Raw genomic sequence first — 113,174 nt, 5'->3', positions numbered from 1 at the left:
CGTGGGGGCAGCGAGGTCGACGCCGCGGTGGCCGGGGCCGAAGGGGGAGGTCGGGGCGAGGAACGCGCGCACGACGGGGTGGGGTGGGGGTAGGGGCCAGGAGTAGCGCGTGGTCGGCGGGGTCAGGAGGGCCGTCAGCAGCAGGGTGGTGGGGAGGAGCATGGGATCAGCGTCGAGGAGGGCGGCCTTGGGGACCACCGAGGATCTGGGAACTGTGGACAACTCGGTGGTTGTGGATAACTTCGCCCCTCGCCTACCTGCCGATTCGAAGTTTGTCGGGGGTGGGGCGTAGACTTTCGGGCGCGTCCCGTCTACGTGCGGGACGACTTCGCGTGCCAACGCAGATCCGACCGGCTGTCCAGCAGGGTCGAGTCACGACGTCCGACGGTCCTGACGGTGGATGAGAGTCCTCCGCGGGTGCGGACGCCGGCAAGGCACCAGGGCTGACGGCCGACCCGGCCGGAAGCGGCAACCGAAACGACGCGCACTGGCCAGACCTGGCGCGTCCGACAGATGAGGTGCGAACCGGCCATGGCCGTCGTAACCATGAAGCAGCTGCTCGACAGCGGCGTGCACTTCGGGCACCAGACCCGGCGCTGGAACCCGAAGATGAAGCGCTACATCCTCACCGAGCGCAACGGCATCTACATCATCGACCTGCAGCAGACGCTGACCTACATCGACCGGGCTTACGAGTTCGTGAAGGAAACGGTCGCGCACGGCGGGTCGATCCTGTTCATCGGCACCAAGAAGCAGGCGCAGGAGGCCATCGCCAACGAGGCGCTCCGCGTCGGCATGCCCTACGTGAACCAGCGCTGGCTGGGCGGCATGCTCACCAACTTCTCGACGGTCCACAAGAGGCTCCAGCGCCTCAAGGAGCTCGAGTCGATGGAGCAGACCGGCGGTTTCCAGGGTTTCACCAAGAAGGAAATCCTGATGATGAACCGCGAGAAGGACAAGCTGGAGCGCACGCTCGGCGGTATCCGCGACATGTCCAAGGTGCCCAGCGCCGTGTGGATCGTGGACACCAAGAAGGAGCACATCGCGGTCGGTGAGGCTCGCAAGCTGAACATCCCGATCGTCGCGATCCTCGACACCAACTGCGACCCGGACGAGGTCGAGTTCCCGATCCCGGGCAACGACGACGCGATCCGTTCCGCTGCCCTGCTGACCAAGGTCGTGGCCGAGGCCGCCGCCGCCGGTCTCATGCAGCGCTCCGGTGGCCGCCGCGACGCCGCTGACGGCCAGGACAAGCCCGCCGCCGACGAGCCGCTGGCCGAGTGGGAGCAGGAGCTCCTGACCAGCTCCACGCCCACCGAGGCTCCGGCCGAGGCGGCCCCGGCCGACGCAGCTCCGGCCGAGGAAGCTCCGGCCGAGCAGCCCGTCCAGTCCTGATTTCCCCCACGCGGCGCCCGCACACCAGCGGGCGCCGCGTGACTCAAGCGCGTACATCGCAGAAGGAAAACGATGGCGAACTACACCACCGCGGACGTCAAGAAGCTCCGCGAGCTCACCGCCGCCGGCATGATGGACTGCAAGAAGGCCCTGGACGAGGCTGACGGCGACTTCGAGAAGGCCGTCGAGATCCTGCGCATCAAGGGCGCCAAGGACGTCGGCAAGCGCGCCGAGCGCACCACGTCCAACGGCCTCGTCGCCGTCCAGGACGGTGCGATGGTCGAGCTGCGCTGCGAGACCGACTTCGTCGCGAAGAACGCCGACTTCATCGCGCTGGCCGACGAGATCGTCGCGATCGCCAAGGCCAACAAGGTCGCCGACGTCGACGCCCTCAAGGCGGTCGAGGTCGACGGCAAGACCGTGGACGCGCTGGTCCAGGAGTTCTCCGCCAAGATCGGCGAGAAGCTGGAGCTCGCGAAGGCCGTCAACTTCGACGGCACCGTCTCCACCTACCTGCACAAGCGTGCTGCCGACCTGCCGCCCGCCGTCGGCGTGCTGGTCGAGTTCACCGGTGACAACGCCGAGGCCGCCAAGGGTGCCGCGATGCAGATCGCCGCCATGCGCCCGAAGTTCGTCACCCGTGACGAGGTCCCCGAGGACCTGGTTGCGAACGAGCGCCGCATCGCCGAGGAGACCGCTCGCGAGGAGGGCAAGCCCGAGGGCGCGCTGCCCAAGATCGTCGAGGGTCGCGTCAACGGCTTCTTCAAGGACGTCGTGCTCCTGGAGCAGGCTTCCGTGACGGACAGCAAGAAGACGGTCAAGGCCCTGCTGGACGAGGCCGGCGTGACGGTCACCCGTTTCGCTCGGTTCGAGGTCGGCCAGAGCTGATCGCGGTGAGGGCGGGGTTGCGACGACACTGCGACCCCGCCCTTGCTATGTCCTGACCAATGGCGCTGAGGAGGACTGACCAGTGAGCGAAGAAGGTAGCCACGGCTACCGCCGGGTGATGCTCAAGCTCGGTGGCGAGATGTTCGGCGGCGGGGGCGTCGGTGTCGATCCCGATGTCGTCCAGACGGTCGCCAAGCAGATCGCGGCGGTCGTCGAGTCCGGCGTGCAGGTGGCCGTCGTGATCGGCGGTGGCAACTTCTTCCGCGGTGCCGAGCTCCAGCAGCGCGGCATGGACCGTTCGCGTGCCGACTACATGGGCATGCTCGGCACGGTCATGAACTGCCTGGCGTTGCAGGACTTCCTCGAACGCGAGCACGGCATCGACACCCGCGTGCAGACCTCCATCCAGATGACGCAGGTCGCCGAGTCCTACATCCCCCGCCGCGCGATGCGCCACCTCGACAAGGGCCGCGTCGTGATCTTCGGTGGCGGCGCGGGTCTGCCGTACTTCTCGACCGACACCACGGCCGCTCAGCGCGCGCTGGAGATCGGCTGCGAGATCGTGCTGATGGCGAAGGCCGTCGACGGCGTCTACACGGCCGACCCCAAGATCGACCCGGACGCGCTGATGTTCGACAACATCACCCACCGCGAGGTGCTGGAGCGCGGCCTCAACGTCGCCGACGCCACGGCCTTCAGCCTCTGCATGGACAACAACATGCCGATCCTCGTCTTCAACCTCCTCACCGAGGGGAACATCGCGCGCGCGGTGCGTGGTGAGAAGATCGGCACCCTGGTCAACACCCCCGGTGGTCGGCCCGCCTTCTAGACCTGGTGGGATCAGACCTGGACCGGGACAAGGGCACGAACACGCAGAGCAAGGAGCAGTCGTGATCGACGAGACCCTCCTCGACGCCGAGGAGAAGATGGAAAAGGCGGTTTCGGTGGCGAAGGAGAACCTCGCCTCCGTACGGACCGGTCGGGCGACTCCCTCGATGTTCAACCGCATCCACGTCGACTACTACGGTTCGCTGACGCCGCTCAACCAGATGGCCAGCATCACGGTCCCTGAGGCGCGCATGGCGGTCGTCAAGCCGTACGACGCGAGCCAGCTGAACGCCATCGAGAAGGCGATCCGGGACTCCGACCTGGGCGTCAACCCGAGCAACGACGGCAGCATCATCCGCATCGTCATCCCGCAGCTCTCCGAGGAGCGCCGCCGGGACATGGTGAAGGTGGCGAAGCAGAAGGGCGAGGACGCGCGCGTCTCCGTCCGCGGTGTCCGCCGCAAGGCGAAGGAAGAGATCGACCGCCTCGTCAAGGACGGCGAGGTCGGCGAGGACGACGGCGCGCGTGGTGAGAAGGAGCTCGACGCTCTGACCCACAAGTACACCGCGCAGGTCGACGAGCTCGTGAAGCACAAGGAAGCCGAGCTCCTCGAAGTCTGATGTCCCTGATGGTTCGCCCGGCCGAGTCGCCGCAGGCGTGAAGGCCCAGGCCGGGCGGAGGTCGTGATGGGAGCACAGGTGGCAGGCAGTCCCGCGGAGGTGCCCGCGTCGAAGCCGTCGCGGGCGGGGCGTGACCTGAGGTCGGCGATCCTGGTCGGCGCCGGCCTCGGTGCCGTCATCGTCCTGTCGTTGCTCACCGTGCGGCACACCTTCATCGGCATCGTCGCGGCCGCCGCGGCGGTGTCGACGTGGGAGCTCGCGAACGCGTTCAAGAAGGGCGGCATCACCGTCGCCCTGTGGCCGGCGCTCATCGGTGGCCAGGCGATCATCTGGCTGTCCTGGCCGCTGGGGCGCAGCGGCATGATGACCGCGCTGGCGATCACCGTGCTGGTGTGCATGATCTGGCGCTTCCGCGGCGGATCCGACGGCTACCTGCGCGATCTCAGCGCGTCGGTGCTCACCGTCGTCTACGTGCCGTTGTTCGCGGCGTTCGCGGCCATGCTCGTCGTCCCGGAGGACGGCGCGGGCCGCGCGTTCGCGTTCCTCATCGGTGTCGTGCTGTCCGACGTGGGCGGCTACGCGGCCGGTGTCTTCCTCGGCAAGCACCCGATGGCGCCGACGATCAGCCCGAAGAAGTCCTGGGAGGGCTTCGCCGGGTCGCTGCTCGCCGGTGTGGTCGGTGGGGCGATCACCGTCACGACGCTGCTGGACGGCCAGTGGTGGCACGGCGCGCTGTTCGGTGCCGCGCTCGTGGTCACGGCCACCGCTGGCGACCTGGTCGAGTCGCTGATCAAGCGAGACCTCGGCATCAAGGACATGGGCACGCTGCTGCCCGGTCACGGCGGCCTCATGGACCGGATGGACTCGCTGCTGCCGTCCGCCGTCGCCTCGTGGCTGCTGCTGCACCTGTTCGTGCCGTAGACCGCTGACGTTCTCCCCGCTCGGGCTAGTCGTCGAACGGGTCGTCCACCTCGGTGCGCGGCTCGGCCTCGATCACGCGGGAGGGGTCGATGACGGAGAACGCCATACCCGCGTGGTCCTCGACGACCGTGATACGCCCGAACGGCGTGTCATAGGGCTCCACGGTCACGCGCCCGCCGAGCTCCAGCACGCGGTACGCCACGGAGTCGATGCCGATCTCCGGCGCGGCGTTGAAGTACACCATCCAGTGCGAACGCTCGCCGTACGGGAACTCGCGGCCCATCTTCTGCCGGCCGATGACCTCGGTGCCCTCGATGGACCAGGACGCGTAGTCCAGCCGCTGCCCGTCGCCGATCTGCGTGATGTCGAAGTGGCACAGCTCGCCGAAGAACTCGTCGGCCGCCGCGCCGTCACGGGTGTTGAGCTCGGCCCACGCGTAGGCGCCGTGCCCGCCCGTGCCGAACCGCCAGTCCGGCGGAACGTGCCGGAACCCGACGACAGCGCCGGTCGGATCACTGATCACCGTGCTCTGCGTGTGGTCGGTCCCGTCCTCCGGGTTGCGCAACACCGACCCGCCGAGGTGGAACGCTTTTTCCGCGGTGGCCCGCGCGTGCGGCGTGACCAGGTACAACAGCCACGGCTCCGGCTCGCCCTGGGGCAGCCCGGCGACCGGGACGCCGTCGACCATGGCCACGGTGTAACCGGCGTCGTCGGCGTAATGCCAGCCGAAGAGCCCGGTGTAGAACTCGATCGTGGCCTTGAGGTCGTCGACGGAGCGTTCCACCCAGCACGGACTGCCGCCGAGTAACGGTGCGAGCTGAGGTGTGTTGGGCGCGATCGACACTGCCGCCTCCTGCAGGGAAGAGATGCGGCCACGCTACGCCGTGATTGGACGAATTCGTACGGTCGCGGTCAAATAGAGGTCTTACAGTGTCTTCGTGAGGGGATTCGTGCGGGCGGCGCTGGCAGCGGTGCGCCCGGTGGACGTGGTGCCGAGCCCGAACATCTGGCACTGGCCGGACGTCTACGAGGTGGAGAACCGCGCGCAGGACGTGCACGGCGCCATCTGGGCCGCGTTGGCCGAGGAATGCCCCTTCAGCTCGACGGACGTGGTCGACATCGGCTGCGGCGACGGCTTCCACCTGCCCATCTTCGCGCAGTCTGCGCGCACGGTCGTAGGCGTCGAACCGCACCCACCGCTCGTGGTGCGCGCACGCAACCGGGTGGCCGCGCTGCCGAACGTCCGCGTCGTCTCCGGTCCCGCGCAACGGCTGCCGCTCGACGACGGGGTCGCTGATCTGGTGCACGCGCGCACGGCGTACTTCTTCGGCCCTGGATGTGAACCGGGGCTGCAGGAGGCCGATCGGGTGCTGCGGTCGGGTGGCGCGATCGCGATCGTGGATTTGGACGGGTCGGCTGCGCCTTACGGGCCGTGGTTGTGTGCCGACGAGCCGCGGTATGACCCGGCTGCGGTGGAGAAGTTCTTCGCGGACAACGGGTTTTCGTTGCGGCGCGTGGTGGCGGAGTGGCGGTTCGAGTCGCGTGAGGCGTTGGAGTCGGTGCTGCGCATCGAGTTCTCGGCTGGTGTGGCCGAACGTGCGATTGCTTCGGTGGAGGGGTTGAGCTTTCCGGTGGGGTATCGGTTGCACGTGCGGCGGAAGCCGACCGGGTTGATCGTGTGACCGGGGAGCCGTGGCTCCCCGGTCACACGGCCTCAGCGCTTCAGTAGTCGCCATGAATCCGGACCACGTGTGGGAGTTGCAGCTCGGTGGCCCGGATGCCGCGAGCAACCTGCATATCCTGCATGCGGTCACGAACCAGGACATCGGCAGACAGATTCGTTCTCTCCCGGACTACACACCCATTCGAATCAACATCAAGGGGCCGTGATGATCTCAGTTGAGCTTCGTCAGGCTTTCGAGGCTGTGCGCTCGGCGGCCAAGCTGGAGCGAGAGTGGTCGATGATGAACTCTTTCCCCGAGGGCATCTCACGTGCCCCTGGCCTCGACGCCCCGACTGAGTATCTCGACCTGCTCACCTTTGTGGATGGACCAATTCTTGGGCAGGTAGTCGTCTACCGTTGCAAGGTTGTCGAATCCATGCAGGTGTATGCCGAGGAGGATGAGGGTGCTCCAGTTCGGCTGGGTGTCGAAAAGTGGTTCTGCTTCGGAAAGGCCAATGAGGACCCGCTCTTCATCAACAGACGAGACGGAACCGTCTGGGGATTCCCTGATCGAGGAATCGTATGGCAGGACAGTGAAGTTTTCGGGCAGTTCGCAGGCAGTCTGGGCGAGTTCCTTGAGACGTATGCCCTGGGGTCGAAGTACCTGACTCTTCCGGGTGTCGACGAGGACGATCAGTGGTGGCGTCTGCTGAAACACGTCGGACGGGTCTGATCGGACTAGGCTTCGGTTCGTGGAGAAGCGAAACGCAGGCAGGTTGGACCGCCAGGTCGGCGTCGTCGGGCTGGGGTGCTGGCAGCTCGGCGCCGACTGGGGCGAGGTGGACGAGAGCGAGGCGCTCGCGTTGCTGCACGCCGCCGCCGACACGGGGGTCGACTTCTTCGACACCGCTGACGTGTACGGCGACGGGCGCAGCGAGACGCTTGTCGGGCGGTTCCTCAAGGAGCGCAAGGACGACGACGTCTTCGTGGCCACCAAGATGGGGCGGCGGCTGCCGGCGCAGACCACGGAGGGGTACTCGCGGGAGAACTTCCTCGCGTGGAACGACCGGAGCCGCCGCAACCTCGGGGTGGACACGCTCGACCTGGTGCAGCTGCACTGCCCGCCGACGCCGGTGTACAGCCGCGACGAGGTGTACGACACGCTCGACGAGATGGTGGAGCAGCAGCGGATCGCTGCTTACGGCGTGTCGGTGGAGAAGGTCGAGGAAGCGCTCGAGGCGATCAAGCGGCCGAACGTGGCCAGCGTGCAGATCATCCTGAACGCGTTCCGGCTCAAGCCGCTCGAAGAGGTGCTGCCGAAGGCGGCCGAGGCGGGGGTCGCGATCATCGCGCGCGTGCCGCTGGCCTCCGGGTTGCTGTCCGGCAAGTACAGCAGGGACACGAAGTTCGGCGCGGACGACCACCGCAACTACAACCGCAACGGTGAGGCGTTCGACGTCGGCGAGACCTTCTCCGGGGTGCCGTTCGAGGTGGGGTTGGAGGCGGTCGAACGGCTGCGGCCGCTGGTTCCCGAGGGGGCCACCATGGCGCAGTTCGCGCTCAGGTGGATCATCGATCAGGCCGGTGTCACGGTGGTGATCCCGGGTGCTCGCAACGTGGAGCAGGCGCGGTCGAACGCGGCGGCGGCCGAGTTGTCCGGAGTGGACCGGGCCGCGGTGGCGGCGGTGTACGACGAGCTGATCAGGCCGCACGTGCACGACCGCTGGTGAGTCACTCCTCGGCGAGGATGGCGTAGAGCTTGCGCCGCAGCTCGTTGTAGAGCTCGACGGCGCGGGCCTTCTGCTCGGGCGTGCCCGCGTGGGAGATCTGCTCCATCGCGCTACCGAGGAGCCGGATGGACGACCTCAGCTCGCCGTCGACCGGGTCGAGCTGGAAGTTGATGTCGCGCCAGGGCGGGGCCGTGTGCTCCGTCCTGCCGTGGTCGGTGAGCGTGAACAGCTTCTTGCCCCCTTCTTCCTCGGAGGAGATCAGGCCTTCGTCGGCCAGCATCTGCAGCGTGGGGTAGACCGAGCCGGGGCTCGGGCTCCAGCCGCCGCCGGTGCGCCTGGCGATCTCCTGGATGATCTCGTAGCCGTGCATCGGGCGTTCTGCCAGCAGGGACAGAACAGCTGCACGGACGTTGCCGCGTCGTTGACGGCCGCCCCTGCCGCCGCCCCCGAACGGGCCGTGGCGGTGCCTGTGTGTGTGGTTCCTGTGGTGTGGTCGCATCATCATGCCGTTAACGATATATCGGAAGCTATCGCGATGCAACGGTCTTGTGTTGGTGAAGTTCGTGGGACACTGGATGTGCTATGACCTCGCTTCCCCTTGTCTTCGACGCGCCCAAGCGCGGCCTGCCGCCGCGCCACCTGGTCGACCTCTCACCGTCCGAACGCGCTGATGCCGTTGCGGCCCTTGGTGAGAAGCCGTTCCGGGCCAAGCAGCTGTCGAACCACTACTTCAGCCGCCTGACCGTCGACCCGGCCGAGATGACCGACATCCCGGCCGCCACGCGCGACAAGCTCGTCGCCGACCTGATGCCGCCGCTTTTCACGGTTGTGCGCAAGGTCACGACCGATGAGGGGACGACGGCGAAGACGCTCCTGCGCGCGCACGACGGCACGCTCATCGAGAGCGTTCTGATGCGCTACCCGGACCGCGCGACGCTGTGCATCTCGTCGCAGGCCGGCTGCGGCATGGCGTGCCCGTTCTGCGCGACCGGCCAGGGCGGCCTGCAGCGCAACCTGTCGACCGCGGAGATCGTGGACCAGGTGCGCCTCGGTGCCGCGGCGATGCGCGACGGCGAGCTGCCCGGTGGTCCCGGACGGCTGTCGAACATCGTCTTCATGGGCATGGGCGAACCGCTCGCGAACTACAAGCGGGTCATCGAGGCCGTGCACCGCATCACGGCACCGGCGCCGGATGGGCTGGGCATCTCGCAGCGCACGGTGACCGTGTCGACGGTCGGCCTGGTGCCGGCGATCAAGAAGCTGACCGAGGAGAAGCTGCAGGTCAGGTTGGCGGTGTCGTTGCACACGCCGGACGACGAGCTGCGCAACACGCTGGTGCCGGTCAACACGCGCTGGGACGTGGCCGAGGTGCTGGAGGCGGCCCGCGGGTACGCCGACCAGACCGGGCGCCGGGTCAGCATCGAGTACGCGCTGATCCGCGACATCAACGACCAGGGCTGGCGGGCGGACCTGCTGGGCAAGAAGCTGCGCAAGCACCTCGGGCAGCTGGTGCACGTGAACCTGATCCCGCTGAACCCGACGCCGGGCAGCAAGTGGGACGCCTCGCCGAAGCCGGTGGAACGGGAGTTCGTGCGCCGGGTGCGGGAGCAGGGTGTCGAGTGCACCGTCCGGGACACCCGCGGGCAGGAGATCGCAGCGGCCTGCGGGCAGCTCGCGGCCGAGGGCTGATCACACCTCGGTCAGCGCACCCGTCGCCACGTCGAACACGAAACCGCGCACCGAGTCCTTGACCGGCACGAACGGGTTGCCGAGGATGCGTGCGACCGACTGGCGCACGTCCTCTTCCAGGTCGCTGAACGACTCGGCCGCCCAGGCGGGCTTCACGCCGACGTCCTCCTGGATGGACCGCTTGAAGTCGTCGTCGGTGAACGTCAGCATGCCGCAGTCGGTGTGGTGGATGAGGATGATCTCCCTGGTGCCGAGCAGGCGCTGGCTGATCGCGAGCGAGCGGATCTCGTCCTCGGTCACGACGCCGCCCGCGTTGCGGATCACGTGCGCCTCGCCCTCCTGGAGACCGAGCACGCGGTAGACGTCGAGGCGTGCGTCCATGCACGCCACCACGGCGACGTGCTTGGCGGGCGGCAGCGGCAGCGGGCCGGAGAACTGGGCGGCGTAGGTGAGGTTGTTGGCGAGCAGCTCGTCGGTCACCGACATGATCAGGTCCTTTCACCGGAGCGGGTGCGGCTGAGCCAACTGCCGTGTGCGCATACCCGCAACAGTGCCCACGAGCTGGGAATGAGCCCGCTGAAGAAGAAGCGGCGGCCGACAATCTCCGTCACAGACGACAGAACCCGGACAGGGGACCGGTCGCCGCGGGGCTCCGGCTAGCATGCGGCGTCGTGGGGGAACCGACGAGGCTGGTCGCGGGCAGGTACGCGACGATCAGAGAGCTCGGCCGGGGCGGCATGGGGGTCGTCTGGCTGGCAGAAGACCGGGTCATCGGGCGCCAGGTCGCGCTCAAGGAGCTGCGGACCACCGAGACCGAGCGCGTGCTGCGGGAAGCCCGCACGGCGGGGCGGCTGAACAGCCCGAACGTCGTCGGCATCTACGACGTCATCGTCGAGCACGGCGTCACGTACCTCGTCATGGAGCTCGTCGAGGCCCCGACGCTCGCCACCGTCATGGCGCGCAGGGCGCTGAGCGAGGACGAGGTCGCCGACATCGGCCTGCAGACGCTCAACGCGCTCGAAGCGGCCCACGCGGCGGGCATCGTGCACCGGGACGTCAAGCCCAGCAACATCATGGTGCTGCCCGACGGCCGGGTGAAGCTCGCCGACTTCGGCATCGCCCGTGCCGTGGACGACCCCGGGCTGACGGCGACCGGCGGCATCATGGGCTCGCCCGGTTACATGGCGCCGGAGTTGTTCGCCGGCAAGCAACCGTCGCCCGCGAGCGACCTGTGGGCGTTGGGCGCCACCATGTTCCACGCGATCGAGGGGCGCGCTCCGTTCCAGCGCGACACGACCGCGGCGACCATGCACGCGATCATGTACGAGGAGCCGGTCCTCCAGCGCACGTACGGGCCGCTCGCCGACACGATCATGGCGCTGCTCACCCAGGACGACACCCGCCGGCTGACCGCCGCCCAGCTGCGCGAACGGCTCGGTGACCGCACCAAGGTCGTCCGGCCGCCCACGCCGTCGGAGCAGACGGTCGTCATCGAACCCGTCACCGCCTACGTCACGCCGCAGCCGCCGACGCGTGCGGACTGGGACGACAAACCCAGGTCCCGCAAGCGGATCGGCATCTTCGCCGGTGCCGCGGCGGCGGTGGTCGTGATCGCGCTCGCCGCGGTCTTCCTGGTCAAGCCGGAGACCCCCGGCAGGGCGGCGGCGCAGCAGGGCGCGAACGTCAGCGACCAGCCCACGTCGACGACCAGCGTCAGCTCCAGCGCGTCGTCCAGCAGTGCCGCACCGAGCAGCAGCAGCGCGGCGCCGTCGTCCAGCAAACCGGTCAGCAGCTCGAAGCCGGCCCAGGTCACGCAGTCCGTGCAGCCGACGACACAGCCCAAACCGCCGAGGGAAACCCTCGTGCTGAAGCGGTACATCAAGAACGGCACGCCGTTCCACTACAGCGGCACCCCACGCGTGAACGCACCCGCGGGCTTCACCCCCGAGGCCTACACCCTCGGCAAGCTGCTCGCGAACCCCGAGCCGGGCGCGATGCCGTTGTACGCCTGCCGCATCAACAACTCCGAGGACCACATGACCTCGGTCTCGTCCACCTGCGAGGGGCAGACCGTCCTCGGCACGCTCGGCTACGTCTTCCGGGACAAGCCGGCGGACGTGGCCACGCTCCCGTTGCACCGATGCCTCTTCCAGGGCGCCCACTTCGACTCGCCGAGCGCGAACTGCGAGGGGCAGACGGTCGAGTTCCAGTTCGGCTGGGTCGTCGCGTGACCGGCCGGCCGGTCACCGGGTCGTAGCGGGTTCCAGGCCGACGGGATCCGCGCTGTCGAACGTCTCGCGCGCCTCGGCGACCGAGTCGTAGTTCTGCTGCGCCCACATCCGCAGCGCCGCGAGGGGCTCGATCACGCTGCGACCGAGCTCGGTCAGCTCGTACTCCACGCGCAACGGCACCGTGGGGTACACCGTGCGCGTGACGAGCCCATCGCGTTCGAGCGCGCGCAACGTCTGCGTGAGCATCTTCTGGCTGATGCCCTCCAGTTCGCGCTTCATCTCGCCGAACCGCACCGGCCCGTTCTCCATCGCGCCGATCGCGAGCGCCGTCCACTTCGAGGCGACCATGTCCAGCAGGTCGCGACACGGGCACATCTTCGAGTAAACGTTCCTGATCACGGGTGGTTTCTACCAGGTACCTAGTGCACAAACTAGTGCCTGGTTGCGAACAGTGACCAGGTCTCGGAAACTGGGGGGCATGCGAGCGATCACCCAGACCGAGTTCGGTGGCCCCGAGGTCCTGACCCTCTCCGACCTGCCCAAGCCCGCGCCCGTGCCGACGGAGGTGCTGGTCAGGGTGCACGCGGCCGGGATCAACCCGGTCGACTGGAAGACCCGCGCCGGCGGTGGCATGGCGGGGCTGCAGACGTTCCCGCTCGTGCTGGGCTGGGACGTCTCCGGCGTGGTCGAGGAGGTCGGCTTCGGCGTCACGACCCTCAAGCCCGGCGACGAGGTCTACGGAATGCCGCGCTTCCCGCACGCCGCGAGCGCCTACGCCGAGTACGTCACCGCGCCGTCGCGCCACTTCGCCAGGAAACCGGCGGGGCTCACCCACGTCGAAGCGGCCGCCCTGCCGCTCGCCGCGCTCACCGCGTGGCAGGTCCTCGTCGACACCGCCGACGTGCAGCCGGGGCAGAAGGTGCTGGTCACCGCGGCGGCCGGAGGGGTCGGCCACCTCGCGGTGCAGATCGCGAAGGCCCGCGGCGCGCACGTGATCGGCACGGCGCGGGCGGCCAAGCACGCGTTCCTCAAGGACCTCGGCGTGGACGAGGTGGTCGACCACACGGTCGCCGAGTACGACCGCGCCGACGTCGACGTGCTCGTGGACCTGGTCGGCGGCAGCTCACCGGCGCCGGTGCGCAGCGGCGGGCTCTTCGTCGGCGTGCCGTCCGGGGTGGCGGTCGGTCCGCGTGACGACATCAGGACCAGCCCGATCCTGGTCGAGCCGGACCGGGCGGGCCTGGAGGCGATCACCGCGCTCGTCGAGTCGGGGCAGCTGCGGGTGCACGTCGACGCGACGTTCCCGCTGGAAGAGGCCGGACAAGCGCATGCCCTGGGCGAGAAGGGTCGCACCCAGGGCAAGCTCGTGCTCGAGGTCTAACGGCGCCAGGACGTCTTGCGGCGGGCCATGTCCCACACCAGGAAGCCGATGATCGTCACGCCGGTCGCGATGAGGTAGACGTTCTCGATGCGGCCGTGGTGGTTGCCGATCAGCATCAGGAAGCAGAAGATCGCGGAGAGCCAGCCGGCGATCCGGGTGCCCTTGGTCAGCGAGCCGTGCCAGCCCCACTCGTGCGACGGCTCCTCGTGAGGGTCGACGGCAGGACGCTTGTCCAGTTCCGAGGACGAAGCCACGGTTTCCTCCACTGCTCATCCGGTTACCTGGTCATCGTCGCACATGGAGACGCGCACGGATGTGTGAGGTCGCGCGCGCACGGCTTACCAGTGAGGTCGTGCACCGTTACCCTCAGCGCGGCCCACCCGTCCGATCTTGCGAAGGCGCCCCTACTTGACCGGCTTCTCTCCCGCTGAGGCCTCCACCCCGGACACGTTCGCCCCCGTCGAGATCGGTCTGCACGGGGTGCGCAAACGTTTCTCCGACCAGGTGGCGGTCGACGGAATCTCGCTCAACGTCCACGAGGGCGAGTTCTTCTCCGTGCTCGGCCCGTCCGGCTGCGGCAAGACCACGGTGCTGCGCATGATCGCCGGGTTCATCGACCCGGACGAGGGCCGCATCGAGCTCGACGGCAACGACATGGTGGGCGTCCCGCCGTACCGGAGGGACGTCAACACCGTCTTCCAGTCGTACGCGCTGTTCCCGCACATGTCGGTGTGGGACAACGTCGCCTACGGCCTCAAGCGCAAGAAGCTGCGCGGCGAGGAGCTGCGCAGGCGGGTCGGCGAGCACCTGGAGCTCGTCCGCCTGTCGCAGTTCGCCCAGCGCAGGCCCGCGCAGCTCTCCGGTGGCCAGCAGCAACGGGTCGCCATCGCGCGAGCGCTTGCGGCCGGGCCGCAGCTGCTCCTGCTCGACGAACCGCTCGGCGCGCTCGACGCCAAGCTGCGCAAGGAGCTGCAGATCGAGCTGATGCGCATCCAGCGCGAGGTCGGCACGACGTTCCTCTACGTCACGCACGACCAGGAGGAGGCGCTGGTCCTGTCGCACCGCATCGCCGTGATGAACGCGGGCCGCATCGAGCAGGTCGGCTACCCCGAGGACGTCTACGAACGCCCCGCGACCCGCTTCGTCGCCGGGTTCATCGGCACGTCGAACATCCTGGACGCGGAGGTGTCCGGAGTGGACGGCGGTTTCGCCGAGCTGACCGCACCCGGTGCCACCCGGTTGCGCGCGCGGCTGAACGGCAGCGCCGCGCACGGCCAGAAGGTCGCCGCGACCGTGCGCCCGGAGAAGGTGCACCTGTTCGACGAGACGGCTGAGCCGCCCACGGGCTGGTGCGTGCTCCAGGGCGTCGTGCGCGATGTCGTCTACACGGGCGTGTCAACGCAGTTCGTCGTGGACACCCCCGTGGGTGAGCTGGTCGCGTTCGTGCAGAACGCCCAGCGCATCGACGACGCGGGCGCGCCGGGACAGCCGGTGCGGATGGCGTGGGACCCCGAGTTCACCGTGCTGCTGGAGAAGAAGACTGATGACTGAGAAGAAGGTCCGGATCGCCCGCCTGTGGGACGTCGACTCCCCGCGGGTGACCCGGCGCGCGATGCTGGGCTCGATGACGTTCTTCGCGCTGGCCGCCTGCGGTGTCGGTGAGGCGCCGACGAACAGCGGTGGCACCTCGACCGCCGCGAAGGCCGCGAACCTCAAGAACGAGCCGAAGCTCAACTTCTACAACTGGACCGACTACATCGCGCCGGAGACGTTGCCGGGCTTCAAGACCGCGACCGGCATCGACGTCACCTACGACAACTTCTCCACCAACGACGAGATGGAAGCCAAGATCGCTTCCGGTTCGGCCGGGTACGACCTGGTGGTGCCCAGCGACAACTTCCTGCGCCGGTTTCTGCGCTCCGGCCTGCTGCAGCCGCTGGACCACTCGTCGCTGCCGAACCTCAAGAACCTGGAGAAGCGGTTCGTCGAGGCCGACTACGACGCCGGCAACAAGTACTCGGTGCCGTGGGCGTGGGGCACCACGGGTCTCGCGTACTCCAGGTCGCAGATCGGCGGTGAGGTCACCGGGTTCTCCGCCTTCGACCTGCCGAACGCCCAGGGCCGCAGCACGATCCTCGACGAGGCACGTGACGGCATGGCGCTGGGCCTGCTCAAGCTCGGCCACGACCCGAACACCACCGACGCCGGACAGATCGACGACGCGGCGAACTTCCTGCTGTCGTTGAAGAAGAAGCTCGGCCAGATCACCTCCGACGTGATCGAGCCGCTCACCTCCGGCCAGGTGCGGCTCGCGCAGGCGTACTCCGGTGACGCGTTCCAGGCACGCGCGGCCAGCGCGGACGTCGCGTACGCCATCCCGTCCGAGGGCGGTCTGTCCTATGTGGACCTGCTGGTCATCCCGAAGGACGCGCCGCACGCCGAGAACGCGCACCGGTTCATCGACTACGTCCTGGGCGCGGAGACGGGTGCGGCGCTGTCCAACGCCGTGCGCTACGGCAGCCCGAACGCGGCCGCCAAGCCGTTGATCGACAAGGAGCTGCTGAACGACCCGCTGGTCTACCCCTCGGAGGAGCAGCTGAAGAAGCTGCCGTTCACCAAGGACCTGGGCGGCGACGTCGAGGCGCGCTACGCCGACGCGTGGACCAAGGTCAAGACCGGCTGACCGGGAAGCTCGCCATCCCCCTGATCACCACCGACTCGCGGTACGTCACCGGGCCTGCCTGGCGCAGGTCCGGCAACCGCCGTGCCACGGCCCGCAGCGCCACCTCGCCCTCCAGCCGGGCCAGCGTCGCGCCCAGGCAGTAGTGGATGCCGCTGGAGAACGCCAGGTGCTCCGGCTTCCGCACCCGCATGAGGTCGAACCGCTCGGGCTCCGGGTACACCTCCGGATCGCGGTTCGCCGCGGCGAGCAGCAGGCAGACGCCGTCGTCCACGCCGATGTCGCGGCCGAGCAGCGAGACCGGCTCGTGCGCGAGGCGGGTGGTCAGGTGCACCGGCGGCGCCCAGCGCAGCGTCTCCTCCACGACGTCCGGCGCGATGCCGTCGTGTGCCTTGAAGAACGCCCACTGCGCCGGGTGGTCGAGCAACGCGCGCACGCCGTTGCCGATCAGGTTGACGGTGGTCTCGAATCCGGCGATCAACAACAGGGTCAACGTGCTGAGCGCCTCCGGCACGGTGAGCTTCCGGTCCTGCTCCGCAGCCACGAGTGAGCTGATCACGTCGTCGCCGGGGTTCGCCCTGCGCTCGGCGATGAGCCGCTCGAACAACGCGGAGATCCGGTCGATGGCCCGGTTCGCGGCATCGGTGGTCCGGCCGTCGAACGACTCGGCGACGAGCCGGCCGTAGTTCGCGAAGTCGCCGGTGTCGGCGTCCGGGATGCCGAGCAGCTCGCTGATCACCGCGATCGGCAACGGCGTGGCGAAGTCCGTCATCAGGTCGAACTCGCCGTCGACCCGGTCGAGCAGGGCGTCCGCGATCTTCTCGACGCGCGGGCGGTACCCGTCGATCCTCCTCGGGCCGAACGCGGGCGTGGCCAGCCTGCGCAACCGGGTGTGGTCGGGCGGGTCCAGCTCCAGGAACGACTCGGACACCGGGTTCGGCGTGCCCGGATACGTGCCGTCGGCGAACCGCACACCGAACCGCCGGTCGCGCAGGATCGTGTTCGCCAGCGCGTGGCTCGTCGTGACCCACTGGCCGCCGAGGCGTGTCAGCGGGCCCCGGGCGCGAATCCGCTCGTAGACCGGATGCGGGTCGTCATGGCCGTTCAGCTGCTCCAGCACCGCTTACCCCCTGGTAGAACGTCGTGAGCACGAGCCGGGGTGCGTCGAGGGGTGCCAGCCGGCCCGCCGCGATGCCCTCCCAGGCGCTGTAGATGCCGGCGTAGAGGATCTGGGTGATCCACCACGCGGGCAGGTCGGCCCGCATCCGCGTGCCCTGCAGCCGGGAGATCAGGTCGATCACCGGCTGGTCCATCGCGGTCAGCCGCACGCTGAGCCGTTCGTCGTCGGCGAGGTTCGGGAAGCGCAGCAGGAACTCGACGCGCGGGCCGAGCGGCACGAGGTTCGCGATGAGCTGCTCGACCGCGTCGTCGGTGTCGAGGTCGACGCTGCTGATCGCCGCGTCGACCAGGTCGAGCGCCTCGGTGGCGAGCGCGTGGATCAGCTCGGTTCGGGTCGGGAACCGCTTGTGGAGTGTGGTCCTGCCGACACCCGCCGCCTTCGCCACCTCGCCCAGCGACGCCGTCGGGTCCTTGAGCAGCACCGATGTGGCGGTCTGGAGGAGGTGAACACTCATGTTCACAACGGTACAGCAATGTTCACGTGGCATCATGTGCGCTCGTGTTGCGACGCTGGCTGAAGGCCAACGCCCTGCTCACGCCCACCGGGCTGTGGCTGGGGATTTTCCTGATCGCGCCGCTGGCGCTCGTCGTGCAGTTCAGCTTCGCGACCCGCGACACCGGTGTCGCCCGCGCGGTGCTGCCGTGGACGACGCAGGCGTACCTGACGGCACTGGACCCGGCGTTCCTGCCGATCTTCGGGCGGACGCTGGTGTACGCGGTGGTCACGACGGTCGCCTGCCTGGTGCTGGGCTTCCCGCTGGCGTGGTTCATCGCGCGGCACGGCGGCAGGTACCGGACCGCGTTGCTCGCGGCGGTGCTGATCCCGTTCTGGTCGAGCTACCTCGCGCGGATCTACGCGTGGAAGGCGCTGCTGGACGGGGAGGGGCTGGTCAACACGGTGCTGAGCTGGGTGGGGCTGGGGCGTGATGGCGGCTTCCTGCTCACGCACGGTGCGGTGGTCCTCGGGCTGACGTACGGCTTCCTGCCGTTCATGGTGCTGCCGCTCTACGTGGCGTGCGAGCGGTTCGACTTCCGGCTGGTCGAGGCGTCGTACGACCTCGGGCACGGGCGGGTGTCGACGTTCTTCCGGATCGTGCTGCCGGGTGTGCTCACCGGTGTGCTGGCCGGGTCGTTGCTGGTGCTGGTGCCCGCGGCGGGTGACTTCGTGACGCCGAAGCTGCTCGGCGGGGTCGACCAGTCGACGTTCGGGTCGGTGATCGACGACCAGTTCCGCGGCGGCAACAACTGGCCGCTCGGGTCGGCGATGGCGGTGCTGCTGCTCGTGCTGGTGGTGCTCGTGCTCGTGTTGCGCGGGCGGCGTGGGGAGGACGTGCTGTGAACCGTCGGCCGTGGGTGCTCGGAGCGGTCGCCGCGCTGGTGTTCCTGTTCCTGTACGCGCCGATCGGGTGGCTCGCGATCGCGTCGTTCAACTCGTCGCGGTCGCTCAGCCGCATCAGCGGGGTGTCGACGCGGTGGTACGAGGAGCTGTTCCGCGACACCCGTGTGCTGGAGTCGTTGCAGCTGACCCTGCAGCTGGCGCTGGCGTCCGCCGTGATCTCGACGGTCATCGGGACGTTGGCGGCGTTCGGGTTGCGGCGCGCGTTTCCCGGCCGCGGGGTGTGGACGGTGCTGCTGTCGCTGCCGCTGGTGGTGCCCGAGGTCGTCATGGGCGTGGCGATGCTGGGGTTCTTCGTCAAGCTCGCCGGGATCCCGCTCGGGTTCGGGGCGCTGCTGTTCGCGCACGTGGCGTTCTCGCTGAGCTTCGTGGTCGTCGTGGTGCGGTCGCGGGTGTCCGGGATGGACGTGCGGCTGGAGGAGGCGGCGGCCGACCTCGGGGCATCGCCGTTCGTGGCGTTCCGGACCGTCACGCTGCCGCTGGTGGCGCCCGCGGTCGTGGCGGGGGCGGCGTTCGCGTTCCTGCTGTCGTTCGACGACGTGGTGATCTCGTCGTACCTGACCGGTGTCGGGTCGACGACGCTGCCGGTGTTCGTCTACGCGCAGGCCTCCAAGCGGGGCATTTCGCCGGAGATCGTGGCGCTGTCGACGCTGATGGTGGCGGCGACGGCGGTGCTGCTGGTTGTCGGAGTCGTCGTGGCGTCGTGGCGGGCGCGCCGGGCGGGGTCCACCGCGCAGCTGGTCTGAGCGTCAACTTTCGTCGCTGGAACTCGATACCCCAGCGTGCCGCGCCACAGGTGGGACGTCTCGTAGCTTGGGGCGCGTGATTACTGCTGTGCGGGCCAGGGGCGAGGCGTTCCTCGCCGACGTCCTGGCCCGGTTCCGGGCGCTGACCCCGGTGCGGGTCGCCGGCGACGTGGTCGTGGTGGTCGCCGTCGTCCTGCTGGACCTGTGGCCGGGCCCGTGGGCCGAGCAGAAGGCGTCGGGCTGGCTGGTCGTCGCCTACGCCGCCGTCTACCTGGTGCTCCTGCCGTTGCGGCACGCGCTGCCCGCGGCGGTGATGGTCGTGGCCGCGGCCATCCCGTTCATCGGACCGGCGCTGATGGTCGTGCTGAGCTACACGGCCGGGCGCCGGATCGAGTCGTGGGTCAGGGCGGTGGCGTCGACGGCGGTCACGTTCGTGGTCGTGGTGCTGCTGTGGGACTGGGACGCGCGGCCGTTGGAGATCGAGCCCGTCTACGGGATGCTCATGCTGATCACGATCTTCGGCGTGGGCGTGGCGCTGCCGTTCCTCGTCGGCCGGTACCTGGCGCAACGCGAGGCGCTCGTGCAGGCGATGCAGGAGCGCGAGGCGCGGATGCGGGGCGAGCAGCGGATGCTGTCGCGGCAGGTGCGCCTGCGCGAACGCAGCCGCATCGCCCAGGACATGCACGACAGCCTCGGCCACCGCCTGTCGTTGATCTCCGTGCACGCCGGCGCCCTGGCGCTCGACCCGTCGCTGGGGGAGAAGCAGCGCGAGGCGATCGGGGTGCTGCGCGCGGCGGCGTTGACCGGCATGGGGGAGCTGCGGTCGATCATCGGCGTGCTGCGTGCCGAGGACGGTCCCGACGACGACCCCGCGACACGGACAGCGGAGTCCATCGACTCGTTGGTGGGCGACGCGCGCAAGGCCGGTGTGCTCGTCAGTCTCGTTCGTGGCGGGCAAGCGCACCCGTTGCCGTCACGTGTGTCGCACGCCGCCTATCGCGTCGCCCAGGAGGGCCTGACGAACGCCGCCAAGCACGCGCCGGGGGCGGCCGTGCAGGTGACGGTGAAGTACGAGCCCGACGCACTGGTCGTGGAGGTGCGGAACAACCCGTCGCGCAACGGTTCCCCGGACGGCGAGCCGGGCGTCGGCCTGATCGGCCTGGGCGAACGCGTGCGCCTGGCCGGCGGCATCCTGCACGTCGGGGCGCTGCCGTCGGGCGGCTTCCGGATCGCCGCCGTGCTGCCGTACGAGGAGACCCCGCTGCCGGACGAACCGGAGGACGAGCAGGAGGAGACCCAGTCACCGGGCCGGCTGCGCAAGTGGGCGGGCATCGGCTCCATCGCGGGCGCGTCGCTCGTGCTGAGCGTCATCATCGGCGGCTTCACCTACCTCGGCGCGCAGCCGGTGACCGAGGTCGTGCCGGAGCAGACCCTCGACCGGATCTCCGTCGGCCAGCCGGAGGCCGAGGTGATGGCGCTGCTCCCGGCCGGCGACGAACCCCTGGTCGGCGACGGTGAGCGCAAGTCGCAGGCCGCCCAGGAACCGCCCGGTTCCCGCTGCGTCTACCACATCACCGACGAGCAGTCGTACCTCGCGAAGGGCACCCGGGTGGTGCGCTTCTGCTTCAAGGACGGCAAGCTGGTCGAGAAGAAGATCCACGTGCAGAGGAACGAGCCATGATCCGGGTGCTCATCGCCGACGACGAGCCGCTGATGCGCGCGGGCATCAAAGCCATCCTCGGCACCGCCGACGACATCGAGCTGGTCGCCGAGGCAGGCGACGGCCGCGAGGCGGTGCAGATCGTCCGCGAACGCCGCGTCGACGTCGCCGTGCTCGACATCCGCATGCCACGCATGGACGGCCTGGCATGCGCGCGCGAACTGCGCGTCGTCGCACCGTCCGTGCGCGTCGTCATGCTCACGACCTTCGGCGAGGACGAGAACATCGTGCGCGCGTTGTCCGACGGCGCCGCCGGGTTCCTGCTGAAGGACTCCGCGCCCGAGGAACTGCTGCGTGCCGTGCGCGCGGTGCACAACGGCGAGGCCTACCTGTCACCCATGGTCACGTCACGGGTCGTGGGCATGGTCGCGACGTCCGGGCAGCCGAAGCGGCAGGAGGCGCAGAAGGCCGTCGCGGGGCTGACCGAGCGCGAGGTCGAGGTGCTCGCGCTGCTCGGACAGGGCATGTCGAACGCGGACGTCGGGGCGAAGCTGCACATGTCCGAAGCCACGGTGAAGACGTACGTGTCGCGGTTGCTGGCGAAGCTGGGGCTGACGAACCGGGTGCAGGCGGCGCTGCTGGCACGGGACGCGGGGCTGGCGAGCTAGCTGGGCTTCCAGAACATCACGTGACCGTCGCGGCTGGCGGTGACCATGACACCTGCCTGGTCGAACGACACGGACACCACTGCCGCGGTGTGCCGGCGGCGTAGTTCCACGGGGCGCCAGGTGCTGTCGGGAGCGCCGGTGCGGATCACGCCCTCGATGTCGCCGGTGACGAGCTGGCCATCCGGCGTGAAGGCGATCGCGGACACCCAGCCGGGGTTGAACACGGTGGCGACGGGGTGGCCGGACACCAGCTCCCGGAGGGTGACCATGCCTTCTTGACCGGTTGCCAACATCCCGTCCGGGCCCAGGGCGATGCAGTCCGCGAAGACCTCCAGGCGGTGCACCCGTTCTTCGCTGGGCAAGTGCCACACGTGCACCTCGGTGAGATCGAGACTCGCGAGCACGCGGCTGTCGAGGCTGACAGCGAGCTGCCGGGGTGAGAACCCTTCCAGGGGTGGCCGGTCGACCACCGGCCACCGGTCGTCGCGGTCGAGCAGCAGGATTCCGTCGCGCCTGCCGATGGCCACCAGGCTCCCGTCGGGGCTCAGGGCGACCGTGTCGGCCTCCTCGCGGGAGGAACCGGGGATCTCCTGGCCGGTACCGGCGTCGAACCACCGGATCGGGGTGTCCGCGGAGGAGACACCGCACAGGCGCTGTGGCTCCGCCGGATCGACCACGAGGCAGGAGACCAGCGCTTTCAGCCTGACCTCGCGCAGGAAGGTGAAGCCGGGGTCCCGCTGCAGCCGCGTGGACAGCGGTGGCGGTACCTCCACGACCACCGGCACGCGAGGGGAGTCCGCCGGAGGTGCCTCGCCCATCAACGCCAACGCCGCGCGGGCGGCCTCGTCGCCCTTCCTGGCCAGCGCGGACAGCTCCTGGACGCCGAGGCTCCGGAACCGCGGGTCCGCGCTGCGCAGCAACGCCCGTAGCTCAGGGGCCAGCTCCGGCGGCAGCCGCAGGACGTTGCGGTTGTAGGCGATGTGGAAGTCGCCGGACAGCATGTCGTTGCGCGTCGGCGTCTGCCCCGGCGACCGCGTCCGCACCCAGTCGTACACGAACGTGTACAGCTCGCTCGCGTCGACCAGCCCGTCCTCGTTGAGGTCCGCCGCCCCGGTCCGCAGGCCGCTCATGATCGCCTCGGTGAAGACCGACTGCTCCTTGTCGAAGGCGTACTGGACCTTCGTGGACGCCGTCATCACCGCGCAGCCCCGCCCGGAGTCGCCGGCCAGCTGGTCGATCGCGTCGACCGTCTCGGTCCCCTCCGGGGTGAACCCCGGAGGGAACGCGCCGCTGAAGCAGCAGTCCAGCCACACCACGACCCGCCGGGCCGCGCTGTGGTCGATCAGCTCGCGCACCCACGACGCCGCGATCGCCGACGAGCGCAAGCGGTTGCGGCGGGTGTCGGACAGGATGAGCTGCAGCTTGCCCGACTCGTCCTTCAGGCCGTGCCCGGACAGGTGCAGCAGGACGAGGTCGTCGCGGGAAGCGTCGGCGAAGGTCTCCTCCAGGAGGTCGCGGACGTCCTGGACGGGACGGTTGAGCAGCGTCGCGACCTCGAACGCGCCGATCTCGGGATCACCGAGGAGTGCGGCCAGGGCACGCGCGTCGGTGCAAGGGGGCCGCAGATCGGTGAACTCGGGGTCCGCGTACGAGTCGGTCGCGATCAGCAGCGCGATGCGCCGGTTTGCCAACTCGACCGCCTCCGGGGTCACCACCGTTCGGACCATGACGACGATAACCGTGACGCTCAGCGGGTCGCCGGTGCTGATCCAGCTCGGGCGGGTGCTCAGTCAGTTCGTGCGGAGTCCGGTTGGTCCCGGAAAGCACGAAGGGACCGTTCGGGTGTCACCCGAACGGTCCCAAACGTCATGTGCTGGCTAAACGCGGCTTCGTCGCCCGGTCACCAGACGGTAGATCCCGAGCAGGATCAACGATCCGACGATGGCGAGCAGCCACGTCCGCAGCTCGAAGAACGAGCCGAGGTCGGTCCCGAAGATCGCGGATCCGATGAATCCACCGAGGATCGCGCCAACGATGCCGATCAACATCGTGATGATGATACCGCCGGGGTCGCGACCAGGCATGATGGCCTTCGCGATGGCGCCGGCCAGAAGGCCGAGCACGATCCAACCCAGGATGCCCACGGAGAGTCTCCCTTCCATCCTACTTGTCGAGGAGGGAATGCCCTCGAAGTGGCGACTTCACACCTCCTAGACCACTCCGTTATCAAAGTGACGGGCTGTGCCGGGCTCTCAGGCACTCTCCGGAACAATGAGGAGCGATGAGTACTCCACGCACTGTCCTGATCCTGGGCTCGACCGGCTCGGTCGGTACCCAGGCGCTCGACGTCATCCGGCGCAACCGCGACCGCTTCCAGGTCGTCGGGCTCGGCGCGGGTGGACGTCAGCTGGACCTGCTCACGCAGCAGGCAGCCGAGTTCGACGTGCCCGTCGTGGCGGTCGCCAACGGCGCCGAGGTACCCGGCGTCAAGACGTTGACCAGCATGGTCGACCTGATCGAGGCGTGCCCCGCGGACGTCGTCCTCAACGGGATGGACGGGTCGCGCGGGCTCGAGCCGTCGTTGAAGGCGCTGGAGAGCGGTGCGACGCTGGCGCTCGCGAACAAGGAGTCGCTCATCGCGGGCGGGCCGCTCGTGCTGAAGGCGGCCAAGCCGGACCAGATCGTGCCGGTCGACTCCGAGCACTCGGCGCTCGCGCAGTGCCTGCGCGGTGGCGAGCCGCACGAGGTGCACAAGCTGGTGCTGACGGCGTCCGGCGGGCCGTTCCGCGGCAGGACCCGCGCGGAGCTCGCGGACATCACCGTCGCGCAGGCCATGGCGCACCCGACGTGGTCGATGGGCCAGGTCGTCACGATCAACTCGGCGAACCTCGTCAACAAGGGGCTGGAGCTGATCGAGGCGCACCTGTTGTTCGGGGTGCCCTACGACCGCATCGACGTGGTGGTGCACCCGCAGTCGATCATTCACTCGATGGTGACGTTCACAGACGGCTCCACACTCGCGCAGGCCTCACCCCCTGACATGCGGCTTCCCATCTCGCTCGGTCTCAGTTGGCCGCAGCGGGTGGCCGGCGCCGCGCCCGCCTGTACCTTTGACACGGCCACCTCGTGGACGTTCGAGCCGGTGGACAGCGTCACGTTCCCCGCGGTCGAGCTCGCGCGGCAGGCGGGCAGTGCGGGCGGTTGTCTGCCCGCGATCTACAACGCAGCGAACGAGGAGGCTCTCGCCGCTTTCGTCGCGGGTACGACGTCGTTCCTGTCCATCGTCGACACCATCGGCCAGGTCCTCGGTGAAGCGGGTGACTGGCGCAGTGACCCCGCTGACGTGGCGGAGGTGCTCGCAGCCGAGGACTGGGCACGCGCACGTGCCCGCGAGCTGGTCGGAAGGAACTGAGCTCACCGTGAACACATTCATCAACATCCTCGGGGTGCTGCTGTTCGCGTTCGGCATCGCGTTCTCGATCGCGCTGCACGAGTTCGGGCACCTGCTGACCGCCAAGGCCTTCGGCATGAAGGTCACGCGCTACTTCATCGGCTTCGGCCCGCGGCTGTTCTCGTTCCGCAAGGGCGAGACCGAGTACGGCCTGAAGGCGATCCCGGCCGGTGGCTTCTGCGAGATCACCGGCATGACGGCGCTGGAGGAGGTGCACCCGGACGACCGCAAGCGCGCCTTCTACAACCAGAAGGTGTGGAAGCGCGTCGTCGTGCTGTCGGCCGGCTCGATCACGCACTTCATCCTCGGGTTCATCATCCTGCTGGTCCTCGCGATGTCGCTGGGCCTGCCGAACAGCAAGGGCCTGCCGGTCCTGCAGGAGGTCACCCCCTGCGTGCCGGTCGCGAACGTCACCGACGGCTCGTGCCCGTCCGGCTCGCCGGCGCCCGCGAAGAACGCGGGCCTGCAGCCCGGTGACGAGATCGTCGCGATCGCCGGCCAGCAGACGCCGACGTGGCCGGACATGCAGCGGATCACCCGCGAGCGCACCGGCCCGACCGAGTTCAAGATCGTGCGCGACGGCAAGGAGATGACCGTCACCGTCGACGTCGCCAAGGTCACCCGCACCCTGACCGACGGCAAGGGCGGCAAGGAGACCAAGGAGATCGGCGCGATCGGCGTGCTGCCGAAGGAGTCGTTCACCTACGGCCCGATCGACGCGGTCCCGGCCGCCGTGGCGTTCACCGGCGACATGTTCGTGAACACCTGGAAGGGCCTGCTGCGCTTCCCCGAGCGCATCCCGGCCGTGGTGAAGGCCATCGGCGGCGGCGAACGCGACCTGGACACCCCGATCTCCGTCGTGGGCGCGTCGCGCCTGGGCGGTGACGCGGCGGAGCGGGGCCTGTGGGCGTTCTTCGTGCTGATGCTCGCGGGCCTGAACTTCTTCGTGGGTGTGTTCAACCTCCTGCCGCTGCTGCCGCTTGACGGTGGTCACATCGCCGTCAACCTCTACGAACGGGTGCGAGACTGGTTGAGGAAGCTGCGCGGGAAACCCGCCGGCGCCCCGGTCAACTACATGCGCCTGCTGCCGCTCACCTACGTGGTCATCTTCCTCGGCGGCGCCATCACGCTGCTGACCGTGACCGCCGACATCGTCAACCCGATCAGGTTGCAGTGACTTACGGAAAGGTGCACAACCCATGAGTGACGGCGTGATGCTCGGAATGCCGGCACTGCCGCCGCCGGTGCTGTCGGAACGTCGCAAGACCAGGCAGTTGATGGTGGGCAACGTCGGTGTCGGCAGCGAGTTCCCCGTCTCCGTCCAGTCGATGACGACAACGCTCACGTCGGACGTCAACGCGACGCTCCAGCAGATCGCTGAGCTCACCGCGGCCGGCTGCGACATCGTCCGGGTCGCCTGCCCCTCGCAGGACGACGCGGACGCGCTGCCCGCCATCGCCAAGAAGTCGCAGATCCCGGTGATCGCGGACATCCACTTCCAGCCGAAGTACGTGTTCGCCGCCATCGAGGCCGGCTGCGCCGCAGTGCGCGTCAACCCCGGCAACATCAAGAAGTTCGACGACAAGGTGAAGGAGATCGCGCAAGCCGCGCGCGACCACAACACCCCGATCCGCATCGGCGTCAACGCGGGCTCCCTGGACCCGCGTCTGATGGCCAAGTACGGCAAGGCCACCCCGGAGGCCCTGGCCGAGTCGGCCCTGTGGGAGGCCTCGCTCTTCGCCGAGCACGACTTCCACGACATCAAGATCTCGGTCAAGCACAACGACCCGGTGATCATGGTCCGCGCCTACGAGCTCCTCGCCGAACAGTGCGACTACCCGTTGCACCTCGGCGTGACGGAGGCCGGCCCCGCCTTCCAGGGCACCATCAAGTCGGCCGTGGCCTTCGGCGCACTCCTGCGCCAGGGCATCGGCGACACGATCCGCGTCTCCCTCTCCGCCCCGCCGGTCGAGGAGATCAAGGTCGGCCACCAGATCCTCCAGTCCCTCAACCTGCGACCGCGGAAGCTGGAGATCGTCTCCTGCCCCTCCTGCGGCCGCGCCCAGGTCGACGTCTACACGCTGGCCGAACAGGTCACCGCAGGCCTGGAGGGCATGGAGGTCCCGCTGCGCGTCGCCGTCATGGGCTGCGTCGTCAACGGCCCCGGCGAGGCCCGCGAGGCCGACCTCGGCGTCGCGTCGGGCAACGGCAAGGGCCAGATCTTCGTGAAGGGGCAGGTCATCAAGACCGTGCCCGAGCACGCGATCGTCGAGACCCTCATCGAGGAGGCCATGCGCCTCGCGGAGGAGATGGAGGCGACCGGCGAGTCGCCCGCGGTGACGGTCGGCTGACGTTCGCCCGGTCGGTTGGCTGGTTGTTCGGCTGGTCGTTTGTTTGTTCGCTTGTTCGTGTGGGGCGCCCTTCCGGTAGGAGGGCGCCCCTCACGTCGTCTTGGGGCCCGTCGGGGTTCACGGGCAGGCTTGCGCAGGGGTCCCCTTGGGTTTTGGCGCCCCCGCGACCCACGCTAGTCGCGAGGTCTGACAGTTCCGGGAGGTCGTCGCGGGGCCTTGGCCTTCGGGGCGAGGGGAGGCGGGCTCGACGTGGGGACCGGCGGGCTCGGCGTGGGGAGTACGGCACAGGCGCTGAGCGGGTCCGGCGCGGGACGGGCAGGCCCGACGTAGGGAGCGCGATACGGGCGCTGGGCGGGCCCGACGCGCGGGCTTGGCAGGTTCGGCGGCGGGAGGTGGGGCCTAGCGAGCGCGGGGCTCGCAGAGTTGGACACAACCGACCTCGGCGGGCGGGCGCAGGGCGGGCGTGACAGGCGTGGGCTCGCCAGGCGAAGGTTGAGGGTCGGTGCGGCCGGGTGCGGTGCGCTGGAATGGGCGAGCGCAGTCAGCCCACCTATGGAGCGAGGCAACACGTATCGCCCCGATCCCAGGCACGGCGACACCTGTTCGAGCGAAGCGAGACGTCTCTACCTGACCTCAGGCTTTCCGCACCCGTCGAGCGAAGCGAGGCGTTTCTACCTTCCCTTGACGGGTAGCGGTGACAGCCCCTTTGACCTGCGATTGGGGCTTGACTTTGAGGGCGGGGCGATATCCTGGTAGGGATCGGCCGGGCTCGCTTATGCCCGGCCTTTTGAGGCCGACTCATCGCCCCGCTAGAGGCTCGAAGTCAAGCCCCAATCGCAATCGTCGCGAAGCGGCGATGAACCCCGAACGTCGTCCCTGCCTGACCAACCACGCACCCAAGGCGACAGACAAACGGACCCAACCCAACCCCGGTGCCAAGGCGACAGACACACGGCCCCCCAGGCGACACGGACCCGAAATCCCCACCGGCCGTGTCACCCATCACCATCGGTGAATCCACAGGCGCACTGTTGGCTGATGCCACACCCAGGCCAAATCTGGCACCCTAGATGACGTGCTGAGGCTTGCCGGAGCGCGCGTGCTCGACGAGCGCGACCTGATCGACGTACGCGGGGTGCTCGACAGCGACCCCGTCGCTGCGTGCATGGTCGCGGCAAGGGTCGAGACCGCGGGGCTGGACCCGTGGCGCCTCGGCGGTGAGATGTGGGGGTCGGACTCCCGGCCGATGCGCGGCAAGGTCGACGGTCTGTGCTTCTCCGGGCCGAACCTGATCCCGCTCCGCGGCAGCGCGAGTGCCATGCGGATGTTCGCCGACCGGGCGCGGCGCAGGGGGCGCATGTGCTCCAGCCTCGTCGGGCCGGCCGAGCAGGTGCTGACCCTCTGGGACGAGCTGCAGGCCGACTGGGGGCCGGCCCGCGAGGTGCGTGGTGACCAGCCGTTGATGGCGCTGAGCCGCACGCCCGACGTCGCGCCGGACCCGTTGGTGCGGCAGGTCAGGCCGAGTGAGCTCAACCGGTACCTGCCGGCCGCGATCGCCATGTTCATCGAAGAGGTCGGCATCGACCCGTGCGCGGAGGACGGTGGCGCGGGCTACCGGGCCAGGGTCAGCGAGCTGATCGCCGCGGGCCGGGCGTTCGCGCGGTTCGAGAACGACGAGGTCGTGTTCAAGGCCGAGATCGGGGCCATGTCGAAGCGGGTCGGGCAGATCCAGGGGGTCTGGGTGCGGCCGGAACGCAGGGGTGAGGGGCTGGGGACCGCGGGGACGGCGGCGGTGGCCAGCCGGCTCGTGCACCACCTGGACCGCACGGCGAGCCTGTACGTCAACGGGTACAACCACGTCGCGCAGGCCGCCTACCGGCGGATCGGGTTCGAACAGGTCGGTCAGTACGCGACTGTCCTCTTCTGAACGGGCATACTCGCGGCCGTGCGCCTTCTCGCGATGATCACGGCGGTCCTGGTGACGGTGAGCGGCTGCGGGCTGTTCGCGGACGAGCCGGGGGCTCCGGAGATCACCAACGACTTCCTGGGCAAGCTCGCGTCGGGTGACGTGCAGGGTGCGGCCGGGATGACCGACGACCCGAACGACGCCAAGGAGGCGCTGGAGAAGTTCCGCGGCGCCCTCAAGCCGGAGAAGCTGACCAGCAAGGTCGACCAGCTCCGCAAGAACGGCGACACGGCGGCCGAGGCGTCGGTCACGCTCGACTGGGACCTCGGCAAGGGTCGGCACTGGTCCTACCCGACGAAGTTCGAGGTCAGACAGGAGGGCGACACGTGGAAGGTGCGCTGGGCGTCGTCCGTGCCGCACCCGAAGCTCGCCCCGCAGCAGACGATCAAGCTCACCGAGCTCAAGCCCGATCCCGCGCCGGTGCTCGACCGGGACGGCACGCCGCTGCTGGCGCCCGAACGGGTCGTGTCCGTCCTGCTGGTGCCCAAGGAGGCCGGTGACGTCGCCGCGGTCGCGAAGACGCTGGGCGAGGCGCTCACCCCGCTGGACAAGGCGATCACCCAGCAGTCCATCGTCGACGGTGCCGCCAAGACGCCCGACGGGCAGGCCTACCAGGTGGCGGCGCTGCGGGACCCGGACTACCAGACGGTGAAGCCGAAGATCTACGAGCTGCCCGGTGTCCGGTTCAGCTCGCAGACCTCCCTGCTCGCGCCCAGCCGCACGTTCGGCTCGCAGGTGCTGCCCGCCATCCGCAAGGCGGTCGAGGACGAGATCGCCGGCCACACCGGTTTCCGGGTCGCCACGGTCGACGCGCAGGGCAACGAGGTCGACGAGCTGCACCAGCAGGCACCGGAACCGGCCAAGGCGGTCAACACGGCATTGTCGCGGGTCGTCCAGACCGCGGCCGAGGACGCCGTCGAACCGGTGCAGCAACCCACGATGCTCGTCGCGATCCAGCCGTCCACCGGCGACATCCTCGCCGTCGCGCAGAACGACGCCGCCGACGCGCAGGGCGCACTGGCGCTGACCGGCCGTTTCCCGCCGGGCTCGACGATGAAGGCGGTGTCCGCGCTGGCCGCGATCCAGTCCGGCAAGGTCAACGCCGACACCCCGCTGCCGTGTCCCGGCAAGACCACCATCGCGGGCCGCCGGATCGTGCCGAACTCGAACGAGTTCGAGAAGGGGACCATCCCGCTGCGGTCGGCGTTCGCGTTCTCCTGCAACACCACGTTCGCGCAGCTCGCCGTCGACATGCCGCCCGACCTGCTCACGAACACCGCCCTGTCGCTCGGCCTCGGCGTCGACTTCGACATCGCGGGCCTGACGACGATCACCGGTTCCGTGCCGCCCGCCGACGACGTCGTGGAACGGGCCGAGGACGCGTTCGGCCAGGGCAAGGTGCTGGCCTCGCCGTTCGGCATGGCGCTGGTGTCCGCGTCCATCGCGAAGGGGTCCATGCCGACGCCGCAGCTGCTGCGCGGCAAGGACACCAAAGCCGACAAGCAGCCCGCTGCGCCCACGGCGCTCGACCCGGTGCGGCAGATGATGCGCGAGGTCGTCGACTACGGCACCGCACCACAGCTCAAGCCGTACGGAGACGTGCGGGGCAAGACCGGTACCGCTCAGTTCGGCGACGGCGTGCACTCGCACGGGTGGTTCACGGGATACCGGGGCGATGTGGCGTTCGCGACGCTGGTGCTCAGCGGGGAGACCTCCACCCCCGCGGTCGACGTCGCGGCCCGGTTCCTGAAAGCGCTGCCGTGATGACCGGTGCTGTGATGACCACCGCTGTGATGACCGGTGCTGTGATGAACCACTGCTGTGATGACCGGTGCCGGGCTCCGGGGCGGCGCCGCCGTCGCCCAGTAATGTGGGGAGCATGGCTGTTCGTGCTCCGCTGCAACCCGGTGTGCAATCCCCGCGTCGTCAGGTGCCCTCGCGCATCGTGCGTCCCGAGTACGTCGACAAGCCCGCGCCGCAGCGCGGCAACGACCCCTGGGTGCAGACGCCGGAGATCATCGAGGCCATGCGGATCGCGGGCCGGCTCGCCGCGCAGGCGCTGCAGGAGGCCGGCAAGGTCGTCGTCCCCGGTGTGACGACGGACGAGATCGACGCGGTGGCGCACGAGTTCCTGTGCGACAACGGCGCGTACCCCTCGACGCTGGGCTACCGCGGCTTCCCGAAGTCGTGCTGCACCTCGCTGAACGAGGTCATCTGCCACGGCATCCCCGACTCGACGGTCGTCGAGGACGGCGACATCGTGAACATCGACGTGACGGCGTTCATCGGCGGCGTGCACGGCGACACGAACGCGACCTTCCTCGCGGGCAACGTCTCCGAGGAGAACCGGCTGCTGGTCGAGCGCACGCACGAGGCGACCATGCGCGCGATCAAGGCCGTGAAGCCCGGCCGCGAGCTCAACGTCGTCGGCCGCGTCATCGAGGCGTACGCGAACCGCTTCGGCTACGGCGTGGTCCGCGACTTCACCGGCCACGGCATCGGCCGCACGTTCCACAGCGGCCTCGTGGTCCTGCACTACGACGAGCCTTCGGTGAAGACCGTGCTCGAGCCCGGCATGACGTTCACGATCGAGCCGATGATCACGCTCGGCGGCTACGAGCACGACATGTGGGACGACGGCTGGACCGTCACCACCCAGGACAAGAGCTGGACCGCCCAGTTCGAGCACACCATCGTCGTCACCGAGACCGGCTCGGAGATCCTCACAGTCTGCTGAGGACGGCCTTCAGCGCGGCCGCGACCGCCGAGGGCGACGTCGCGGCCGCCAGGTGGTGCGACTCGAGCCGTTCCACCGGCCAGCCCCGCTCCTCCGCGCGGTCGGCCTCGGCGTCGTAGGCCGCCGACAGCAGCACGTACCCGCACGGCCCGGCCCACTCCACGACCGGCCGCGTCTCCTTCAGGAACTCCCACGCCACCTCGGGTGCCTCGTCGCGCATCTCCTCGCGCAGCCCGGCGGGCACCAGCGTCAACGGGTCGGTGTCGAACCAGCGGTCCCAGCGCGGCAGCTTGCCGTCGCGGACCGTGGCCTTCACCTTGCCGACCAGCGCCGGGTCCACGGTGTCGCGCCACGCCCTGCCCGGCGTCGGCAGGTCCGAGTCGAGGAACACCAGCCCGGCCACGTCGATCTCCAGCGCGTCCGCGAAGGCCGGCAGCAGCGGTCCGGCGCCGCTGTGCCCGACCAGCACCAGCGGTCCCTCGACGCCCGAGTCGTCCAGCGCGTCCGCGAACGCCCCGATCAGCCGCTGGTGCACCGGCGCCTCGTTCACCGTCATCTGCAGGTCGACCAGCAGCACCGCCACCCCGTCGGAGGCCAGTTCGTCGGCGAGCGGACGCATGCTCGACGGGCCTAGGAAAGGGCTGTGCATGAGCACGACGGTGACCATGCCCGTGATGATGGCAGCATTGGCGTCCATGCGGGGTGCGATGTTGATCTGTGGGACGACCTCGGACGCGGGCAAGAGCGTCCTGGTCGCCGGTCTGTGCCGCTTTCTGGCACGCCAGGGCGTCGACGTCGTGCCGTTCAAGGCGCAGAACATGTCGAACAACTCGTTCGTCACACTCGACGGCGGCGAGATCGGCCGCGCGCAGGCCCTCCAGGCGCGGGCGGCGTTCAAGGCGCCGAGCGTGCGGTTCAACCCCGTGCTGCTCAAGCCGGGCGGCGACCGCACGTCCCAGGTCGTCGTGCTGGGCAAGGCCGTCGGCGAGGTCTCCGCGCTGAGCTACCGCGACCGCAAGCAGCAGCTGCTCGACACCGTCCTGTCCACTTTGGACGGACTGCGCCGCGACCACGAGGTGGTCGTCTGCGAGGGGGCGGGGTCACCGGCCGAGATCAACCTGCGCGCCAACGACATCGCGAACATGGGCTTGGCCACACGGGCCGGTCTGCCGACCCTGGTCGTGGGCGACATCGACCGCGGTGGTGTGTTCGCGCACTTCTTCGGGACGCTGGCGGTGCTCGACGCGGCCGACCAGGCGCTGGTCTCCGGGTTCGTGGTCAACAAGTTCCGCGGCGACCCGCGGCTGCTCGAACCCGGTCTGCGCCAGATCCGCCACCTCACCGGCCGCCCGGTGCTGGGCGTGCTGCCGTGGAGCGAGGACCTGTGGCTCGACGCCGAGGACTCGTTGTCCTACACCGCCGACGGCGTGATCGGCCGCCCGCGGCCGCCGGTGCGCGACTGGCTGCGCGTGGCCGTGGTCCGGTTGCCGCGCATCTCCAACGCGACCGACGTCGAGGCGCTGGCGTGCGAACCCGGTGTGTCCGTGCGGTTCGTGACCGAGCCGTCCCGGCTGGCGGACGCGGACCTCGTGGTGCTGCCCGGTTCCAAGGCCACCGTGTCGGACCTGCGGTGGCTGCGCGAGACGGGGCTGGCCGAGGCCATCGCGCGGTTCGACGGCCCGGTGCTCGGCATCTGCGGTGGCTTCCAGATGCTGTCGCGGCGCATCGAGGACGACGTCGAGTCCGGTGACGGCGTGGTCGACGGGCTCGGCCTGCTCGACGTCGACATCCGGTTCGCGCAGCAGAAAACCCTTGCCACGCCGTCGGATCTGGCGTGGGACGAGCCCGTCACAGGCTACGAGATCCACCACGGCCAGGTCGTGCGCACCACCGAACGCCCGCTGGTCGGTGACGAGGGCGCCGAGACCGACCGGGTGCTCGGCACGCACTGGCACGGCCTGCTGGAGAACGACGGGTTCCGCCGCAGGTTCCTGCGCTGGGCCGCCGAACGGGCCGGCCGCGACTTCGCGCCGGGCGAGGTGAGCTTCCAGGCCGCCCGCGAGGCCCAGCTGGACCTGCTGGGCGACCTGGTCGCCGACCACCTCGACACCAAGGCCGTCATCGACCTGCTGGAACGAGGGGCTCCGCGGGGCCTGCCGTTCGTGCCGCCCGGCGCCCCGCCAGCAGCGGAATAGCCAGACCGGCCAGCACGATCCCACCGGCCGCGGCCCGCAGCGCGGTCAGGTCCTCGCCCAGGAACGCCCACGCCGAGAACATCCCGAACACCGGCACCAGCAGCGAGAACGGCGCCACGACGGACGACTCGTAGCGGCGCAGCAGGAACCCCCAGATCCCGAACCCGAGCAGCGTCGAGATCCACGCGACGTACCCGATCGCGCCCACGCCCGCCCAGTCCATGCGCCCGAGCGCGCTCATGTCCTCGGTCAGGAACGCCAGCCCGAACAACGGCAGCACCGCCACGGCGCTCACCCACACCATGAACCGCAGCGTGTCCGCCGGCCGCGCGTAGCGCATCAGCACGTTGGAGACACCCCAGCAGGCCGCGGCCGCGATCACCAGCACGAACCCGAGCAGCGGCGACGACAGCCCGTAGTCCCACGCGATGATCCCCATGCCCGCCACCGCGAGCCCGATGCCGGTGAGCTGCACCGGCCTGGGACGCTCGCGCAGCACGACCGCCGCGAACACCGCCGTGAAGATGACCTGGCTCTGCAGCACCAGGCTGGACAGACCGCCGGGCATGCCCGCGTGCAGGCCGATGAACAGGAAGCTGAACTTCGCGACACCGAGCACCAGCCCCACGGCGATCACCCACCGCCACGCGACGCTCGGCCGGCCCACGAAGAAGATCGCCGGCACCGCCGCGGCGAGGAAGCGCAGCGCGGAGAACAGGATCGGCGGGAACTCGTCGAGACCGACCTTGAGCACGACGAAGTTGAAGCCCCAGATGGCGGCGACGAGCACGGCGAGCAGAACGTGGCGAGGATGCACGCTCCCAGCTTGCGCCGGACAACTATTTAGCACTAGTTCCAAGTCGTGGGGTGTTGGGTTTAGCATCGCTACATGCTCGACCTCGGACGCCTCCGCGCCCTGCACGCCGTCGCGACGTACGGCACCGTCGGCGCCGCCGCTGACGTGCTCGGATACACCCCGTCCGCCGTCTCGCAGCAGATCGCGAAGCTCGAACGCGAGACCCGCACGACCCTGCTGGAACGACGCGGCCGCGGCGTGGCGCTGACCGACGCGGCCCTGCTGCTCGCCGACACCGCCGGCCACGTGCTGAAGCTCGTCGAAGAGGCCGAGGTGGCGTTGGAGGAACACCGCGGCGCCGCCGTCGGCCGGCTGTGCATCGGCGCGTTCGCCACGGCCGCGCGCGGCCTGCTGCCGGACGTCCTGGTCGGCCTCGCCGAGCAGCACCCGGCGCTGGACGTGCGGCTGAAGGAGATCGACCCTCCGCTGGCGATCGAGGCGGTGGCGCGGGGTGAGCTGGACATGGCGGTCGTGCACGACTGGAAGAACACCCCGCTGCCCGTCCCGGAGTCGTTGTCGCGGGTGGCGATCTGCGAGGACCTCGCCGAGGTGCTGGTGCCGGCGTCCCACCCGCTGGCGGACAAGGAGTTCCTGGTACCGGCCGACCTCGTCGGCGCGCGCTGGACGTGCCAGCCGGAGGGGGCGATCTGCTTCGACTGGCTCGTGCGGACGTTCCACGGCGCGGGCATCGAACCGGAGCTGGTCTACCGGGTCAGCGAGTACCAGACGCAGCTGGCGTTGCTCGCCAAGGGGATCGGGGTGGCGTTGATCCCGCGGCTGGGGCGCGGCGAGGTGCCGGACAACGTGCGGGCCGTGCCGATGCGGCCGGCCCCCACCCGCACGCTGTACGCGGTGTGGCGGACGCAGGCTTCGCGGCGGCCGGCGATCACCGCGGCTTTGGAGGTGATCCGGCAGGCGGCGGCGGCTGAGCCCGGCGTGGTTGTCGGACCTGCTGAGTAGCGTGGGTTGTGAGGGGATCCCTGGGCGGGGGTACCCCTGCGTCAGCCTGCCGTCTCCACCACGTGCGCCTTCGTCGGCGCCATCACCTTCAGCACCGCCCTGGCCTCCCGGACGACCCCGGCCAGGTCCTTCTTCGTCGTCCTGGAGTACGGCTCGATCGTCAGCGTCGCGGTGTCCCTGGTCTCCACCACGTTCCAGGTGCCGCGCAGGAACCCGTCCACCAGGAACGTCGGCGGGAACACCCCGTTGCGCACCGCTCCCCAGCGCGACCGGGCCTCCTCGCTCATGATCCGGGTGCGGTCGGCGTGCCCGAGCAGCACGTTGTCGAACGCGGGCAGCAGCCGGGCGGGTGCGGGGGTGTCGGCGGGGACGATCTTGCCGTCGGGCACGTCGAGGAGCACCTTGCCGTCCTCGTTCTCGTACTCCACGAGGCCGAGTGCGGCGGCGTGCGCCTTCAGGCCGGTCAGCCGCGACCACGCCTGCATGTCCGCGAGGGTCGCCGGGCCGAACGCCCGCAGGTACCGCTCGACCAGCGCGGGCACGTCGGCCGACGCTGGGAGGTCGCGGCCGAGCCACGTGGACATCGCGACGTTCTGCGGCACGCCGCCGACGCCCCAGATGCCGCGCGGCGGGACCTGGACCATCGGCACCAGCATCTGGGCCTGCGTCGAGAGCTCGCGCGCCTTGGCCTCGGGGAAGTGCGCCTCCAGGTGGGCGCCGATCTCCGCGACCGTGCGCGGCTCGGTCTCGACGTACTCGTGAGTGATGCGAGCGAGCTCGTCGAGGTCGATCTCGACGCGGTGGGCGGGCGGGACCACGTTGCGCGCCCACTTGTTCAGCTCAGGCTGCAGGGCCGTGCGCATCAGGTGCACGTCGTCGGCGGAGATGAGGTGCAGGGTGCCGCGCCACAACGTCATCCGCACCAGCGAGCGGTCGGTGATGAGCTTGCTCAGCGCGTCGACCCCGTACGGCTTCAGCCGCGACCACAGCGCCAGGTACGGCGGGACCGGGGCCTGGGCCTGGAGGCCGCCGAGGTGTTCGACGGCGGCCACGATCGGCATGTCGGTGCGCTCCAGCAGCAGCTGCCGTTCGAGCAACGTCCGGTTGAGCGTGCGGTTCGAGAGTTTCACAGTGCTCCGAAGAACTTCCTGATGTCCTGGACCAGCAGGTCCGGTTCCTCCATCGCGGCGAAGTGGCCGCCGCGGTCGAACTCGGTCCAGTGCACGATCGTCGGGATCATCTTCTCCGCCAGCGACCGCACCGGCCGGCTGATGTCGTGCGGGAAGACGGCGACACCGGTCGGCACCGTGGTGGGTTGCTGCCGGCCCCAGGAGGCGGCCTGCTCCTTGTACAGCGCGGCGGACGAGCCGGCCGTGCGCGAGAACCAGTAGATCGAGACGTTCGTGAGGATGCGGTCGCGTGGGACGGCGCTTTCCGGGGTGCCGTCGTTGTCGGTCCAGTCGTGGAACTTCTCGGCGATCCACGCCAGCTGGCCGATGGGGGAGTCGGTCAGGCCGTAGCCCAGCGTCCTGGGACGGGTGCGCTGGATGTGCATGTAGCCGGAGAGCTCCTTCTGGTAGTGGTCCAGCGACTCCAGCGCGCCCAGCTCCTCCGGCGTGAGGTCGTTGACGCCCTGGGGGCGGAAGGTCTGCAGCATGTTCACGTGCACGCCGACGACGTGCTCGGGGAAGACGCGGCCGATCTCCTGCGCGATGCCGGAACCCCAGTCGCCGCCCTGGGTGCCGTAGCGGTCGTAGCCGAGGCCCTCCATGAGCTTCGCGAACGCCCACGCGACGCGCAGCACGTTCCAGCCGGTCCTGCGCACCGGGCCGGAGAAGCCGAAGCCGGGGATGGACGGGATCACGAGGTGGAAGTCGGCGGAAAGCGGTTCGACGACGTCCAGGAACTCGGCGAACGAGCCGGGCCAGCCGTGGATCAGCAGCAGCGGCAGCGCGTCCGGGTTCTGTGAGCGGACGTGCAGGAAGTGGATGCGTTGGCCGCCGATCTCCGTCGTGAACTGCGGGTGGGCGTTGATCCGCTCCTCCTGGGCGCGCCAGTCGAACCCGTCAGCCCAGTACTGCGCGAGCGGGCGCAGGTAGCTCAGCGGGATGCCGTAGGACCAGCCGACGCCCGGCAGGTCGTCCTCCGGCCAGCGCGTGTTCGCGAGGCGGGAACGGAGGTCGTCGACCTCGGCCTGCGGGACCTCGATGCGGAACGGCGTGCTCTCCATGGCCCCCACGCTATGAGCTCGTGCGGACGACTTCTGTCCGCGGTTCAGCAGAACTTCTCGATCAGCTCCTCGAAGAAGCCGCCCGCCTCGATCGCCGCCTTCTCCTGGTCACCGTCGCGGACCGCGTGCAGCAGCCCGGTGTGCGACACCTGGTCCTGACCCCCTGAGCTGGTGTCGACAGATGCCGCCACCGAAGCTTTGACGGCCTCGGTCAAGCCCCGGTAGAGCTCGGCCAGCAGCGTGTTGTGCGAGCACTGCACGAGCAGCACGTGGAACGCGGTGTCGTGCTCGATCACCTCGGCCCACTGCTCGGCCTCCATCGCGGCGTCGCGCTGGTGCAGCAGCTCGGTGAGCCGCGCCAGCTCGGCGTCGGTGCGGTGCTTGGCGGCCAGTCGTGCGCCCTCGACCTCCAGCGTCCTGCGGACCTGGAGGACCTCTCTCAGCTCGGTTCCGCACATGCGGCGCACGGCACCGGAGATCTCGCTGGTGGCGCGGACGAACGTGCCGTCGCCCTGCCGCACCTCCAGCAGACCGGCGTGCGACAGCGCCCGCACGGCCTCGCGCACCGTGTTCCGGCCGACCCCGAGCGCCGTGACCAGCTCGGGCTCGGGCGGGATGCGCTGCCCGACGGGCCATTCGCCGCTGGTGATCGCACCTCTCATCTGGTCGATCACCTGGTCGACGAGGCCCGTCCGTCGGGTAGTGGCCAACGGCACAGCGTCATCCTTTCATCCGAACATCCTATGTCTGCGATAGTGGTGCACGTGACGATCCAGCAGACAACCCGTGCCGCACAGACTGCCACCGATCGGGGTCGCAGGGTGACGGTCGTCAAGAATCGTCACGTTCCGCTGGTCGGGTCCACGCTCCTCGCGATCGGGGTCGCCCTCGCGGCGGCGAATCTCCGCCCAGCGGTGACCAGTCTGGCCTCGGTGCTCGGTGATGTCCGCTCCGCTCTTGGGGTTTCGGCCGCTTGGACCAGCGCGTTGACCGCCGTTCCGGCGCTGTGCTTCGGCTTCGCGGCGTTCGCGGCGCCGTGGCTCGGCCGCCGCCTCGGCATGGCCCGCGCGATCGGGCTGTCCCTGGGGGTGCTCACGCTCGGCCTGGTCCTGCGCGTGATCGACGGCCCGTGGGTCGTGCTGGGCGGCACCTTCATCGCCTGCGCGGGCATCGCGGTCTCCAACGTGCTCATCCCGGTGGTCGTGAAGGCGTCGTTCCCGAACCGCGTCGGCCTCATCACCGGTGTCTACACCGGAACGCTCTCCGCTGGCGCCGCACTGGCCGCCGCGCTGACGCCCCGGCTGGAGGAGTACCTCGGTTCGTGGCGGCTCGCGGTCGGTGCGTGGGCGTTGCTCTCGCTGGGCGCGGTCGTCGTCTGGTTCGCGGGCGCCCGGCACGGTTCCTCGGCCACGGTGGTGAAGCCGGCGACGACGGCCGCGCCGCGGTCGTTGCTGCGCAGCCCGCTCGCGTGGGTCATCACCGTGTTCTTCGGCCTGCAGTCGCTCTTCGCCTACACGGTCATGGGCTGGCTGCCGGCGATGCTCGTCGACGCCGGTGTGGACCGCAACACCGCCGGGATGCTGCTCGCCGTCTCGATGCTGCTGAGCGTGCCGGTGAGCCTGTTCGTGCCGCCGCTCGCCGCCCGGTTCTCCAGCCAGGGACCGATGGTGCTGGTGCTGGGCGTGCTGTCGTTCGCCGGGATCCTCGGCATGCTGGTGGCGCCCGCGGCCGCACCCGGCCTGTGGGTGCTGCTGATCGGGTTCGGGATGGGCATGTTCCCGTTGGCGCTGCTGGTGATGTCGCTGCGCACGAAGTCCACTTCGGACACCGCGCGGCTGTCGGCGATGGCGCAGAGCCTCGGCTACCTGATCGCGGCCTCCGGCCCGTTCGCGTTCGGCCTGCTGCGCGACACGACCGGTTCGTGGACGATCTCGCTGGTGCTGCAGCTCGTGCTGCTGGCGGCGCTGACCGCGCTCGGCTGGGTGGCCGGCCGTCCCCGCTACGTCTAGTCCCCGCATCTGGTCAGGAATCGAGAAGCGCGGCGTTCGCGCTGGTCATAGCGTTGACGGCATGGACATCACCATTCACGCGACGTTCCTCCCGCACACCGACCCGGAGGCCTCGCTGGCCTTCTACCGCGACCTGCTCGGCTGGGAGGTCCGCGCGGATGTCGGCCAGGGCACGCACCGCTGGATCACCGTCGGACCGGCCGGCTCCACGTCGTCGGTCGTGCTCGAACCGCCCGCGATGGCCGAGGGCCTCACCGACGCCCACCGCACCGCGATCGCCGAGATGATGGCGAACGGCAGCTACGCGTTCATCAACCTCGCGACGCCGGACCTCGACGGCACGTTCGAGAAGCTCCAGGCGGGCGGCGCGGACGTCGTGCAGGAGCCGACGTCGCAGCCGTGGGGTGCCCGCGACTGCGTGTTCCGCGACCCGGCCGGCAACACCGTGCGCGTCCAGCAGGCCTGACGGCGCCCTAGTTCGAGACGAACCCGCGGTGCAGCACCGTGAGCTGGTCGGCGAGGTAGCGGGCCCACGCCTGCGCCCGGTCCCAGTCCGGTGCCGCACCGCCGAAGCTCACCGGCCCGTTCGCCCCGAGCCGGCGCACCATCCTGGTGACGTCGGGCGGTACCGGTGGTCTTCCCCGGTGGAACAACCACACGGGCGTGCTCTTCAGGTCCGCCCTGTGCTTGCGCACGAACCTGCTCGCATCCCTCGCCGCCGCGTCACCCATGATCACGGCGCCGAACCCGTGCAGGCTCTCGGCGGCGGCGATCGGCAGGACCGTGACCCGCAGGCCGCAGCTCGCGAGCTCCATGCCGATGATCTGGGCGATTTCGTCCGTGGCGGCGGCTTTCGACGTGTACGCGACGAGAACTCGGTCAGTCATCAACGCATCTTCGACGGTGCCGCCCTGTCGCGGCACCGTCGGAAGGCCCTGTGGTGCGGGGACTTTCAGTCCAAAGGCAGGTTCAGAAGGGCGTTCTCGACCAGCTCCGGCATCGCGGGATGGATCCAGTACTGCCCGCGCGCCATGGTCTTCGCGTCCAGCCCGAAGCTCATCGCCTGGATGAGCGGCTGGATCACCGTCGACGCCTGCGGCCCGATGATGTGCGCGCCGAGCAGCTGCCCGGTCGCGGGGTCGGCGAGCAGCTTCGCGAAGCCCGTCCGGTCCTCCATCGCCCACCCGTACGCGATGCTCGCGTAGGCCTGGCTCGCGGTGACATAACGGATTCCGCGCGCCTTCGCCTGTTCCTCGGTGAGCCCGACGCTCGCGATCTGCGGGCTGGAGAACACCGCGGCCGGAACGAACCGGTGGTCGCTCTTGATCCGGTCGTCCGGGTGCAGCAGGTTGTGCTGCACGACCTTGGCCTCGTGGTTGGCGACGTGCTTGAGCTGGTAGTCGGAGCTGATGTCACCCAGCGCCAGGATGTGCTCCTGGCTGGTGCGCTGGAACTCGTCGACCTTGACCCGCCCGTCCTCGTGCAGCTCGACCACCTTGCCCGCGTCGAGCAGGTCGCTGTTCGGCTGCCGCCCGACCGCGATGAGGAGCTGCTGCGCCTCCACGGTCTCCTCGCCGTCGGGCCCTTCGAGGTGGAGCCTGACCCCGTTCGCGGTCTTCTCGGCCCGCGTGGTCTTGCGCTGCAACCGGACGTCCCACTTGGTCTTCGCGACCTCGGTGAACCGCTCGGCGACCTCCAGGTCCTCGTGCCGCAGCAGCAGGTTGCTGCGCGCGATCAGCGTGACGTCGACCCCGAAACTGCTGAAGACGTGCGCAAACTCGGAGGCGATGAACCCGCTGCCGACGATGATGAGGCTCTCCGGCAGCTCCTCCAGCCGCATGATCGTGTCGCTCGTGTGGAACCCGGTCGTGTCCAGGTCCGCGATGTCCGGAACCGTCGGCCGCGACCCCGCCGCGATGACGATCCGGTCGGCGGTGATCGTCTCGCCGGTACCCGTGTCGATCGTGTGCGCGTCGACGAACCTCGCCGTGCCCTCGTAGACCGTGACGTTCGCGTTCTCGTTCGCCCGCCAGTTCCGGCCGCCCTCGGCGATCGGGTCGATCCGCCCGAAGATGCGGTCGCGGATCTCCGGCCAGTGCACCGCGTCCAGGTGCGCGTCCACGCCCAGCTTCTTGGCGTTCGCCGGAGCGGCGGCCTGGTCTGCGGTGTGGACGAACATCTTCGTCGGGATGCAGCCGACGTTCAGGCAGGTGCCGCCGAACGTGCCCTTCTCCAGGATGGCGATCTGCCAGCCTGCCATGGCGTCGTTCGGGATGGAGTTGCCGGAGCCGGTGCCGATGATGACCAGGTCGAAGTGCCTCACGTGACGATCCAACCATTGATCGGGGGAGGGTGTTCCCGGGTTGGGGTTACGTGGGGCTTACGCCGGGGGTCCCGCGCGCACGTTTGTGTGTCGCCTTGGCACCGGGGTTGGTCAGGCAGGGACGACGTTTGGGGTTCATCGCCGCTTCGCGACGATCGCGATTGGGGCTTGACTTCGAGCCTCTTGCGGGGCGATGAGTCGGCCTTCACAAGCCGGGCATAAGGGAGCCCGGCCGATCCCTGCCAGGATATCGCCCCGCCCTCAAAGTCAAGCCCCAACCGCAGGTCAAAGGGCTTGTCACCGCTACCCATGGAGGGAAGGTAGATACGTCTCGCTTCGCTCGACAAGGCTTGCCCGTCCTGGCAACGGTTCCTTTCGGCTGGCCTGCGGCCTCGCCCGGATAGGAAGGTGGCTCGCCTTCGGCATTGCCTCGGGGGGCGACGTGTGACGTGCGCGGCGCAACGCTCCGCCGTGCTGCTCCACCCCCGGCCGAACAGTTTTGCGTGCTCCAGGCGGGTGCGCGCGCTTGACCGGCCTGCTCCACACCGCCAACGCGCCGTCCGGCATGCCCAGCGCGGGTCCGTGGGCCTGACCGAGCCGCTCCACCCCAGTCACGAACCTGCCCGGCGCCCAAGAACGGGCAACCGGGCAGGTGGAGGACCAGTGGCGGTCAGTGCTGGTAGGTCGGCGTGATGATCGCGCGGGCCAAGGTGTGGAACGCCAGGTTGAAGCTCACCACGGCAGGGGAGGCGTCGGAGTCCACGTCGAGGGCGTCCACGTCGACCGCGTGCACCACGAAGAAGTAGCGGTGCGGGTGGTCGCCCTTGGGCGGGGCGGCGCCGCCGAACGCGCGGGTGCCGTAGTCGGAGCGGACGTGGAAGGCGCTGCCGGGGAGGGTGTCGTCCGAGGCGCCGGCGCCGGTGTCCAGGGAGGTCGTGGCGGCCGGGAGGTTCACGGCCACCCAGTGCCAGAAGCCCGAGGGGGTGGGGGCGTCGGGGTCGAAGCAGGTGACGACGAAGCTGCGGGTCTCTTCCGGGAAGCCGGACCAGGAGAGTTGCGGTGAGGTGTTGCCGCCCTCGAAGACCTGGGCGTCGGGGAGCTGTTCGCCGTCGCGGACGTCCGTGGACGTGACGGAGAACGTGCCGACCGCGGGGAGCAGGGTGTAGGGGTCGGGAGCGACTGGACGCTCGAGGCTCATCAGAACTCCTCCTTTTTGTGATCCGCTCGACCCTATCCCCGTGCAACCATGAGGGCCTGCGCGGCGTCTTCCGCGTGGAGGGGGAACATGATGTCCAAGTTGCGGCTTTGTGCCGCATTCGTGCTGGTTGGCGTGCTCGTGGCGTGTGGTCAGCCGCCCGATGCTCAGCCGAGTGGGCCGGTGCTCACGACGGCGCCGACGACCACCACGGCCGAGCAGCCGAAGCGGATGTTCGAGCCGCCGTACACGTACGGCACGGTGCAGGCGCACGCGCCCGCGATCCACGACGGCATGGTGCCCGTTGTCACGCGCATCCAAACCGATAAGCCGTATGTGTTCATCACGATCGACGACGGCGCGGTGCAGCACCCGAAGGCGCGCGAGCTGATGGTGGAAGCGGGCGTGTGGCCGTCGGTGTTCCTCAACACCAAGTACGCCGAGGGCCACAAGGACTACTTCAAGAACCTGCCCGTCACGGTGCAGAGCCACACCACGAACCACCCGAACCTGCAGGGCAAGGGCTACGAGCTCCAGCGCCAGGAGATCTGCGGCAACGCGGACTTCCTCGCCGGCGACTACGGCAAGCGCCCGACGCTGTTCCGCCCGCCGTTCGGCAACTACGACGCGAACACCCGCAAGGCCGCCGCCAGCTGCGGGTTCAAGGCGCTGGTCAACTGGACGGCCGCGGTCAACGACGGCCGGGTGCAGTTCCAGGTGGGTGACCGGCTCAAGCCGGGGGACGTCGTGCTCATGCACTTCCGGACCACGTTCGTCGAGGACTTCACCGCGTTTCTGAACAAGGCCAAGGAGAACGGCCTCACGCCTGTGCCCCTGGAGGACTTCCTGGGGTAGTTGGAGAAGAGGGGGAGCAATGAAGCGTTTCGCAGCAGCGCTCATCGCCGTGGGGATGGCGTTGAGCATCGTTCCGGTGGCCTCCGCGGCCGAGTACGCGGAGCTCACCAACGTCCGGACCGGCAGGCACGCGACGTTCGACCGGGTGGTGCTCGACCTCACCGGCGGGCAGCCGCAGGACAGCGTCTCCGCCATCGCGCAGCCGGAGAACTGCGGGTCGGGCAAGCCCATCACGGCGCCCGGAGCGGCGTTCCTCGAAGTGCGCCTGACACCGGCCGACGCCCACGGGTACACCGGGTCGCGCAACTTCACGACGCCCGACCTGACGAACGTGAAGAGCGTCGTGTTCACGTGCGACTTCGAGGCCGACCTGTCGATCGCGATCGGTGTGGGCAGGGCGAACCCGAGCTACCGGGCGTACTTCCTGACCAGCCCGCTGCGGTATGTGGTCGACATCGACCACTGACGCAACTGTGGCCCGCGTCACGCGTCTTGTAGGCATCTGAGTCGCCCTGGAAAGGGGGCCAACGATGAACAAGCGCCTTGCCGCCGTCGTGCTGGCGGTGCTCGCGGTCCTGACGGTCGTCCCGGTCGCGTCAGCACAGAGCACGCCCACGCTGTCGAACATCAGAACCGGCCGCAACGCCGGGTTCGACCGGGTGGTGCTGGACCTGTCCGGCCTGCCGGCCGAACACCGCGTCCGGGAGGTCACCGAGGTCTCCGGTTGCGCGTCCGGGATGCCCGTCCCGGTGCCGGGCAACGAGGTCCTCGAGGTCGTCCTGGTCGGCGCCGCCGCCCACGACGACGCCGGGAACCCGACCTACACCGGGTCGCGCAACTTCCCGACGCCCGGCCTCGCGAACGTCCGCGGAGTCGCTCTCACGTGCGATTTCGAAGCCACGCTGGGGGTTGCCGTCGGATACGGCAACACCGCGTCGTGGCACCGGGTGTTCACGCTGACGAGCCCGGACCGGCTCGTCATCGACATCGGTCAGTGAAAAGCCTCGTGGGGGCAACAGTCGCCGCTGCTGCCCCCACGAGGGGTCCATCGGAAGCCGCTACGCCGCGACGGTGGTGGCCACGACCTCCGGCGACAGCGCGTGCTGGAGCACCTCGGACACCTCCGAGACGAAGTGCACGGTCAGCTGCTCGCGCACCGACTCCGGCACGTCCTCCAGGTCCGGCTCGTTGCGCTTGGGCAGCAGCACGGTCGTGATGCCCGCCCGGTGAGCGGCCAGCAGCTTCTGCTTCACGCCACCGATCGGCAGCACCCGGCCGGTCAGCGAGATCTCACCGGTCATCGCCACGTCCGACCGCACCGGGCGGCCCGACAGCAGCGACGCCAGCGCCGTCGTCATCGTGACGCCCGCGGACGGCCCGTCCTTCGGCACCGCACCCGCCGGGACGTGGATGTGCACACCCCGGTCGGCCAGCGCCGCGGCCCTGTCGTCGTGCGAACGCAGGTAGGACAACGCGATCTGCGCCGACTCCTTCATCACGTCGCCCAGCTGGCCGGTCAGTGTGACGCCGGCCGCGCCGGTGTCCTTCGGGGCCAGCGAGGCCTCGATGAACAGCACGTCGCCACCGACCCCCGTGACGGCCAGACCCGTTGCCACGCCGGGCACCGACGTCCGTTCCGCCGACTCGGGCGTGTTCTTCGGGCTGCCCAGGTACGACTTCAGCGACGGCTGGCCGACCTCGACGGGCAGCTCCGAGTCACCCAGGGCCACCTTCGCGGTCACCTTGCGCAGGATCCGCGCGAGGGCCCGTTCCAGTTGCCGCACACCGGCTTCCCGCGTGTACTCGCTCGCCAGCTGGTGCAGCGCGGCCTCGTCGACGGTGACGTCCTCCGCCGTCAGACCGGCCCGGTCGAGCTGGCGCGGCAGCAGGTGGTCGCGGGCGATCGTGACCTTCTCGTCCTCGGTGTAGCCGTCGAGCTGCACGAGCTCCATGCGGTCGAGCAGCGGCGCCGGGATCGACTCCAGCACGTTCGCGGTCGCGAGGAACACCACGTCCGACAGGTCGAGCTCGACCTCCAGGTAGTGGTCGCGGAACGTGTGGTTCTGCGCCGGGTCCAGCACCTCCAGCAACGCCGCCGTGGGGTCGCCGCGGTAGTCGGAGCCGACCTTGTCGATCTCGTCGAGCAGCACGACCGGGTTCATCGAACCGGCCTCGCTGATCGCGCGGACGATCCGGCCCGGCAACGCGCCGACGTACGTGCGGCGGTGCCCGCGGATCTCGGCCTCGTCGCGCACGCCGCCCAGCGCGACCCGCACGAACTTGCGGCCCATCGCCCGTGCCACGGACTCGCCCAGCGACGTCTTGCCGACACCGGGCGGACCGACGAGCGCCAGCACCGCACCGGAGCGACGGCCACCGACGACACCCAGGCCGCGGTCGGCCCGGCGCTTGCGCACGGCCAGGTACTCGGTGATGCGCTGCTTCACGTCGTCCAGGCCCGCGTGGTCGGCGTCGAGCACCTCACGCGCCGCCTTGATGTCGTACGACTCCTCGGTCCGCTCGTTCCACGGCACTTCCAGCACCGTGTCGAGCCACGTGCGGATCCAGCCCACCTCGGGCGACTGCTCGGAGGTGCGCTCCATCTTCTCGACCTCGGCGAGCGCGGCCTTCTCGACGTTCTCCGGCAGGTTCGCGGCCTCGACGCGGGCCCGGTAGTCGGCCTCCTCGGACGCGGGCTTGCCGTCGAGCTCGGCCAGCTCCTTGCGGATAGCGGCCATCTGCTGGCGCAGCAGGAACTCCCGCTGCTGCTTCTCGACGCCTTCCTTGACGTCCTTGGCGATCGTCTCGTTGACGTCCAGCTCGGTCAGGTGCGCCTGGCCCCACTCGACCAGCTTCTCCAGCCGCGCCGTGACGTCGGCGGTCTCCAGCAGCCAGATCTTCTGCTTGTCGTCCAGGTAGGACGCGTAGCCGGCGAGGTCGGCCAGCGCCGACGGGTCGCTGATCTGCTGCACCGAGTCGACCATCTGCCACGCACCGCGCGTCTGCAGGATGTTCGTCACGAGCGCGCGGTACTGCTTCGCGAGCTCACGGGTCCGGTCGGTGATCGGGGACTCGTCGGCGACGGTCGCGTTCACCCACAGCGCGGCGCCCGCTCCCGTGGTCCCGGTGCCGATCCGGACGCGCTTGGTGCCGCGCACGACGGCCGCGCGCTCACCGCCCGGCAGGCGCCCGACCTGCTCGATCTCGGCCAGTGTGCCGACCGCGGCGTACTTGCCGTCCAGACGTGGGACGAGCAGCACTTGATGATTCGCTGCGGTCGTGGCCGCGTCGACGGCCGCACGGGCCTCCGCGCTCGCGTCCGCACCGGAGATGCGGATCGGCACCACCATGCCGGGCAGCACCACAACGTCGTCCAGCGGCAGCACCGGCAGGGCCAACGTCTCGCCCATCAACATCACCCTCCAAAGTTGAGTCTGTACCGCTCAACCAACCTCAGCCCGGTGGTGTTCCCCCGGCCCGTTCGCTGTGAGCGAGCGGGCGACACGACCGCCGTTCGCACGCGTGGCGGTGGACACCCGTGTGGCGGGGAGCGAGGATGCGCGGGTGATGGAAGAGCTGAAGTGGGTGCCCTCCACCGTCGACGTCACCCGTCCGAGCGTGGCGCGGATGTACGACTACTACCTGGGCGGCTCGCACAACTTCGAAGCCGACCGCGCCGCAGCCAAGCAGGTGGAGCAGATCTTCCCGGGCATCGCCCAGAGCGCGGGGGCCAACCGTTCGTTCCTGCGCAGGGTCGTGCGCCACCTGGTCGCGCTGGGCGTCGACCAGTTCATCGACCTGGGCTCCGGCATCCCGACCGTCGGCAACGTGCACGAGATCGCCCAGCAGGACAACCCGTCCGCGCGCGTGGTCTACGTCGACTTCGAGCCGGTCGCCGTCGCCCACGCCAACGCCCTGCTCGCCGACAACCCCAACGCGACGGCACTGCAGGCCGACCTGCGCATGCCCGCCAAGGTGCTCAGGAGTGCCCGCGACGTCCTCGACTTCGACCGCCCGGTCGCCGTGCTGATCATCGCGGCCCTGCACTTCGTCCCCGACTCGGACGACCCGTACGGCGCCGCCGCCGAGTACATGGCGGCGTTCCCCTCCGGCTCCTACCTGGCGATCACGCACGCCACACACGACGGCCTCACGCCGCAGGAGAAGACCGAAGCGGCCCAGGTCATGGCCGTCTACCGGAACACCGACAACGCCATCAGCGTCCGCACGCACGCCGACGTCGTCCGCTTCTTCGACGGCATGGAGGTGCTGGAGCCGGGCGTCGTCCCCGTCAACGAGTGGCGCCCGGACTCCTACGAGGACCGCATCAGCATCTACGGCGCCGTCGCCCGCAAGCCCTGAAGCAGCCGGTCCCTCAGCTCGTTCGTCTCGCGGTCGGTGAGGGTGCGTTCCGGCGCCCTCATCGTCACGCGGATGAGCACGTTCTTCTGCCCCGGTCCCGCGCCGAGCCGTTCCCGCACGTGCTCGGGCAGCTCGTGCGCGGGCGTCTCGCTGAGGATCGCGATCTCCTCGACCAGGTCCCGCGGGTCCAGCGCGCGGATCCGGTCGCCCAGCGTCTCGGCGTCGGCGTTCTCGTCGGCCACGATGGAGATGTCCCTGGTCGCGGCCGGGTGCCGGGAGATCGGGCGGTACGGCGTCAGGTCCTGCAGCTGGCTCGCGATGCGCGGGTCCTCGGTGCGCAGCAGGCGGATGTCCGGGACGCCCTTGCGCAGCATCACCAGCCGGTCCAGGCCCAGCCCCATGGCCAGGCCGTGCGGGTGGTCCTTGAGGACGTGCCGCGCCGCGTACCCGCACTCGCCGATCTCCACCCACTGACCGTCGTGCCACACGTCGACCTGCCGCCCGTCCGTGGTGTACGGGTGCTGCGCTTCCGTTGTGCGGTAACGCTTACCCGGCAGAACCGTGCTCACGACCGTGTGGATCAGGTCTTCGAGCCGCTCCGCATCCCGCGTGATGCGCCAGACTTCGAGCTGGTGCGGTGTGCCCGTGTGCAACCGATCGACCGTGTCACGGCGATAGACCAAGCCGGGGCACAGGAGCGTGACGTCGGGTTGTGCGTGTTTGAGCGCCGACGGGATCATCGCCGTGGTGTGGCTGCGCAACATGCACGTCTCGCTGACGTACCTGGTGTAGCGGGCATCCCTGGTGACGGCGTCTGCCGGATAACCGAGGTGCTCGTAGTTGTGTTCCACCGGTACGAGCGGATGGTGGCGCACTTCTTCTGTGTCCGGCAGTGCGGCCTTGAGGTCGGCGATCAGCAGCTGCATCGCGTGCGGGCCCTGCGCGGGATCGGTGAGATCGCGGACGTTCAGGGCGCGCACGAGTTCATCGGTGCGGTACATGGGGTTTCCCGTTCGGGTCGTGGGGTGTGGTTCGAGGTCCCCCGACCGACGGGAAGGTGTTCAGGCGCGCGCCACCGCCGCAGGTCGGGGGTGGCTAAATCGGCGCGTCATGTGCCCGAGGTTAGCGCGTTCACTCCGGTGGTGTCAGCCGCAAATCCGGATCCACCGGCGGCACCCCGTCGAACGGCCCGTCCCCGGCGAGCCGGCCGACGTGGTCCAGCGCGACCATGATGTCCTCCCGGTACGGGTCCCCGTCCACCGGCGGCGTGCGGAACCACTCGTGCAGCGCCTCGGGGATCTCGAACCGGTCGAGCAGCCCGGCGTAGAGCTCCTCGCGTTCCTCGGCCTGCACCCCCAGCTCCTGGTACTCGCGCAACGCCATGCGCAGCCGGATCCAGCGGTAGCGGTCGGTGTTCTGCTGCTGCGTGAACCGCTCCCGCAGCAGATCACCGGCCTTCTGCCCGCGCTGCGCGAGCCTCCTGATGGTGTCGGGTGGCATGAACAGGTTCGTGCCACCCTCGTCCTCGGCCTGCCGGACGTGCGCGATGCGCCCCCGGTAACCCGGCATCGCCGACTGCATCGTGTCCCGCCAGCCGAGGAAGGTGTCCAGGATGGACATCAGGAACCGCGGCATCGACGTGAGCTGCGAGTACGGCGCCCCCGCGGCCGACGCGTCCTGCTCGGGCAGCCACACCTCGGCCCTGTCGCCGTTCGGGTACGACTGCAGGCTCAGCCCGAACGTGGGCCAGCGGGGGAGCAGCGCGTCGAAGAAGTGGATCGGGAAGTTGCTGGTGATCCCGCCGTCGGAGAACCAGTGCACCTTCCCGCCCCGGCACAACGGCACCGCGGCGATCAGCCCGGGGAACGACAGGCTCATCCGCACCGCGAGCACGACCGGAAGCCGTTCCCGCGACGGAAGCTCCCTGAGCGGCATGTGCTCGTGCAACGGACACCTGCCCTCAGCCGGCGCACCGTTCATCTGCTCGACGACCCGCCGCGGAACCACGTAACCGAGGCACTCCTCGCAGTACTGCCACCCCACCGCCGACGGCAACCGGTAAGGCCGTCCCTCGGACAGATCGGTGGTCATCAGCACGAGGTTGACATCACCCAGATCCCCGAACGTCAGCGCGTGATCGGTCCCCGCGATGTCGTCCAGCCGATCCGCCAGCCAGTCCGTGAGCGGCGGCACCCCGGTCGACCTGGGCACCCCCGCCAGCCGATCGAGCCACGACGGCGTGAAGTCACCCGTTCCCGGCACAAGTCCGAAGTGGATGCCGCGCGCGTTGTTCTTCATGTACCGCTGCATGGCATACGCGTACGTGGCGATCAACGCACTGACCATCGCCAACGTCAGCACCAGCCACACCGACAACACAACCGCCGCAGTCGCGTAATGCCGTGAGAACACCAACCCCAGCACCAACGGCACCGCGACGAACACCCAACCCTGCCAGGGCAAAGTGCTCCGCAACGGCCACAACACCAACGGCAGACAGGCCACCGCCAGCACGACGACCACCGCCGCCACCCACGGCAGGTACTCCGCAGGCGCCAGCCCCGCGGACCACAACACCGGCCCACCGAGCCACAGCAACGCCATCAGCCCGAGCACCGCCTTGGCCCGCCACCCGACCGCCCCGAGCAACGCGAAGAACAGGCACGACACCGCACTGCGCCCGGTCGTCTCCCGCTTCTGCATGGTCGCAACGACAATCCGGTACAACGCCCGCGTCTTCTCGTTCGGCTGGAACAGCTGCGCCAACCGCCACCGGTCCGCCCCGCTCCCACCTGTGAACCAGTCGATCAACCCGGCGAGCTTCTCGAACCCACCTCCGTCGCGCCCCCGCTCCGCCGCAGCCGCGAACGCCGCGGCAATGGCCCCCGCAGACGCACCCCCGACCTGCCGGAACCGGTAGTGGCGCGCCAACGACGCGACCGCCAACGGGTACACGACACCGCTGGTCGTGCCCCCACGCATCGTCAGGTCGCAGTAGCGGTCGTACTCCATGTGCCCATGGTCGCCTCGGCGGCACTGTGCGTCACGGAAGTTCACTCATCCGCCACCGAACCGAGCCCTGCCCGTTTGCTCGGCCGGTGGGCGCGCGCGGGGATGGGCCGGGGCGATAGCTCGCGTGGCTGAGGGAGTGCTGGTTCCGGTCGTGGTGGCTTGCTGGTCCCGGTCGCTCGGGGCGTTCCAGCCGCTTGGATCGCCTGGGTCGTGATGGAGGTGGTGTGGCTGCGCCGGTTCGCGCACCCGTCTCCGCTTCACCGGCAGGCTCGCGCAGGGGTCCCCCGTGGAATTGGCTCCCCCGCGACCCAACGTACTCGCGGGGTCCGACAGTTTTCGGCGGAGCGGCGGGCGGGGCTGTGCGCATCGAGCGGGGGCGAGCCGCATCGGGTGAGGCGACCCGCATTGGCCAGCGCGCTGCATCGGGCGGGCGAGCTGCATTACCGGGGGAGCCGCATTGGCCAGCGCGCCGCATCGGGCGGCTGCATTACCGGGGGAGCCGCATTGGCCAGCGCGCCGCATCGGGCGGGCGAGCTGCATTACCGGGGGAGCCGCATTGGCCAGCGCGCCGCATCGGGCGAGCAAGCTGCATCTGCAGGGGAGCCGCTTCGCGCGGCGAGCCCACCGCGTGAGGCGAGCCGCATCGGACCAATCCCCGGCAGGTGCCGCGATATCGAGCGAAGCGAGACGAATCTCCCTCACCTCAGGCTTTCCACACCCGTCGAGCGAAGCGAGGCGTTTCTACCTTCCCTCGATTGGTAGCGGTGACTAGCCCGTGGTCTTGCGATTGGGGCTTGACTTTGAGGGCGGGGCGATATCCTGGTAGGGATCGGCCGGGCTCCTTTATGCCCGGCTTGTGAAGGCCGACTCATCGCCCCGTTAGAGGCTCGAAGTCAAGCCCCAATCGCGATCGTCGCGAAGCGGCGATGAACCCCAAACGTCGTCCCTGCCTGACCAACCACGCTGCCAAGGTGATCGACGAGTTGCCTGCCCAGCCACGGTGCCAAGGCGACAGACAACGGACGCAACCCAACCCCGGTGCCAAGGCAACAGCCCACCGGACCCAACCCAGCCACCCACCCCAAGGCACCAGGCAAACGACCCCAAGCCCCCTCACCCCTCCACCAAAGCCGCCAATTCCCCAGGCGTCCCCGCCATGATCACCCGCACATGCTCCGTAACCTTCTCCACCGGCCATTCCCACCAAGCAACCCGCTCCAAAACCTCAACCTCCTCCACCCCGTACCTCATCTTCACCACCTTCGCCGGATTCCCACCCACCACCGCATAAGCAGGCACATCCGAAACCACCACCGCTCCGGCCGCAACGATCGCCCCGTTCCCGATCCGCACCCCGGGCATGATCACCGCCGAATACCCGATCCACACGTCGTTCCCCACCACCGTGTCCCCGCGCGACGGCGCCCCCAGCGCGAGGTCCAGCGTCTTCTCGCCCCACGCCCCGCCGAAGATGGTGAACGGGAACGTCGACACCCCGGCCATGTTGTGGTTGCCGCCGGACATGATGAACCGCACCCCTTCGGCCAGTGCGCAGTAGCGGCCGATGACCAGCTTCTCGGGGCCGAAGTTGTAGAGCACGTTGCGGTGCTCGAACTCTTTGGCGTGCAACGGGTCGTCGTAGTAGGTGTACTCGCCGACCTCGATCTGCGGGTTCTTGACCAACGGCTTGAGGAGCACCGTGCGGGGGAAGTCAGGCAACGGGTAGAGGTTGTCCGGCGAGGGAATGGTCACGGGGCTCCGATCGGCTCTTCGCTGAACTGGGTGCGGTACAGCTTGGCGTAGTGGCCTTCCAGGGCCAGCAGTGACTCGTGCGTGCCGCGTTCGACGATCTGGCCGCGGTCCACGACGAGGATCTGGTCTGCCGCGCGGATGGTGGACAGGCGGTGGGCGATCACCAGCGAGGTGCGGCCGGCCAGGGCTTCGACGAGGGCCTCCTGCACGGCGGCCTCGGAGCGGGAGTCGAGGTGGGCGGTGGCCTCGTCCAGGATCACGACGCGGGGCTTGGCCAGCAGCAGGCGGGCGATGGTGAGGCGTTGGCGTTCGCCGCCGGACAGGCGGTAGCCGCGTTCGCCGACCACCGTGTCGAGCTGGTCGGGCAGCGAGGCGACCAGGTCGGCGAGGCGGGCGCGGCGCAGGGCGTCCCACAGGTCCTCGTCGGTGGCGGCCGGGGCGGCGAGGCGGAGGTTGGCGCCGATCGACTCGTGGAACAGGTGGCCGTCCTGGGTGACCATGCCGACGGTGTCGCGCAGGGAGTCGAACGACAGGGCGCGGACGTCCACACCGGACAGTCGGACGGCGCCGGAGTCGGTGTCGTACAGGCGGGGCAGCAGGGCGGCGATCGTCGACTTGCCGGCACCGGAGGCGCCGACCAGTGCGATCAGCGAGCCGGGTTCGGCGGTGAAGGACACGCCGCCGAGGATCTCCTCGCCGCCGCGGGTGTCGAGGGAGGCGACCTCTTCGAGCGAGGCCAGCGACACCTTGTCCGCGGCCGGGTAGGCGAAGCGGACGTCCGCGAACTCCACCGAGACCGGGCCGTCCGGCACCGCGACCGCGCCGGGCCTCTCCTCGATCAACGGCGGCAGGTCCAGCACCTCGAAGACGCGCTCGAACGACACCAGCGCCGTCATGACGTCGACGCGTGCGCCGGCCAAGGCGGTCAACGGGGCGTACAGGCGGGTCAGCAGCAGTGCCAGCGTCACGATCGTGCCGGGGGCCATCTGGCCCGCGAACGCGAAGTAGCCGCCCAGGCCGTAGACGAGCGCGAGCGCCAACGACGACACCAGCGTCAACGCCACGAGGAACAGCCACTGGGCGATGGCGGTGCGCACGCCGATGTCACGCACACGACGGGCACGCGCGCCGAACTCCGCGCTCTCCAGGGCGGGCCGGCCGAACAGCTTGATCAGGGTGGCGCCCGGCGCGGAGAAGCGCTCGGTCATCTGGGTCGTCATCGCGGAGTCGAGGTTCGCCGCCTCGCGGTGCATCGACGCCAGGCGCCGGCCCATCCGCCGCGCGGGGATGAGGAACACCGGCAGCAGCAGCATCGCGAGGACGGTGACCTGCCACGAGAGCGTCAGCATCACGACCAGGGTCAGCACCAGGGCGATGAGGTTGGTGACGACACCGGAGATCGTCTCGGAGAACGCCCGCTGCGCCGCGATCACGTCGTTGTTCAGGCGCGACACCAGCGCGCCGGTGCGGGTGCGGGTGAAGAACGCGATCGGCATCCGTTGCACGTGGTCGAAGACGGACTGCCGCAGCCGCAGGATCAGGTCCTCGCCGACGCGGGCCGACTGCCAGCGCTCGGCCAGCGAGAAACCGGCCTCCAGCACGGCCACGCCCGCGATCGCGAGTGCCAGCCACAGCACCAGGTCCAGGTCGCGGCCGCCGATGATGGTGTCGACCACCCGGCCGGCCAGCACCGGGCTCGCCACCGCGAGCACCGCGGCCACCGCGCTGGTGGCGAGCAGGGCGAGCACCGCGCGCCGCTGGGGGCCGGCGAACCGGGCGACGCGCTTCAACGTCGCCCGGCTGACTCGGCGGTGCTCCTCGTCCTGCATCGCGCTCTCGAGCGCGTACCAGGCGTTGAAGTCGATGTTCATGACGCCCAGTCTCGAACCTCCACCTCTGTCGAGGTCAAGCCGTTTCGAGGAACGCGTCGACCTCCGCCAGCGCCGCCGCGCGCACCGGTTCCGGTGACAGGAACAGGTCGTGCAATCCGGCCTTGACCTCGACGACCCGCACCCGGCTGCCGATCTTCGGGCCCCACCTGCGCATGCCCTCGACGTCGAGCACCGCGTCGGCCTTCGAGACCTCCTCCGTCCACTCGCGAGCGTTCAGCACGCTGCGGTCGGAGTGCAGCACGAGCACCGGCACGCGCACGTCGAGCCCGGCGTGCACCTTCTCCTGCGCCAGCAGGACCGCCCGGATCCACCCGGCCCGCACCGGGAACCCGGCCAGCGGCTTCCACCGCACGTCGAAGTCCCACTCGCCGTTGCGGGAGGAGTGGATCGACGCGCCGTAGGCGTCACCCAGCCCGCGGCGGATCTGCAACGACGGCGCGACCTTGCCGAGCAGCCGCACCACCCGCCGCAGCGGTGGCGGCTCGACCACGTCCAGCCACGGGCTGTTCAGCACCAGCGCGTCGATCAGGTCGCTGTCACGGCGCTCGTGCGCCCACAACGACGTCGTGAGCCCACCCGTCGAGTGCCCCATCAGCACCACCCGCGAGTGCTCCTCGCGCACCACCGCGATCGCCGCGTCGATCTCCTCGTAGTACACCGCCATGTCGGCCGTGTAGTTCGGCACCTCGCCCTCGCGCAACGAACGCCCGTAGCCGCGCAGGTCCACCGCGTAGAAGTCGTAGCCCTGCGCGGTGAAGTGCGCGGCGACGTGCTCCTGGAAGAAGTAGTCGGCGAACCCGTGCACGTAGAGGATCGCGCCGCGCCCGGCCTGGGCGGCACGCCTGCGGACCAGGGTCGCGGAGGCCCCGCCGCGCAACGGCAGAACCGTGGTGTCTTCGTCGCTCACGGCGCCAGTTTGCCTCCCCGAACCGTCGAATCCGCGCACCCGCGTCCGGATCGTGTCTAACCTGGACGGCGTGACGGGGGATATCGAGCAGTCATCGCGCGTGCGCTTCCCGGGGATCAGCCCGCGCGCCTACGAACACCCGGCCGACCGGGGCGCGCTCGCCGTGCTCCGCGCCGTGCCAGCCGTGGGACCGATCATCAAGGCGGTCGCGGCGGCGTTCTCCGAGCGGGGCGAACGCCTGGTCCAGGTCGCGTCCTCGGTGCGCGTGGGTCCCAAGCAGTACCCGGACCTGCACCGGCTGCGCAACGAGGTCGCGGCGGCGTTCGACCTCGAGGAGGCACCCGAGCTCTACGTCCGGCACTCGCCGGAGGTCAACGCGTACACCCGCGGCATCGACAAACCGTTCATCGTGCTGAACTCCGGGCTCGTCGAGCGGTTCGACCGCGAGGAGCTGCGGTTCGCCATCGGCCACGAGACCGGCCACGCGATGTCGGGCCACGGGCTCTACAACACCATCCTGGAGCGCCTGCTCAACCTGCAGTACGCGCTGGGCTGGATGCCGGCGGGCGCGTTCGCCATGCGCGCGGTCATCGCCGCGCTCTACGAGTGGCAGCGCAAGACCGAGCTGTCCTGCGACCGGGCCGGTCTGCTCGCGTGCCAGGACCCCCAGGCCGCGCTGCGCGTGCACCTCGCGTTCGCCGGCGACATCGGCGGCCAGGTCGACATCGCCGCGTTCCTCGAACAGGCCAAGGAGTACGAGGGCGAGGACATCCGCGACAGCATCCTGAAGCTGCTGGACAACGAGCGCCGCTCGCACCCGCTGGCCGTGGTCAGGGCCGCCGAGCTGCAGCGCTGGGCCGCGAGCGAGGAGTACCGCGAGATCCTCACCGGCACCTACCCGCGCCGCGAGGACGACCGCCCGACCGACAACCTCACCGACGACATCTTGGGCGCGGCGCGCTCCTACCGCGACTCGATGAGCAACTCCGCCGACCCGCTGATCAAGACCATCAACGACATCGGCGAGACCGTCGTGGGCGCGGCGGGAAAGATGTGGAGCAAGTTTGCTCCAAATGGAGCAGCGGAGTAGCTACCATCTGGAGTCATGAAGCGACTCGCCGTTGCGCTACTGGCTCTGATCTGCACAGCGATCTGCACACCGGGTACCGCCACCGCCGCCGACGAACGGATCGTCGGCGGCGAGCGGGCCGACATCGTGACCACCCCGTGGGTGGTCTACCTGACCGACCCGAACGGCTACCAGTTCTGCGGCGGCACGCTCGTCGCCCCGACGAAGGTGCTGACCGCGGCCCACTGCGCCATCGGCCGCTCCGCGTCCTCGCTGCGCGTCGTCGCCGGCCGGGAGGACAAGAGGAGCACCGAGGGCGTGGTCGCCGTCCCGGCCAAGGTCTGGGTCCACAGCAGGTACGTGGCCGCAGACCAGGGCGAGGACCTCGCGGTGCTGACCCTGAAGGAGGCGCTGCCGTACACCCCGCTGCCCATCGCGGAGGCGGCCGACCGGGACCTCTACCAGCCCGGCACGCAGCTGCAGGCGTTCGGCTGGGGCCGCACCAGCGAGAACGGCCGGACCTCCCGCTACCTGATGCAGGCCACGGTCCCGGTGCTGCCCGACACCACCTGCTCCGAGGCGTACCCGCAGTTCGTGCGGGCGGACATGTTCTGCGCCGGCTACCCCGAGGGCAAGGTCGACACCTGCCAGGGCGACTCGGGCGGGCCGGTCGTCGCCGGGGGCAAGCTCGTCGGCGTCACCTCGTGGGGCGAGGGCTGTGCGCGCAGGGGCAAGCCGGGGGTGTACGTCCGGGTCGGCCGGTACGCGGACGACCTGCACCCGGTCCTGGGCGTGGTGCCGCCCGCGGTCGCCGAACCCAAGCCGTGACGTCCCGTGGCCGTCGTCCGGGTGCGTGACGGCCCGGCGGCGAATCCGGTCGTGGTGAGCTCCGGCGGTGTGCCAGCCTGGGCCGGTGGTGACACTGCGACGGGCCCGGCCGGACGAGGCGGGCGTGCTGACCGCGCTCGTGCGGGCGGCCAAGGCGCACTGGCCCTACGACGCGGCGTTTCTGGCGGCCGTCCGCGACGAGCTCACCGTCCGGCCCGGCGACCTGGAGCGGTTCGTGATCGCCGAGCGGGACGGCGTGGTGCTCGGCTGCTACGGCATCGGCGGGACGCCACCGGCCGGTGAGCTCACCGACCTGTGGGTCGCGCCGGGTGTGATCGGCACCGGGCTCGGCCGCGTGCTGTGGGACCACGCCGTGGCCTCGGCCGCCGGCTACGAGTACCTCGACATCGATGCCGACCCGTACGCCGAGGGGTTCTACCTGCGGATGGGTGCCGAGCGCATCGGTGAGTCGCCGTCGGGGTCGATCCCCGGCCGGGTGCTGCCGAGGCTGCGCGTCTGGATCAACGGCACGCGGCGCGCCACCGTGCGCTCAGACGACGAGGCCGATCGACATCGTGAAGAAGACGGCGGCGCACACCACGTCGAGCGCGGTCGTGACACCGGGCCGGCGCAACCGCCCGGCCACCCGTGAGGCGGCCAGCACGATCATCAGCTCCCATACGGCGGCCAGTCCGAGGAACACCACCGCCAGCATCGCGAGCTGCGGTGCCGGTTCACCTGATCCGATGAACTGCGGCAGGAACGCCAGCGCGAAGAGGATCATCTTCGGGTTCGTGATGTTGGTCAGGAAGCCCTGCCGGAACGGCCGGTCGCTCATGACCTCCTCGGGTGCCTCCGCGCCCCGCTTCACGAGTCCGCGAGCGATGGAAACCGCCAGGTAGAGCAGGTAGCCGGCGCCGATCCAGCGCAACGCCGTGAGCACCATCGGGTACCGCGCGAGCACCACGCCCAGGCCCGAGATCACCAGTGCGACCTGGGCGGCCGCGGCCGTGTGGATGCCGGCCAGCGCGAGCAGGCCTGACCGCACTCCCGAGCGCAGTGACGTGCGCAGGAGCAGGAACGCGTCGACACCGGGGGTCACGATGACGACCGCGCACGCGATGAGGAAGGCCGGAACCTGGCCGAAGTCGAACAACACCGTACATACCCCCGTGAGCTACACCACTGGCCGCAAAATCTTCGGCCCGACGGGACTCTAACACCAGAATCTCCGGTTTTGACGCCGTCCTGACGTGCTCGCTACGGTTGGTGACCAGTCGTCCACCTGGCGCAACGAGGAGTGGCCCGTGAGGGGTAAGCGGTGTGCCGTGCTCGCAGCGGCGATCACGCTGGTCAGCGGTGCGGCACCGGCCGATGCGATCGTCGGGGGGACACCCGCGCGGGTGGCCGACACCCCGTGGGTTGTGGCGATCACCACCCCGGACGGTCAGCTGTTCTGCGGCGGTGCGCTCGTGGCCCCCGACAAGGTCATGACGGCCGCGCACTGCGCGTCGGTGAAGGGGGTCGCCGGTCGCACCCCGCGGCCGGCCGAACAGATGCGGGTGGTCGCGGGCCGCACCGACCTGCGCACGACCGAGGGCGTCGAGGCGGCGGTCACGCACGTGTGGCGCCACCCCGACTTCAAAGAGGTCACGCAGGGCGACGACGTGGCGGTGCTGACGCTCGACCGCCGGCTGCCGTACCCCACGATCGCGCTGGGCGACGCCGGTGAGAGCGGTGTCGTGCTCGGCTGGGGCCGCACGTCGGAGACCGACCGGCCCGCGATGTCGTTGCGCAAGGTGACGGTGCCGATCCTGTCCGACGGCGAGTGCGCGGCGAAGGAGCCGGACTACCGGGCGGGCGCGATGCTGTGCGCCGGTCGCGGCGGGCGGGACGCGTGCACCGGCGACTCGGGCGGGCCGCTGGTCGTGAAGGGCCGGCTGGCCGGGGTCGTGTCGTACGGGCGGGGATGCGCGCGGCCGGACGAGCCGGGCGTCTACACGCGCCTGGCTCACTACCGGTCGACCGTCGGCTTCTGATATCCAAGGTCCGGTGCGAACCACACCGATTCCGGCCACCCTGCGCAGGCAGTGGGGGCTCGACCTGAGTCCCGCCCAGCTCTACGCGGTCCTGCGGCTGCGGCAGGACGTCTTCGTCGTCGAGCAGAACTGCGTCTACGCCGACGTGGACGGCCGTGATCTCGACCAGGGGACACGGCACTTCTGGCTGGAGGCCGAGGGAACGCACGAACCGCTCGCCTACCTGCGGCTCACCGAGGAACCCGGCGCGTCGTTCCGCATCGGCCGCGTGGTGACCGCGCGGATGGCGCGCGGCCGTGGCTTCAGCCGCCGCCTCATGCAGGCGGCGCTCGTCGACGTCGGCACCGCGCCGTGCGTGCTCGACGCGCAGACCTACGTCGTGGACTTCTACGCGTCGTTCGGGTTCGTGCCGGAGGGCGCGGAGTTCATCGAGGACGGGATTCCACACCTGCGGATGCGGCGCACTCCGTGATCACGCGCACCGCGCGCTCGATCTCGGCCTCGGTCAGGTCGGCGCGCGCGGTGAGCCGCAGCCGGGAGATCTGGTCCGGCACCGACGGCGGCCGGAAGCAGCCGACGACCACACCGGCGGCGCGACAGGCCTCCGCCCACCGGAACGCCTGATCCGGCGACGGCGCCCGCACGCTCACCACCGCGGCGGTCGGCGTGCTGACCGCGAACCCGGCCTCCTTCAGCCGGAAGCTCAGGTCGTGCGCCACCGTCAGCGCCCGCTCGGCGCGGTCCGGCTCCTCGCGCAGGATCTTGATCGCGGCGAGCGCGGCGGCGACGCTGCTCGGCGCCAGTCCGGTGTCGAAGATGAACGTGCGCGCCGTGTCGACGAGGTGCTTGATGACCCGGCTCGGGCCGAGCACCGCGCCGCCCTGGGCGCCCAGCGACTTGCTGAGCGTCAGCGTCGTGATCACGTCCGGCGCCCTGACGATCCCTGCCTCCGCGACCGCGCCACGGCCACCGGGACCCACGACACCGAGGCCGTGCGCGTCGTCGACCACGAGCGCGGCCCCGTTCGCGCGGCACGCCTCGTGCAGTTCCGCGAGCGGGGCGATGTCACCGTCCACGGAGAACACCGAGTCGGTCACTACGATCGCGCGCCGCTTGCCGCGCGTCTCCAGCGCGTGCCGCACCTTGCCGACGTTGCAGTGCTCGGCGACCACGACGTCCGCCTTGGACAGCCGCGTGCCGTCGATCAGCGAGGCGTGGATGTGCTGGTCGGCGACGATCGCCGTGCCGGGACCGGTGAGCGCGGTGAGCACGCCGAGGTTCGCCGCGTAGCCGCTGGAGAACACCAGCGCCGACTGGCTGCCGCAGAAGTTCGCGAGCTCGTACTCCAGCTCGGCGTGCAGCTCCGTCGACCCCGTGACCAGGCGCGAACCCGTGGAACCCGCGCCCCACTTGAGCGTCGCGGCGGCGGCCGCCCCGGCGACCCGCTTGTCCCGCGCGAGGCCCAGGTAGTCGTTGCTCGCCAGGTCGAGGTCCGTCGAGTCGGCCTGCCGCGGACGCAGGCGCCGTGCCAGACCCGCCTTGGCACGTGCCTCAGCGCGGACGTCGATCCAGTCGAACGTCGCCTCACCACCACTGGACAACGCCTCAGTTGTGCTCACGCTCACCGCCTGAGTCTCCCATCCGCCGACTAGCGTGCCGCTCGTGGACCTGTTCACCTTCACGCGCGCCGAGCTGACCGCACCGGTCCAGTTCTGCGACGGCCGCTGGGTGGTGTCGTCCTACGCCGACGTGCGCGCGGTGCTCGCCGACCCGATGACCTACCTGCCGGACAACGCCCTGACCGCCGTCACGCCGGTCGCGCCTGCCGCGCTGCGCGCCCTGGTCAGGGCCCGGTTCTCGCTCCCGCCGACGCTCGCGAACAACGGATCCGCGTCGCACGCTGAGCTGCGGCGGCTGGTCGCGTCGTTCTTCACACCGGCTCGGGTCGCCGCTGCGGAGCCTCGCATCCGCGCTCTCGCTCTGGAACGGCTGGGTGGCTCAGATCTCGTGGCGTCGCTGGCCTGGGACCTGCCGGCGATCGTGCTGATGGACCTCCTCGGGCTGGAGGACGTGGACATCCCGACGCTCAAGCGGTGGAGCACGGGGTCGCTGGAGTTCTTCTGGGGCGACATCACCACGGAGCGGCAGCTGGAGCTGGTCGACGACGTCGGCGCGTTCCACCAGTGGCTGGTCAAGCGGTACGAGGCCCGTGAGGGCGTGCTGTTCCGCGCGCTGGCCGACGCCGGTGTGTCTGCGGAGGACTCCGCCGGACTCTGCTACTTCCTGCTGATCGCCGGCCAGGAGACCACGACCCAGCTGCTGTCCACGGCGTTGCGGCGGGCGTTGCGGGACCGCGAGCTGTGGGAGCGGCTGCCGCTGCCGGGGGTGGCGGAGGCGTTCGTGGAGGACGTGCTGCGGACCGAGACGCCCGTGGTGACGTGGCGGCGGCTCACGGCGCGTGAGGTCGTGCTGTCCGGTGTGCGCGTTCCGGCCGGTGCGGAGCTCGTGTTGTTGTTGAGCGGCAAGGAGAACGACCCGAAGCACCTGGCGTTCGGCTACGGCCGGCACTTCTGCCTCGGCGCGGGGCTGGCCCGGCTGGAGGCGGCGGTGGTGCTGCGGACCGTGGCCGAGCGGGAGCCCTCACTCCGGCTCGCCGGCGACGAACCGGAGTGGCTGACCCTGCTGTCGTTCCGCGCGCCGAAGTCGGTCACGGTCGCGCGATGAGCTTGCCCGTCGTCGTCCGGGACTCCAGTGCCCTGTGCGCCTCGGCGATGGCGTCGAGGGTGTAGACGTCGCCCACCACCGGTTCGAGGCCCAGGCCGAGGGCCTCCAGCGGTGAGACGTCCCGCGGCAGGCCCAGCACGCCGACCCCCTTGCGGAAGATGTCGCTCGCCGTGACGTCGAGGGCCTGCCCGCTCGCGAAGCCGAACACGACCATCCGGCCGACACCGTCCCTGAGCAGCTCGAACGCCCTGCGGCCGACGTCGCCGCCGATCGACTCGAACACCACGTCCACCGGCTCCAGGCCGTCCCAGTCGTAGCCGATGCCACCCTTGCTGGACGCGGCCAGCACGGTGGCCTCCGCCCGGTGTGCCAGCTGGACCAGCAGGGTGCCCACACCACCGGCCGCCGCCTCGACCAGCACGCGGTCGCCCGGCCGCACCCGCGCCGCCCGCATGGCGGCGACGGCGGTGGTGCCCTGCAGGAGCAGGGCGAGCGCGGCGTGGTCGCTCACGTCGTCCGGCACCTCGACCGGGTGCTCGACCACGGCCTTCGTCGCGTAGCCGCCGTCGCGCGGGAAACCCATGACCCGGCGGCCGTCCGCGGTCGTGCCGATGACCTCGGTGCCGATGGTGGCCGGCAGCGCCGGCCCGGGGTACCAGGGGAACAGCTCGCGGCCCCGGCCGCTCCTGATCACCGTCTCGCCGTGGTTCAGGCCGATCGCGGTGACGTCGACCAGGGTGTCACCGACCGGGTCGGGCACCTCCTCCACCCGCAGCACCTCGGGCCCGCCGAACTCGTGGAACCGCACTGCCTTCATGATCTTCCTCCCGCAAGCGGATCATCGGTCCGGTTGCTACCGGAGCGCGGCATCGAGGACGTCTCGGTCGACGACGTCGCCGAGTTCGCCGGCACGCTCTTCGACCACGTCCTCGCCAACCTGCCGCTGGTGATCGCCGCCGAACGCACCGGCGCCCGCGGTTGCGAGGGCAACTTCCAGATCACCGTCGACCGGCTCACCGAGCACGTCGGGACGGTCTTCAAGGCCCACGCGCTGCTGGCCGTGCTGCGCGGCGAGCACATCGCGTTCCTGCTCGGCCAGGGCATGACCGCGGCCGAGGTCAGGGCGGGCGTTATCTCGCTCGCGGAGTCGCTCGCGGCCGGTGTTTGATGCCGGTGTGATGAACCGCCAGCTCTCGGGAGTCCGCAAGAAGACGCTGCTGGAGATGCTCGGCCCGGTGCCGGACGTCGACCCGGACCGCTACGGCGATGGCGGGCCGGTCGGCGAGCTGGAGACGCGGGTGGCCCGGCTGCTGGGCACCGAGGCGGCGCTGTTCGTGCCGACGGGGACGATGGCCCAGCAGATCGCGCTGCGGTGCTGGGCCGACCGCACGCACAACCCGATCGTGGCCATGCACCCGCAGGCGCACCCGCTGCACCACGAGGACGACGCGCTGACCGTGCTGACGGGGCTGCGGCCGGTCCGGGTCGGCGACGACGAGGTCGCGTCGTGCCCGGAGCCGTTCGGGACGCTGCTGCTGGAGGTGCCCGACCGCGAGGCCGGGTTCGTGCTGCCGTCGTGGGACGACCTGGTGGCCACCGTCGACGCCGCCCGCGACCGGGACGCGGTCGTGCACCTGGACGGCGCGCGGCTGTGGGAGAGCGTGCACGGGCTGGGCAAGCCGCTGGACGAGATCGCCGGGCTGTTCGACTCGGTCTACGTGTCGTTCTACAAGTCGCTGGAGGGCATCTCCGGTGCGGCGCTCGCCGGGTCCGCCGACTTCGTGCAGCAGGCACGGGTGTGGCGGCACCGCTACGGCGGCATGCTGTTCCAGCAGTGGCCGGCGGCGGTGTCGGCGCTGCACGGGCTCGACACGGTCCTGCCACGCCTGGGTGCGTACGTCGAGCACGCCAAGGTCGTGGCCGGGGCGATGGGGCTGCCGGAACCGCACACGCACCAGTTCGCGCTGCACCTGCCGGGTGACCCGGCCCGGCTGAGCGAGCTGAGCGGCAGGTTCCTCGGCCGGTTCTGGCGTGCGGGCACGGTCGCGAAGACCGAGGTCACGATCGCCGGACCCGCGCTGGAGTGGACGCCGGAGGAGGTGCGGGAGGCCTGGCAGCACTTCCAGGGCCTGCTGTGAGCCGTGCCCTCCGGCTGTGGGGACTGGTCGCCGTCGGCAGCCGGATGCCGGTCGCGATGGCCCCGCTGGCGCTGGTGTTCCTCGGCCGCTCGACACCCGGCGGGTACGTGCTCGGCGCCGCGGCGGCCGCGGTGTACGTCGTCGGCGAGATCGCCGGGTCCGCGGTGCTCGGTGCGCGGCTCGGCCGGTCGCGCAGGCAGCTGCCCGCCGGGATGGTCGTCGCGGCACTGGCGTTCGCGGTGCTGCCGTTCGTCCACGGGCCGCTGCTGCTCGCGGTCGTGTTCGTGGCCGGTGCCGCACCGGCCGCCGCCCCCGGAGGCACCCGCGCGATCCTCACCTCGCTCGTGCCGGAGGAGAAGGCGGCACGGGCGCTGAGCGCGGAAGCGGTGTTGTCGCAGGTCATCTGGGCCGGGGCACCCGCGCTGGTGGTGTTCCTCGCGCTCCAGGTGCACCCGGGGGTGCCGTTGCTGGTCGCGACGGTGCTGTTCGTGGCGGGCGCGGTCGTGCTGCGGTGGCTGCCCGCGCCGGAACCGGTCACCGCCCCGATCAGCCGCTCGCTGTGGCGGGCCTGGCCGATCTACCTCACCAGCACCGCCGCGAACGCCCTGTTCGCCGCCATCGAGCTGATGCTGCCCGCGATGCTGGAGCAGCGGCGGATCCCGGTCGGCTGGGCGGGACCGCTCCTCGCGTGGTTCGCCCTGGCCTGCGCGGGTGGCGCGCTGCTGTACGGCCTGCGCACCTGGCCCGGTTCGTTGCGGGCGCAGTGCCTGGTGCTGCTGGTCTGCATGTCCTGCTCGATCGCGCTGACGGTGTTCCTGCCGGGGGTGGCCGGCATCGCGGCCGGTCTGCTCGTCGCCGGCCTGTTCCAGTCCGGTGCGATGGTGTCGCGCAGCCTCACCCTGCGCGAACGCTTGCCCTCCTACGCCCACGCGCCCGCGTACTCGCTGATGTACGCGGCGGCCGGGGTCGGGTACAGCACGTCCGCCGGTGTCTCCGCGGTGGCGGTGGAGGTGTTCAACGCCTCAGTGGCCGTCCTCCTCGGTGTCGCGATCACGCTGGTGATCGTCGTGGTCAGCGCGGTGGGGGAGCGCCCTGTCGTGAAGGCCACCTGAGGGCGGGGTTGGACCACACCCGGCGAAGTGCGACGATGCCGGGGCTGTGAGGGGAGTGCGAGGAAGCCGGTGTGACTCCGGCGCCGTCCCGCGACTGTGACCGACCGCGTGTCGGAAGTCAGGAACTCGTCCCCCTCTTACTCGACCGGACCCGGGCGTGGACACCCGAGGAAGGACTCCCTGGAGCATGTTCCCCTTTTCGGCCGTCGTCGGACACGACGACCTCCGGCTGGCCCTGCTGTTGAACGCCGTGCACCCCGGAATCGGCGGCGTGCTCGTGCGCGGCGAGAAGGGGACCGCGAAGTCGACCATCGTGCGTGCCCTCGCCGCCCTGCTGCCCGAGCTCGACGTGTCACGGGGCTGCCGCTTCGGCTGCGTGCCCGGCAGCACGGACTGCCCCGACGCACCGCACGACGGCAGCGAGCGCAGGCCGGCCCGGCTGGTCGAGCTGCCCGTCGGCGCGACCGAGGACCGGCTGGTCGGGTCGCTCGACCTGGAGAAGGCGCTGACCGAGGGCGTCCGGGCGTTCCAGCCCGGTCTGCTCGCGGCGGCGCACCGCGGCGTGCTGTACGTGGACGAGGTCAACCTCCTGCACGACCACCTGGTCGACCTGCTGCTCGACGCGGCGGCGATGGGGCGGGCGCACGTGGAGCGCGAGGGCGTGTCGGTGTCGCACCCGGCGCAGTTCCTGCTCGTGGGCACGATGAACCCCGAGGAGGGCGAGCTGCGGCCGCAGCTGCTGGACCGGTTCGGCCTCACCGTCATGGTCAAGGCGGCACGGGACGTGGCCGTGCGCACCGAGGTGATCCGCCGCAGGCTCGCCTACGAGGCCGACCCGGAGACGTTCGCCGGCCGGTGGGCCGACGAGGACGCCCGGCTCAAGCAGCAGATCACCAACGCCCGCGCCGCGCTGGCGTCGGTGTCGCTCCCGGACGCCGAGCTGCGCCGGATCGCCGCCGTCTGCGCGGCCTTCGAGGTCGACGGCATGCGCGCGGACCTCGTGGTCGCCCGTGCCGCCACGGCGCACGCGGCCTGGCGGGGTGCCACCGAGGTCGAGGAGTCCGACGTCGAGGTCGCCGTGCGGCTCGCACTGCCGCACCGGCGCCGGCGCGACCCGTTCGACGAGCCCGGCATCGAGGAGCAGCAGCTCGAAGACGCCATGCGGCAGGCCGCCGAGCACGCCCAAGAGCCCGAAGACCAGGAACCCGACCCGACCGACGGCCCCGACGACGACGGGCCCGGCGGTGGCGAGCTGCCGGAACCGCAGGAAGGCCCGAAGGGCAACGGGAACGCGCCGAACGACCGGCCCGCACCCGAGCCGTCGCCCGCCTTCAAGGCACGGCTGCTGGAGGTGCCGGGCGTCGGAGAAGGGGCGCCGGGCAAGCGTTCGCGGGCACGGGCGCGCACCGGCCGGGTCGTCCGGTCGTCCACAGTGGACGGAAGCGGCCTGCACCTCGCCGACACCCTCGCCGCCGCGGCACCGCACCAGCGCGACCGCGGCCGCACCGGCGCCGGGCTGACGCTCGTGCCGGGCGACCTGCGCAAGGCCGTCCGCGAGGGCAAGGAGTCGAACCTCGTCCTGTTCGTCGTCGACGCCTCGGGCTCGATGGCCGCGCAGAAGCGGATGTCGGCGGTCAGCGGCGCGGTGATCTCGTTGCTGCGCGACGCCTACCAGCGCCGCGACAAGGTGGGCGTGGTGACGTTCCGCGGCAACCAGGCCGAGGTCGCGCTGCCCCCGACCACCTCGGTCGACGCGGCCGCGACCCGGCTCAAGAAGATGCGCACCGGCGGCCGCACGCCGCTCGCCGACGGACTGCTCAAGGCACATCGGGTGCTGGAGATCGAACGGTTGCGCGACCCGCGCAAGCGCCCGCTCGTGGTGCTGCTGACCGACGGCCGGGCCACGTCGTCCGGGCTCGGCGGCGACCCGTCCAAGGACGCGCTGAAGGCGGCCACGCTGCTGGCGCAGACCGCCGTCGTGGTCGTGGACTGCGAACAGGGCCACGTCCGGCTCGGTCTCGCCCAGAAGATCGCCGACGCGCTGGCGGGCACCTGCGTCAAGCTCGACCAGCTCAGCGCCGACCACCTCGCCGGCGTCGTCCGCGCCGCATAAGGAGAACCTCCAATGCCACAGGGACAACCCACCGAGGTGCCCAAGGACGGTCTCACCACGCGGCAGCGGCGCAACCGGCCGTTGCTGATGGTGCACACCGGTGAGATGAAGGGGAAGTCGACGGCGGCGTTCGGCATGGCGCTGCGCGGCTGGAACCAGGGCTGGGACATCGGCGTGTTCCAGTTCGTGAAGTCCGCCAAGTGGAAGGTCGGCGAGGAGAACGCGTTCAAGGCGCTCGGCCGCCTGCACGAGCAGACCGGCGCGGGTGGCGCGGTCGAGTGGCACAAGATGGGCGAGGGCTGGTCCTGGTCGCGCAAGCAGGGCACCGAGGAGGACCACTCCGCCGCCGCACTCGAAGGCTGGAAGGAGATCCAGCGCCGGCTCCGGGCCGAACGGCACGGCTTCTACGTCCTCGACGAGTTCACCTACCCGCTGCACTGGGGCTGGATCGACGTCGACGAGGTGGTGGACACGCTGCTCACCCGGCCCGGCCACCAGCACGTGGTGATCACCGGCCGGTACGCGCCGCAGCGGCTGCTCGACGCCGCCGACCTGGTGACCGAGATGACGAAGGTCAAGCACCCCATGGACGCCGGGCAGAAGGGCCAGCGGGGGATCGAGTGGTGAACCGGCTGGTCGTCGCCGCACCCGCCTCGGGCAGCGGCAAGACGACGGTGGCCACCGGCCTGATGGCCGCGCTGCGCAGGGCCGGGTCGCGGGTCGCGCCGTTCAAGGTGGGGCCCGACTACATCGACCCCGGCTACCACGGCCTCGCGACCGGCCGGCCCGGCCGCAACCTCGACCCCGTGCTCGTCGGGGAACACCGCATCGCCGGGTTGTTCGCGCACGGGTCGAGGGGCTGCGACATCGCCGTGGTCGAGGGCGTGATGGGCCTGTTCGACGGCCGCGTCGACACCGCCGGCGTCGGCTCGACGGCGCACGTCGCGAAGCTGATCGGCGCTCCGGTGCTGTTCGTGGTCGACGCGCGCGGACAGAGCCGGTCGCTGGCGGCGTTGCTGCACGGGTTCCGCGGCTACGACCCGACCGTGCGGCTCGGTGGCGTGATCCTCAACCAGGTCGGGTCGCAGCGGCACGAGCAGGTGCTGCGGTCCGCGTGCGACGAGGTCGGCCTCGACGTGCTCGGCGTGCTGCCGCGCGACCCGCAGTTCTCCCTGCCCTCACGGCACCTCGGGCTCGTGACGGCAGTCGAGCACGGTCCGGAGGCGGTCGCCGCGGTCGACGCGATCGCGGCGGCGGTGGCCCAGCACGTCGACCTCGACGCGGTCCGCGCGCTGGCCTCGGTGCCGTCCATGGCTGTGGCGCCGTGGGAACCCCAGGTCGAGGCGGTCCGCGACGAACCGGTCGTCGCGGTGGCCGGTGGGGCCGCGTTCACGTTCGGCTACGCCGAGCACGTCGAGGTCCTGCGAGCCGCGGGTGCCGCCGTCGCCGTCGTCGACCCGCTGCGCGACGAACGGCTCCCGGCGGGAACGGCCGGGCTCGTGCTGCCGGGCGGGTTCCCCGAACAGCACGCGGAAGCGTTGTCCGCCAACGTGCCGCTGCGCGAGGCGATCGCGCGGTTCGCCCGGTCGGGCGCGCCGGTGCACGCCGAGTGCGGCGGCCTGCTGTACCTCGCACGGTCGCTCGACGGCCACGAGATGTGCGGCGTGCTCGACGCGGACGGCGTCATGACGCCGAGGCTGACCCTGGGCTACCGCGACGCCGTGGCGGCCACCGGTTCGCCGCTGCACGCGCCGGGCAGCCGGGTGACCGGCCACGAGTTCCACCGCACGCAGCTGTCCACACCGCACTCGGCGCCGCCCGCGTGGCACTGGCGCGGCGTCGACTCCCGGCCGGTGGCCGAGGGGTTCGTGGCCGGCGGCGTGCACGCCTCGTACCTGCACACGCACCCGGCCGGTGATCCGGACGCCGTGGCCAGGTTCGTGCGGGCCTGCCACCCGTTCGTGGCGGGTTCGGCAGGCGGTACGGTCTTCGCCTAAGCCTTTCGTCCTACCCCTGTGGAGCTGTCGTGACGACGACCGGTCGGGTTTGTTTCGTCGGCGCCGGTCCGGGCGCCGCCGACCTCATCACCATCCGAGGCGCGCGCCGCATCGCGGAGGCCGACGTCGTCATCTGGGCACCCAGCGCGGTCGACGCCGAGTGCGTCCGCGAGCACGCCCGCGAGGGCGCCGACCTGGTCGACTTCTCCCGCGTCACCGCCGAGGAGATCACCGACCTGTACCGCAGGGCCGCCGCCTCACGCCTGAAGGTCGTCCGCCTGCACACCGGTGACGCCGCGACCGGCGGCGGCGTGCAGGAGCAGTACGACCTGTGCCAGCGTCTGGGCCTGGAGGTCGAGGTCGTGCCGGGCGTGTCGGTCGTCGCCGCCGCTGCCGCCCGGATCGGCCGCGAGATCACGCTGACCGAGGCGTCGTCCGCGGTGTTCCTCTCGCCGGAGAGCAGCGAGGGGGTCCGCGAGTTCGCCGCGCTGGGGACCACGATGGCCGCCACGGTCTCGGGCGCGCGCACCGGCCAGTTCGTGGAGGAGCTGCTGGAGGGCGGGTACTCCGCCGAGACGCCGGTGGTCGTCGCGTACAAGGTGAGCCAGGCCGACGAGCTGGTCGTGCACACCACGGTCGGCGAGCTGGAGTCGGTCGTCAAGCAGCACAAGCTGTACCGGCCGACGCTGTTCCTGGTCGGCAGCGCGGTGAAGGCGACGGCCCGCCGCCAGTCCTCGACCGCCGCCGGCACCGACGAGCCGGCCCGCGCCGCCCGCCCGACCCGCTGGTCCCGCCGGGCCGCCTCGCGCATCGCGACGCGTGTGGACGAGCCGGTGCCCACCGCCTCCGGTTCCCCTTCCGGCGAGCCGAACCCGGCCTGGAACGCGGTCGAGGAGCTGCAGCAGTCCGTGCGCAAGCCGGTCGATGAAGCGGCCCAGAAGGACGCGGCCCAGAAGGACTCGTCCAAGCCGAAGCCGAAGCTGACCGTGGTCGCGGCCGCGATGCCGAAGCCGCCGACCGTGCAGGCCTCGGTGCCGCCCAAGCGCAAGCCCACCGCCCGTAAGCCCAAGCGCGCCAACTGATGACAGCACTGGTGGAGCAGCTGCGGGAGGCGGCGGGCCGGCCGGACGTCGAGGTGGTCGACGCCGCCGACGGCCTGCGGCCCGCGCTGAACCTGTGCCGTGCGCGGTCCGCCGTGATCGTCAAGGTGGCGCCGGGAGCGGGCCCCGCCGAGATCGGCGCGGGACTCGCCGGCTGGCGGCGCACCCTGGTGGTCGCGGACGTCGGTGAGCTGTCCACTGTGGACCCGAAGGACGCGGTCACCCGGCGCTGGATCGCGCCGGAGGCGGTGTTGTGCCTGGCGGACACCGAGTTCCTGATCGGCGCCGAGTGGGCGTTACCCGACGACGCCTTCGCGAGCCGGACCACCGTGCTGAGCGCCGAGGTCCGCGCGTTCGTGCTGGCGGTGCTCGCGCCACGGCCGGGCGTGCTGGTGTGGGACGTGCTGGCGGGGTCCGGCGCGGTCGGCGTGGAGTGCGCCCGGCTCGGCGCCGCCGTCGTCGCCGTGGAACCGGACCCGGTGCAGTGCGTGCGGATCATCGCGAACGCGTCCGCGCACGGCGTCGACGTGCGGGTCGAGGAAGCGGAGCTGGACACCACGTCGCTGCCGCGCCCCGAGGCGGTGTTCGTGGGCCGCGGCTCGCTGCCGGAGGTCAGGGCGAGTGCCGCGGTGAACGCCCGGCGCGTCGTCGTGGTGGCCGAGCGGGTGGACGAGATCGTGCCGGCGCGCGACGCGTTGCGGGCGGCGGGGTACGAGGTGGAGGGCACGCAGCTGACCGCCTCCCGCCTGCTGGAGTCCGGGTTCGCCGCCGCGGCGCCGGTGACCGTGCTGTGGGGAACGAAGAAGTGATCGGTGTGTTCGCGGGGGTGGCCCAGCGCGGTGACGCGGCCGACCTCGCCGGGCTGCTGGGGTCGGACGCGGTCGTGCCGGACGGGCCGATCAGGCCCGCGGTGCAACGGCTGTGGGACCGGCTCAGCGCGGTGGTGCTGTTCCTCGACGCGGGCTCCGCGGTGCGGCTGATAGCGCCGTTGCTGCGGGACAAGCGGACCGACCCGGCGGTGGTGTGCGTCGACGCGGACTTCGTGGTGGCGCTGGCCGGTGCCGCCGACACGTTCGCCTGGCGGATCGCGGACGCGTTGAACCGCACGGCCGTCGTGACGGCCGGACCGTCGATCGACTCGGTGCTGGACGAGCTCGTCGAGCAGCTGGACGCCACGGCGGACGGTGACGTCGCCGCGTGCGCGGCCGCCATTGAGGCGGGCGAGAAGGTCGTGCTGCGCAACCCGTTGAACTTCCCGTTGCCCGCGCTGTCGGCGAACGTGGTGTCGGCCGGTGAGGACGCGGCCTGGGTGATCGTCGTCGACGACCGGGCGGCCGCGCCGAAGGACAACGTGCTGCGGATCGTGCCTCGCACGCTCGTGGTGGGCGTGGGCTCGACGCGCGGTGCCTCGGCGACGAGCGTCGGTGCCGCGCTGGCCGAGCTGGACGCGCAGGGCGGCCTGGACCTGCGTGCCATCAAGGCGTTCGCGACGGCCGACGTGAAGGCGGACGAGCCCGGCATCGTGGACGCGGTGGAGGACTGGGGTTTCTGGCACGGCGACACCGCCGAGCTGATCACGTTCAGCGCCGAGGAGCTCAACGCGACCGGCGTGCCGAACCCGAGCTCGGTGGTGCGCAACTCGATGGGCACGGCGAGCGTGGCGGAGGCGGCCGCGCTGTGCGGTGCCCGGCAGATCTCCAACGGCGCCCCGGTCGAGCTGGCGGCCGAGAAGTTCAAGCGCGACAACGTGACCGTGGCCGCGGCACGGGTGCTGCCGCGTGGCCGGCTGGCGCTCGTCGGCCTCGGGCCCGGTGCCCCCGAGCAGCGCACGCCGCGTGCGGAGGCCGAGATCCGGCGCGCCTCGGTCGTGGTCGGCACACCGGAGGCCGTGGACGCGGTCGCCGTGCTGATGCGTCCCGGCACGCAGACCCGTGCGGACGGTGCGCGAGAACTGGCCGAGGGTGGCGCGGCGGTCGCGCACGTCGCGTTCGGAACCGGACCAACGCTGGACAATCCGGTCGAAGCCGACGTAATTGTTGTTCCCGGAGTGTGGGAACGCTAGCGTTTTTCCTTCTTTCGTAGGATCTGCCGCGAAGATTTGCCGATTAGCGTCGCCATGCACATGGCCCACCCTGCGGGGCCCGGATGCACTGGAGAACGACATGAGAGCCCGTCGTCTCGTCGCGGTGGCCTGCACCGCAGGCGTCGCCCTGTCCATGCTGACGATCACCGCTCAGGCCGCGGCGCCCAAGGAGGGCCTGCGGCTGCTGGCGGTGCGCGACTCGCTGACCGCCACGCACACCTGGTACGAGCAGACCTACGACGGCAAGCCGGTGCTGGGCGCGTACTACGTCGAGCACGTCGACAAGGTGACCGGTGCGAAGACCGTGGACGACGGCCGTCTCGCCGTGGGTGCCGTCGACCTCACGCCGGCCGTCACCGAGGAGCACGCGAAGAGCAGGTCGGCCGGTGTGCCGGAGGGCGCGAAGCTGACCGTCCTGCCGGGAACGGGCCTGGTCTACGAGGTGATCTCCGACAACGGCAAGGGATCCGAGCGCACCCTGGTGCACGCGGAGACCGGCGCGGTCGTGCGGACCGAGAGCCTGGTCAAGCACGTGGACGGCACCGGCAAGGTGTTCAGCCCCAACCCGGTGTCCTCGCAGCAGAACCAGAACCTGGTCGACGCCGACGACGCGGACTCGGCCGTGCCCGCCGCGGCCTACCGGTCGGTCACGCTGTCCGATCTGGACGGTTCCGGCTACCTCAAGGGCAAGTACGCGCAGCTGACCGGCGCGAAGAGCAAGCTCGCCTACAACAAGGGCAACAAGTTCAGCTATACGCGCAGCAACGACTTCTTCGAGCAGGTCAACGCCTACTGGGGCGTGACGGAGGCGCAGAAGTACATCCAGGGCCTGGGCTTCAAGAACGTCAACAACGAGGCCCAGAAGGTCACCACGATCGGCCTGACCGACGACAACTCGTTCTACGACCCGGCGAAGGACCAGATCACCTTCGGCACCGGTGGCGTGGACGACGCCGAGGACGTCGAGGTGGTGTGGCACGAGCTCGGCCACGCCATCCAGGACGCCCAGGTGCCCGGCTTCGGTTCCACGACGGAGTCCGGCTCGATCGGCGAGGGCTTCGGCGACTGGTGGGCGTTGATCATGTCCTCCCGCGACGCCAAGGACACGGCGACCACTCCGCTGGCGTGCATCATGGACTGGGACGCGACGGCGTACACGACCGAGACGCCGCACTGCCTGCGCCGCACCGACACCGACCTGAAGTACGCCGACCGCAAGGGTGAGGTGCACTTCGACGGCCAAATCTGGTCGCGGGCGCTGTTCGACGTCTTCACCGCGTTCGGCCGGGACAAGTCGGCGAAGATCGTGCTGGAGGCCCAGTTCTCCTACTCGCCCTCGGCGACGTTCGCTTCGGCGGCCAAGGCGACTGTGGCCGCGGCGAAGAAGCTCTACGGCGACAAGGACGCCGCTGTCGTCCAGGCCGCGTTCAAGGCCCGTGGCATCGCATAGTCAACTGTGAAGCGACCGCTGTCCGACTTGTGGCGGTTGTGCGGTTGATTCCCTGACCGTGACGCTGTGTGTGCCGCTGCTCGACACCCTGCACACACAGCGTCATCGGGAAGGACCGGCACATGGCGAAAACCCTGCGTCGCCTGATCTTGTCCATCGTGGTCACCGCTCTCGCGAGCATCTTCTTCACGGCTCCCGCGGCCAACGCCGGCGACGTCTCGCCGATGATCGTCGGTGGGACGCGGGCCAGCACGTCGACGTACCCGTGGGTCGTCTACCTGGCCTCCACCTCCGGTTCGCAGTTCTGCGGAGGCACGCTGGTGAGGGCCAACAAGGTCGTCACCGCCGCGCACTGCGTGAAGGGCCGCACTGCCGCCAGCACGCGCGTGGTGCACGGCCGTGACGACAAGCAGAGCACTGCGGGCACGGTCGCGAACGTGACCGCGATCTGGGTGCACCCGAGCTACACCACCGCGACCGCCGGCTACGACGTCGCCGTGCTGACGCTCGACCGCAGCATCAGCTCGGCCACCCTGCCGCTCGCCACGCCGTCCGACACGGCGCTGTACGCCGCGGGCAACTCCGCGCTCATCCTGGGCTGGGGCACCACCTCCTCCGGCGGTTCGGCCTCCCGTTACCTGCTCAAGGCCACCGTGCCGCTGACCTCGGACGCGACCTGCAAGACCGCGTACTCGCAGTACAGCAACAGCTCGATGGTGTGCGCGGGCTTCCCGCAGGGCGGCGTCGACACCTGCCAGGGCGACTCCGGTGGCCCGCTGGTCTACGGCGGCAAGCTCATCGGTGACACGTCGTGGGGCCGCGGGTGCGCCGGTGCCGGCTACCCCGGCGTGTACGGCCGCATCGCCACGTACTACTCGGTGATCACCGCTCAGCTGTAGCGACGACTCCGACCGCGCACCCGGCGTCCACTGTGGACTCGGGTGCGCGGTCGTATGCTGCGCGCATGGCTGATCTGGAGGCTGTGCCGGAGGACTGGGCGAGCGCGCTGGTCGTCGTCGCCCACCCCGATGACATGGAGTACGGCGGTGCGGGCGCAATCGCGCGTTGGACCGCTCAGGGCAAGAGGATCGCGTACGTGCTGGCGTGCCGCGGCGAGGCGGGCATCGACTCGCTCGAACCGGCCGTGTGCGGGCCGTTGCGGGTGGAGGAGCAGATCGCCTCCTGTGCCGCCGTGGGCGTGACCGAGGTCGAGTTCCTGGACCACCCGGACGGCATGATCGAGTACGGGCTGCCGTTGCGGCGCGACATCACGGCGGCGATCCGGCGGCACCGGCCGGAGTTCGTGATCACCGGTAACTTCCGCGAAACGTGGCCGGGCGGGAACCTCAACATGGCCGACCACATCGCGGTCGGACGAGCCGCCGTCGACGCCGTGCGCGACGCGGGCAACCGGTGGGTGTTCCAGGACCTGGGAATGGAACCGTGGAACGGCGTCCGGTACGTGGCGGCGGCGTCCTCACCCATGGCCACGCACGCCGTGGACATCACCGAATCGTTCGACGCGTCCGTGGCGTCATTGCGTGCGCACAAGGCTTATCTGGAGGCTCTGAGCGGCGACATGGCCGAGCCGGAGCCGTTCCTGCGCGGCATGGCGGAGTCGGTCGGACAGCGGTTCGGCGGCGTGCTGGCGACGTCGTTCGAGCTGTTGCGCCTGTGACCATGTTCCCTTCGGCTGGACACGGCCGATCTCGTGTGGATGCTTCTACGCATGCCCGTTGAACAGCACTACCTGGTTGGCCTCGATCTCCGGGGCCGGCGCGTCCTCGTGGTCGGCGGAGGCACCGTCGCCCAGCGGCGCCTGCCCCGCCTGATCGCCTCCGGCGCCGTCGTCGAGCTCGTGTCGCCGTCCGTGACCCCCGCCGTGCAGGGCATGGTCGACGCGGGCGAGCTGACGTGGCACGAACGGCGCTACGAGCCGGGTGACGTCGAAGGCGCCTGGTACGTGCTGGCGTGCACCTCGGACGTCGAGGTGAACGCGCAGATCGGCGAAGAAGCGCATGCGCAGCGTGTGTTCTGCGTGCGCGCGGACATCGCTGTCGAGGGCACGGCGGTCACACCGGCCGTGGGTTCGCACGACGGCATGGTCGTCGGTGTGCTCGCCGGTGGGGAGCACCGCCGTTCAGCGGCGGTGCGCGACGGGCTCGTGGCGGCGTTGCGCGACGGCCGGATCGCGGACCAGAGCGCTCCGCCGGTCGGCGTGGCCCTGGTCGGCGGCGGTCCCGGTGACCCCGAGCTGATCACCGTGCAGGGCAAGCGGTTGCTGGCCCAGGCGGACGTTGTCGTGGCCGACCGCCTGGCACCGCGCGAGCTGCTGGAGGAACTGCCCGCGCACGTCGAGGTCGTGGACGCCGCGAAGATCCCCTACGGGCGTGCGGCGACGCAGGACTTCATCAACCAGACGCTGGTCGACCGCGCCAAGGAAGGCAAGTTCGTCGTCCGGTTGAAGGGCGGCGACCCGTACGTCTTCGGCCGCGGCTTCGAGGAGCTGCTCGCGTGCGCCGAGGCGGGCATCCCGGTGACCGTGGTGCCCGGTGTGACGTCAGCGTTCGGTGTGCCCGCGTTGGCCGGTGTGCCGGTGACGCACCGAGGGGTGGCGCACGAGGTCGTCGTGGTCTCGGGTCACGTCGCACCCGACGACCCCCGTTCGCTCGTCGACTGGCCCGCCATCGCACGCCTGCAGGGCACCGTCGTGCTGATGATGGCCGTCGAACGCGCCGGTGCGTTCGCGACGGCGTTGATGGAGGGCCGTCCCGCCTCCACGCCCGTCGCCGTCGTTCAGGAGGGCAGCACGTCCGCCCAGCGCGTGTACCGGTCCACTTTGGAGACCCTCGGCGCGGACGTGGTGGCCTGGGGAGTTCGTCCGCCGGCGATCATCGTGGTCGGCCCGGTCGCCGGTATTGCTTCCGCAAATAGTTAAGTAACTTTCTTTACAAAAGCCGCTCGACCGGTGGACTCTGCTTGCACGCCGCCCAGTCCACCGGTTCCTGCGGAGGCACACATGAAACGCGCCCTGTCTGTGGCGGCAGGCATCCTGCTCGTGATGTCCGGCCTGCTCGCTCCCTCATCGGCGAGCGCCGCACCCCAACAGGTCTTCTGGACCTTCTACGGCTGGTACGACAACACGCCACCCGGCGGTGACATCGCCTACCCGCAACTCCACGACACGGCCGGCGGCAAGGGCACGTGGTCCGACCCGATCACGTTCGCGACGTCCAGCAAGGAAGCCAAGCCGGGCACGAAGATCTACTTCCCGCGGGTGAAGAAGTACTTCGTCATGGAGGACTCCTGTTCGTCCTGCGAGCAGGACTGGAACGGCAACGGCCCCAACGGCGGCCCGAAGCTGTGGCACTTCGACGCCTGGATCGGCGGCAAGGGCGGCAACGCCATGAACGCCATCGACTGCGAGGACGCGCTGACCCACTACCAGGACGACGGCAAGCCGGTGCTGGAGGAGACCGTCCTCAACCCGCCGTCGAACCTCGCCGTGGACCCGGCGCCGATCTTCAACACCTCCACCGGCGAGTGCTACGGCGGCGCCAAGCCCAAGACCACCAACGGCGAGTACAAGAACGTCGCCACCGGCAAATGCCTGCAGGGCGGCACTTCCGGCGCACAGCTGACGACGGCGGCGTGCAACGGCTCGGCCGCGCAGCAGTTCAAGTTCCACGGCGCGTTCATGGAGCAGGGCTCGCCGCAGCAGTGCACCACGCTGTCCTCGGGCAAGGTCCTGCTGAAGAAGTGCGACGGTGGCCCGAACCAGCAGTGGTCGATCAACCCGAACAAGACCATCTCGGACATGCAGTACAACACCAAGTGCTACCGCGACGCCTCCGGCAAGGTGACCGCGGCGTCCTGCTCCGGTGACGCCGCCAAGTGGACGTTCACGGCGGCACCCGCGAAGTAACCGCGCACCGGCCGCAGGCCTCACCGCCGCGAACCACGCCACCTGCGGCCCGAGGTACCCGGCCACGACCCCGCCCAGCAGCGCGCCGACCGGCTGACCACCCCAGGTGACCAGCGTCTGCGCGCTGCTGACGCGGCCGAGTAGCCGCCGTCGTCACGCCCCACACCGCCGTGCGGAACGAGCTGACCACCGCGAACACCGCCGTCGTCACCACGTCATGCGCACCGTCGCGATCCCCAGCCACATCACCGGAACCAGCACCACGGTCGGGTGAAGCCGGGTGAGCCAGCGGGCCGGCGAACGACGAAGGCCGCCTCCCCGGAACGGGAAAGCGGCCTTCGTCGTGTCTCAGTGCGTCAGTGCTGTGCCGCGGGCCGGCGCGGACGACCGGTGCTGCCGGTACGGCGCGCACCACCGCCCTCACCCGCGGGGCGGCGCGGTCCGCTGCGGAACTCGCCACCCTCCGAGCGACGACCGGAGCCGCCGCGGTACTCGCCGCGGCCGGCGGTGGCCGGGGCGCCGAAGCGACGGCCGCTGCCGCCGGAGCGGCGTGCGGGCTTCTCGCGTTCGATCACCGGCTCGCCGCTGGGGATGCGGGCGCCCGTGATGCGGATCAGGTCCTCGTCACCGGGACGGACCTTGGTGCTCTCCGGACGGATGCCGGCGCGGGCGGCCATGCCCTGGACGGCGCGGCGCTGGTCGTGCGTGACCAGCGTGACGACCGTGCCGGACTGGCCGGCGCGCGCGGTGCGACCCGCGCGGTGCAGGTAGTCCTTCGGGTCCGCCGGCGGGTCGACGTGGACGACCAGCGAGACGTCGTCCACGTGGATGCCGCGGGCCGCCACGTCCGTCGCGATCAGGACGGGGGTGGTGCCCTCGCGGAACTCGCCGAGCACGCGGGTGCGGGCGCTCTGCGCCTTGCCGCCGTGCAGGGCGCCGGCGTGGACGCCGACCGAGCGGAGCTTCTTGGCCAGGCGGTCGACGTGGTGCTTGGTGCGCACGAACATGATCGTGCGGCCCTCGCGCGCGGCCACCTCGGTCACCACGTTCTGCTTGTCCTCGGCGGACACGAACAGCAGGTGGTGGTCCATGGTCGTGACGCTCGCGGTGGACGGGGCCACCGAGTGCGTCACCGGGTTGTGCAGGTACTGGCGGACCAGCTTGTCCACGTCGCCGTCGAGCGTCGCGGAGAACAGCAGGCGCTGGCCGTCCTGCGGGGTCAGGTCGAGGATCGCCCGGACCTGGGGCATGAAGCCCATGTCCGCCATCTGGTCGGCCTCGTCCAGCGCGGTGATCTCGACCTGGGACAGGTCGCAGGTGCCCTGGCGGACGTGGTCGGACAGGCGGCCCGGCGTGGCGATCAGCAGGTCGACGCCGCGGCGCAGGTGTTCGATCTGGCGCGGGAACGACGTGCCGCCGACGACGACGCGGCACCACAGGCCCAGCGAGCGGGCGTGCGGCATGAGCGCCGTCTCCACCTGCATCGCGAGCTCGCGGGTCGGGACGAGGATCAGGCCGCGCGGCTTGTGCGGCAGGGAGCGGCCGGCTGCGAGGCGGGTCAGCATCGCCAGGCCGAACGCCAGCGTCTTGCCGGAGCCCGTCTGGCCGCGGCCGAGGATGTCCTTGCCCGACATCGCGTCGGGAAGGGTGGCCGCCTGGATGGGGAACGGCTCGGTGATTTCGTTGGCGACGAGCGACTTGATCAGCGCGTCGGCCAGGCCGAGCTCAGCGAACGAGGGCAGCGGGCCTTCCGGCAGCGTGCTCTCGAAGTGCTCGGCGACGATCGGTTCCTCGACCCGCTGCTGCGGACGCGAGGAGTTGCCCTGGCGACCCGAGCGACGCCGCGGTGCCCTGCGGCTGTTGGAACGCTCGGAACGACCTTCGGACATTGTTGGCAAAACAAACCTCCGGGACATGGCACGTCTCGAGGCTGCCCCGCGCGCTACCGCGGTGCCGATCACAAGGACGAGCCCGGCGTGGTGGTCACGCCGCTGATGAGTGGGTGGAAACACCGGTCAACGGCGGTCAAGCCTTCATCGGTGTACAGCACAGTCTAGCTGATCAGTGGCCAGGGCTCGCGCGCCCGGCAGTGTCCTTGGACACGGCCGGGCGCGCAAGGTGCCTCAGCCCATGCCCGCGACCTCCAGCAACGTCGCCACCAGCGCGGACGGCTCGCCGATCTCCGGCGGCAGGCCGCGCGCGGCGAACCAGCCGGTGATGTTGCGGACGTCGCGGTCGAGGAACTCCACGCCGCGCGGGTTTGCGACGAGGTCGACCACCTGCGGCAGGTCGATCATGATCAGCCTGCCCTCGTGGACCATCAGGTTGTACGCGGAGAGGTCGCCATGCGTCACGCCCGCCTCGGCGAGCGTCATGAGCGTCGCGACCAGCTGCCGCCACAGGTCGAGCAGCTCGTCCTCGTCGGGACGGGTCTGCGCGAGCCGCGGGGCCGCGTTGCCCTCGGCGTCGCCGATGAACTCCAGCAGCAGCTCGGTGCCGCTGCGCTGCACCGGGTACGGCACGGGCGCGCCGATCTGCCACAACTGGGTGAGCGCGGCGAACTCCGCGACCGCCCACTGCTCCGCGATCAGGTTGCGCCCGAACGAGGTGCGGTTCTGGATCGCCCGCATCTCGCGGGACTTCTTCATCCTGCGACCCTCCAGGTACCCCGCGTCGCGGTGGAACATCCGGTGGTCGTTGCTGCGGTAGCGCTTGGCGGCGAGCAGGCAGGCCCGGTCGCCCAGCGCGCGTTCCAGCAGGAAGACGTCCGCCTCCTTGCCGGTCTTCACGATGCCCAGCTCGCGGTCCACCGCGGCCAGCTCCGTGACGAGCCAGTCCGGGTGCGGCTTCGGCCCCTGGTCGGCGTCGCCCCAGGTGGACCAGCGGTCGCCGTCCTCCGGGGTGTCGGCCGTGCTGAGCTGGTCCTCGCGCAGTCGCGCGACCCGCAGCTTTTCTTCCTCTGTCATGCGGCCGCGACGCGTCGGTTCTGCGTCGTCGGCTACGCGCTTACCGCGTTTTCCCTTGCGCCGCATGGTGTCGGCGTCGGTGAAAGTGGATTCGAAACGTTCGTAGAGATCGTGCTCGCGCACGGTGGGGTCTCCTGTAGAGAGAAAGGTGACCGCCCCACTGGCGCTCTGCGATCAAACGCTGCTGATCAGGCGCGAAGGGCGGAGGGACGGGTCGGTGCCACGTCCACAACAGGCTCAGACACGACGCACCTCCTCTTTTCCGCTCCGTGTTACGCGTCGGGTGCAGCTTGCCCTGTGTTCAACAGGGCGCGCAACCGATTTAATCCGTGATCAGGTCGGCGGTCCGCTCACCGGTCGGCACGAGCCGCATCCCGGCCTTGCTCGCGAGCCTGACCAGGCCTTTCAGGTCACCCGGCTCGGTCTTGGCGGCCGCGATCGTGCGGGCCAGCAGGCCCTTGTGCGCCTTGTTGAAGTGGCTCACGACCTTGCCCTCGCTCGTGATCACCCGGACGACCACGGCGTGCGAGACCTTCGCGAGGCTGGAGTACGCGCCGGAGCGCAGGTCGACGACGAACTCGTCGGCCCCCTTCAGCACCGGCTCCAGGGCGGGCTTCCACAGCGTGCGCAGGCTGCCGTGCGCGGGCAGCGTGCTGCCGCCCGACAACCGGTAGGCCGGCACCGGGTCACCGCCGCGGACCACCCCGAACAGCGCCGACGCCACCGCCAGCCGCCCGTAGGCGCGTTCGCGTTCGGCCTTCTTGAGCGTCGGGAAGTCCAGCGCGTCGTAGAGCACGCCGGTGTACCTGGCCAGCGCGGGCGTCGTCGCCGAGGTGCGCACCACCGCGTTGCGGTGCACCTCGTCGACCTGCCGCTCGGAGAGGTCGAGCGCCGCCAGGCTCGCCGGGACGTCCCGCGCCAGGTCGGCCAGCGCCGACACGAGCTTGTCGCGCACCGGGTTGAGCTCGGGGAACGACAGCGCGTCGAGGTCGAGCGGCGCACCCGCGCCGCCGATCGCCTTGGTCTCCGACGGGGGAAGCAGCACCAGCACGGTGGCCAAGCCTAGGCCAACGGTGGAAAACCGCTGGACCTGCGTGGTGATCTGGAACGGTGGACGCCCTGGACCGCTTGTACAGCTCGCTCGACGCCCGGCCACGCCCCGAGGAGGTGGCCGTTCTCGTCGGCGAGGCCAACGCGTCGTTGACGCGGCGCGACCGCGCGGTGATCAACGACGTGGCGGCGCACGCCGGCCGTTGGCAGGGCCTCTCCGGCATGAGCGACGACTACGCCCGCCCGGTCGGCGCCACGCAGCAGGTCGCCGCGGTCCGTGCCGTGTTCGGTGTGGACGGTCCGGCCGTCGACCCGGACGACCCGGTCTCGGTGCTGGAGTTCGCGTCGCTCGTCGGAGCGGAGATCGGCTGGGACCCCGAGCACACCGACTTCCTCGCCGACCGGCTCGACCGCGACGCCCGCGCCGCCGCCGGCATCGAGCTGTCGAAGCGCCGCTACAACCGCCGTTTCCGCATGCTGCGCCGGCTGTCCGCGAAGGCCGGCCGCCTGGAGCGTGCCGTAGCGCTGCGCCGGATGACCCTGCTCGGCTCAGCCGGGTTCGCCCGCGCGATCGACCGCGACCGCTTCCGCGCGGACGTCGACGCCGCGTGCTTCATCGCCTACTACACCGCCCGCCGCAAGCTGCGCCGCGAGTTCACCCTCGCCAGCCGCGAGAACCCGTTCGACCAGGTCGCGAAGGTGCTGCTCGACCGCTGCAAGGCCCGCGCGGGCACCGACTGGGCGATGATCGCCCTGGCCTGCCCGACCCAGGAGGTCCTGCGCCGGCTGACGCCCGCCGAGCTCGGTGAGCTGCTCGGCCGGTGGTCGGCGGCGACCAGGACGGTGGCCGGAGCACTCGCGTCGCAGTGGCGGTCGGCCGGCATCGACCGCACGACCATGGTCGTGCGGCGCGGCGTCGACTCGTCGACCTGGAACGCGCTGGCGGGCGCCTACAACGCCGCACGCACCGGCTGGATCGCCTGCCTGCACGCCGCCGGCCTGACGGAGCTGGCTTCCCCGGCGTGGCCGGGCAAGGCCATGCGCGTGATGGCCGGCGACCTGGCCGGCTGGCACCAGGCGTCGGGCGGCGGCCTGCACCCGGACACCGCGGTGTGGGCCCGGCTGCCGCTGCCGTGGGAGGTGCTCGACGGCACGGCCACCTGCACCCGCCACGACGTGGAGGCCGCGTGCCGCGAGCACGGTGTCGACCCGGAGGCCTCCGGGTGGACGGCACCGCGCACGCACCGCTGGATCACACGCTTCCGGCCCACCCCGGAGCTCGTCCACGGCGTGTCCGTCTCGGACCCGGTGTGGGCCATGGCGTTGCGCAGCGCGGGCGTGTTCAGCGGCAAGCCGTTGCGCACCTGGGTATTCGGTGGACAGGACGCGCTCGACTGAGCATGATCCACCTCGGTGTTCGGCTGTAGTTCAGCGGTAGAACGCCCGGCTCTGGACCGGGTGGACGCCGGTTCGAGCCCGGCCGGCCGAACACCCCGGAACGCGTAGTTCAGTGGTGGAACGCCTGGCTCTCACCCAGGTCGTCGCCGGTTCGAGCCCGGTCGCGTTCGCAAGGCCGCGCCTGGTTGCGTTGGTGTGGTCGGGCCCGGTCGCGTTCGCGGGGCTGAGCCCGGTCGCGCGTCAAGGCCGAGCCCGGTCGCGTTTGTGGGGCTGAGCGCGGTCGCGCGTTCGTGAGGTCGTGACCGGCACGTCCGCACGATCGAGCCCGGCCGCATTGCCACGGTCGAGTCGGCATGTCCGTGCGGTCGAGCCCCGGCCGCGTGAGCACGGTCGAGCCCCCGGCCGCGTTTGCGAGGCCGAGACCGGCCCGGTCCCGAACGCCTAGGGCGCCTGCAGCGTCAGGTAGGCGAGGCCCATCACGCCGCGCCAGCCGTGCAGCCGGTAGTTGCGCTGCCGGTCGGCCCTGGCGCGGACCTCCTCGGCGTGCGGGGAGTCCGGGTTGGCGCGCAGCCAGCGTTCCCAGGCCAGGCCGTGGCGGTTCTCGAAGACGTCCCACTCGTCGCGGCTCGCCTGCTCTGCCCCCAGCAGCCGGTAGCCGTGCTCCAGCGCCAGGTCGACCAGCCCGGCCAGCGAACGGTACTGCTCGCGGGGGACCGGCATGGCGGCGAGCTGCGCGCCGGTGGGTTCCTGCTCCCAGAAACCCTCGCCCAGCAACAACCTCCCGCCCGGACGCATCAGCTCCCTGGCCGCCGTGAGCGCGTTCGCCGTGTGCTGCAACGGATCTCCGCCCCACACCTGGCTGGCGCCGTTGACGATCACGGCGTCGGCCGGCCGGTCCGGCCGCCACTGAGCCACGTCCGCGACCTGCAGGCTGACCCGGCCCGCCAGCCCCCGTTCCTCGGCGTTGGCGCGGCCGTGCGCGATGTCGACCTCGTTGCGGTCGACACCGGTGCCGGTGGCGGTGGGAGCGGCTTCGAGCGTGCGGAGCAGGCACTCCGCCCACCCGCACCCGAGGTCGAGCACGTGGCCGCCGTCGAGCGGCAGCAGCGAGTCGATCAGGCGGGCGGCCCGTTGTTCGGACAGCGGCCCGTGGAACGTGACGTCCGCGTGCAGCGGCGTGATCCCTGGAGTCGTCATCGCCGGGCAGCATGGCCCTGTGCCCTGTTCCGGGCAACGCGTTATTCGGTTGTCGGTGGCATCACCTCCGCGTAGCTTCGGTTGGCGTGGAACTCGTGTGGCGCGCACTCACCACCGCGGACATCCCCGCGGTCACCGCGCTCTGCACGGCGGCCGAGGCAGCCGACGACACCGGCGAGCTGCTGTCCGAAGAGGACTTCGCCCGGTCGTTCGCCGAGGCGGACCTGCCGTCGGTCTCACTCGCCGTCCTGGCCGGCGACGAGCTCGCCGCCTACGGGCTGCTCAAGCCGCGTGACAACCCCTTGGGCACCAACCGCGTCCAGCTGGACGGCATGGTGCACCCGGCGTTCCGCCGCCAGGGCATCGGCCGCTCGTTGTTGTCGCGCATGGTGTCCATGGCCCGGACGCTGCACCTCGCCACCCACCCGGCCATGCCGCTGGTGGCGGCCACCATGGTCGAGAGCCGCTCGGCCGGCCACGTCGCACTGTGCGCGTCACGCGGCTTCACCGCGGACCGCCACTTCCACGAGATGGAGGTGGCACTGGGCGAGTCACTCGCCCAGCTCCCGGTCCCGGCCGGCTACTCGCTCGTGCCGTTCACCCCCGACCGCTCGGAAGAGACCCGCCAGGTCGTGAACGCGGCCTTCGCCGAACACTGGGGCTCGACCGCACGCACGCCGCAGGAATGGGCAACGTCCTTCACGGACAGCAAGAGGTTCGTGCCGGACACCTCCTTCCTCGCGCTGGACGACGCGTCCGGCGCGGTGGTCGGTTTCGTGCTGTCACGCCACTACCCGGCGGTCGAGGAGCAGACCGGCGTCCGCGAACTGTGGATCGGCGACGTCGGAACCCTTGCCGCACACCGTGGACGGGGACTGGCGTCCGCGATGGTGAGCCGGACGTTGACTCACGCGCGGACGCAGGGCTACCACCGGGCCGGCCTGTCCGTGGACACCGCCAACTCGACCGGGGCGCTCGTGCTGTACGAGCGGGCCGGGTTCGAGGTGGCGCGGACGTGGGTCGACTACGGGGTGCCGGTCGAGCTCGCTTGACCGGGGCTGGACGGGTCGGACTGTTTCGAACGCGACGGATCGACGGGTAGTGCGCAGCCGGGCCGGACGGGACCGGGTGAAGCGGCCGACAGGCTGAACCGGCGGGTAGGGCTGCACCCGGTTGAGGTGGACGTCCTCGACGGTGACAGGGCTACCTGGCGGTGGGGTGCGGCCACTTCCGCCCGAGCGCTCGGCGTGCACGAGCGCGGCGGGCGGCATCCACGCGGACCTGGGGCAACCACGTGCTCCCGGCCGAGTTGGCCGAGCCGAGTTGGCCAGGCGAACCGGATCGGGTTGACCCGACCGGGTTGACCCGACCGAGCTGACCCGACCGAGCTGACCCGGCCAAGCCGCTTCAGCCAGGCCGACCCAGCCCGCTACGCCGCTCCAGCCGAACCACCTCGGCCCGGCCGCCTCACCCAGGGGCGATCGGGCGGCCCTACAGCTCCTCGCCGGCCTGACCGACGCAGAACTGGTTGCCGTCCGGATCGGTCAGCACCGACCAGACGAGGCCGGGGATGCTGTGCACCCCGATCTCGGTGGCACCGAGCGACACCAGGCGGGCGACCTCGGCCTTGCGGTCCGGCACGTGCGAGTCGAGGTGGACGCGGTTCTTGCCCGGCGTGGCGTCCGGCACCTGCTGGAGGGCGAGGGCCGGGGCGCCGGCGGCGTTCGGGGCGAGGACGATGAACTCGCCCCAGTCGTTCTGGACCGTGGTGCCGAGGGCGGCGGTCCAGAAGTCGGCGAGCTTGCGCGCGTCGCCGGTGTCGATCGTGATCATGGCGATGGTCAGGGACATGGCGGGAACGCTACTCAAGGGGTCTGACAATCCCGAGTTCTCGCAGGTCAGGCGCCAGAACGGCAGTACCAGGACCCGGTGCGGCCGCCGGCCGTGCCCGTACGCACACCGCTGCGCTTTCGTGAGCAGGGCAACCAGTACGCTGCTCCGACAGCCCGTGAACGAGGAGTACCCACCGTGATCACCAGGATGTCGTCGTTGTTCCTCCGCACCCTTCGCGAGGACCCGGCGGACGCCGAAGTGCCCAGCCACAAGCTGCTGGTGCGCGCAGGCTACGTCCGCCGCGTCGCGCCGGGCGGGTACTCGTGGCTGCCGCTGGGGCTGAAGGTGCTGCGCAACATCGAGGCCGTCGTCCGCGAGGAGATGGACGCCTTCGGCGCGCAGGAGATCCAGTTCCCCGCCCTGCTGCCCAAGGAGCCCTACGAGGCGACCAACCGGTGGGAGGAGTACGGGCCCAACCTGTTCCGGCTCAAGGACCGCAAGGGCGCCGACTTCCTGCTCGGCCCCACGCACGAGGAGCTCTTCACGCTGACCGTGAAGGGCGAGTACAGCTCGTACAAGGACTACCCGGTCACGCTCTACCAGATCCAGACGAAGTACCGGGACGAGGCGCGGCCCCGTGCGGGCATCCTGCGCGGGCGCGAGTTCCTGATGAAGGACTCGTACTCGTTCGACCTGACCGACGAGGGCCTGACGCAGTCCTACCGGGACCACCGCGACGCCTACATCCGCATCTTCGACCGGCTGGGCCTGGAGTACGTGATCGTCTCCGCCACGTCCGGCGCGATGGGCGGGTCGGCGTCGGAGGAGTTCCTGGCCGTCGCCGAGACCGGTGAGGACACCTTCGTCAAGTCCACCGAGTCGGGGTACGCGGCGAACGTGGAGGCCGTGCGGACGCCCGTGCCCGCCGCCCAGCCGGTCGACGACAAGCCCGCGGCGCAGGTGCACCACACGCCGAACACGCCCACCATCGAGAGCCTGGTCGACTTCCTCAACGCCAACACCGACCGCAAGTTCACCGCGGCGGACACGTTGAAGAACGTCCTGATCAAGACCCGCCAGCCCGGCGGCAAGGAGTGGGAGCTGCTCGCCGTCGCCGTGCCCGGTGACCGCGAGGTCGACTTCAAGCGCCTCGAGGCCGCGCTGGAGCCCGCCGAGGTCGCCATGCTGGAGGAGGCCGACTTCGCGAGGAACCCGTTCCTGGTCAAGGGCTACATCGGGCCGAAGGCGCTCCAGGACAACGGCGTGCGTTACCTCGCCGACCCCCGCGTCGTCACCGGCACCGCGTGGGTGACGGGTGCGGACCAGGCCGACCACCACGTCGTCGACCTGGTCGCGGGCCGTGACTTCACCCCCGACGGCGTCATCGACGTCGCCGAGGTGCGCGAGGGCGACCCGTCGCCCGACGGCAAGGGTGTGCTGGTCGCCGCGCGCGGCATCGAGATCGGCCACATCTTCCAGCTGGGCCGCAAGTACGCCGACGCGTTCTCGCTGGACGCGCTGGGTCCCGACTCGAAGCCGGTCCGGATCACCATGGGCTCGTACGGCATCGGCGTCTCGCGGCTGGTCGCGGTGATCGCCGAGCAGTCGCACGACGAGCGCGGCCTGATCTGGCCCCGCAACGTGGCGCCCGCCGACGTGCACGTGGTCGTCGCCGGCAAGGACGAGACGCTGACCGCCGCCGGTGAGGACTTCGCGAAGCAGCTCGACGCCAAGGGCGTGCGGGTGCTGCTGGACGACCGCAAGGCGAGCCCCGGCGTCAAGTTCGCGGACGCCGAGCTGATCGGTGTCCCGACCATCCTCGTGGTCGGGCGCGGCCTGCAGAACGGCGTTGTCGAGGTCAAGGACCGCAGGTCCGGCGAGCGCGTCGAGGTGCCGGTGGCCGAAGTCGTCGACCACCTGGTGGCACTCGTCAACAGCTAGGACGACCGGATGCCGGGCACCCGCGCCGCGAGCGGGTGCCCGGCATCCGGCATTTCCGGCGGCAAGCACGGAAAACGCGTGGATCGGCAGGTGCGTCCCGCCTTACGGTGACGCCATGGTCGATCACCCCGAAGCCCCGCAGGCGCCCGTCGAAGCCTTCGAACCGCCCTACTACCTGGCCGTCTTCACCACGATCCGCACCCAGGAGCAGAGCGGCTACCGCGAGACCAACGCGCGCATGGAGGAGCTGGTGCGGGACATCCCCGGCTACCTGGGCATGGACCACGCGCAAACGCCCGGCGGGCTGGGCATCACCGTCGGCTACTTCCGCGACGCCGACGCCCTCGCGCAGTGGCGGTCCAATGCCGAGCACCGCGCGGCACAGCAGCGCGGCCGGGCCGACTGGTACCAGCACTACACGCTGCACGTGGCGAAGGTGGAGCGCAGCCACGGGTTCACGCGTGCGGAGACCACCGGCTGACCCGACGGCTCCGCGGGGTCAGTTCGTCGGCTCCAAGGAGTCGATCATCTTCTGCAGTTCGCTCTCCTTGAGCAGTGGGGGCTTGTCGCCGCCACCACCGCCCTCCAGGTCGCCGTTGACCACCAGCGCGTGCAGCTTGCTCGTGCCGTTGAGCAGCACGACCTTGACCATGCCCTTGGACGCCAGGCACTTGTTCGCGGTCTGCGTGACGGTGGCGTCGACCTGCACGCCCTCGACGACGATCTTCTTGCCGTCCTTCTGGGTGTGCTGGATCTTCACCGGCTTGGGCTGGGTCAGCGTGACCTGGGGGCTGCCGCTGGAGGAGTAGTACTGGGTGGCGACGGCCCTGGTGAAGTTCGTGGCGACCGTGTTGATGTCGCCCTTGTCCAGCAACGCACCGCCGTTGGTGCCCTTGGTGTACGCCTTGGCCTCGCAGGTGTAGTCGCCGTACGAGGTCACGCTGGACAGCTGCACGCCCGCGAAACCCTCGACCGGGATCCGGTCGTCGACCTGGATCCAGTCCTTCGGCACCTGGTAGGTGTAGCCGAGCGTCGTCTGGACGCACTGCCAGGTCTCGTCCTTGCAGGTGGCGCCGCCGTTGGGCTGCTGGGACGTGGTCGGCGGGTTCGACGACGTGGTGGGCTGCGCGTCGGTGCGCTCGCTGGACCTGTTCGCCAGCACGTAGGCCGTGACGCCGCCACCGGCCAGCAGCACGAGCGCGACCACGCCGAGCACCAGCCACAGCGTCTTCTTGCTCTTCTTCGGTGGTTCCTGGTCGAAACCGCCGTACACGCCCAGGCCGCCGTACCCGCTGTAGCCCTGCTGCGGGAAGCCGCCGGTCTGCGGGTGGCCACCGGGCGGCGGTGGGTAGCCGTCGGCCTGCGGGTAGGCGCCGGTGCCCTGGTAGCCGCCGGTCGGGTAGCCACCGGTCGGGTAATTGCCGCTCGGGTGGTCGCCCTGCTGCTGACCCCATCCGGGCTGGTCGTTCCAGCCGCCACCCTGTCCGCCGCCACCTGGGTAAGTCACGCGGCAAACGGTACCTGGTGACCCTGACAGTCCTTAATTCATCAAGCGTTGACTTGCGCCGTGAGCCCGGCGTACCGTCCTGCCCATCGAATTCAACGACTGATGAACTTCTTGGAGGCCGTGATGCGCACCGCGCTGGTCACCGCCGTCGCCGGCGCGGCGGTGGCGTTTCTCCTGGGGCTGCTGACGTTCGGCGTGCAGGCCACGGTCCACCCGCACGACGTGCCGCTCGCCGTCGTGGCACCGCAGCCGATCGCGCAACGGGTGCAGGCCGCCGACTCGCCCGAGGTCGACCTGCGGGTCGTCGGCGCCGACGAGGCACGAACGCTGCTGGCGGACAAGGAGGTCTACGGCGTCCTGGAGATCACGCCGGGGCAGGCCACCGTCCGGCTCAACCCGGCGGTCAACCCGTCCGGCACGCAGGTCGCGCAGCAGGTGCTGACCGGCGTGGCCCAGGGCGCCGGCCTGCCGGTGAAGGTCGAGGCACCGGCCGTGTCCGCGGCCGAGCGAACGGCGCCGCTGGCCGCGTCGGCGTTGCTGTGGATCGGCGGGATGATCGCCGGAGTGCTGTTCGTGGTGCTGAAGGGCGGCCGCTTCCGGCTCGTCTCCTCACTCGCCGCCGCGGTCCTGACCGCCGGGTCCGTGTCCGGTCTGCTCACGTGGTGGGGCGTCGGCCTGAACGGTGCGGCGGTCGCGTTCCTGTTCGCCGTCGCCGGGGCGTTCGCGCTGCTGCAGGCCGGGTTGTTCAAGCACCTGGGCATCCGCGCGATGGGCGTCCTGGGCGTGCTCTACCTGACCGCGCCCGCGGTGGCCGGTCAGGTGCCCGAGTTGCTCAACCCGGTCTACCGGGCGGTGCTGTGGTCGTGGACGCCGTTCCGGTTCTCCACCGAAGGCCTGCGCACGCTGCTGTACGACGGGTCGATCGGCACCGGGTGGTGGGTGTTCGCCGGGATCGCCGTCGCCGGGCTCGTGCTGGCGCTAGCCGGCGATGAAGCTCAGCCGGACCGTGCGGACCGGGTTGTCGATGTTGGTGTCGACGAGGCAGATGGACTGCCACGTGCCGAGCGCCAGCACACCGCCTAGGACCGGGATCGTCGCGTAGGGCGGCACCAGCGCGGGCATCACGTGGTCACGGCCGTGGCCGGGGGTGCCGTGCTTGTGCCGCCACTTCACGTCGCGGGGCAGGATGCGTTCCAGCGCGGTCAGCAGGTCGTCGTCGCTGCCGGCCCCCGTCTCGATGACGGCGACACCGGCGGTCGCGTGGGGGACCCACACGTGCAGCAGGCCGTCGCCGTTCTCCTCCTGGAGGAACCGCTCGCACTCGCGGGTGAGGTCGTGCACGACCTCCTCGGCACCGGTGCGGATCTGGATCTCCTCGCTGCGCATGACCGCAGATCTTACGAACGATCCGCGCGGGGCCGCTTGTCGTGGCACGGCTAAGTTCGCCGCCATGCGCCTGCTCTTCGCCAGCATGTCCACGGTCGGGCACACCTACCCGTTGCTGCCGTTGGCGATCGCCGCGCGTGACGCCGGCCACGAGGTGCACTTCGCGGTCGGCACGGAGATGCACGAGGTGCTTGCCACACTCGGCCTGCGGCCGTTCCGGCCGGGACAGGTGTTCGGCGAGATCTACGCCGAGGACATCGCGCCCGAGCTGGAACGACTGCTGCCGGACCTGGTGATCAGCGGGTGGGCGGTGCCCGAGGTCGCGGCGGAGGCCCGGCGGCGCGGGTTCCCGGTGCTGTGGCACGGGTTCGGGCGGATGTTCGCGGACGGCATCGGGCTCGTGAAGCCGAACGGCGGCCGGCACCTCGACATCTGCCCGCCCTCGTTGCAGGACCGTGAGTTCCTCCCCGCCGACCGGATTCCGGTGCGGCCGGTGCCGTTCTCGCCGCCGGGTCCGGTGCCGCGCCGCGATCGGGAGACGTTGATCTACCTCACGCTCGGCACGGTGTTCGGCAGGCAGGAGGTGCTCGCGGCGGCCGTGGAGGGACTTGGGCGGTTGGACGCGCAGGTGGTGGTGGCGGCGCCACACGTGCGGTTGGACGGACTGCCGGACAACGTGTCGTTGCACCCGTGGCTGTCTCAGGCCGAGGTGATCCGTCAGGCCGATGTCGTCGTCCACCACGGCGGGAGCGGCACGATGCTCGGCGCTCTCGTGGCCGGTGTTCCGCAGGTGGTGCTGCCGCAGGGCGCGGACCAGTTCGGCAACGCCCAGGCGCTCGTCGAGGCCGGCCTGGCGGCCCGGCCGGAAGCGCTCTGTGCCGACGCGATCGCGGAGGGCGCGCGACTGGTGCTGCGAGACCGCGCGTACCGCGAAGCCGCAGCTCAGGTGGCCGAAGAGATACGTCACATGCCGTCGCCGGAGGAAGTTGCGGACAGTCTGGCAGACGTTGTGTAACACTGTTTTTTATGAAGGCAAGCCGCCTGCGCCGCGGGATGAACCTGTGGCCGCCGTTCCTGTTCGCCGGTATCCGCGTCGAAGAGATCTCACCGGACTACCGGTACGCACGGGTGCGGATGCGTCTGCGCCCGTGGAACCGCAACTTCTTCGGCACCCACTTCGGCGGCTCGCTGTTCGCGATGACCGACCCCTTCTGGGTGTTGCTGCTGTTCAACCAGCTCGGCGGCCAGCACGTGGTGTGGGACCGGGCCGGTGAGATCGAGTTCCTCGCGCCCGGCCGCGGCACGGTCCACGCCGAGTTCCGGCTGTCCGACGAGCACGTCGAGCAGGTGCTGGAGCGGACGGCCTCCGGGAGCAAGGCGCTGGTCTGGTTCGACACCGACGTCGTGGGGCAGGATGGAACCGTGATCGCCAAGGTGCGGAAGCAGGTCTACGCGCGACGCAAGCGCGACAAGCAGCTCGCGCATGCGTGAGGCGTTCGGGGCGGTCTTCGACGTCGAGCCGGGCTACCTCAACACGGCGTCCATCGGCGTGCCGCCGCGGCACGTCGCCGACGCCGTGGCCGCCGCGCACGAACGGTGGCGGCGCGGGCAGGACACGTCGTCGTCGTTCACGGAGGCGGTCGAGACGTCCCGTGCCGCGTTCGGGCGGCTGATCGGGGTGCCCGCGACGTCGGTCGCGTGCGGAGCCACGGTCTCGCAGTTCGTGTCCCTGGTCGCCCAGTCGCTTCCTGCGGGGTCGAAGGTCTTCGTCCAACCGGGTGAGTTCACCAGCGTGTCGTTGCCCTTCGTCGCGGCCGGTCACCGAATCGTGTCCACGGTCCGGGAGTGCGACCTCGCGGCGGTCAGCGTCGTGCAGTCGGCCGACGGCGCGATCGCTGATCTGGACGCGTTGCGCACGTCGGGCAAACCGGTGCTGCTGGACGTGTCGCAGGCCGCCGGGTGGCTGCCGCTGTCCGTGGAGTGGGCCGACTTCGTCGTCGGCGTGGCCTACAAGTGGCTGATGGCACCGCGCGGTGCCGCCTGGCTCGCGGTGCGGCCGGACCGGTTCGAGTCGCTGCGGCCGGTGGCGGCGAACTGGTACAGCACGGGGGAGAACTACGGCACCGAGCTGCTGCTGCGCCCGGACGCACGGCGGTTCGACCTCTCACCCACGTGGTTCGCGCACGTCGGTGCGGCGGTCGCGTTGCCGTGGGTGGCGACGCTGGACCTTTCGGCCGTGCGCGCGCACTGTGTCGGACTGACCGATCGGCTGCTCACCGGATTGGGTCTTCCGCCCAACGGTTCGGCGATCGTGTCCGTGGACGTCCCACCCGTCGAAGGCGTCGTTTCCTCGGTCCGCGCAGGTCGGACCAGGTTCGCCTGTCACCTGTACAACACGCCCGAGGACGTTGACCGGGTGCTCGCAGCGCTGGCCTGAACGCCGTCCGTTACCGTGGGTCCTTGTGTCGGAACCACGCGAATCACCCGAAGAGGTGACCCAGAACCTGCCTCGCTTTCCACCGAGGCCGACCGACACCGCTCCGCTCTACCCGGCCGACGAGCTCGTGAAGCTCCAGTCGATCATGGACAACCGCAGCGGCCAGCAGCAGCAGGCCCCTGCGGCCACACCGCCCCAGACCCCGAAGCGGATCTGGATCGGCAGGGCGATCGCCCTGGTCGGCGTCGCGGTGGTGTCCGGGTTCGTGTGGTGGGTGCTCCAGCCGACCGACCCGGTGGACAAGCCGGTCGCGGTACCGCAGAAGACCGCGGGCGAGTTCGAGTTCACCACCTCCCAGCAGCTGCCGGAGCCGGTGAAGGACAGCGACTGCGCGGCACACGCCACGAGCAAGACGCAGGCGTTCCTGAAGACGACGCCGTGCCTGCAGCTCACGCGGGCGCTCTACACGGCCAAGCTGCCCGACGGACGGACCGTGTACTCGTCGGTGTCCGTCGTGCGGATGAAGACCGCGGACGAGGCCAGGCAGCTCAAGGAGATCACCGAGCAGAACGGCACCGGCAACGTCAAGGACCTGGTGCTCGACAAGGTCGTCAGCGTGCCGCCGCTGAACACGCTCGCCAACGGCGGCTACGCCTCCGAGGTGCGCGACCGCGAGGTCGTGATCGTCGAGTCGGACTCGCCGGTCAAGGGCGACGACGCGCTCGCGCACAACAAGGAGATGAAGAAGGTCTCCCAGGACGCGATCCGCCTCGCGTCCTCGATCGGCAGCTGACGCCACGCGGGGCCCCCGCGTGACTTCCGCGGAGCGGAAACGGCGGTCAGCCGGAGGCCACGCCCGGCATCGTGATCGACGCCGGCGTGGTCCCCGCGGCCTTACGCCACCGTGTGGCGCGCACGGCCGCCGTGGTCAGCGCGTCGAGGGCGCTGGTGCGCAGTGCCGTGTCGTCGGTCCGCTCCAGCACCCCGCGCCAGGCGGCGCACGTGTCCTGCTCGACGGCGACCAGCGCCGCGATCGCCGACGCCCCGTTCGACACCGGCGCCGGCGGCAGGTAGGCGGCGGCGGGCGGGTTCGGCGTAGCGCCGTGGTCCTTCAACCACCGCTCCGTGGTGTCCCTGCGTGCGCGGTGCGCGTTCGCACCCTCGGTGACCGCCGGGTTGTCCAGGAACGCCGACACGAGCCCGTAGGTCCACACCGCGGCGTGCTCGGTGCCCAGCGCGGTCTGCACGGCCTCGACGCTCACGCCAGCACCTCCCGCAGCGAGGCGCACCCGGCCGCCACCGAACCGACCAGACCGGCGCGGTGCGACGGCAGCTTCGGCACGGCCTCGGACGCGGCGCGCACCGCCTCGTCCAGCGCCGTGCGCAGCGCGGCCACCGGGTTCGGTGGCTGCGGCGGGGTCGAGGGCACCGGCGGGACCGTGGAGGACAACGGCGGGCGCTCGCGGTCGACCTCGGCCTGCAGCAGCTCCGCGTGCGTCCCGCGGGCCTTCGCGACCTCCGCGGCGGCCGGCACGGCCGTCAGCAACGCGGCCAGCGCGGCGTCCGAACGTGCCTGCGCGGCCAGCGCCGACAACGGGTCCGGCGGCGGTGGCGCCGGAGGTTCTGTGGTGCACGCAACGGCCAGAGGCGCGGCGGCCACCGCGAGCAGCACACGGCGGCGGCTGACCGATTCGGAGATCACGCGAACCAATCTTGCCAGCGGACGGCGAGGCGGTGGCAGGCGGGCGAACGAGATAGTCTGGGCCTCCACGGCCGCCGAAACACCGTCGGCCGGGGTTTCCATGCGTTCGATCTGAAGGAGACACCACGTGTCCAGCCCGCCGCGCGGAGAGCTTGCCGCGCAGCTAGCACCCGTTGTGCGGGAAGCGCTCGAAGCAGTCGGCTTCGACCTCGACGCACTCGACGTGAATCAGGCTGGGCGCCGCCGTCTGGTCAAGGTCGTCGTGGACGGCGAGGACGGGATCGGCCTCGACGAGGTCGCAGAGGCCAGCCGCGTGGTCTCCGCGGCGCTCGACGCGCACGAGCACCTGATCAACGGGCCGTACACCCTCGAGGTCACCTCGCCGGGTGTCGACCGGCCCCTCACGCACCCGCGCCACTGGAAGCGCGCGCACCTGCGTCTCGTGAAGGTCAAGCAGCCGGAGCAGGTCGAGTGGTTCGGCCGGGTCGGCGAGTGCGACGAGACCGGGGTCGAGCTGCTGCACCAGGGCGAGCTGAAGCGCGTGGAGTACCGCCACATCGAACGCGCGGTCATGGAGATCGAGTTCAAGCAGCCGCCGGTCGAGGAACTGGCTCGGCTCACTCGGAAAGCACCGGAGGAGGAGCCGAGGTGAACGTCGACATCGCCGCCCTGAGGGCGATCGAACGTGAAAAGGACATCCCCTTCGAGACGGTCCTGGAGGCGATCGAGTCAGCACTGCTGACCGCCTACAAGCACACCGAAGGGCACCACTCGCACTCGCGGGTGGAGATCGACCGCAAGACCGGCGTCGTGCGCGTGCTCGCGCAGGAGCTGGGTCCGGACGGCGTGGTGCAGGAGGAGTGGGACGACACTCCGGAGGGCTTCGGCCGCATCGCCGCCACCACCGCCCGCCAGGTCATCCTGCAGCGCCTGCGCGACGCCGAGCACGAGCGCACCTTCGGCGAGTTCGCCGCCAAGGAGGGCGAGATCATCGCCGGTGTCGTGCAGCGCGACGCCCGCGCGAACGCCCGCGGCATGGTCGTCGTCCAGGTGGGCGACACCGAGGGGGTGCTGCCGCCGGCCGAGCAGGTGCCGGGCGAGCAGTACAACCACGGCGAGCGGATCAAGTGCTACGTCGTGAGCGTCTCCCGTGGCGCCCGCGGCCCGCAGATCGCCCTCTCGCGGACGCACCCGAACCTCGTGCGGCGGCTGTTCGCCCTCGAGGTCCCGGAGATCGCGGACGGCACCGTGGAGATCGCCGCGGTGGCACGTGAGGCAGGTCACCGTTCGAAGATCGCGGTGAAATCCACGGTTGCCGGAGTGAACCCCAAGGGCGCCTGCATCGGCCCGATGGGCGCCCGTGTGCGCAACGTGATGCACGAGCTCGGTGGCGAGAAGATCGACATCATCGACCACTCCGACGACCCCGCCACTTTCGTCGGGAATGCTTTGTCACCAGCGAAGGTTGTGTCCGTACGGGTGCTCGACGAGCGGGCCAAGACGGCCCGTGTCGTGGTGCCCGACTTCCAGCTGTCGCTGGCGATCGGCAAGGAGGGGCAGAACGCCCGTCTGGCCGCCCGCCTGACCGGCTGGCGCATCGACATCCGCAGCGACGCGGAGGCTCCGGCTGCCGGAGCGGTCACATCCAGTTCGGCTGAATGAGCTCCAGGGGATAGAATTATCAACGGTTCAACGTCGGGATCGGTTTCTCAGCACATCGGCCCTGTTCGCACGTGTATTGGGTGCCGGGCCCGGACGTTGCCCTCTGAGCTGCTGCGTGTGGTCGCGGTGGGCGGTTCGGCTGTACCGGACGTCCATCGACGGCTTCCTGGTCGGGGTGCTTGGTTGCATTTCGATCTCGAATGTCTGCGCAACGCCGAGCGGCGACGAGCGTTCTCGCGGGCCCTGCGGGTCCAGGGGGCACTCGACGTCGCGTTGTTGCGCGAGCACTTGGAGCAGCGCGGAACCATGGCCCAGGGACAGCCCCTGGGCCGGCAGGAAACAAGGAAGCAGGTCGACCCGTCATGAGTCAGCCGTGAAGCTGAAGACATGAACGCGCGACGTTAAGACGAGGTCGATGGGACTTGCCCGCCGGCCTCACGACCAAGGAGAGCAGTGGCAGGCAAGGCCCGCGTGCATGAGCTCGCGAAAGAGCTCGGTGTTACGAGCAAGGAAGTTCTGAACAAGCTCGCCGAACAGGGCGAATACGTGAAGTCCGCGTCGTCGACCGTCGAGGCCCCCGTGGCCCGCCGGCTTCGTGACGCCTACGAAGCCAAGTCGAAGCCGTCGGCTCCCAAGCCGTCCGCTCCGAAGCCCAAGGCTCCGGCACCCGCTGCCGCCGCCGCGCCCGCCGCACCGGCGGAGCAGAAGCCGGCAGCAGCGTCCGACAACAGGCCCGCGGCGCCGAAGGCCTTCCCCGGCCCGAAGCCCGCCGCACCGCGCCCGCCGGCGCCCAAGCCCGCTCCGGCAGCCCCTGCCGCGCAGGCCCCGGCTCCCGCGCCCGCACCCCAGCAGTCCCCGGCCCCGGCCGCCGCACCGGCACCCGCTGCTCCGGCAGCTCCCGCCGCGTCGGCCCCGGCCGCTCAGAAGGCTGCCCCGGCTCCCGGCTCCAAGCCGGGTGGCGGACCGCGTCCGGGCCCGCGCCCGGCTCCGCAGCAGCAACAGCCCCAGCAGCCGCAGGCTCCGGCCGCGTCCGCTGGTGCGCAGTCCCCGTCCGTGGTGCCGCCGCGCACGCAGTCTTCCAAGCCCGCCGGCCCGCGTGCCCCGCGTCCGGGCAACAACCCGTTCGGTGTCGGTGGCGGCAACGCTCCCGCGCCGCGTCCGGGGCCTCGCCCCGGCCCGCGTCCGGAACAGGGCGAACGCCCGTCCGGCCCGAAGCCCGGCGACCCGCGCCCGGCCAGCCCGCGTCCGAGCGGCGCGCCCGGTCAGGGTGGCCCGCGTCCGGCTGCCGCTCAGGGTGGTGGCCGTCCCGGCCCCGGCCAGGGTGGTCCTCGTCCCGGTGGCCCCGGTCAGGGCGGTCCTCGCCCCAACCCGGGCAACATGCCCCCGCGCCCGAACCCCGGCATGATGCCGGGTCGTCCGGCCGGTAACCGTCCTGGCCCTGGTGGCGGCGGTGGCCGTCCCGGCGGCGGTGGCGGTGGCGGCGGTCGTCCCGGTGGGGGCGGCGGCGGTGGCGGCTTCCGCGGCGGTGGCGGCGGTGCCGGTGGCGGTGGCGGCTTCCGCGGTGGCGGAGGCGGCGGCGGTGGCGGCGGCTTCCGTCCCGGTGGTGGCGGTGGCGCCGGTGGCGGCTTCCGTCCCGGTGGCGGTGGCGGCGCTGGTGGCGGTGCCCCGGCCGGTGGCGGCGGTTTCCGCGGTCGTCCCGGTGGTGGCGGCGGCGCTGGCCGCGGCGGTACCGCCGGTGCCTTCGGTCGTCCGGGTGGTCCGGCGCGTCGTGGACGCAAGTCCAAGCGGCAGAAGCGCCAGGAGTACATGGACAACATGCAGGCGCCTTCGGTCGGTGGCGTCCGCCTGCCCAAGGGCAGCGGCGAGACGATCCGCCTGCCGCGCGGTGCCTCGCTGACCGACTTCGCCGACAAGATCAACGCCAACCCGGCGTCGCTCGTGCAGGTGCTGTTCCACCTGGGCGAGATGGTCACGGCGACCCAGTCGGTGTCCGACGAGATCCTGGAGCTGCTCGGCTCCGAGATGAACTACGTCGTGCAGGTCGTGTCCCCCGAGGAGGAGGACCGCGAGCTGCTCGAGACGTTCGACATCACCTACGGCGAGGACGCCGGCGACGAGGAAGACCTGCAGATCCGTCCGCCGGTCGTCACCGTCATGGGTCACGTCGACCACGGTAAGACCCGACTCCTCGACACCATCCGCAAGGCGAAGGTGGCCGAGGGCGAGGCCGGTGGCATCACCCAGCACATCGGTGCCTACCAGGTGCGGACCGAGCTCGAGGGCAACCCGCGGCTCATCACCTTCATCGACACCCCGGGTCACGAGGCGTTCACCGCCATGCGTGCCCGTGGTGCGAACGCGACCGACATCGCGGTCATCGTCGTCGCCGCTGACGACGGCGTGATGCCGCAGACGGTCGAGGCGATCAACCACGCGCAGGCCGCTCAGGCGCCGATCGTGGTCGCGGTGAACAAGATCGACAAGGAGGGTGCGAACCCCTCCAAGATCCGCCAGCAGCTGACCGAGTACGGCCTGGTCGCCGAGGAGTACGGCGGCGACACGATGTTCGTCGACATCTCCGCGAAGCAGGGCATCAACATCGACAGCCTCCTCGAGGCCATCCTGTTGACCGCCGACGCCTCGCTGGACCTCCGGGCCAACCCGGACATGGAGGCCCAGGGTGTCGCGATCGAGGCCCACCTCGACCGCGGTCGCGGTCCGGTCGCCACGGTGCTGGTCCAGCGCGGCACGCTCCGCGTCGGCGACTCGATCGTCGCGGGCGACGCCTACGGCCGCGTCCGCCGCATGGTGGACGAGCACGGCGACGACGTGCACGACGCGACCCCGTCGCGTCCGGTGCAGGTCATCGGTCTGACGTCGGTGCCGCGCGCAGGTGACTCGTTCCTCGTCGTCGACGAGGACCGGGTGGCCCGCCAGATCGCCGAGCGTCGCCAGGCCCGCACCCGCAACGCCGCCAACGCCGCGAAGCGCAAGCGCGTCAGCCTGGAAGACCTGGATGCGGCGCTGAAGGAAACCAGCGCTCTCACCTTGATCATCAAGGGTGACAACTCGGGTACCGTCGAGGCCCTCGAGGACGCGCTCATGAAGATCGAGGTCGGCGACGACGTCGAGCTGCGCGTGATCCACCGCGGTGTCGGTGGCATCACCGAAGGCGACATCAACCTCGCCGTGGCCGGTAACGCCATCGTCCTGGGCTTCAACGTCCGGGCCGAGGGCAAGGCGACCGAGCTCGCGAACCGCGAGGGCGTGGACGTCCGCTACTACACGGTCATCTACCAGGCGATCGACGAGATCGAGGCGGCCCTCAAGGGTCTCCTCAAGCCGGAGTACGAAGAGGTCCAGCTCGGCCGCGCCGAGATCCGCGACGTCTTCAAGTCCTCCAAGGTCGGCACGATCGCGGGTTGCATGGTCCTGTCGGGCGAGATCCGCCGCAACGCCAGGGCGCGTCTGCTCCGTGACGGCAAGGTGATCGCGGAGAACCTCCCGATCAGCTCGCTCAAGCGGTTCAAGGACGACGCCACCGAGGTCCGCGAAGGTTTCGAGTGTGGTCTCACGCTCGGCAACTACAGCGACCTCAAGCTCGAGGACATCATCGAGACCTACGAGATGCGCGAGAAGCCGCGCGCCTAGTCGGACGATGAGGGGTGCGGAGCCGTTTTAACCGGTGGCTCCGCACCCTTTTCTTCTGGAGGATCTTTCCCATGTACGTGGGGGCTCTGGAACTGGACGTGCTCTTGGGCGACGTCCACTCGTTGAAGGAGAAGCGTTCCGTGGTGCGGCCCGTCGTGGCCGAGCTGCGCAAGCGCTTCGAGGTCGCTGTGTCCGAAGCGGGTCATCTCGACCTGCACCGGCGCAGCCTGATCGGGGTGGCGGCCGTCGCCGCTGACCTGGAGCACGTCAGGGACGTGCTCGCCAGCTGTGAAAGGCTGGTCGCGGGACGTCCCGAACTGGAACTGCTCTCAGCACGGACAAGGCTTGTCGGACCCGACGACGAATGACCGCGGGGCAGACTCGAACCGCACTGTGCTCATTGCCTTTCGGGCCCGCACGCGGTTCGTCGGGCCGGAGGACGACTAGGAAGGGGAGGCTCGTGGCCGACACGGCACGTGCCCGCAAGCTCGCCAAGCGGATCTCGCAGATCGTGGCCTCCGCACTGGAGCACGAGGTCAAGGACCCGCGCCTGGCCCGCGTCACCATCACCGACACGAAGGTGACCGGCGACCTGCACGACGCGACCATCTACTACACGGTCCTCGGCGAGCGTCTCGACTCCGAGCCCGATCTCGCCGGTGCCGCCGCGGCACTGGAGAAGGCCAAGGGCGTGCTGCGCACCATGGTGGGCCAGCAGACGGGCGTCCGGTTCACGCCGACGCTCACGTTCATGACCGACACCGTGCCCGACACGGCGCGGAAGATGGACGAGCTGCTCGCCCAGGCGCAGGCCGCCGACGCCGAGGTCGCACGTCTCGCAGCGGGCGCCTCGCCCGCCGGTGAGGCCGACCCGTACAAGGCGCCGCGGACCGACGAAGACGAGGACTGACGGATCGGACGGTCTCCGGCGCCGCCGGGGACCGTCCACTTCGCACCGCCCCGGCCAGGCTCGTCGCCGCAATCCCGCACGGGTGTGGGTGCCTTGTCACACGCCGGCCGGGTGAGCGGTTAACGTCTTCCTGTGGCAGACGACCTGAGCACCACCATTGCCGAGGCTGCGCGGCTACTGGCAGACGCCCGTGATGTGACCCTGCTGGCTCACATCAACCCGGACGCGGACACGCTCGGCAGCGCGTTGGCGGTGGGGCTCGCGTTGCACCGGCGCGGTGTGCGGGTGCGGGTGGCGTTCGGTGACCCCGAGGTCGTGCCGGAGTCGTTGCGGGCGTTGGACACCGCCGGACTGCTGGTGCACCGCTCCGAGGTCCCGCCCGACCCGGAGCTGCTGGTCGTGCTGGACACGGCGAGCCTGCAGCGGTTGGGCCCCTTGGCAGACCGCGTCGCCGGCGCCCGCGGCCCCGTGATCGTTCTCGACCACCACGTGTCGAACACGCGCTACGGCACCGTTCACTGCGTCGACGAGCACGCAGAGGCGACCGTGCTGATCGTGTTGAAGCTCCTCGACGAGATGGACGTGGAGCTCGACGAGCCGCTCGCGCGCTGCATCTACGCCGGCCTGGTCACCGACACCGGCGGCTTCCGCAACGCCGGACCCGCCGCACACCTGACGGCCGCGCGTCTGCTGGAGACCGGTGTGGACGCGTACCAGGTGACACGGCCGTTGATGGACGCACACCCGTTCGCGTACCTCGGCATGCTGTCGCGCGTGCTCGCCCGCGCCGAACTGGACCGCGGCGCCGCACACGGTCTCGGACTCGTGCACGCGGTGGTCGGACTGGACGACGCACAGGGCGTGCGCAGCGAGGAGGTGGAAAGCGTGATCGACGTCGTGCGCTCCACCTCCGAGGCCGAGGTCGCCGCTGTGCTGAAGGAACTGCGCCCCGGCCACTGGTCGGTGTCGCTGCGCGCGGTCGGCCGCGTCGACGTGCGCCGGGTGGCACAGGTGCTCGGCGGCGGAGGCCACCGCCTGGCCGCCGGTTTCACGTTCGAGGGCGCCCCCGCGGAGGTCGTCGCCGCGCTCAAGGGCGCGCTGGAGCAGGTGGAGTCATGACAAGAACCGGAAGCCCGCGCCTGCTGCGGGAGATCAACGACCGCGCGGCCATCGAGACGTTGCTCCGCAGCGGCGCCATGACCCGCGCCGAGCTGGAGGAGGTCATCGGCCTCTCCAAGCCCGCGACCGCCCAGCTGCTCGCACGCCTCGAAGAGGACGGCATGGTCGTCCGCACCGGCCTGCGCGGCGGCGGCCGCGGCCCCCGCGCCCAGATGTGGGCCGTCAACGGCGCCGTCGGCCACGTGGCCGCCGTGGCACTGACCCCGGAGCTGATCGACGTCGTCATCGCCGACATCACCGGCACCCTGCTCGCCGAACACAGCGCCCCCATGCCCGCCTCCGACACCCTGCAGGCCTTCCGCTCGACCGTGCAGAAAGCCGCGGCGCTGGCCGGCCTGAAACTGGACGCGCTGTCGCACGTGGTGGTCGGCACCCCCGGCGCGGTCGACCCCTCTACCGGTTTCCTGGGCTTCGCACCCCACCTGCCCGGCCTGGTCGAGGTGGACCTCCCCTCGACGCTGCGCACCCTGCTCGGCACCTCGGTGTCGATCGAGAACGACATCAACCTCGCCGCACTGGAGGAGATGAGCTCCGGCAAGGCCGTTGGCGTCCGCAACTTCGTGCTCTTCTGGCCCGCCGACGAGATCGGCTCGGCCGTGGTCATCAACGGCACCCTGCTGCGCGGCGTCACCGGCGGCGCCGGCGAGGTCGACTCGATGCAGATCCCCGGCGGCCGCTACGGCGACCAGGTCGACAGCGAGGCCATCGTCGCCCTCGCCGCCTCCCACGGCATCGACGCCCCGTCCGGCCTCGACGCCGTCGCCCACGCTCTGCAGGCCGGCGCCGGCGGTCGCGCGTTTTTGTCGGACCTCGCTCGTAGGATCGCGTTCGGGTTGGCCAACGTGGTGTGCGTGCTCGACCCGGAGCTGGTGCTGCTGTCCGGCGGGGTGGCCCAGGCCGGTGGTGAGACCCTGTGCGAGCTGGTGTCGGAGGAACTGCTGAAGCTGGTCGTTCCGCGGACGCCGGTGCAGCTCGCCCAGATCACGTCCCATCCCGTGCGCTCCGGTGCGCTGCACTCGGCGTTGGCGGTGGCCCGCGAACGCGTGTTCGGGTTGCCGCAGCGGTCCTGACGGGCCTGACGTCACTCGAACGGGTGGATGTGGGGCCGTGGGTGTCCGGATCCGGTGGGGTGCTCGTCTTGTTCGGGTGTCCGGATGTTGTTGCTCGGCCGTCTCGCGTTAGGAGGAAGCGCGCGGGGGAGCGGGGTGGTGGGAGTGCTTTCCATCGCTAAGCAGTTTGGCGGGGGGCCTCGACCGCTTAGGTTCGGTGTGTGGAGGAACAGGGGCTGGGGAGCGGCGGTCAGGGTCGGGACGTGGGCCGGGGTGCCGCGGATCGGGATGAGGCGGCCGGCGCTGCGGGCTTGGGCTCGGACGTGGGCGCTGCGGATGCCGGCTCGGATGCGGGTGCTGCGGGTGAGGGCCCAGGCGTGGGTGCTGTGGGCGGCGGCTCGGACGTCGGTCCGGGTGTGAGCTCGGGCGCTGCTCGGCGTGGTGCGTCGGGTGGTGTCGGCACGGCGGGAGTGCCAACTGGTGACGGCGCGGCGGAGGCGCCGACCGGCGCCGGAGATGTGAGTGCGCACGCCGCTGGCCATGGTGCCTCGGCGGGTGCCGCCGTTGCGGGAGTTGGGGCCGGTGCCGGGGACGCCGCTGGGCGTGGCGGGTCGGCCGGTGGCGCTGCTGCGGAAGTGACGAATGGTGCTCTGAGCGTGGACACCGCCAGCCGGACCGCGACGAACGGCGGTCGGAACGTGGACACTGCCGACCGGACCGCGACGGAAGGCGCCGACCACGCGGACCAGGTGCCCGCCCGGCGGGTGATCGGCTTGGCCGTGCCCGCCCTCGGGGTGCTGGCCGCGGAGCCGTTGTACGTCCTGGTGGACACCGCCGTCGTCGGGCACCTGGGCGCGTTGCCGTTGGCCGGGTTGGCGCTCGGGGGTGTGCTGCTGACGCAGGTGTCGACGCAGCTGACGTTCCTGTCGTACGGCACGACTGCGCGCACGGCTCGGTTGCACGGGGCGGGGCGGCGTGGGGAAGCCGTGGCCGAAGGGGTGCAGGCGACGTGGCTGGCGTTGGCCGCGGGTGTGTTGGTGGTGTTGCTGGGGCAGGTGTTCGCGCGGCCGTTGGCGGAGGTTCTCGCCGGGGGCGGGGCGGTTGCGGACGCGGCGGTCGAGTGGGTGCGGATCGCGTTGTTCGGGGCGCCGTTCATCCTGGTCACGATGGCCGGCAACGGGTGGATGCGCGGGGTGCAGGACACGCGGCGGCCGCTTCGGTACATCTTGGTCGGCAACGGGATCAGTGCCGTCCTCTGTCCCGCGCTCGTCTACGGCGCGGGGTGGGGGTTGGAGGGGTCGGCGATCGCCAACGTCGTCGCGCAGGTGTTGTCCGCGGGGTTGTTCTTCAAGGCGCTGGTTGCGGAGCGTGTGCCGTTGACGCCGCATTGGGCGGCTATGCGCGCGCAGCTTGGCATGGGGCGTGATCTGGTGTTGCGGAGTTTGGCGTTCCAGGCGTGCTTCATCAGTGCGGCGTCGGTTGCTGCGCGGACGTCCATTGCGGCTGTGGGGGCGCATCAGGTCGTGTTGCAGTTGTGGACGTTCCTGGCGCTTGTGCTGGACTCGCTGGCCATTGCCGCGCAGTCGCTCGTGGGGGCGGCGTTGGGGGCTTCGCGGCGGCGGCAGGCTGAGCGGCTGGCGTGGCAGGTGACGCGGTACGGGTTGGTGTTCGGGGTGGGGCTCGGGCTGGTCTTCGCGGCTGTGGCAACGGTGTTGCCCAGGGCGTTCACGTCGGATGCCGGGGTCCTCGCGGAGATTCCGAACGCGTGGTGGTTCTTCGTTGCGCTGCAACCGATCGCGGGTGTGGTGTTCGCGCTCGACGGGGTGTTGCTGGGCGCCGGGGACGTGAAGTTCATGCGGACGGCGACGCTCGGGTCCGCGGTGATCGGGTTCCTGCCGCTCGTGTGGGCGTCGTACGCGTTCAGGTGGGGGCTGGCCGGCATCTGGACCGGGCTGTCCGCGTTCATGGTGCTGCGGTTGGTCGCGGTCGTGTGGCGGACCAGGTCGGGGGAGTGGGCGGTCGAGGGCGCGGTCCGCTGACGTCGCGGTGGTCTGATCAGCGGTTGAGCAACGGCTCAAGGGCGAGCTGAACGTCACGAACTTGACGTGTGGCGGAGTTCACGGCATGGAATCGTTACCAAGAAGGTTGTTTAGGCGATGTAACTAATGTTGCCCGCCTTCGACCTGGGGAGAGTGTCGCCTTGCCGGTCGTCCGCCAAGATCGAGACAACCGCGGCGTCCGTGCCGCGTGGCTGATCTGGACCACCGCCGTACTCGTCTACTTCGCCGCCGTCTTCCACCGCAGCACGCTCGGCGTCGCCGGGCTGGAGGCGAGCGAGCGCTTCGGGCTCGGGCCCGCGCAGCTCGGTGTGTTCACCGTGTTGCAGGTGGGGGTGTACGCCCTCATGCAGATTCCCACCGGTCTGCTCGTCGACCGCTACGGACCGCGACGGATCCTCACGGTCGCCGCGTTGCTCATGGGCACGGGGCAGGTCCTCTTCGCGATAGCCGAGTCGTACCCCCTCGGACTGGTCGCGCGCGCTGTGCTGGGCATGGGTGACGCGATGACGTTCATCAGCGTGATCCGGCTCGTCGCGGCGCACTTCCCGCCGCGGAAGTACTCGCTCGTCGTCGCGATCACGGCCGCGCTGGGTGGTGTGGGCAACCTCGTCGCGACGGTCCCCCTCACGCTGATGCTCGGCAGCATCGGCTGGACGTGGGCGTTCCTGATTGCGGGCGGCGCCACCGCGCTGTACTCCGCGGTCGCGTTCCTGAAGGTCCGTGACGTGCCGCACGGGACGACCGCGCCGAAGCCGGAAGTCGTGCCGTTCAAGAAGATCTGGCCGAAGGTGCGGCAGGCGTGGGGCGTCCCCGGCACCCGGCTCGGGTTCTGGGCGCACTTCAGCACAATGTCCACACCGGCCGTCATCGGGCTGCTGTGGGGTTACCCGTACCTGGTGCAGGCGCAGGGCATGTCACCGAAGGCGGCGTCGTCCACGCTCGGACTGCTGGTCATCGGCGCGATCGTGTCGAGTCCGATCATCGGCGCGTTGTTCTCGCGCAACCCCGAGTGGCGCATGCCGATCGCGGGCTGGTTCCTGGCGTTCGCGCTCGCGGGATGGGCGGTGCTGTTGTTGTGGCCGGGCGGGCACGTGCCGTCGCCGGTCATCGCGGTCGTGTTCGTCGTACTCACGATCGGCGGCCCCATCTCGGGTGTGGCGTTCGCGTTGGCGCGTGACTACAACCCGTCGCACCGGCAGTCCACGGCCAGTGGGCTGGTCAACGTCGGCGGCTTCCTCGCCGTCACGGTGGCGGCGCTCGGCGTGGGCGTCCTGCTCGACCTGCTCGAGAACGTGCTGAGCCCGCAGAACGCCTTCCGCGTGGCGTTCAGCTTCCTCGTCGTGGTGCTGGCGTTCGGCTCCTGGCGGATGCTGGTCTGGTGGCGGCGTGCGCGGGCGGCGGTGTTCGCGGCCGAGGAGCGCGGTGAGACGGTGCCGGTGCAGTTGCGGCGTCGGCGCTGGGACGCTCTGCGCGTCGCTTAGGATCAGCGGCCGTGAAAAGTTCTGTTGCACCTGGCCTGGTCGTCGTCGACAAGCCGGACGGCATGACCTCGCACGACGTGGTGGCACGGGTGCGCAGGATCCTCGGCACCCGCAAGGTCGGGCACGCCGGCACGCTCGACCCGATGGCGACCGGCGTGCTCGTGCTCGGCATCGAACGCGCGACCAAGCTGCTCGGCCACCTCGCGCTCGACAGCAAGGCCTACCTCGCCACGATCGTGCTCGGCGCGGCCACCACGACCGACGACGCCGAGGGCGAGGTGCTGTCCACTGTGGACGCGAGCCACGTCGCGGACGACGCGGTCGCTGCCGAGGTCGCCAAGCTCACCGGGCCGATCCAGCAGGTGCCGTCCGCGGTCAGCGCGGTGAAGATCGACGGCAAGCGCGCCTACGCACGGGTGCGGGCCGGTGAGCAGGTCGACATCCCGGCCCGCCCGGTCACCGTGCACCGCTTCGACGTGCTGTTCAGCCGCCGCGAGGACGAGAAGGTGCTGCTCGACGTGATGGTCGAGTGCTCGTCCGGCACCTACGTCCGCGCCCTGGCCCGCGACCTCGGCGCCGCGCTCGGCGTCGGCGGCCACCTGGGTGCGTTGCGCCGCACCAGGGTCGGCCCGTTCGACCTGCGCGTCGCCCGCACGCTGCAGCAGCTGGAGGAGACGCCCGGCCTGTCGCTCGACCTCGACGCGGCGGTCGCCACGGCGTTCCCGCGCCGCGAGATCGACCCGGTGGAGGCGTCCGCGCTGTCCCACGGCCAACGGCTGCGCGCCGGCGGTTTCGACGGCACCTACGGCGTGTTCGGGCCGGACGGCCACGTCATCGCGCTGGCCAAGGACGAGGACGGCCAGGCCAAGCCCGTGGTGGTGCTCAGCCCGGCCGGCTGACGAAACCGCGCCGCGGGCCCGGTGAGGCGGACACCGGCACGCCTGACCGGGGTCGTAGGCTGATCACGTGCAACGCTGGCGCGGACTGGATCACCTTCCCGGCGGCTGGGGCCGCTGCGTGGTCACCATCGGTGTGTTCGACGGTGTCCACAAAGGGCATCAGGCGCTCATCGGCCGTGCCGTCGAGCTCGCTCAGGAGCGCGGCCTGCCGGGGGTGCTGATGACGTTCGACCCGCACCCGTCCGAGGTGGTGCGGCCGGGCAGCCACCCCGCCCAGCTGACGACGCTGCGGCGCAGGGCCCAGCTGGTCGAGGAGCTCGGCATCGACCACTTCGTGGTGGTGCCGTTCAGCCTGGAGACCAGCCGCATGCCCGCGGACGAGTTCGTGCACGAGGTGCTGGTGGAGAAGCTGCACGCGGCGGCTGTCGTGGTGGGTGAGAACTTCACCTTCGGGCACAGGGCGGCGGGTAACGTTTCGATGCTGCGCCAGCTCGGGCAGCGGTTCGGGTTCGTGACCGAGGGGGCTGATCTGGTGTCCGCTGACGACGTGACCTACTCGTCGACGTACATCCGCGCGTGCATCGACGCGGGCGATGTGAAGGCCGCGGCCGAGGCGCTGGGGCGGCCGCACCGGCTGGAAGGGATCGTCGTCAAGGGCGACGGGCGGGGCAAGGACCTCGGGTTCCCGACCGCGAACCTGTCGACGCCGAAGTTCGCGGCGGTGCCGGCGGACGGGATCTACGCCTGCTGGTTCACCGACGCCAAGGGCAAGACGCTCAGGGCGGCGGTGAGCGTGGGGACCAACCCGACGTTCTCCGGGCGGGAGCGGCGGGTCGAGGCGTTCGTGCTGGACGTGGACGAGGACTACTACGGCCAGCGGGTGGCCGTGGACTTCGTGGAACGGCTGCGGGAGATGGAGAAGTTCGACTCCGTCGAGGCCCTGCTCGAACAGATGCACCGAGATGTAGACCGAACGAGGGAACTGCTCACCGAGTCGTGACCGTCAGATCGGGCGAAGTGGGCATCTGACGGCCTTCGTGCTGGCAGGATGCGGGTCGAAGCAGGCTACGGGAGAGGCCAAGGTGGAGGACCACAAGATCGTTCAGCGCAACCTGGCCCTCCAGCGGGAGTGGTACGGGGAGCCCCTGGGAGACCGGGTGCGCCGGTTGGTCGTGGCCTTCAACGTGTCCCAGGCGCAGCTCGCCGACGTGCTGGGGATCAGCGCGCCGATGCTCAGCCAGGTCATGAGCGGGCGGCGGGCCAAGATCGGCAACCCGGCCGTGCTCGCGCGGATGATCATGCTCGAACGCAAGGTGCTCACTCCGGACGTGGCGACCGGGGCGCCGGAGGCGTTGCAGCGCGCGCTTGACGACGTGCGCGAGTCCAAGCCGACGGTGTCGCGTGACTCGTTGCCGGTCAACGGCGACGAGAGCGTCGCGTACCCGGTGCTGCGGCGGGTCGCCGACCGGGTCGAGCTCCAGCAGGCCGCCGATCTCCTGCACGAGGACTTCCCGGCCCTCGCCGAACTGTTCCGCCGCGCCATCCGGGCCGCCGGCCAGCGGTGAGCTTCTTCACCGCGCTGTTCCCACCCCGGCACGTGGTCGAGGAGCTGGACGCGGTGCTGGACCGCTCCCTGGACATCGGGTGGACACGACCGGGGAAATGGCACATCACGCTCTGCTTCCACGGCGACACCCCCGACGAGGAACGCTTCCGGGCACTCGAAGGCTGGCCGGCGCCTGAACTGAGGGTGAAGAACTTCGGTCACTTCCGCGGCACGATCCTGTGGGCGGGAATCGACGGCGACCTAATTGGGTTGGCAAGAGCGGCGGGCGCGGACGACAATTGGAAAGCGCACCTGACGCTGGCCTACGGGTACCGTGGCCAGCCGATGCCGGGCTTCGAGAGCAGCCCGTGGACGCCGACCGAGGCAGTGCTCGTGAGCAGCGCCGACGGTGTGTACACGCCCGTTTCGCGGGTGGGGTTGCGCACGTCAGCGCGCCGCTGAACGCCGTGCCTGATAACCTTCCCAGTTGGGTCTGGCTGCGGTCCGTGGCGGCCAGTACCGGCTACCCCGGCCAGCAATTCGGCGGACGGGGCCGCACGGACCTGAACAAGTAGGAGAAGTACCTAGTGGCACTGTCCACGGAGCAGAAGAAGTCCATCCTCGGCGAGTACGGGCTGCACGACAGCGACACCGGCTCCACCGAGGCGCAGGTCGCCCTGCTGAGCAAGCGCATCGCGGACCTCACGGAGCACCTCAAGCAGCACAAGCACGACCACCACTCCCGCCGTGGTCTTCTGCTGATGGTCGGCCGTCGCCGCCGTCTGCTGAACTACCTGACCAAGGTGGACATCAACCGCTACCGCGCGCTGATCCAGCGCCTCGGTCTGCGCAGGTGACACTTGCCGAGGGGGAGTGACCGGCCGGTCACTCCCCCTCGGCGCACAACCGGGTGTATACACATCCCTGGTTGCAAAGAGGAACAAAACAGGACCCGCATCGCGCGAAGCAGTTATCGCCGGTCCTCGGTAGTGGCCCCCTGGTTGCCCAGGAAATGGTGGCAGCCCCAGGGGACTTCGATCGAAGACCGGCCTCGTCAGGCAAGCGTGCTGCGGTGTCCAAAAGACGAGGAGTAACACATATATGACGGACATCGAGGTCCACGAGGCGACCGCCGTTATCGACAACGGCAAGTTCGGCTCTCGCACCATCCGCTTCGAGACCGGCCGTCTCGCGCGTCAGGCCGCCGGCAGTGTCGTGGCGTACCTGGACGACGAGACCATGCTGCTCAGCGCCACCACGGCGTCGAAGCACCCCAAGGAGCACTTCGACTTCTTCCCCCTCACGGTGGACGTCGAGGAGCGCATGTACGCCGCGGGCCGCATCCCCGGCTCGTTCTTCCGGCGTGAAGGCCGTCCGAGCACGGACGCCATCCTCACCTGCCGCCTGATCGACCGTCCGCTGCGCCCGTCCTTCGTGGACGGTCTGCGCAACGAGATCCAGGTCGTCATCACGGTCATGAGCCTCAACCCGGCCGACCTGTACGACGTCGTGGCGATCAACGCCGCGTCCGCGTCGACGCAGCTCGCCGGCCTGCCGTTCTCCGGCCCGATCGGTGGCGTCCGCGTCGCTCTGATCGAGGGCCAGTGGGTGGCGTTCCCGACGCACGAGCAGCTCGAGAAGGCCGTGTTCGACATGGTCGTCGCGGGCCGCGTGGTCGACTCCGGCGACGTCGCGATCATGATGGTCGAGGCCGAGGCCACCGAGAACGTGATCGACCTGATCGGCGAGGGCGCCGTCGCCCCCACCGAGGAGGTCGTGGCCGCGGGTCTCGAGGCCGCGAAGCCGTTCATCAAGGTCCTCTGCGAGGCGCAGGCGCAGCTCGCGCAGGTCGCCGCCAAGGAGACCGGTGAGTACCCGACGTTCCCGGCCTACCAGGACGACGCGTTCGAGGCCGTCGAGTCGGCTGCGTCGGGCGAGCTCGCCCAGGCGCTGACCATCGCGGGCAAGGCCGAGCGCGAGAACAAGCTCGACGAGATCAAGGCCGCCACGCTGG

General features: G+C 70.4%; 111 protein-coding genes, 2 tRNA genes, 2 pseudogenes and 1 riboswitch (1 of these 116 cut by a window edge). Of the genes and pseudogenes, 80 read left to right on the top strand and 35 right to left on the bottom strand.

Translation table 11 applies throughout. From position 1 onward, the window contains the following. Positions 1–531 precede the first annotated feature (531 nt). The 5 genes from rpsB (at position 532) to ADL03_RS17670 (ending at position 4,652) form a co-directional block, all read left to right on the top strand. Entirely contained in the window at positions 532–1,395 is an 864-nt protein-coding gene (gene rpsB, locus ADL03_RS17690; RefSeq protein ID WP_053734557.1) for a 30S ribosomal protein S2, read from the top strand. Between the two features lie 72 nt (positions 1,396–1,467). After that, complete coding sequence (tsf, locus tag ADL03_RS17685) at positions 1,468–2,283, top strand: translation elongation factor Ts (protein ID WP_053734556.1); 816 nt, start codon at positions 1,468–1,470, stop codon at positions 2,281–2,283. Positions 2,284–2,401: 118 nt separating this feature from the next. Beyond that, positions 2,402–3,112 carry a UMP kinase gene (gene pyrH, locus ADL03_RS17680; protein ID WP_197288419.1) on the top strand — a complete coding sequence of 237 codons (711 nt, stop codon included), beginning with the start codon at positions 2,402–2,404 and terminating at the stop codon, positions 3,110–3,112. Between the two features lie 61 nt (positions 3,113–3,173). Next, on the top strand, positions 3,174–3,731 hold the full coding sequence (gene frr / locus ADL03_RS17675) for a ribosome recycling factor (RefSeq protein WP_053734554.1): 558 nt from the start codon (positions 3,174–3,176) through the stop codon (positions 3,729–3,731). A gap of 66 nt (positions 3,732–3,797) precedes the next feature. Beyond that, positions 3,798–4,652, top strand: a complete 855-nt coding sequence (locus ADL03_RS17670; protein WP_053734553.1) for a phosphatidate cytidylyltransferase — start codon at positions 3,798–3,800, stop codon at positions 4,650–4,652. 25 nt (positions 4,653–4,677) lie between these two features. On the opposite strand, the gene ADL03_RS17665 is transcribed toward ADL03_RS17670, so the two are convergent. Then, the gene (locus ADL03_RS17665; protein ID WP_197288408.1) at positions 4,678–5,436 is read right to left on the bottom strand and encodes a VOC family protein; all 759 of its coding nucleotides are present in this window, start codon (positions 5,434–5,436) and stop codon (positions 4,678–4,680) included. 202 nt (positions 5,437–5,638) lie between these two features. On the opposite strand from ADL03_RS17665, the gene ADL03_RS17660 reads away from it, so the two are divergent. Genes ADL03_RS17660 through ADL03_RS17650 form a run of 4 tightly spaced genes read left to right on the top strand, consistent with a single transcriptional unit; the run spans position 5,639 to position 8,045 of the window. Beyond that, positions 5,639–6,334 carry a class I SAM-dependent methyltransferase gene (locus ADL03_RS17660; protein ID WP_197288418.1) on the top strand — a complete coding sequence of 232 codons (696 nt, stop codon included), beginning with the start codon at positions 5,639–5,641 and terminating at the stop codon, positions 6,332–6,334. 52 nt (positions 6,335–6,386) lie between these two features. Beyond that, entirely contained in the window at positions 6,387–6,542 is a 156-nt protein-coding gene (locus ADL03_RS47120) for a hypothetical protein (RefSeq protein WP_157528846.1), read from the top strand. Beyond that, positions 6,542–7,048, top strand: coding sequence for a hypothetical protein (locus tag ADL03_RS17655; RefSeq protein WP_157528844.1), 507 nt, complete (start codon positions 6,542–6,544; stop codon positions 7,046–7,048). Before ADL03_RS47120 ends, ADL03_RS17655 begins: the two co-directional genes overlap by 1 nt. Positions 7,049–7,067: 19 nt before the next feature. After that, a complete protein-coding gene (locus tag ADL03_RS17650) occupies positions 7,068–8,045 on the top strand; it encodes an aldo/keto reductase (RefSeq protein ID WP_053734549.1) in 978 nt (325 codons plus the stop codon). A 1-nt stretch (position 8,046) separates the two neighbouring features. Here ADL03_RS17650 and ADL03_RS17645 read toward each other — a convergent pair whose 3' ends face one another. Next, on the bottom strand, positions 8,047–8,544 hold the full coding sequence (locus ADL03_RS17645; protein ID WP_082373232.1) for a PadR family transcriptional regulator: 498 nt from the start codon (positions 8,542–8,544) through the stop codon (positions 8,047–8,049). An 83-nt stretch (positions 8,545–8,627) separates the two neighbouring features. On the opposite strand from ADL03_RS17645, the gene rlmN reads away from it, so the two are divergent. Next, on the top strand, positions 8,628–9,734 hold the full coding sequence (gene rlmN / locus ADL03_RS17640; RefSeq protein WP_053734547.1) for a 23S rRNA (adenine(2503)-C(2))-methyltransferase RlmN: 1,107 nt from the start codon (positions 8,628–8,630) through the stop codon (positions 9,732–9,734). Here the strand turns inward: rlmN and ADL03_RS17635 are convergent, their stop codons facing one another. Beyond that, a complete protein-coding gene (locus ADL03_RS17635) occupies positions 9,735–10,220 on the bottom strand; it encodes a carbonic anhydrase (protein WP_053734546.1) in 486 nt (161 codons plus the stop codon). Positions 10,221–10,405: 185 nt separating this feature from the next. On the opposite strand from ADL03_RS17635, the gene ADL03_RS17630 reads away from it, so the two are divergent. After that, positions 10,406–11,965 carry a serine/threonine-protein kinase gene (locus ADL03_RS17630; protein WP_197288407.1) on the top strand — a complete coding sequence of 520 codons (1,560 nt, stop codon included), beginning with the start codon at positions 10,406–10,408 and terminating at the stop codon, positions 11,963–11,965. A gap of 12 nt (positions 11,966–11,977) precedes the next feature. Here ADL03_RS17630 and ADL03_RS17625 read toward each other — a convergent pair whose 3' ends face one another. After that, positions 11,978–12,364, bottom strand: coding sequence for a winged helix-turn-helix transcriptional regulator (locus ADL03_RS17625; RefSeq protein ID WP_369808986.1), 387 nt, complete (start codon positions 12,362–12,364; stop codon positions 11,978–11,980). 79 nt (positions 12,365–12,443) lie between these two features. On the opposite strand from ADL03_RS17625, the gene ADL03_RS17620 reads away from it, so the two are divergent. After that, positions 12,444–13,346 (top strand): NADP-dependent oxidoreductase, encoded by a 903-nt coding sequence (locus tag ADL03_RS17620; protein ID WP_053734544.1) that lies wholly within the window; start codon positions 12,444–12,446, stop codon positions 13,344–13,346. Here the strand turns inward: ADL03_RS17620 and ADL03_RS17615 are convergent. Beyond that, positions 13,343–13,600: a DUF2631 domain-containing protein gene (locus ADL03_RS17615; protein WP_053734580.1), complete on the bottom strand. Its 258-nt coding sequence runs from the start codon at positions 13,598–13,600 to the stop codon at positions 13,343–13,345. The genes ADL03_RS17620 and ADL03_RS17615 overlap by 4 nt on opposite strands. 154 nt (positions 13,601–13,754) lie before the next feature. Between ADL03_RS17615 and ADL03_RS17610 the strand changes: the two genes are divergently transcribed. Then, the gene (locus tag ADL03_RS17610) at positions 13,755–14,897 is read left to right on the top strand and encodes an ABC transporter ATP-binding protein (RefSeq protein WP_053734543.1); all 1,143 of its coding nucleotides are present in this window, start codon (positions 13,755–13,757) and stop codon (positions 14,895–14,897) included. Next, a complete protein-coding gene (locus tag ADL03_RS17605) occupies positions 14,890–16,029 on the top strand; it encodes a spermidine/putrescine ABC transporter substrate-binding protein (protein WP_053734542.1) in 1,140 nt (379 codons plus the stop codon). The genes ADL03_RS17610 and ADL03_RS17605 overlap by 8 nt, the downstream gene beginning before the upstream one ends. Here ADL03_RS17605 and ADL03_RS17600 read toward each other — a convergent pair. Then, complete coding sequence (locus tag ADL03_RS17600; RefSeq protein WP_082373228.1) at positions 16,016–17,146, bottom strand: cytochrome P450; 1,131 nt, start codon at positions 17,144–17,146, stop codon at positions 16,016–16,018. The genes ADL03_RS17605 and ADL03_RS17600 overlap by 14 nt on opposite strands. Then, positions 17,121–17,660 (bottom strand): TetR/AcrR family transcriptional regulator, encoded by a 540-nt coding sequence (locus ADL03_RS17595; RefSeq protein WP_157528840.1) that lies wholly within the window; start codon positions 17,658–17,660, stop codon positions 17,121–17,123. The genes ADL03_RS17600 and ADL03_RS17595 overlap by 26 nt, the downstream gene beginning before the upstream one ends. 44 nt (positions 17,661–17,704) lie before the next feature. Here ADL03_RS17595 and ADL03_RS17590 point away from each other — a divergent pair, with 44 nt between their 5' ends. From ADL03_RS17590 to ADL03_RS17575, 4 genes are all read left to right on the top strand, one after another. Beyond that, complete coding sequence (locus tag ADL03_RS17590) at positions 17,705–18,544, top strand: ABC transporter permease (RefSeq protein ID WP_053734539.1); 840 nt, start codon at positions 17,705–17,707, stop codon at positions 18,542–18,544. Further along, positions 18,541–19,347: an ABC transporter permease gene (locus ADL03_RS17585; RefSeq protein ID WP_053734538.1), complete on the top strand. Its 807-nt coding sequence runs from the start codon at positions 18,541–18,543 to the stop codon at positions 19,345–19,347. The genes ADL03_RS17590 and ADL03_RS17585 overlap by 4 nt, the downstream gene beginning before the upstream one ends. Positions 19,348–19,423: 76 nt before the next feature. Next, positions 19,424–21,028 (top strand): sensor histidine kinase, encoded by a 1,605-nt coding sequence (locus ADL03_RS17580; RefSeq protein ID WP_157528838.1) that lies wholly within the window; start codon positions 19,424–19,426, stop codon positions 21,026–21,028. Continuing rightward, positions 21,025–21,675: a response regulator transcription factor gene (locus tag ADL03_RS17575; RefSeq protein WP_053734536.1), complete on the top strand. Its 651-nt coding sequence runs from the start codon at positions 21,025–21,027 to the stop codon at positions 21,673–21,675. The genes ADL03_RS17580 and ADL03_RS17575 overlap by 4 nt, the downstream gene beginning before the upstream one ends. Here the strand turns inward: ADL03_RS17575 and ADL03_RS17570 are convergent. Next, a complete protein-coding gene (locus ADL03_RS17570; protein WP_053734535.1) occupies positions 21,672–23,402 on the bottom strand; it encodes a caspase family protein in 1,731 nt (576 codons plus the stop codon). The two genes, ADL03_RS17575 and ADL03_RS17570, sit on opposite strands and share 4 nt — an antisense overlap. A gap of 150 nt (positions 23,403–23,552) precedes the next feature. Further along, positions 23,553–23,819 carry a GlsB/YeaQ/YmgE family stress response membrane protein gene (locus ADL03_RS17565; protein ID WP_053734534.1) on the bottom strand — a complete coding sequence of 89 codons (267 nt, stop codon included), beginning with the start codon at positions 23,817–23,819 and terminating at the stop codon, positions 23,553–23,555. 137 nt (positions 23,820–23,956) lie between these two features. Between ADL03_RS17565 and dxr the strand changes: the two genes are divergently transcribed. The 6 genes from dxr (at position 23,957) to map (ending at position 32,180) form a co-directional block, all read left to right on the top strand. Continuing rightward, on the top strand, positions 23,957–25,087 hold the full coding sequence (dxr, locus tag ADL03_RS17560; protein WP_053734533.1) for a 1-deoxy-D-xylulose-5-phosphate reductoisomerase: 1,131 nt from the start codon (positions 23,957–23,959) through the stop codon (positions 25,085–25,087). Between the two features lie 7 nt (positions 25,088–25,094). Further along, positions 25,095–26,303, top strand: a complete 1,209-nt coding sequence (locus ADL03_RS17555) for an RIP metalloprotease (RefSeq protein WP_231641966.1) — start codon at positions 25,095–25,097, stop codon at positions 26,301–26,303. 22 nt (positions 26,304–26,325) lie between these two features. Further along, a complete protein-coding gene (gene ispG / locus ADL03_RS17550) occupies positions 26,326–27,477 on the top strand; it encodes a flavodoxin-dependent (E)-4-hydroxy-3-methylbut-2-enyl-diphosphate synthase (RefSeq protein ID WP_197288406.1) in 1,152 nt (383 codons plus the stop codon). A gap of 1,075 nt (positions 27,478–28,552) precedes the next feature. Next, positions 28,553–29,404 carry a GNAT family N-acetyltransferase gene (locus ADL03_RS17545; RefSeq protein ID WP_053734532.1) on the top strand — a complete coding sequence of 284 codons (852 nt, stop codon included), beginning with the start codon at positions 28,553–28,555 and terminating at the stop codon, positions 29,402–29,404. A gap of 18 nt (positions 29,405–29,422) precedes the next feature. Further along, positions 29,423–31,207: a penicillin-binding transpeptidase domain-containing protein gene (locus ADL03_RS17540; protein WP_197288405.1), complete on the top strand. Its 1,785-nt coding sequence runs from the start codon at positions 29,423–29,425 to the stop codon at positions 31,205–31,207. A 115-nt stretch (positions 31,208–31,322) separates the two neighbouring features. Then, positions 31,323–32,180: a type I methionyl aminopeptidase gene (map, locus tag ADL03_RS17535; protein WP_053734530.1), complete on the top strand. Its 858-nt coding sequence runs from the start codon at positions 31,323–31,325 to the stop codon at positions 32,178–32,180. Here map and ADL03_RS17530 read toward each other — a convergent pair. Then, entirely contained in the window at positions 32,167–32,847 is a 681-nt protein-coding gene (locus ADL03_RS17530; protein WP_053734577.1) for an alpha/beta hydrolase, read from the bottom strand. The genes map and ADL03_RS17530 overlap by 14 nt on opposite strands. Positions 32,848–32,875: 28 nt before the next feature. Between ADL03_RS17530 and ADL03_RS17525 the strand changes: the two genes are divergently transcribed. Further along, positions 32,876–34,375 (top strand): cobyric acid synthase, encoded by a 1,500-nt coding sequence (locus ADL03_RS17525; RefSeq protein WP_053734529.1) that lies wholly within the window; start codon positions 32,876–32,878, stop codon positions 34,373–34,375. Here ADL03_RS17525 and ADL03_RS17520 read toward each other — a convergent pair. After that, positions 34,299–35,192: an EamA family transporter gene (locus ADL03_RS17520; protein ID WP_053734528.1), complete on the bottom strand. Its 894-nt coding sequence runs from the start codon at positions 35,190–35,192 to the stop codon at positions 34,299–34,301. The genes ADL03_RS17525 and ADL03_RS17520 overlap by 77 nt on opposite strands. A gap of 72 nt (positions 35,193–35,264) precedes the next feature. Between ADL03_RS17520 and ADL03_RS17515 the strand changes: the two genes are divergently transcribed. Further along, positions 35,265–36,191, top strand: a complete 927-nt coding sequence (locus tag ADL03_RS17515) for a LysR family transcriptional regulator (protein WP_053734527.1) — start codon at positions 35,265–35,267, stop codon at positions 36,189–36,191. A gap of 41 nt (positions 36,192–36,232) precedes the next feature. Here ADL03_RS17515 and ADL03_RS17510 read toward each other — a convergent pair whose 3' ends face one another. The 3 genes from ADL03_RS17510 to ADL03_RS17500 are packed head-to-tail and all read right to left on the bottom strand — an operon-like array spanning position 36,233 to position 39,137. After that, positions 36,233–37,321, bottom strand: coding sequence for a winged helix DNA-binding domain-containing protein (locus tag ADL03_RS17510; RefSeq protein ID WP_053734526.1), 1,089 nt, complete (start codon positions 37,319–37,321; stop codon positions 36,233–36,235). After that, on the bottom strand, positions 37,318–38,421 hold the full coding sequence (locus ADL03_RS17505; protein WP_053734525.1) for an epoxide hydrolase family protein: 1,104 nt from the start codon (positions 38,419–38,421) through the stop codon (positions 37,318–37,320). Before ADL03_RS17505 ends, ADL03_RS17510 begins: the two co-directional genes overlap by 4 nt. 44 nt (positions 38,422–38,465) lie before the next feature. Continuing rightward, positions 38,466–39,137, bottom strand: a complete 672-nt coding sequence (locus tag ADL03_RS17500) for a FadR/GntR family transcriptional regulator (protein WP_053734524.1) — start codon at positions 39,135–39,137, stop codon at positions 38,466–38,468. 39 nt (positions 39,138–39,176) lie between these two features. On the opposite strand from ADL03_RS17500, the gene ADL03_RS17495 reads away from it, so the two are divergent. Together ADL03_RS17495 and ADL03_RS17490 are read left to right on the top strand one after the other, a co-directional pair. Continuing rightward, complete coding sequence (locus ADL03_RS17495) at positions 39,177–40,430, top strand: CynX/NimT family MFS transporter (protein WP_369808988.1); 1,254 nt, start codon at positions 39,177–39,179, stop codon at positions 40,428–40,430. Between the two features lie 61 nt (positions 40,431–40,491). Further along, positions 40,492–40,896 (top strand): VOC family protein, encoded by a 405-nt coding sequence (locus ADL03_RS17490; RefSeq protein ID WP_053734523.1) that lies wholly within the window; start codon positions 40,492–40,494, stop codon positions 40,894–40,896. 7 nt (positions 40,897–40,903) lie between these two features. Here ADL03_RS17490 and ADL03_RS17485 read toward each other — a convergent pair whose 3' ends face one another. From ADL03_RS17485 to ADL03_RS17475, 3 genes are all read right to left on the bottom strand, one after another. Continuing rightward, on the bottom strand, positions 40,904–41,317 hold the full coding sequence (locus ADL03_RS17485; RefSeq protein WP_053734522.1) for a flavodoxin domain-containing protein: 414 nt from the start codon (positions 41,315–41,317) through the stop codon (positions 40,904–40,906). Between the two features lie 65 nt (positions 41,318–41,382). Further along, the gene (locus ADL03_RS17480; protein WP_053734521.1) at positions 41,383–42,753 is read right to left on the bottom strand and encodes a mycothione reductase; all 1,371 of its coding nucleotides are present in this window, start codon (positions 42,751–42,753) and stop codon (positions 41,383–41,385) included. Positions 42,754–43,423: 670 nt separating this feature from the next. Continuing rightward, complete coding sequence (locus ADL03_RS17475; protein WP_053734520.1) at positions 43,424–43,951, bottom strand: YbhB/YbcL family Raf kinase inhibitor-like protein; 528 nt, start codon at positions 43,949–43,951, stop codon at positions 43,424–43,426. An 87-nt stretch (positions 43,952–44,038) separates the two neighbouring features. On the opposite strand from ADL03_RS17475, the gene ADL03_RS17470 reads away from it, so the two are divergent. The 3 genes from ADL03_RS17470 (at position 44,039) to ADL03_RS17460 (ending at position 45,801) form a co-directional block, all read left to right on the top strand. Then, positions 44,039–44,803 (top strand): polysaccharide deacetylase family protein, encoded by a 765-nt coding sequence (locus ADL03_RS17470; protein WP_231641963.1) that lies wholly within the window; start codon positions 44,039–44,041, stop codon positions 44,801–44,803. A gap of 19 nt (positions 44,804–44,822) precedes the next feature. Beyond that, entirely contained in the window at positions 44,823–45,269 is a 447-nt protein-coding gene (locus ADL03_RS17465) for a hypothetical protein (RefSeq protein ID WP_053734519.1), read from the top strand. A 64-nt stretch (positions 45,270–45,333) separates the two neighbouring features. Continuing rightward, entirely contained in the window at positions 45,334–45,801 is a 468-nt protein-coding gene (locus ADL03_RS17460; RefSeq protein WP_053734518.1) for a hypothetical protein, read from the top strand. A 60-nt stretch (positions 45,802–45,861) separates the two neighbouring features. On the opposite strand, the gene lon is transcribed toward ADL03_RS17460, so the two are convergent. Beyond that, a complete protein-coding gene (gene lon / locus ADL03_RS17455; RefSeq protein ID WP_053734574.1) occupies positions 45,862–48,213 on the bottom strand; it encodes an endopeptidase La in 2,352 nt (783 codons plus the stop codon). A gap of 157 nt (positions 48,214–48,370) precedes the next feature. Here lon and ADL03_RS17450 point away from each other — a divergent pair, with 157 nt between their 5' ends. Beyond that, positions 48,371–49,165, top strand: coding sequence for an SAM-dependent methyltransferase (locus ADL03_RS17450; RefSeq protein ID WP_053734517.1), 795 nt, complete (start codon positions 48,371–48,373; stop codon positions 49,163–49,165). Here the strand turns inward: ADL03_RS17450 and ADL03_RS17445 are convergent. From ADL03_RS17445 to ADL03_RS17425, 5 genes are all read right to left on the bottom strand, one after another. Continuing rightward, positions 49,138–50,166, bottom strand: a complete 1,029-nt coding sequence (locus tag ADL03_RS17445) for a hypothetical protein (RefSeq protein WP_053734516.1) — start codon at positions 50,164–50,166, stop codon at positions 49,138–49,140. The genes ADL03_RS17450 and ADL03_RS17445 overlap by 28 nt on opposite strands. A gap of 130 nt (positions 50,167–50,296) precedes the next feature. Then, positions 50,297–52,177 carry a patatin-like phospholipase family protein gene (locus ADL03_RS17440; RefSeq protein ID WP_053734515.1) on the bottom strand — a complete coding sequence of 627 codons (1,881 nt, stop codon included), beginning with the start codon at positions 52,175–52,177 and terminating at the stop codon, positions 50,297–50,299. A gap of 1,113 nt (positions 52,178–53,290) precedes the next feature. Then, entirely contained in the window at positions 53,291–53,929 is a 639-nt protein-coding gene (locus ADL03_RS49645) for a CatB-related O-acetyltransferase (protein ID WP_053734514.1), read from the bottom strand. Then, the gene (locus ADL03_RS17430) at positions 53,926–55,800 is read right to left on the bottom strand and encodes an ABC transporter ATP-binding protein (protein WP_053734513.1); all 1,875 of its coding nucleotides are present in this window, start codon (positions 55,798–55,800) and stop codon (positions 53,926–53,928) included. Before ADL03_RS17430 ends, ADL03_RS49645 begins: the two co-directional genes overlap by 4 nt. Positions 55,801–55,834: 34 nt before the next feature. Then, positions 55,835–56,728 carry an alpha/beta hydrolase gene (locus ADL03_RS17425; protein ID WP_197288403.1) on the bottom strand — a complete coding sequence of 298 codons (894 nt, stop codon included), beginning with the start codon at positions 56,726–56,728 and terminating at the stop codon, positions 55,835–55,837. A gap of 70 nt (positions 56,729–56,798) precedes the next feature. Between ADL03_RS17425 and ADL03_RS17420 the strand changes: the two genes are divergently transcribed. From ADL03_RS17420 to ADL03_RS17410, 3 genes are all read left to right on the top strand, one after another. Beyond that, a complete protein-coding gene (locus ADL03_RS17420) occupies positions 56,799–57,818 on the top strand; it encodes a M48 family metallopeptidase (RefSeq protein ID WP_053734512.1) in 1,020 nt (339 codons plus the stop codon). 15 nt (positions 57,819–57,833) lie between these two features. Beyond that, positions 57,834–58,625, top strand: coding sequence for a trypsin-like serine protease (locus tag ADL03_RS17415; RefSeq protein ID WP_053734511.1), 792 nt, complete (start codon positions 57,834–57,836; stop codon positions 58,623–58,625). Between the two features lie 85 nt (positions 58,626–58,710). Then, on the top strand, positions 58,711–59,277 hold the full coding sequence (locus ADL03_RS17410; RefSeq protein WP_063798617.1) for a GNAT family N-acetyltransferase: 567 nt from the start codon (positions 58,711–58,713) through the stop codon (positions 59,275–59,277). Here ADL03_RS17410 and ADL03_RS17405 read toward each other — a convergent pair. Then, positions 59,176–59,784, bottom strand: a complete 609-nt coding sequence (locus ADL03_RS17405; RefSeq protein ID WP_053734510.1) for a LysE family translocator — start codon at positions 59,782–59,784, stop codon at positions 59,176–59,178. The two genes, ADL03_RS17410 and ADL03_RS17405, sit on opposite strands and share 102 nt — an antisense overlap. Before the next feature lie 148 nt (positions 59,785–59,932). Between ADL03_RS17405 and ADL03_RS17400 the strand changes: the two genes are divergently transcribed. Both ADL03_RS17400 and ADL03_RS17395 read left to right on the top strand, forming a co-directional pair. After that, complete coding sequence (locus ADL03_RS17400; RefSeq protein ID WP_053734509.1) at positions 59,933–60,664, top strand: trypsin-like serine protease; 732 nt, start codon at positions 59,933–59,935, stop codon at positions 60,662–60,664. Between the two features lie 13 nt (positions 60,665–60,677). Next, the gene (locus ADL03_RS17395; protein WP_053734508.1) at positions 60,678–61,136 is read left to right on the top strand and encodes a GNAT family N-acetyltransferase; all 459 of its coding nucleotides are present in this window, start codon (positions 60,678–60,680) and stop codon (positions 61,134–61,136) included. Here ADL03_RS17395 and ADL03_RS17390 read toward each other — a convergent pair. Continuing rightward, positions 61,090–62,283 (bottom strand): 8-amino-7-oxononanoate synthase, encoded by a 1,194-nt coding sequence (locus ADL03_RS17390; RefSeq protein ID WP_231641960.1) that lies wholly within the window; start codon positions 62,281–62,283, stop codon positions 61,090–61,092. The genes ADL03_RS17395 and ADL03_RS17390 overlap by 47 nt on opposite strands. A gap of 43 nt (positions 62,284–62,326) precedes the next feature. Here ADL03_RS17390 and ADL03_RS17385 point away from each other — a divergent pair, with 43 nt between their 5' ends. Then, positions 62,327–63,388: a cytochrome P450 gene (locus ADL03_RS17385; RefSeq protein WP_197288402.1), complete on the top strand. Its 1,062-nt coding sequence runs from the start codon at positions 62,327–62,329 to the stop codon at positions 63,386–63,388. Here ADL03_RS17385 and ADL03_RS17380 read toward each other — a convergent pair. Next, the gene (locus tag ADL03_RS17380) at positions 63,372–64,205 is read right to left on the bottom strand and encodes a zinc-binding dehydrogenase (protein ID WP_063798616.1); all 834 of its coding nucleotides are present in this window, start codon (positions 64,203–64,205) and stop codon (positions 63,372–63,374) included. The genes ADL03_RS17385 and ADL03_RS17380 overlap by 17 nt on opposite strands. A gap of 33 nt (positions 64,206–64,238) precedes the next feature. On the opposite strand from ADL03_RS17380, the gene ADL03_RS17375 reads away from it, so the two are divergent. The 14 genes from ADL03_RS17375 (at position 64,239) to ADL03_RS17310 (ending at position 79,306) form a co-directional block, all read left to right on the top strand. Next, positions 64,239–64,556 (top strand): hypothetical protein, encoded by a 318-nt coding sequence (locus ADL03_RS17375; protein WP_053734504.1) that lies wholly within the window; start codon positions 64,239–64,241, stop codon positions 64,554–64,556. Positions 64,557–64,566: 10 nt separating this feature from the next. Continuing rightward, positions 64,567–65,526 carry a low specificity L-threonine aldolase gene (locus ADL03_RS17370; RefSeq protein ID WP_053734503.1) on the top strand — a complete coding sequence of 320 codons (960 nt, stop codon included), beginning with the start codon at positions 64,567–64,569 and terminating at the stop codon, positions 65,524–65,526. Next, positions 65,523–66,638 carry an MFS transporter gene (locus ADL03_RS17365; RefSeq protein ID WP_063798615.1) on the top strand — a complete coding sequence of 372 codons (1,116 nt, stop codon included), beginning with the start codon at positions 65,523–65,525 and terminating at the stop codon, positions 66,636–66,638. The genes ADL03_RS17370 and ADL03_RS17365 overlap by 4 nt, the downstream gene beginning before the upstream one ends. A 16-nt stretch (positions 66,639–66,654) precedes the next feature. Continuing rightward, positions 66,655–66,787, top strand: a riboswitch (cobalamin riboswitch). Between the two features lie 38 nt (positions 66,788–66,825). Further along, a complete protein-coding gene (locus tag ADL03_RS17360) occupies positions 66,826–68,751 on the top strand; it encodes a putative cobaltochelatase (RefSeq protein ID WP_053734502.1) in 1,926 nt (641 codons plus the stop codon). Positions 68,752–68,763: 12 nt separating this feature from the next. Further along, the gene (gene cobO, locus ADL03_RS17355) at positions 68,764–69,378 is read left to right on the top strand and encodes a cob(I)yrinic acid a,c-diamide adenosyltransferase (RefSeq protein ID WP_053734501.1); all 615 of its coding nucleotides are present in this window, start codon (positions 68,764–68,766) and stop codon (positions 69,376–69,378) included. A gap of 5 nt (positions 69,379–69,383) precedes the next feature. Then, positions 69,384–70,748 (top strand): cobyrinate a,c-diamide synthase, encoded by a 1,365-nt coding sequence (locus ADL03_RS17350; RefSeq protein WP_053734572.1) that lies wholly within the window; start codon positions 69,384–69,386, stop codon positions 70,746–70,748. 29 nt (positions 70,749–70,777) lie between these two features. After that, entirely contained in the window at positions 70,778–71,830 is a 1,053-nt protein-coding gene (locus ADL03_RS17345) for a cobalt-precorrin-4/precorrin-4 C(11)-methyltransferase (RefSeq protein WP_053734500.1), read from the top strand. Beyond that, the gene (locus ADL03_RS17340) at positions 71,830–72,657 is read left to right on the top strand and encodes a hypothetical protein (RefSeq protein ID WP_157528834.1); all 828 of its coding nucleotides are present in this window, start codon (positions 71,830–71,832) and stop codon (positions 72,655–72,657) included. Before ADL03_RS17345 ends, ADL03_RS17340 begins: the two co-directional genes overlap by 1 nt. Then, positions 72,639–73,910, top strand: a complete 1,272-nt coding sequence (locus tag ADL03_RS17335) for a cobalamin biosynthesis protein (protein ID WP_231641958.1) — start codon at positions 72,639–72,641, stop codon at positions 73,908–73,910. The genes ADL03_RS17340 and ADL03_RS17335 overlap by 19 nt, the downstream gene beginning before the upstream one ends. A 100-nt stretch (positions 73,911–74,010) precedes the next feature. Continuing rightward, positions 74,011–75,381 (top strand): M36 family metallopeptidase, encoded by a 1,371-nt coding sequence (locus tag ADL03_RS17330; RefSeq protein ID WP_053734497.1) that lies wholly within the window; start codon positions 74,011–74,013, stop codon positions 75,379–75,381. Between the two features lie 122 nt (positions 75,382–75,503). Then, on the top strand, positions 75,504–76,280 hold the full coding sequence (locus tag ADL03_RS17325) for a trypsin-like serine protease (protein WP_053734496.1): 777 nt from the start codon (positions 75,504–75,506) through the stop codon (positions 76,278–76,280). Positions 76,281–76,354: 74 nt separating this feature from the next. Beyond that, positions 76,355–77,059, top strand: coding sequence for a PIG-L deacetylase family protein (locus ADL03_RS17320; protein WP_197288415.1), 705 nt, complete (start codon positions 76,355–76,357; stop codon positions 77,057–77,059). Between the two features lie 51 nt (positions 77,060–77,110). Then, positions 77,111–78,319 (top strand): uroporphyrinogen-III C-methyltransferase, encoded by a 1,209-nt coding sequence (cobA, locus tag ADL03_RS17315; protein WP_053734494.1) that lies wholly within the window; start codon positions 77,111–77,113, stop codon positions 78,317–78,319. Positions 78,320–78,400: 81 nt separating this feature from the next. Next, positions 78,401–79,306, top strand: coding sequence for an RICIN domain-containing protein (locus ADL03_RS17310; RefSeq protein ID WP_082373224.1), 906 nt, complete (start codon positions 78,401–78,403; stop codon positions 79,304–79,306). Positions 79,307–79,662: 356 nt separating this feature from the next. Here ADL03_RS17310 and ADL03_RS17305 read toward each other — a convergent pair whose 3' ends face one another. The 3 genes from ADL03_RS17305 to yaaA form a co-directional block, all read right to left on the bottom strand. Next, a complete protein-coding gene (locus tag ADL03_RS17305) occupies positions 79,663–81,195 on the bottom strand; it encodes a DEAD/DEAH box helicase (RefSeq protein ID WP_082373223.1) in 1,533 nt (510 codons plus the stop codon). 234 nt (positions 81,196–81,429) lie between these two features. Then, complete coding sequence (locus ADL03_RS17300; protein ID WP_197288400.1) at positions 81,430–82,272, bottom strand: serine protein kinase RIO; 843 nt, start codon at positions 82,270–82,272, stop codon at positions 81,430–81,432. A 322-nt stretch (positions 82,273–82,594) separates the two neighbouring features. Continuing rightward, positions 82,595–83,323 carry a peroxide stress protein YaaA gene (yaaA, locus tag ADL03_RS17295; RefSeq protein ID WP_053734571.1) on the bottom strand — a complete coding sequence of 243 codons (729 nt, stop codon included), beginning with the start codon at positions 83,321–83,323 and terminating at the stop codon, positions 82,595–82,597. A gap of 59 nt (positions 83,324–83,382) precedes the next feature. Between yaaA and ADL03_RS17290 the strand changes: the two genes are divergently transcribed. The 3 genes from ADL03_RS17290 (at position 83,383) to ADL03_RS17280 (ending at position 84,890) form a co-directional block, all read left to right on the top strand. Continuing rightward, positions 83,383–84,720 (top strand): hypothetical protein, encoded by a 1,338-nt coding sequence (locus ADL03_RS17290; RefSeq protein WP_053734490.1) that lies wholly within the window; start codon positions 83,383–83,385, stop codon positions 84,718–84,720. Between the two features lie 19 nt (positions 84,721–84,739). Beyond that, positions 84,740–84,811: transfer RNA gene (locus ADL03_RS17285), tRNA-Gln, on the top strand. 7 nt (positions 84,812–84,818) lie between these two features. Then, positions 84,819–84,890: transfer RNA gene (locus tag ADL03_RS17280), tRNA-Glu, on the top strand. A gap of 271 nt (positions 84,891–85,161) precedes the next feature. Here ADL03_RS17280 and ADL03_RS17275 read toward each other — a convergent pair. Then, complete coding sequence (locus ADL03_RS17275; RefSeq protein ID WP_053734489.1) at positions 85,162–85,917, bottom strand: cyclopropane-fatty-acyl-phospholipid synthase family protein; 756 nt, start codon at positions 85,915–85,917, stop codon at positions 85,162–85,164. A gap of 86 nt (positions 85,918–86,003) precedes the next feature. On the opposite strand from ADL03_RS17275, the gene ADL03_RS17270 reads away from it, so the two are divergent. After that, entirely contained in the window at positions 86,004–86,969 is a 966-nt protein-coding gene (locus ADL03_RS17270) for a GNAT family N-acetyltransferase (RefSeq protein WP_053734488.1), read from the top strand. A 439-nt stretch (positions 86,970–87,408) separates the two neighbouring features. Here the strand turns inward: ADL03_RS17270 and ADL03_RS17265 are convergent, their stop codons facing one another. Then, the gene (locus tag ADL03_RS17265) at positions 87,409–87,768 is read right to left on the bottom strand and encodes a VOC family protein (protein ID WP_053734487.1); all 360 of its coding nucleotides are present in this window, start codon (positions 87,766–87,768) and stop codon (positions 87,409–87,411) included. A 177-nt stretch (positions 87,769–87,945) separates the two neighbouring features. Between ADL03_RS17265 and ADL03_RS17260 the strand changes: the two genes are divergently transcribed. Beyond that, positions 87,946–89,691, top strand: a complete 1,746-nt coding sequence (locus ADL03_RS17260) for a proline--tRNA ligase (RefSeq protein ID WP_053734486.1) — start codon at positions 87,946–87,948, stop codon at positions 89,689–89,691. A 115-nt stretch (positions 89,692–89,806) separates the two neighbouring features. After that, the gene (locus ADL03_RS17255; protein ID WP_053734485.1) at positions 89,807–90,172 is read left to right on the top strand and encodes an antibiotic biosynthesis monooxygenase; all 366 of its coding nucleotides are present in this window, start codon (positions 89,807–89,809) and stop codon (positions 90,170–90,172) included. A gap of 18 nt (positions 90,173–90,190) precedes the next feature. On the opposite strand, the gene ADL03_RS17250 is transcribed toward ADL03_RS17255, so the two are convergent. Further along, complete coding sequence (locus tag ADL03_RS17250) at positions 90,191–91,198, bottom strand: hypothetical protein (RefSeq protein WP_053734484.1); 1,008 nt, start codon at positions 91,196–91,198, stop codon at positions 90,191–90,193. 102 nt (positions 91,199–91,300) lie between these two features. Here ADL03_RS17250 and ADL03_RS17245 point away from each other — a divergent pair, with 102 nt between their 5' ends. Beyond that, the gene (locus ADL03_RS17245) at positions 91,301–92,281 is read left to right on the top strand and encodes a hypothetical protein (protein WP_053734483.1); all 981 of its coding nucleotides are present in this window, start codon (positions 91,301–91,303) and stop codon (positions 92,279–92,281) included. Here the strand turns inward: ADL03_RS17245 and ADL03_RS17240 are convergent. Then, positions 92,177–92,584: a secondary thiamine-phosphate synthase enzyme YjbQ gene (locus ADL03_RS17240; protein WP_053734482.1), complete on the bottom strand. Its 408-nt coding sequence runs from the start codon at positions 92,582–92,584 to the stop codon at positions 92,177–92,179. The two genes, ADL03_RS17245 and ADL03_RS17240, sit on opposite strands and share 105 nt — an antisense overlap. Positions 92,585–92,648: 64 nt before the next feature. On the opposite strand from ADL03_RS17240, the gene ADL03_RS17235 reads away from it, so the two are divergent. From ADL03_RS17235 to ADL03_RS17220, 4 genes are read left to right on the top strand one after another with little or no spacing between them, the layout of a single operon-like run. Continuing rightward, on the top strand, positions 92,649–93,599 hold the full coding sequence (locus ADL03_RS17235; RefSeq protein ID WP_053734481.1) for a glycosyltransferase: 951 nt from the start codon (positions 92,649–92,651) through the stop codon (positions 93,597–93,599). An 11-nt stretch (positions 93,600–93,610) separates the two neighbouring features. Further along, on the top strand, positions 93,611–94,075 hold the full coding sequence (locus ADL03_RS17230) for a DUF4442 domain-containing protein (RefSeq protein ID WP_053734480.1): 465 nt from the start codon (positions 93,611–93,613) through the stop codon (positions 94,073–94,075). Further along, positions 94,068–95,021: an aminotransferase class V-fold PLP-dependent enzyme gene (locus tag ADL03_RS17225; protein WP_053734479.1), complete on the top strand. Its 954-nt coding sequence runs from the start codon at positions 94,068–94,070 to the stop codon at positions 95,019–95,021. The genes ADL03_RS17230 and ADL03_RS17225 overlap by 8 nt, the downstream gene beginning before the upstream one ends. A 55-nt stretch (positions 95,022–95,076) precedes the next feature. Beyond that, positions 95,077–95,814, top strand: coding sequence for a hypothetical protein (locus ADL03_RS17220; RefSeq protein ID WP_157528832.1), 738 nt, complete (start codon positions 95,077–95,079; stop codon positions 95,812–95,814). Between the two features lie 46 nt (positions 95,815–95,860). Here ADL03_RS17220 and ADL03_RS17215 read toward each other — a convergent pair whose 3' ends face one another. Continuing rightward, on the bottom strand, positions 95,861–96,283 hold the full coding sequence (locus ADL03_RS17215) for a ferritin-like domain-containing protein (RefSeq protein WP_197288399.1): 423 nt from the start codon (positions 96,281–96,283) through the stop codon (positions 95,861–95,863). Continuing rightward, positions 96,280–96,723 (bottom strand): hypothetical protein, encoded by a 444-nt coding sequence (locus tag ADL03_RS17210; RefSeq protein ID WP_063798614.1) that lies wholly within the window; start codon positions 96,721–96,723, stop codon positions 96,280–96,282. The genes ADL03_RS17215 and ADL03_RS17210 overlap by 4 nt, the downstream gene beginning before the upstream one ends. 127 nt (positions 96,724–96,850) lie before the next feature. On the opposite strand from ADL03_RS17210, the gene rimP reads away from it, so the two are divergent. The 17 genes and pseudogenes from rimP to ADL03_RS17130 form a co-directional block, all read left to right on the top strand. Continuing rightward, entirely contained in the window at positions 96,851–97,375 is a 525-nt protein-coding gene (rimP, locus tag ADL03_RS17205) for a ribosome maturation factor RimP (RefSeq protein WP_053734476.1), read from the top strand. Continuing rightward, positions 97,372–98,385, top strand: a complete 1,014-nt coding sequence (nusA, locus tag ADL03_RS17200; protein WP_053734475.1) for a transcription termination factor NusA — start codon at positions 97,372–97,374, stop codon at positions 98,383–98,385. The genes rimP and nusA overlap by 4 nt, the downstream gene beginning before the upstream one ends. 15 nt (positions 98,386–98,400) lie before the next feature. Further along, complete coding sequence (locus ADL03_RS45500; protein ID WP_082373221.1) at positions 98,401–98,751, top strand: YlxR family protein; 351 nt, start codon at positions 98,401–98,403, stop codon at positions 98,749–98,751. Between the two features lie 87 nt (positions 98,752–98,838). Continuing rightward, positions 98,839–98,982 (top strand): annotated as a pseudogene (locus ADL03_RS50815) (translation initiation factor IF-2 N-terminal domain-containing protein); the annotation flags it as partial. 237 nt (positions 98,983–99,219) lie between these two features. Beyond that, positions 99,220–102,036 (top strand): annotated as a pseudogene (infB, locus tag ADL03_RS17195) (translation initiation factor IF-2); the annotation flags it as partial. A 71-nt stretch (positions 102,037–102,107) separates the two neighbouring features. Continuing rightward, positions 102,108–102,404, top strand: coding sequence for a DUF503 domain-containing protein (locus ADL03_RS17190; RefSeq protein ID WP_053734473.1), 297 nt, complete (start codon positions 102,108–102,110; stop codon positions 102,402–102,404). A gap of 92 nt (positions 102,405–102,496) precedes the next feature. After that, the gene (gene rbfA, locus ADL03_RS17185) at positions 102,497–102,946 is read left to right on the top strand and encodes a 30S ribosome-binding factor RbfA (protein ID WP_053734472.1); all 450 of its coding nucleotides are present in this window, start codon (positions 102,497–102,499) and stop codon (positions 102,944–102,946) included. Between the two features lie 132 nt (positions 102,947–103,078). Next, a complete protein-coding gene (locus ADL03_RS17180) occupies positions 103,079–104,065 on the top strand; it encodes a bifunctional oligoribonuclease/PAP phosphatase NrnA (RefSeq protein WP_053734471.1) in 987 nt (328 codons plus the stop codon). Next, on the top strand, positions 104,062–105,195 hold the full coding sequence (locus ADL03_RS17175) for an ROK family transcriptional regulator (RefSeq protein ID WP_053734470.1): 1,134 nt from the start codon (positions 104,062–104,064) through the stop codon (positions 105,193–105,195). The genes ADL03_RS17180 and ADL03_RS17175 overlap by 4 nt, the downstream gene beginning before the upstream one ends. A gap of 677 nt (positions 105,196–105,872) precedes the next feature. Beyond that, positions 105,873–107,213 (top strand): MATE family efflux transporter, encoded by a 1,341-nt coding sequence (locus ADL03_RS17165; RefSeq protein ID WP_053734569.1) that lies wholly within the window; start codon positions 105,873–105,875, stop codon positions 107,211–107,213. A 161-nt stretch (positions 107,214–107,374) separates the two neighbouring features. Then, positions 107,375–108,715 (top strand): nitrate/nitrite transporter, encoded by a 1,341-nt coding sequence (locus ADL03_RS17160; protein WP_053734468.1) that lies wholly within the window; start codon positions 107,375–107,377, stop codon positions 108,713–108,715. Positions 108,716–108,726: 11 nt separating this feature from the next. Then, positions 108,727–109,614, top strand: coding sequence for a tRNA pseudouridine(55) synthase TruB (gene truB / locus ADL03_RS17155; RefSeq protein ID WP_082373220.1), 888 nt, complete (start codon positions 108,727–108,729; stop codon positions 109,612–109,614). A 67-nt stretch (positions 109,615–109,681) separates the two neighbouring features. Continuing rightward, positions 109,682–110,614, top strand: coding sequence for a bifunctional riboflavin kinase/FAD synthetase (locus ADL03_RS17150; RefSeq protein ID WP_082373219.1), 933 nt, complete (start codon positions 109,682–109,684; stop codon positions 110,612–110,614). 82 nt (positions 110,615–110,696) lie between these two features. Then, complete coding sequence (locus tag ADL03_RS17145; protein WP_053734465.1) at positions 110,697–111,179, top strand: helix-turn-helix domain-containing protein; 483 nt, start codon at positions 110,697–110,699, stop codon at positions 111,177–111,179. 32 nt (positions 111,180–111,211) lie between these two features. After that, positions 111,212–111,622 (top strand): 2'-5' RNA ligase family protein, encoded by a 411-nt coding sequence (locus tag ADL03_RS17140; protein WP_197288398.1) that lies wholly within the window; start codon positions 111,212–111,214, stop codon positions 111,620–111,622. Between the two features lie 125 nt (positions 111,623–111,747). Next, complete coding sequence (gene rpsO, locus ADL03_RS17135; RefSeq protein ID WP_030471762.1) at positions 111,748–112,017, top strand: 30S ribosomal protein S15; 270 nt, start codon at positions 111,748–111,750, stop codon at positions 112,015–112,017. A 244-nt stretch (positions 112,018–112,261) separates the two neighbouring features. Continuing rightward, positions 112,262–113,174 carry the 5' end (the start) of a polyribonucleotide nucleotidyltransferase gene (locus tag ADL03_RS17130; protein WP_053734463.1) on the top strand. It continues 1,337 nt past the right edge of the window, so 913 of the gene's 2,250 nt are visible here — the first part of the coding sequence; the start codon lies at positions 112,262–112,264; its stop codon lies off the right edge, out of view.

It is taken from the genome of Nocardia sp. NRRL S-836 (genome assembly GCF_001279525.1).
Taxonomy (GTDB): domain Bacteria; phylum Actinomycetota; class Actinomycetes; order Mycobacteriales; family Pseudonocardiaceae; genus Lentzea.
Note: the sequence above shows the minus strand (reverse complement) of the source record. Positions and strands in the feature narration are given on the sequence as shown.

Coding starts and splice junctions, on each gene's coding strand:
- rpsB (WP_053734557.1), top strand. CDS start 532: ATGGCCGTCGTAACCATGAAGCAGCTGCTCGACAGCGGCGTGCACTTC.
- tsf (WP_053734556.1), top strand. CDS start 1,468: ATGGCGAACTACACCACCGCGGACGTCAAGAAGCTCCGCGAGCTCACC.
- pyrH (WP_197288419.1), top strand. CDS start 2,402: ATGCTCAAGCTCGGTGGCGAGATGTTCGGCGGCGGGGGCGTCGGTGTC.
- ADL03_RS17670 (WP_053734553.1), top strand. CDS start 3,798: ATGGGAGCACAGGTGGCAGGCAGTCCCGCGGAGGTGCCCGCGTCGAAG.
- ADL03_RS47120 (WP_157528846.1), top strand. CDS start 6,387: ATGAATCCGGACCACGTGTGGGAGTTGCAGCTCGGTGGCCCGGATGCC.
- ADL03_RS17655 (WP_157528844.1), top strand. CDS start 6,542: ATGATCTCAGTTGAGCTTCGTCAGGCTTTCGAGGCTGTGCGCTCGGCG.
- ADL03_RS17645 (WP_082373232.1), bottom strand. CDS start 8,544: ATGCGACCACACCACAGGAACCACACACACAGGCACCGCCACGGCCCG.
- rlmN (WP_053734547.1), top strand. CDS start 8,628: ATGACCTCGCTTCCCCTTGTCTTCGACGCGCCCAAGCGCGGCCTGCCG.
- ADL03_RS17635 (WP_053734546.1), bottom strand. CDS start 10,220: ATGTCGGTGACCGACGAGCTGCTCGCCAACAACCTCACCTACGCCGCC.
- ADL03_RS17620 (WP_053734544.1), top strand. CDS start 12,444: ATGCGAGCGATCACCCAGACCGAGTTCGGTGGCCCCGAGGTCCTGACC.
- ADL03_RS17605 (WP_053734542.1), top strand. CDS start 14,890: ATGACTGAGAAGAAGGTCCGGATCGCCCGCCTGTGGGACGTCGACTCC.
- ADL03_RS17595 (WP_157528840.1), bottom strand. CDS start 17,660: ATGAGTGTTCACCTCCTCCAGACCGCCACATCGGTGCTGCTCAAGGAC.
- ADL03_RS17575 (WP_053734536.1), top strand. CDS start 21,025: ATGATCCGGGTGCTCATCGCCGACGACGAGCCGCTGATGCGCGCGGGC.
- ADL03_RS17570 (WP_053734535.1), bottom strand. CDS start 23,402: ATGGTCCGAACGGTGGTGACCCCGGAGGCGGTCGAGTTGGCAAACCGG.
- dxr (WP_053734533.1), top strand. CDS start 23,957: ATGAGTACTCCACGCACTGTCCTGATCCTGGGCTCGACCGGCTCGGTC.
- ispG (WP_197288406.1), top strand. CDS start 26,326: ATGAGTGACGGCGTGATGCTCGGAATGCCGGCACTGCCGCCGCCGGTG.
- map (WP_053734530.1), top strand. CDS start 31,323: ATGGCTGTTCGTGCTCCGCTGCAACCCGGTGTGCAATCCCCGCGTCGT.
- ADL03_RS17530 (WP_053734577.1), bottom strand. CDS start 32,847: ATGGTCACCGTCGTGCTCATGCACAGCCCTTTCCTAGGCCCGTCGAGC.
- ADL03_RS17525 (WP_053734529.1), top strand. CDS start 32,876: ATGCGGGGTGCGATGTTGATCTGTGGGACGACCTCGGACGCGGGCAAG.
- ADL03_RS17515 (WP_053734527.1), top strand. CDS start 35,265: ATGCTCGACCTCGGACGCCTCCGCGCCCTGCACGCCGTCGCGACGTAC.
- ADL03_RS17505 (WP_053734525.1), bottom strand. CDS start 38,421: ATGGAGAGCACGCCGTTCCGCATCGAGGTCCCGCAGGCCGAGGTCGAC.
- ADL03_RS17490 (WP_053734523.1), top strand. CDS start 40,492: ATGGACATCACCATTCACGCGACGTTCCTCCCGCACACCGACCCGGAG.
- ADL03_RS17485 (WP_053734522.1), bottom strand. CDS start 41,317: ATGACTGACCGAGTTCTCGTCGCGTACACGTCGAAAGCCGCCGCCACG.
- ADL03_RS17475 (WP_053734520.1), bottom strand. CDS start 43,951: ATGAGCCTCGAGCGTCCAGTCGCTCCCGACCCCTACACCCTGCTCCCC.
- ADL03_RS17470 (WP_231641963.1), top strand. CDS start 44,039: ATGATGTCCAAGTTGCGGCTTTGTGCCGCATTCGTGCTGGTTGGCGTG.
- ADL03_RS17465 (WP_053734519.1), top strand. CDS start 44,823: ATGAAGCGTTTCGCAGCAGCGCTCATCGCCGTGGGGATGGCGTTGAGC.
- ADL03_RS17460 (WP_053734518.1), top strand. CDS start 45,334: ATGAACAAGCGCCTTGCCGCCGTCGTGCTGGCGGTGCTCGCGGTCCTG.
- lon (WP_053734574.1), bottom strand. CDS start 48,213: ATGGGCGAGACGTTGGCCCTGCCGGTGCTGCCGCTGGACGACGTTGTG.
- ADL03_RS17450 (WP_053734517.1), top strand. CDS start 48,371: ATGGAAGAGCTGAAGTGGGTGCCCTCCACCGTCGACGTCACCCGTCCG.
- ADL03_RS17445 (WP_053734516.1), bottom strand. CDS start 50,166: ATGTACCGCACCGATGAACTCGTGCGCGCCCTGAACGTCCGCGATCTC.
- ADL03_RS17440 (WP_053734515.1), bottom strand. CDS start 52,177: ATGGAGTACGACCGCTACTGCGACCTGACGATGCGTGGGGGCACGACC.
- ADL03_RS17430 (WP_053734513.1), bottom strand. CDS start 55,800: ATGAACATCGACTTCAACGCCTGGTACGCGCTCGAGAGCGCGATGCAG.
- ADL03_RS17415 (WP_053734511.1), top strand. CDS start 57,834: ATGAAGCGACTCGCCGTTGCGCTACTGGCTCTGATCTGCACAGCGATC.
- ADL03_RS17380 (WP_063798616.1), bottom strand. CDS start 64,205: ATGAAGGCAGTGCGGTTCCACGAGTTCGGCGGGCCCGAGGTGCTGCGG.
- ADL03_RS17370 (WP_053734503.1), top strand. CDS start 64,567: ATGAACCGCCAGCTCTCGGGAGTCCGCAAGAAGACGCTGCTGGAGATG.
- ADL03_RS17360 (WP_053734502.1), top strand. CDS start 66,826: ATGTTCCCCTTTTCGGCCGTCGTCGGACACGACGACCTCCGGCTGGCC.
- cobO (WP_053734501.1), top strand. CDS start 68,764: ATGCCACAGGGACAACCCACCGAGGTGCCCAAGGACGGTCTCACCACG.
- ADL03_RS17340 (WP_157528834.1), top strand. CDS start 71,830: ATGACAGCACTGGTGGAGCAGCTGCGGGAGGCGGCGGGCCGGCCGGAC.
- ADL03_RS17330 (WP_053734497.1), top strand. CDS start 74,011: ATGAGAGCCCGTCGTCTCGTCGCGGTGGCCTGCACCGCAGGCGTCGCC.
- ADL03_RS17325 (WP_053734496.1), top strand. CDS start 75,504: ATGGCGAAAACCCTGCGTCGCCTGATCTTGTCCATCGTGGTCACCGCT.
- cobA (WP_053734494.1), top strand. CDS start 77,111: ATGCCCGTTGAACAGCACTACCTGGTTGGCCTCGATCTCCGGGGCCGG.
- ADL03_RS17310 (WP_082373224.1), top strand. CDS start 78,401: ATGAAACGCGCCCTGTCTGTGGCGGCAGGCATCCTGCTCGTGATGTCC.
- ADL03_RS17305 (WP_082373223.1), bottom strand. CDS start 81,195: ATGTCCGAAGGTCGTTCCGAGCGTTCCAACAGCCGCAGGGCACCGCGG.
- ADL03_RS17300 (WP_197288400.1), bottom strand. CDS start 82,272: ATGACAGAGGAAGAAAAGCTGCGGGTCGCGCGACTGCGCGAGGACCAG.
- ADL03_RS17275 (WP_053734489.1), bottom strand. CDS start 85,917: ATGACGACTCCAGGGATCACGCCGCTGCACGCGGACGTCACGTTCCAC.
- ADL03_RS17265 (WP_053734487.1), bottom strand. CDS start 87,768: ATGTCCCTGACCATCGCCATGATCACGATCGACACCGGCGACGCGCGC.
- ADL03_RS17255 (WP_053734485.1), top strand. CDS start 89,807: ATGGTCGATCACCCCGAAGCCCCGCAGGCGCCCGTCGAAGCCTTCGAA.
- ADL03_RS17245 (WP_053734483.1), top strand. CDS start 91,301: ATGAACTTCTTGGAGGCCGTGATGCGCACCGCGCTGGTCACCGCCGTC.
- ADL03_RS17240 (WP_053734482.1), bottom strand. CDS start 92,584: ATGCGCAGCGAGGAGATCCAGATCCGCACCGGTGCCGAGGAGGTCGTG.
- ADL03_RS17235 (WP_053734481.1), top strand. CDS start 92,649: ATGCGCCTGCTCTTCGCCAGCATGTCCACGGTCGGGCACACCTACCCG.
- ADL03_RS17230 (WP_053734480.1), top strand. CDS start 93,611: ATGAAGGCAAGCCGCCTGCGCCGCGGGATGAACCTGTGGCCGCCGTTC.
- ADL03_RS17225 (WP_053734479.1), top strand. CDS start 94,068: ATGCGTGAGGCGTTCGGGGCGGTCTTCGACGTCGAGCCGGGCTACCTC.
- ADL03_RS17190 (WP_053734473.1), top strand. CDS start 102,108: ATGTACGTGGGGGCTCTGGAACTGGACGTGCTCTTGGGCGACGTCCAC.
- ADL03_RS17175 (WP_053734470.1), top strand. CDS start 104,062: ATGACAAGAACCGGAAGCCCGCGCCTGCTGCGGGAGATCAACGACCGC.